General features: G+C 74.4%; 97 protein-coding genes, 5 pseudogenes and 1 riboswitch (1 of these 103 cut by a window edge). Of the genes and pseudogenes, 40 read left to right on the top strand and 62 right to left on the bottom strand.

Going from position 1 to position 113890, the window contains the following annotated elements; translation table 11 throughout:
• Both T328_RS11420 and T328_RS11415 read left to right on the top strand, forming a co-directional pair.
• Window positions 1–389, top strand: partial view of a helix-turn-helix domain-containing protein gene (locus tag T328_RS11420; protein WP_496495852.1) — the 3' end only. The gene continues 445 nt to the left of window position 1, outside the view; the window shows 389 of its 834 coding nt (coding positions 446–834); its start codon lies beyond the left edge, outside the window; the stop codon is at window positions 387–389.
• Window positions 386–697 (top strand): DUF397 domain-containing protein, encoded by a 312-nt coding sequence (locus T328_RS11415; RefSeq protein WP_496495851.1) that lies wholly within the window; start codon window positions 386–388, stop codon window positions 695–697. Before T328_RS11420 ends, T328_RS11415 begins: the two co-directional genes overlap by 4 nt.
• A 12-nt stretch (window positions 698–709) precedes the next feature.
• On the opposite strand, the gene T328_RS11410 is transcribed toward T328_RS11415, so the two are convergent.
• The 4 genes from T328_RS11410 to T328_RS11395 form a co-directional block, all read right to left on the bottom strand.
• Window positions 710–961 carry a type II toxin-antitoxin system Phd/YefM family antitoxin gene (locus tag T328_RS11410; RefSeq protein WP_496495850.1) on the bottom strand — a complete coding sequence of 84 codons (252 nt, stop codon included), beginning with the start codon at window positions 959–961 and terminating at the stop codon, window positions 710–712.
• A gap of 18 nt (window positions 962–979) precedes the next feature.
• A complete protein-coding gene (locus T328_RS11405) occupies window positions 980–1384 on the bottom strand; it encodes a hypothetical protein (protein ID WP_496495849.1) in 405 nt (134 codons plus the stop codon).
• A 62-nt stretch (window positions 1385–1446) separates the two neighbouring features.
• Window positions 1447–1578 carry a hypothetical protein gene (locus tag T328_RS11400; protein ID WP_496495848.1) on the bottom strand — a complete coding sequence of 44 codons (132 nt, stop codon included), beginning with the start codon at window positions 1576–1578 and terminating at the stop codon, window positions 1447–1449.
• 112 nt (window positions 1579–1690) lie between these two features.
• Window positions 1691–1885, bottom strand: coding sequence for a hypothetical protein (locus T328_RS11395; RefSeq protein ID WP_496495847.1), 195 nt, complete (start codon window positions 1883–1885; stop codon window positions 1691–1693).
• Window positions 1886–2036: 151 nt separating this feature from the next.
• Between T328_RS11395 and T328_RS11390 the strand changes: the two genes are divergently transcribed.
• From T328_RS11390 to T328_RS11380, 3 genes and pseudogenes are all read left to right on the top strand, one after another.
• Window positions 2037–2297 (top strand): hypothetical protein, encoded by a 261-nt coding sequence (locus T328_RS11390; protein ID WP_496495846.1) that lies wholly within the window; start codon window positions 2037–2039, stop codon window positions 2295–2297.
• The gene (locus tag T328_RS11385; protein ID WP_496495845.1) at window positions 2269–2796 is read left to right on the top strand and encodes a DUF6879 family protein; all 528 of its coding nucleotides are present in this window, start codon (window positions 2269–2271) and stop codon (window positions 2794–2796) included. The genes T328_RS11390 and T328_RS11385 overlap by 29 nt, the downstream gene beginning before the upstream one ends.
• Window positions 2797–2909: 113 nt before the next feature.
• A pseudogene (locus T328_RS11380) lies at window positions 2910–3477 on the top strand (Scr1 family TA system antitoxin-like transcriptional regulator).
• 24 nt (window positions 3478–3501) lie between these two features.
• Here the strand turns inward: T328_RS11380 and rocD are convergent.
• Window positions 3502–4707, bottom strand: coding sequence for an ornithine--oxo-acid transaminase (gene rocD / locus T328_RS11375; protein WP_496495844.1), 1206 nt, complete (start codon window positions 4705–4707; stop codon window positions 3502–3504).
• Window positions 4708–4832: 125 nt separating this feature from the next.
• Window positions 4833–4923, top strand: a riboswitch (ZMP/ZTP riboswitch).
• Between the two features lie 33 nt (window positions 4924–4956).
• On the opposite strand from rocD, the gene glyA reads away from it, so the two are divergent.
• On the top strand, window positions 4957–6270 hold the full coding sequence (gene glyA, locus T328_RS11370; protein WP_496495843.1) for a serine hydroxymethyltransferase: 1314 nt from the start codon (window positions 4957–4959) through the stop codon (window positions 6268–6270).
• Window positions 6271–6326: 56 nt separating this feature from the next.
• Here glyA and T328_RS11365 read toward each other — a convergent pair.
• A pseudogene (locus T328_RS11365) lies at window positions 6327–6701 on the bottom strand (RNA polymerase sigma factor); the annotation flags it as partial.
• Between T328_RS11365 and trpS the strand changes: the two are divergent.
• From trpS to T328_RS11350, 3 genes and pseudogenes are all read left to right on the top strand, one after another.
• Window positions 6700–7719, top strand: a complete 1020-nt coding sequence (gene trpS / locus T328_RS11360; RefSeq protein WP_496495842.1) for a tryptophan--tRNA ligase — start codon at window positions 6700–6702, stop codon at window positions 7717–7719. The pseudogene T328_RS11365 and the gene trpS sit on opposite strands and share 2 nt — an antisense overlap.
• A gap of 21 nt (window positions 7720–7740) precedes the next feature.
• The gene (locus T328_RS11355; protein ID WP_496495841.1) at window positions 7741–8322 is read left to right on the top strand and encodes a 2'-5' RNA ligase family protein; all 582 of its coding nucleotides are present in this window, start codon (window positions 7741–7743) and stop codon (window positions 8320–8322) included.
• A 195-nt stretch (window positions 8323–8517) separates the two neighbouring features.
• Window positions 8518–9309 (top strand): annotated as a pseudogene (locus tag T328_RS11350) (YhjD/YihY/BrkB family envelope integrity protein); the annotation flags it as partial.
• Here the strand turns inward: T328_RS11350 and T328_RS11345 are convergent.
• Window positions 9217–10608, bottom strand: a complete 1392-nt coding sequence (locus tag T328_RS11345) for a D-alanyl-D-alanine carboxypeptidase family protein (protein WP_496495840.1) — start codon at window positions 10606–10608, stop codon at window positions 9217–9219. The pseudogene T328_RS11350 and the gene T328_RS11345 sit on opposite strands and share 93 nt — an antisense overlap.
• 350 nt (window positions 10609–10958) lie before the next feature.
• Here T328_RS11345 and T328_RS11340 point away from each other — a divergent pair, with 350 nt between their 5' ends.
• The 3 genes and pseudogenes from T328_RS11340 to T328_RS11330 all read left to right on the top strand — a co-directional run bounded on the left by T328_RS11340 (window position 10959) and on the right by T328_RS11330 (window position 13937).
• Window positions 10959–11675 (top strand): class I SAM-dependent methyltransferase, encoded by a 717-nt coding sequence (locus T328_RS11340; protein ID WP_496495839.1) that lies wholly within the window; start codon window positions 10959–10961, stop codon window positions 11673–11675.
• A 389-nt stretch (window positions 11676–12064) separates the two neighbouring features.
• Window positions 12065–12292 (top strand): annotated as a pseudogene (locus tag T328_RS11335) (SCO4848 family membrane protein); the annotation flags it as partial.
• Window positions 12293–12407: 115 nt separating this feature from the next.
• On the top strand, window positions 12408–13937 hold the full coding sequence (locus tag T328_RS11330; RefSeq protein WP_496495838.1) for a metallophosphoesterase: 1530 nt from the start codon (window positions 12408–12410) through the stop codon (window positions 13935–13937).
• Between the two features lie 167 nt (window positions 13938–14104).
• On the opposite strand, the gene pdxR is transcribed toward T328_RS11330, so the two are convergent.
• On the bottom strand, window positions 14105–15619 hold the full coding sequence (gene pdxR / locus T328_RS11325) for a MocR-like pyridoxine biosynthesis transcription factor PdxR (protein ID WP_496495837.1): 1515 nt from the start codon (window positions 15617–15619) through the stop codon (window positions 14105–14107).
• A 46-nt stretch (window positions 15620–15665) separates the two neighbouring features.
• Here pdxR and T328_RS11320 point away from each other — a divergent pair, with 46 nt between their 5' ends.
• Both T328_RS11320 and T328_RS11315 read left to right on the top strand, forming a co-directional pair.
• The gene (locus T328_RS11320; protein WP_496495836.1) at window positions 15666–16136 is read left to right on the top strand and encodes a carboxymuconolactone decarboxylase family protein; all 471 of its coding nucleotides are present in this window, start codon (window positions 15666–15668) and stop codon (window positions 16134–16136) included.
• A gap of 116 nt (window positions 16137–16252) precedes the next feature.
• Window positions 16253–16987, top strand: a complete 735-nt coding sequence (locus tag T328_RS11315) for an isocitrate lyase/PEP mutase family protein (protein ID WP_496495835.1) — start codon at window positions 16253–16255, stop codon at window positions 16985–16987.
• 104 nt (window positions 16988–17091) lie between these two features.
• Here T328_RS11315 and T328_RS11310 read toward each other — a convergent pair whose 3' ends face one another.
• The 8 genes from T328_RS11310 to T328_RS11275 all read right to left on the bottom strand — a co-directional run bounded on the left by T328_RS11310 (window position 17092) and on the right by T328_RS11275 (window position 25922).
• A complete protein-coding gene (locus tag T328_RS11310; RefSeq protein WP_496495834.1) occupies window positions 17092–18849 on the bottom strand; it encodes a serine/threonine kinase C-terminal domain-containing protein in 1758 nt (585 codons plus the stop codon).
• 30 nt (window positions 18850–18879) lie between these two features.
• Entirely contained in the window at window positions 18880–19200 is a 321-nt protein-coding gene (locus tag T328_RS11305; protein ID WP_496495833.1) for a hypothetical protein, read from the bottom strand.
• Between the two features lie 137 nt (window positions 19201–19337).
• Window positions 19338–21110 (bottom strand): AbeC-like domain-containing protein, encoded by a 1773-nt coding sequence (locus T328_RS11300; protein ID WP_496495832.1) that lies wholly within the window; start codon window positions 21108–21110, stop codon window positions 19338–19340.
• A 152-nt stretch (window positions 21111–21262) separates the two neighbouring features.
• Entirely contained in the window at window positions 21263–21439 is a 177-nt protein-coding gene (gene rpmF, locus T328_RS11295) for a 50S ribosomal protein L32 (RefSeq protein ID WP_496495831.1), read from the bottom strand.
• Between the two features lie 427 nt (window positions 21440–21866).
• Complete coding sequence (locus tag T328_RS11290) at window positions 21867–22865, bottom strand: malate dehydrogenase (RefSeq protein ID WP_496495830.1); 999 nt, start codon at window positions 22863–22865, stop codon at window positions 21867–21869.
• A 131-nt stretch (window positions 22866–22996) separates the two neighbouring features.
• Complete coding sequence (locus T328_RS11285; protein WP_496495829.1) at window positions 22997–24523, bottom strand: helix-turn-helix domain-containing protein; 1527 nt, start codon at window positions 24521–24523, stop codon at window positions 22997–22999.
• 116 nt (window positions 24524–24639) lie between these two features.
• The gene (locus T328_RS11280; RefSeq protein WP_496495828.1) at window positions 24640–25023 is read right to left on the bottom strand and encodes a DUF3017 domain-containing protein; all 384 of its coding nucleotides are present in this window, start codon (window positions 25021–25023) and stop codon (window positions 24640–24642) included.
• Entirely contained in the window at window positions 25023–25922 is a 900-nt protein-coding gene (locus T328_RS11275) for a bifunctional methylenetetrahydrofolate dehydrogenase/methenyltetrahydrofolate cyclohydrolase (protein WP_496495827.1), read from the bottom strand. Before T328_RS11275 ends, T328_RS11280 begins: the two co-directional genes overlap by 1 nt.
• A gap of 114 nt (window positions 25923–26036) precedes the next feature.
• Between T328_RS11275 and T328_RS11270 the strand changes: the two genes are divergently transcribed.
• A complete protein-coding gene (locus T328_RS11270) occupies window positions 26037–26660 on the top strand; it encodes a hypothetical protein (RefSeq protein WP_496495826.1) in 624 nt (207 codons plus the stop codon).
• A 132-nt stretch (window positions 26661–26792) separates the two neighbouring features.
• Here the strand turns inward: T328_RS11270 and purH are convergent, their stop codons facing one another.
• Complete coding sequence (gene purH / locus T328_RS11265; protein WP_496495825.1) at window positions 26793–28370, bottom strand: bifunctional phosphoribosylaminoimidazolecarboxamide formyltransferase/IMP cyclohydrolase; 1578 nt, start codon at window positions 28368–28370, stop codon at window positions 26793–26795.
• 25 nt (window positions 28371–28395) lie between these two features.
• Window positions 28396–29043, bottom strand: a complete 648-nt coding sequence (gene purN / locus T328_RS11260) for a phosphoribosylglycinamide formyltransferase (RefSeq protein WP_496495824.1) — start codon at window positions 29041–29043, stop codon at window positions 28396–28398.
• Between the two features lie 338 nt (window positions 29044–29381).
• Between purN and T328_RS11255 the strand changes: the two genes are divergently transcribed.
• Window positions 29382–30635 (top strand): hypothetical protein, encoded by a 1254-nt coding sequence (locus tag T328_RS11255; protein WP_496495823.1) that lies wholly within the window; start codon window positions 29382–29384, stop codon window positions 30633–30635.
• Window positions 30636–30738: 103 nt separating this feature from the next.
• Here the strand turns inward: T328_RS11255 and T328_RS11250 are convergent, their stop codons facing one another.
• A complete protein-coding gene (locus tag T328_RS11250) occupies window positions 30739–32169 on the bottom strand; it encodes a cell division protein PerM (protein WP_496495822.1) in 1431 nt (476 codons plus the stop codon).
• A gap of 478 nt (window positions 32170–32647) precedes the next feature.
• Here T328_RS11250 and T328_RS11245 point away from each other — a divergent pair, with 478 nt between their 5' ends.
• Window positions 32648–33865: an RNA polymerase sigma factor gene (locus T328_RS11245; RefSeq protein WP_496495821.1), complete on the top strand. Its 1218-nt coding sequence runs from the start codon at window positions 32648–32650 to the stop codon at window positions 33863–33865.
• A 227-nt stretch (window positions 33866–34092) separates the two neighbouring features.
• Here the strand turns inward: T328_RS11245 and sucD are convergent, their stop codons facing one another.
• The 5 genes from sucD to T328_RS11220 all read right to left on the bottom strand — a co-directional run bounded on the left by sucD (window position 34093) and on the right by T328_RS11220 (window position 42191).
• Entirely contained in the window at window positions 34093–34977 is an 885-nt protein-coding gene (sucD, locus tag T328_RS11240) for a succinate--CoA ligase subunit alpha (protein WP_496495820.1), read from the bottom strand.
• 22 nt (window positions 34978–34999) lie between these two features.
• Window positions 35000–36172 carry an ADP-forming succinate--CoA ligase subunit beta gene (gene sucC / locus T328_RS11235; protein WP_496495819.1) on the bottom strand — a complete coding sequence of 391 codons (1173 nt, stop codon included), beginning with the start codon at window positions 36170–36172 and terminating at the stop codon, window positions 35000–35002.
• 226 nt (window positions 36173–36398) lie between these two features.
• On the bottom strand, window positions 36399–37532 hold the full coding sequence (locus T328_RS11230) for a VWA domain-containing protein (protein ID WP_496496080.1): 1134 nt from the start codon (window positions 37530–37532) through the stop codon (window positions 36399–36401).
• Window positions 37533–37849: 317 nt separating this feature from the next.
• Window positions 37850–40642: a DUF5682 family protein gene (locus T328_RS11225; RefSeq protein WP_496495818.1), complete on the bottom strand. Its 2793-nt coding sequence runs from the start codon at window positions 40640–40642 to the stop codon at window positions 37850–37852.
• A gap of 310 nt (window positions 40643–40952) precedes the next feature.
• A complete protein-coding gene (locus T328_RS11220) occupies window positions 40953–42191 on the bottom strand; it encodes an ATP-binding protein (protein ID WP_496495817.1) in 1239 nt (412 codons plus the stop codon).
• Window positions 42192–42343: 152 nt separating this feature from the next.
• Here T328_RS11220 and T328_RS11215 point away from each other — a divergent pair, with 152 nt between their 5' ends.
• Together T328_RS11215 and T328_RS11210 are read left to right on the top strand one after the other, a co-directional pair.
• Window positions 42344–43837, top strand: coding sequence for an SWIM zinc finger family protein (locus T328_RS11215; RefSeq protein WP_496495816.1), 1494 nt, complete (start codon window positions 42344–42346; stop codon window positions 43835–43837).
• 101 nt (window positions 43838–43938) lie between these two features.
• The gene (locus T328_RS11210; RefSeq protein ID WP_496495815.1) at window positions 43939–45663 is read left to right on the top strand and encodes a DUF5691 domain-containing protein; all 1725 of its coding nucleotides are present in this window, start codon (window positions 43939–43941) and stop codon (window positions 45661–45663) included.
• Between the two features lie 370 nt (window positions 45664–46033).
• Here T328_RS11210 and icmB read toward each other — a convergent pair whose 3' ends face one another.
• A complete protein-coding gene (icmB, locus tag T328_RS11205) occupies window positions 46034–46447 on the bottom strand; it encodes a coenzyme B12-dependent isobutyryl CoA mutase small subunit (protein ID WP_496495814.1) in 414 nt (137 codons plus the stop codon).
• 289 nt (window positions 46448–46736) lie between these two features.
• Here icmB and T328_RS11200 point away from each other — a divergent pair, with 289 nt between their 5' ends.
• Window positions 46737–48572 carry a M23 family metallopeptidase gene (locus T328_RS11200; protein ID WP_496495813.1) on the top strand — a complete coding sequence of 612 codons (1836 nt, stop codon included), beginning with the start codon at window positions 46737–46739 and terminating at the stop codon, window positions 48570–48572.
• Between the two features lie 69 nt (window positions 48573–48641).
• Here T328_RS11200 and pcrA read toward each other — a convergent pair whose 3' ends face one another.
• Window positions 48642–51092, bottom strand: coding sequence for a DNA helicase PcrA (pcrA, locus tag T328_RS11195; RefSeq protein ID WP_496495812.1), 2451 nt, complete (start codon window positions 51090–51092; stop codon window positions 48642–48644).
• A gap of 210 nt (window positions 51093–51302) precedes the next feature.
• Here pcrA and T328_RS11190 point away from each other — a divergent pair, with 210 nt between their 5' ends.
• Window positions 51303–52460, top strand: a complete 1158-nt coding sequence (locus tag T328_RS11190; protein WP_496495811.1) for a C40 family peptidase — start codon at window positions 51303–51305, stop codon at window positions 52458–52460.
• Between the two features lie 36 nt (window positions 52461–52496).
• On the opposite strand, the gene T328_RS11185 is transcribed toward T328_RS11190, so the two are convergent.
• Window positions 52497–52850 (bottom strand): hypothetical protein, encoded by a 354-nt coding sequence (locus tag T328_RS11185; RefSeq protein WP_496495810.1) that lies wholly within the window; start codon window positions 52848–52850, stop codon window positions 52497–52499.
• A 252-nt stretch (window positions 52851–53102) separates the two neighbouring features.
• Here T328_RS11185 and T328_RS11180 point away from each other — a divergent pair, with 252 nt between their 5' ends.
• On the top strand, window positions 53103–54176 hold the full coding sequence (locus T328_RS11180; protein WP_496495809.1) for a C40 family peptidase: 1074 nt from the start codon (window positions 53103–53105) through the stop codon (window positions 54174–54176).
• Window positions 54177–54269: 93 nt separating this feature from the next.
• Here T328_RS11180 and T328_RS11175 read toward each other — a convergent pair whose 3' ends face one another.
• Both T328_RS11175 and T328_RS11170 read right to left on the bottom strand, forming a co-directional pair.
• A complete protein-coding gene (locus T328_RS11175) occupies window positions 54270–55010 on the bottom strand; it encodes a LuxR C-terminal-related transcriptional regulator (protein WP_496495808.1) in 741 nt (246 codons plus the stop codon).
• 48 nt (window positions 55011–55058) lie between these two features.
• Window positions 55059–56387, bottom strand: a complete 1329-nt coding sequence (locus T328_RS11170) for a PspC domain-containing protein (RefSeq protein WP_496495807.1) — start codon at window positions 56385–56387, stop codon at window positions 55059–55061.
• 132 nt (window positions 56388–56519) lie between these two features.
• On the opposite strand from T328_RS11170, the gene T328_RS11165 reads away from it, so the two are divergent.
• Window positions 56520–58058, top strand: coding sequence for a PspC domain-containing protein (locus tag T328_RS11165; RefSeq protein ID WP_496495806.1), 1539 nt, complete (start codon window positions 56520–56522; stop codon window positions 58056–58058).
• Complete coding sequence (locus tag T328_RS11160; protein ID WP_496495805.1) at window positions 58045–58440, top strand: hypothetical protein; 396 nt, start codon at window positions 58045–58047, stop codon at window positions 58438–58440. The genes T328_RS11165 and T328_RS11160 overlap by 14 nt, the downstream gene beginning before the upstream one ends.
• Before the next feature lie 36 nt (window positions 58441–58476).
• On the opposite strand, the gene T328_RS11155 is transcribed toward T328_RS11160, so the two are convergent.
• The 3 genes from T328_RS11155 to guaA form a co-directional block, all read right to left on the bottom strand.
• Complete coding sequence (locus T328_RS11155; protein WP_496495804.1) at window positions 58477–59019, bottom strand: DoxX family membrane protein; 543 nt, start codon at window positions 59017–59019, stop codon at window positions 58477–58479.
• 160 nt (window positions 59020–59179) lie between these two features.
• Window positions 59180–60517 (bottom strand): hypothetical protein, encoded by a 1338-nt coding sequence (locus T328_RS11150; RefSeq protein WP_496496079.1) that lies wholly within the window; start codon window positions 60515–60517, stop codon window positions 59180–59182.
• A 374-nt stretch (window positions 60518–60891) separates the two neighbouring features.
• The gene (gene guaA / locus T328_RS11145) at window positions 60892–62466 is read right to left on the bottom strand and encodes a glutamine-hydrolyzing GMP synthase (RefSeq protein WP_496495803.1); all 1575 of its coding nucleotides are present in this window, start codon (window positions 62464–62466) and stop codon (window positions 60892–60894) included.
• A 310-nt stretch (window positions 62467–62776) separates the two neighbouring features.
• On the opposite strand from guaA, the gene T328_RS11140 reads away from it, so the two are divergent.
• Window positions 62777–63139: a chorismate mutase gene (locus T328_RS11140; RefSeq protein WP_496495802.1), complete on the top strand. Its 363-nt coding sequence runs from the start codon at window positions 62777–62779 to the stop codon at window positions 63137–63139.
• A 103-nt stretch (window positions 63140–63242) separates the two neighbouring features.
• Here the strand turns inward: T328_RS11140 and T328_RS11135 are convergent, their stop codons facing one another.
• On the bottom strand, window positions 63243–63710 hold the full coding sequence (locus T328_RS11135) for an ATP-binding protein (protein ID WP_496495801.1): 468 nt from the start codon (window positions 63708–63710) through the stop codon (window positions 63243–63245).
• Window positions 63711–63893: 183 nt separating this feature from the next.
• Between T328_RS11135 and T328_RS11130 the strand changes: the two genes are divergently transcribed.
• From T328_RS11130 to T328_RS11120, 3 genes are all read left to right on the top strand, one after another.
• Entirely contained in the window at window positions 63894–64661 is a 768-nt protein-coding gene (locus T328_RS11130) for a DUF5919 domain-containing protein (RefSeq protein WP_496495800.1), read from the top strand.
• A 113-nt stretch (window positions 64662–64774) separates the two neighbouring features.
• The gene (locus tag T328_RS11125; protein WP_496495799.1) at window positions 64775–65557 is read left to right on the top strand and encodes an inositol monophosphatase family protein; all 783 of its coding nucleotides are present in this window, start codon (window positions 64775–64777) and stop codon (window positions 65555–65557) included.
• 53 nt (window positions 65558–65610) lie between these two features.
• The gene (locus T328_RS11120) at window positions 65611–65970 is read left to right on the top strand and encodes a hypothetical protein (RefSeq protein ID WP_496496078.1); all 360 of its coding nucleotides are present in this window, start codon (window positions 65611–65613) and stop codon (window positions 65968–65970) included.
• A 52-nt stretch (window positions 65971–66022) separates the two neighbouring features.
• Here T328_RS11120 and T328_RS11115 read toward each other — a convergent pair whose 3' ends face one another.
• Window positions 66023–67195 (bottom strand): epoxide hydrolase family protein, encoded by a 1173-nt coding sequence (locus T328_RS11115; RefSeq protein WP_496495798.1) that lies wholly within the window; start codon window positions 67193–67195, stop codon window positions 66023–66025.
• A gap of 82 nt (window positions 67196–67277) precedes the next feature.
• On the opposite strand from T328_RS11115, the gene T328_RS11110 reads away from it, so the two are divergent.
• Window positions 67278–67853 carry a CGNR zinc finger domain-containing protein gene (locus tag T328_RS11110; RefSeq protein ID WP_496495797.1) on the top strand — a complete coding sequence of 192 codons (576 nt, stop codon included), beginning with the start codon at window positions 67278–67280 and terminating at the stop codon, window positions 67851–67853.
• 59 nt (window positions 67854–67912) lie between these two features.
• Here T328_RS11110 and T328_RS11105 read toward each other — a convergent pair whose 3' ends face one another.
• Window positions 67913–68455, bottom strand: coding sequence for a hypothetical protein (locus tag T328_RS11105; RefSeq protein ID WP_496495796.1), 543 nt, complete (start codon window positions 68453–68455; stop codon window positions 67913–67915).
• A gap of 301 nt (window positions 68456–68756) precedes the next feature.
• On the opposite strand from T328_RS11105, the gene T328_RS11100 reads away from it, so the two are divergent.
• Window positions 68757–69386 (top strand): hypothetical protein, encoded by a 630-nt coding sequence (locus tag T328_RS11100; protein WP_496495795.1) that lies wholly within the window; start codon window positions 68757–68759, stop codon window positions 69384–69386.
• Between the two features lie 129 nt (window positions 69387–69515).
• On the opposite strand, the gene T328_RS11095 is transcribed toward T328_RS11100, so the two are convergent.
• The 8 genes and pseudogenes from T328_RS11095 to T328_RS11060 all read right to left on the bottom strand — a co-directional run bounded on the left by T328_RS11095 (window position 69516) and on the right by T328_RS11060 (window position 86769).
• Window positions 69516–71990, bottom strand: coding sequence for a hypothetical protein (locus T328_RS11095; RefSeq protein WP_496495794.1), 2475 nt, complete (start codon window positions 71988–71990; stop codon window positions 69516–69518).
• A gap of 420 nt (window positions 71991–72410) precedes the next feature.
• Entirely contained in the window at window positions 72411–74036 is a 1626-nt protein-coding gene (locus T328_RS11090; RefSeq protein WP_496495793.1) for a succinic semialdehyde dehydrogenase, read from the bottom strand.
• Window positions 74037–74158: 122 nt separating this feature from the next.
• Window positions 74159–75757, bottom strand: a complete 1599-nt coding sequence (locus tag T328_RS11085) for a serine/threonine-protein kinase (protein ID WP_496495792.1) — start codon at window positions 75755–75757, stop codon at window positions 74159–74161.
• A gap of 273 nt (window positions 75758–76030) precedes the next feature.
• Window positions 76031–77281, bottom strand: a complete 1251-nt coding sequence (locus tag T328_RS11080; protein WP_496495791.1) for an APC family permease — start codon at window positions 77279–77281, stop codon at window positions 76031–76033.
• Window positions 77282–77600: 319 nt separating this feature from the next.
• A complete protein-coding gene (locus T328_RS11075; RefSeq protein WP_496496077.1) occupies window positions 77601–79274 on the bottom strand; it encodes a serine/threonine kinase C-terminal domain-containing protein in 1674 nt (557 codons plus the stop codon).
• Window positions 79275–81971: 2697 nt separating this feature from the next.
• Window positions 81972–82193: pseudogene (locus T328_RS11070) on the bottom strand (hypothetical protein); the annotation flags it as partial.
• Between the two features lie 377 nt (window positions 82194–82570).
• Window positions 82571–84865, bottom strand: coding sequence for a serine/threonine-protein kinase (locus T328_RS11065; protein ID WP_496495790.1), 2295 nt, complete (start codon window positions 84863–84865; stop codon window positions 82571–82573).
• Window positions 84866–85062: 197 nt separating this feature from the next.
• A complete protein-coding gene (locus T328_RS11060) occupies window positions 85063–86769 on the bottom strand; it encodes a glycerol-3-phosphate dehydrogenase/oxidase (protein ID WP_496495789.1) in 1707 nt (568 codons plus the stop codon).
• Between the two features lie 223 nt (window positions 86770–86992).
• On the opposite strand from T328_RS11060, the gene T328_RS11055 reads away from it, so the two are divergent.
• The 3 genes from T328_RS11055 (at window position 86993) to T328_RS11045 (ending at window position 89473) form a co-directional block, all read left to right on the top strand.
• On the top strand, window positions 86993–88270 hold the full coding sequence (locus tag T328_RS11055) for a nucleotide sugar dehydrogenase (protein ID WP_496495788.1): 1278 nt from the start codon (window positions 86993–86995) through the stop codon (window positions 88268–88270).
• 100 nt (window positions 88271–88370) lie between these two features.
• Window positions 88371–88823 (top strand): hypothetical protein, encoded by a 453-nt coding sequence (locus tag T328_RS11050; RefSeq protein WP_496495787.1) that lies wholly within the window; start codon window positions 88371–88373, stop codon window positions 88821–88823.
• 116 nt (window positions 88824–88939) lie between these two features.
• A complete protein-coding gene (locus T328_RS11045) occupies window positions 88940–89473 on the top strand; it encodes a hypothetical protein (protein ID WP_496495786.1) in 534 nt (177 codons plus the stop codon).
• Window positions 89474–89637: 164 nt separating this feature from the next.
• Here the strand turns inward: T328_RS11045 and T328_RS11040 are convergent, their stop codons facing one another.
• The 4 genes from T328_RS11040 to T328_RS11025 all read right to left on the bottom strand — a co-directional run bounded on the left by T328_RS11040 (window position 89638) and on the right by T328_RS11025 (window position 94071).
• Entirely contained in the window at window positions 89638–90753 is a 1116-nt protein-coding gene (locus T328_RS11040) for a GuaB3 family IMP dehydrogenase-related protein (protein ID WP_496495785.1), read from the bottom strand.
• Window positions 90754–90805: 52 nt separating this feature from the next.
• The gene (guaB, locus tag T328_RS11035) at window positions 90806–92311 is read right to left on the bottom strand and encodes an IMP dehydrogenase (RefSeq protein ID WP_496495784.1); all 1506 of its coding nucleotides are present in this window, start codon (window positions 92309–92311) and stop codon (window positions 90806–90808) included.
• A gap of 244 nt (window positions 92312–92555) precedes the next feature.
• Entirely contained in the window at window positions 92556–93158 is a 603-nt protein-coding gene (locus T328_RS11030) for a sigma-70 family RNA polymerase sigma factor (RefSeq protein ID WP_496495783.1), read from the bottom strand.
• 301 nt (window positions 93159–93459) lie between these two features.
• Window positions 93460–94071 carry a response regulator transcription factor gene (locus tag T328_RS11025; RefSeq protein WP_026276081.1) on the bottom strand — a complete coding sequence of 204 codons (612 nt, stop codon included), beginning with the start codon at window positions 94069–94071 and terminating at the stop codon, window positions 93460–93462.
• 413 nt (window positions 94072–94484) lie between these two features.
• Between T328_RS11025 and T328_RS11020 the strand changes: the two genes are divergently transcribed.
• From T328_RS11020 to T328_RS11010, 3 genes are all read left to right on the top strand, one after another.
• Entirely contained in the window at window positions 94485–94799 is a 315-nt protein-coding gene (locus T328_RS11020) for a WhiB family transcriptional regulator (protein WP_496495782.1), read from the top strand.
• A 93-nt stretch (window positions 94800–94892) separates the two neighbouring features.
• A complete protein-coding gene (locus T328_RS11015) occupies window positions 94893–95585 on the top strand; it encodes an MOSC domain-containing protein (protein WP_496495781.1) in 693 nt (230 codons plus the stop codon).
• A 21-nt stretch (window positions 95586–95606) separates the two neighbouring features.
• On the top strand, window positions 95607–96380 hold the full coding sequence (locus tag T328_RS11010) for an SDR family NAD(P)-dependent oxidoreductase (RefSeq protein WP_496495780.1): 774 nt from the start codon (window positions 95607–95609) through the stop codon (window positions 96378–96380).
• 240 nt (window positions 96381–96620) lie between these two features.
• Here T328_RS11010 and groL read toward each other — a convergent pair whose 3' ends face one another.
• The 4 genes from groL to T328_RS10990 all read right to left on the bottom strand — a co-directional run bounded on the left by groL (window position 96621) and on the right by T328_RS10990 (window position 100856).
• On the bottom strand, window positions 96621–98246 hold the full coding sequence (gene groL, locus T328_RS11005; protein ID WP_496495779.1) for a chaperonin GroEL: 1626 nt from the start codon (window positions 98244–98246) through the stop codon (window positions 96621–96623).
• A gap of 124 nt (window positions 98247–98370) precedes the next feature.
• A complete protein-coding gene (gene groES / locus T328_RS11000) occupies window positions 98371–98679 on the bottom strand; it encodes a co-chaperone GroES (protein ID WP_047017603.1) in 309 nt (102 codons plus the stop codon).
• A 237-nt stretch (window positions 98680–98916) separates the two neighbouring features.
• A complete protein-coding gene (locus tag T328_RS10995; RefSeq protein WP_496495778.1) occupies window positions 98917–99918 on the bottom strand; it encodes a polysaccharide deacetylase family protein in 1002 nt (333 codons plus the stop codon).
• The gene (locus T328_RS10990) at window positions 99915–100856 is read right to left on the bottom strand and encodes a polysaccharide deacetylase family protein (protein ID WP_496495777.1); all 942 of its coding nucleotides are present in this window, start codon (window positions 100854–100856) and stop codon (window positions 99915–99917) included. The genes T328_RS10995 and T328_RS10990 overlap by 4 nt, the downstream gene beginning before the upstream one ends.
• Before the next feature lie 107 nt (window positions 100857–100963).
• Here T328_RS10990 and T328_RS10985 point away from each other — a divergent pair, with 107 nt between their 5' ends.
• A complete protein-coding gene (locus tag T328_RS10985; RefSeq protein WP_496495776.1) occupies window positions 100964–102244 on the top strand; it encodes a class I SAM-dependent methyltransferase in 1281 nt (426 codons plus the stop codon).
• On the opposite strand, the gene T328_RS10980 is transcribed toward T328_RS10985, so the two are convergent.
• The 4 genes from T328_RS10980 to tsaB form a co-directional block, all read right to left on the bottom strand.
• Window positions 102207–102482 (bottom strand): hypothetical protein, encoded by a 276-nt coding sequence (locus tag T328_RS10980; protein WP_496495775.1) that lies wholly within the window; start codon window positions 102480–102482, stop codon window positions 102207–102209. The genes T328_RS10985 and T328_RS10980 overlap by 38 nt on opposite strands.
• Entirely contained in the window at window positions 102479–103588 is a 1110-nt protein-coding gene (tsaD, locus tag T328_RS10975) for a tRNA (adenosine(37)-N6)-threonylcarbamoyltransferase complex transferase subunit TsaD (protein WP_496495774.1), read from the bottom strand. The genes T328_RS10980 and tsaD overlap by 4 nt, the downstream gene beginning before the upstream one ends.
• An 8-nt stretch (window positions 103589–103596) precedes the next feature.
• A complete protein-coding gene (rimI, locus tag T328_RS10970; RefSeq protein WP_496495773.1) occupies window positions 103597–104067 on the bottom strand; it encodes a ribosomal protein S18-alanine N-acetyltransferase in 471 nt (156 codons plus the stop codon).
• A 109-nt stretch (window positions 104068–104176) separates the two neighbouring features.
• Window positions 104177–104890 (bottom strand): tRNA (adenosine(37)-N6)-threonylcarbamoyltransferase complex dimerization subunit type 1 TsaB, encoded by a 714-nt coding sequence (gene tsaB / locus T328_RS10965; protein ID WP_496496076.1) that lies wholly within the window; start codon window positions 104888–104890, stop codon window positions 104177–104179.
• 251 nt (window positions 104891–105141) lie between these two features.
• Between tsaB and T328_RS10960 the strand changes: the two genes are divergently transcribed.
• Window positions 105142–105660: a hypothetical protein gene (locus tag T328_RS10960; RefSeq protein WP_496496075.1), complete on the top strand. Its 519-nt coding sequence runs from the start codon at window positions 105142–105144 to the stop codon at window positions 105658–105660.
• Window positions 105661–105729: 69 nt separating this feature from the next.
• Here the strand turns inward: T328_RS10960 and T328_RS10955 are convergent, their stop codons facing one another.
• The 6 genes from T328_RS10955 to T328_RS10930 form a co-directional block, all read right to left on the bottom strand.
• Complete coding sequence (locus T328_RS10955) at window positions 105730–105927, bottom strand: hypothetical protein (protein WP_496495772.1); 198 nt, start codon at window positions 105925–105927, stop codon at window positions 105730–105732.
• An 87-nt stretch (window positions 105928–106014) separates the two neighbouring features.
• Window positions 106015–106557, bottom strand: coding sequence for a tRNA (adenosine(37)-N6)-threonylcarbamoyltransferase complex ATPase subunit type 1 TsaE (gene tsaE, locus T328_RS10950; protein WP_496495771.1), 543 nt, complete (start codon window positions 106555–106557; stop codon window positions 106015–106017).
• An 11-nt stretch (window positions 106558–106568) separates the two neighbouring features.
• Entirely contained in the window at window positions 106569–107930 is a 1362-nt protein-coding gene (locus T328_RS10945) for an alpha/beta fold hydrolase (protein WP_496495770.1), read from the bottom strand.
• The gene (gene alr / locus T328_RS10940; RefSeq protein ID WP_496495769.1) at window positions 107923–109212 is read right to left on the bottom strand and encodes an alanine racemase; all 1290 of its coding nucleotides are present in this window, start codon (window positions 109210–109212) and stop codon (window positions 107923–107925) included. Before alr ends, T328_RS10945 begins: the two co-directional genes overlap by 8 nt.
• A gap of 68 nt (window positions 109213–109280) precedes the next feature.
• The gene (locus tag T328_RS10935; protein WP_496495768.1) at window positions 109281–110780 is read right to left on the bottom strand and encodes an NAD(P)H-hydrate dehydratase; all 1500 of its coding nucleotides are present in this window, start codon (window positions 110778–110780) and stop codon (window positions 109281–109283) included.
• 43 nt (window positions 110781–110823) lie between these two features.
• On the bottom strand, window positions 110824–111642 hold the full coding sequence (locus T328_RS10930; RefSeq protein ID WP_496495767.1) for a class I SAM-dependent methyltransferase: 819 nt from the start codon (window positions 111640–111642) through the stop codon (window positions 110824–110826).
• Window positions 111643–111738: 96 nt separating this feature from the next.
• On the opposite strand from T328_RS10930, the gene T328_RS10925 reads away from it, so the two are divergent.
• A complete protein-coding gene (locus T328_RS10925) occupies window positions 111739–112113 on the top strand; it encodes a holo-ACP synthase (RefSeq protein WP_496495766.1) in 375 nt (124 codons plus the stop codon).
• Window positions 112114–112127: 14 nt separating this feature from the next.
• On the opposite strand, the gene T328_RS10920 is transcribed toward T328_RS10925, so the two are convergent.
• On the bottom strand, window positions 112128–112373 hold the full coding sequence (locus T328_RS10920; protein WP_496495765.1) for a hypothetical protein: 246 nt from the start codon (window positions 112371–112373) through the stop codon (window positions 112128–112130).
• A 101-nt stretch (window positions 112374–112474) separates the two neighbouring features.
• Here T328_RS10920 and coaA point away from each other — a divergent pair, with 101 nt between their 5' ends.
• The gene (gene coaA / locus T328_RS10915; protein ID WP_496495764.1) at window positions 112475–113449 is read left to right on the top strand and encodes a type I pantothenate kinase; all 975 of its coding nucleotides are present in this window, start codon (window positions 112475–112477) and stop codon (window positions 113447–113449) included.
• Window positions 113450–113890: the final 441 nt, after the last annotated feature.

Genomic DNA, 113890 nt, shown 5'->3' with positions numbered 1-113890 from the left:
CGGAACGCCAACGGCTGCTTGCGGAACGGCCGCACACGGCGTTCAGCTTCGTGGTGGAGGAGCACCAGTTCGTGAGGGGGATGGGCGGCAAGGAGGTGACGCGGGGTCTTATCGACCACGTGCTGGAGATCGCGCGGCTGCGGAACGTGGAGGTGCAGGTGATGCCGCTGGTACGGGAGACGCACGCCGGAACGGCCGGTCCCATGCAGCTACTGGAAACCCCGGAGAATTGCTGGTACGGCTACAACGAGAGCCAGGAGAGCGGTCAGTTGATCTCCGACCCGAAAGTGGTCAGCGTGCTCCAGCGGCGCTATGCCAGGATGTGCGCACAGGCTCTCAGCCCCGAGGACTCCGCGAGCCTGCTGCAACGGATGCGAGGAGCGCTATGAGCACTTCGAACCTGGCCTGGTACAAGTCCAGCTACAGCGGCAGCGAATCGGGCGATTGCATCGAGGTCGCCGTCACCTGGCACAAGTCCAGCTACAGCAGCAGCGAATCCGGCGACTGCGTCGAGGTCGCCGTCACCTGGCACAAGTCCAGCCACAGCAGCGAATCCGGCGACGACTGCGTCGAGGTCGCGACCTGCCCCGAGGCCGTCCACGTCCGCGACTCCAAGGACAAGACCGGCCCTCACCTCACCTTCACCCCCGACGCCTGGGCCGCCTTCGTCGCCTACGCCCGCAACGCCGCCGCCTGACGCGGCGGTAAGTCACGCACGCAGTCCCAGCAGGCGGCCCACCGCTTCGTGGCTCGTCCCCTCTCCGAGCGTGCCCTGCGCCTGGCGCCGTTCACGCTCGGCGATCGCCACGGAGTCTTCGAGGTCCTCGATCACCTGAGGCGACACCAGGAGAGCCGCGACCTGGCCTTGGTCGGTGAGCGCGATGGTCTCGCGGCCGTGCGCGACGCGACGTACCAATTCACCCAGCTCGGCGCGGGCGTTGCTGATCGAGATCTCAGTCATGCCCGTAGTTGTACGCGATCAGCCGATCGGGCAGCGGCACTCCGGCCGGAACCGGTGCGGGGAGCAGCCGATGAGGCAGACGGAGAGGAAGCGCCCCCCGGCGAGCCACCACCCGCCGGCGACGTCTTCACCACCCGCAACCGCCCGGACCGCGGCCTCGGCGCGGGCAGCCACCCGCTGCCGGTCGTGCGGAAGCAGCGCGTCGGCGTGCGCCCGTACGCGCCCGCCCCACCAGGCCGCGGCCTCACCCGGATCGCGCCAGGTGCCTTCCACGAAAGACGCGGGCTTCAACAGCCAGTGCGCCAGCTCCAGCGGCGGTACGCGGCTGACGGCGAACTCGCCGTGCGCCGGACGCCGCGGGCCGTCCTTGGCCAACTCGTGCCCGCTGCCGAGCCAGACGTAGCCGTGGTGGTGGTCACTCACCGGGGTACCTCACCGCCGTACACGGGGTGAGGGGCGGCACAGCCGCCCCTCACCTGCTTTCCTTACTGACGGCGGCAGCCGTCACCGTCACCGCAGCCGCCGGCGGACTCGCCGTCGCCGTCGTCGTCTTCCGGCTCCGCCTTGACCGGATCGGGAAGGTGCCGCATGGTGACCTCCTGTCGGGTCCGCGGCACGAGGCGTCTCCTCGCGCCGTATTGCCCGCGGAACCCCGTTGCCCCGGGGTTCCGGCCCGCCCCGAGCCGCCCGCCGTCCAAGCCCGGCGGCCGGGGCGGGAACCATCGACGCTCACCAGCCCCGCCGCCCCCGGGCCCCGCGGCACCGCGGGCAGCCGCAGGGCGGCCACTCGGAGGTGAGCAGCGGGGCGCAGTCCCTCGCGAAGTACCGCTGCATCGGCCCCCAGGTACGGCCGCTGGTGCGAGAGACCCGCAGGGTCAGCAGCGGCCGGGCGGGAGAGGTGGGGATGCCGGGCTGGGTCGCCATGGCATCGACGCTACGGAGCCCCTCGGGCACCTGGCCAGCGATGTGCAGATTTCTGCGAACTGCATGTCAGACCCAAAAGAGTGACTTGGCAGCCCACTTGCAAGGCAGGAATCTGATGCACATGGCTGCACGAGAACTACAGGAGGCACTCATGCCATTAGTCTTCGTCGGCATCGACCCCAACACGGGCCACGACGACAGTCCCACCGTGTGGGTCGACACCGACGCCCAGGAACTCGTCCTCCAGGGGTGGAAGCCCGGACCGGAACTCGAAGCGCAGTGTGCCGCGACCACGGTCCCCGGACACGCGCAGGGAATCCCGGACGACGAGGCAGTGGTACGCATCCCGGCCCGCATGGTCGACCAGATCAAGGAGGCATGCGATGTCCTCGGACACGCCTACGTTCGATGAGCTGATGGCCGGCGCCACGCAGTCGGCCCTGCACCTGGAGATGCGCGACGTCTACGGGATCGAGAAGGAGAAGGAGGGTTTCGCCGCCTGGAAGAGCGGCCGCAGGCTCGACCCGGCGGAGGAGGAGTCGTGGTGGCGGCCGTGGCTCGACCTGATTGCCGAGACGGTCGGCCGAGGTGTCGTCGTACGCCGCGCCCGCATCATCAGCGAACCGGTCACCGACTACATCCGGTACGAGCACTCGGGCACCTTCACCAACGTGGCCGCCGGGGAGCAAGTCCGCTGGCTACCGCGTCGGCAGGCGTCGGATCTGGCCCTGCCGGGCAATGACTTCTGGCTCTTTGACGGGCAGTTGATCCGCTGGAACCACTTCACCGGGGACGGAGGATCGGGCGGCCACGAGTTGAGCGACGACCCGGCTGCTGCGAAACTGTGCGACACGGCGTTCGAAGCCGTGTGGCAGCGGGCCATCCCGCACGACGAGTACGAGATCCGCTGACGTAGAAGGGCATCGGACAGGCCAGCTCATTGCCCATCTCCCCGTCTTCCTCCGCCCTAGCCGCTCGCGAAGCCGTCGCTCAGCGGCTGCGCAACCTGCGTAAGGGCGCCGGGCTGACGGTGGTCGAGCTGGCCGCCCAGTGTCACTGGCATCACGCCAAGACCTCCCGCATCGAGAACGCGCACACCGCGCCGTCCGCGAAGGACATAAGGGCCTGGTGCCGTGCCTGCGGTGTCGAAGACGAGGCAGAGGACCTGATCGCGCGGTCGCTCCACGCAGAGTCGATGTACAAGGAGTGGCGACACCAGGTACGAGGAGGGCTCAAGGCCCTGCAGGAAGCCTCGGTCCAGTTTTCCACGACACGCGTCTCTTCCGCGTCTACTCCTCGACGCTGGTGCCCGGCCAAACTGGGCTACCTGCTGACCGCCGGCGCGCTGCCCGCCGTATCGCTGGGCGTGATCCCGAGAGCAACCCCGCGCCCGCTCCATGCACCCCCGGGAGACCTTCCACGTCTACGACGACACGCTGGTATCCGTGGAGTTGGTGTCGGCGCGGGTCAGAATCGTGCAGCCCTCCGAAATCGCCCTCTACCTCAAAGCGTTCAAACAGCTGCAGCAGCTCGCCGTCTACGGCGCCGACGCGCGGGCTCTGATCCTGAAGGCCATCGAAGCCCTCGACTGAACCCGCGCCCCGGCCCGCCGCGGGTCAGCCCGCCAGGGTTTCGCGGAGTTGGTCCAGGCCCCAGTCCAGGTCTTCCTTCGTGATCACCAGGGGCGGGGCGATGCGGATCGTCGAGCCGTGGGTGTCCTTCACCAGCACGCCCCGCGCCATCAGCTTCTCCGAGAGCTGCCGCCCCGTGCCCTGTGCCGGGTCGATGTCCACGCCCGCCCACAGGCCCCGGCCGCGTACCTCCTGGACCGCGCCCGTGCCCGTGAGCAGGCCGAGCTCGTGGTGCAGGTGATCGCCGAGTTCGGTGGCGCGCTGCTGGTACTCGCCGGTGCGCAGCATCGCGATGACCTCCAGGCCCACCGCGCACGCCAGCGGGTTGCCACCGAAGGTGGAGCCATGCTCGCCGGGCTGGAAGACGCCGAGGACGTCGCGGCCGGCGACGACCGCCGAGACCGGGACCACGCCGCCGCCGAGGGCCTTGCCGAGGATGTAGACGTCCGGCACGACGTCTTCGTGCTCGCAGGCGAACGTACGGCCCGTGCGGCCCAGGCCGGACTGGATCTCGTCGGCCATGAAGAGGACGTTGCGGGCGGCGGTCAGCTCCCGTACGCCGGTGAGGTAGCCGGGCGGCGGCACCAGCACGCCCGCCTCGCCCTGGATCGGCTCCAGCAGCACGGCGACGGTGTCGTCGTCGACGGCCGCGGTCAGGGCGGCCAGGTCGCCGTACGGGACGATCTCGAAGCCGGGGGTGTACGGACCGTAGTCGGCGCGGGCCTCGGGGTCGGTGGAGAAGCTGACGATGGTGGTCGTACGGCCGTGGAAGTTGTTCTCCGCCACGACGATCTTCGCGCGCCCCTCGGGCACGCCCTTGACGCGGTAGCCCCACTTCCGGGCGGTCTTCACCGCGGTCTCGACGGCCTCCGCGCCGGTGTTCATGGGCAGCACCATGTCCTTGCCGCACAGCTCGGCGAGCCGGCCGCAGAACTCCGCGAAGCGGTCGTGGTGGAAGGCCCGCGAGGTGAGCGTCACCCGGTCCAACTGGGCGCGGGCGGCGGCGAGGAGGCGGGGGTTGCCGTGGCCGAAGTTGAGGGCCGAGTAGCCGGCGAGCATGTCCAGGTAGCGGTGGCCCTCGACGTCGGTCATCCACGCGCCTTCGGCGGTGGCGACGACCACGGGCAGGGGGTGGTAGTTGTGCGCGCTGCGGGCGTCGGCTGCGGCGATGGCTGCGTCGGTTCGCGTCACGGGGTCTCCGTTCCGTTGCGCCGTGAGGGGCGGTGCGGGTGGGGCAGGGGTGGTGCCCCATCTCTCTATCTTGCTCGGTGATGGACGAAGGATCCATCACGGGCGGGCATGCCCGCTAGGGTGGAACCGCGCGCGGCGACTGGCGAACGTGGAACGGACCACGGGGAAGCCGCGCGGCGCAGTAGCCGAGTGGTGCCGCCCGCCTGGGTGCCCCGGGTCCGACGCAGAATCGACCCGGAGGGACATGCCATGACTACCGACCGCCGCCCCGCCGACCGCTCCGGCGATCACCCCGCCGCCCACCCGGCCCTCGCGCAGACCGACCCCGAGCTGGCCGCCCTGGTCGCCGCCGAGGAGCAGCTGCAGGCCGACACGCTGCGGCTCATCCCCAGCGAGAACTACGTCTCCGCCGCCGTGCTGGAAGCCACCGGCACCGTGCTGACCAACAAGTACAGCGAGGGCTACCCCGGCAAGCGCTACTACGAGGGCCAGCAGAACATCGACCCCATCGAGACCCTCGCCGCGGACCGCGCGAACGCCCTCTTCGGCACCGACCACGCCAACGTCCAGCCGTACTCCGGCTCGCCCGCGAATCTCGCCGCCTACCTGGCCTTCGCCGAGCCCGGCGACACCGTCATGGGCATGTCCCTGCCGCACGGCGGCCACCTCACCCACGGGTGGAGCGTGTCCGTGACCGGTAAGTGGTTCCGCGGCGTGCAGTACAAGGTGCGGCGCGAGGACGGGCGCGTCGACTTCGACGAGGTACGGGACCTGGCGCGCGCCGAGCGCCCGAAGATCATCCTGTGCGGCGGCACCGCCATCCCGCGCACCATCGACTTCGCGGCCTTCGGCGAGATCGCGCGCGAGGTCGGCGCGGTGCTGGTCGCGGACGTGGCGCACATCGCCGGGCTGATCGTCGGCGGCGCGCACCCCTCGCCCGTACCGCACGCGGACGTGATCACGACGACCACGCACAAGACGCTGCGCGGGCCGCGCGGGGCGATGATCCTGACGCGTGCGGAGCACGCGCGCGCGATCGACCGCGCGGTCTTCCCCGGCCTGCAGGGCGGGCCGCACAACCACACGACGGCGGCCATCGCGGTGGCGCTGCACGAGGCGGCACAGCCGGCGTTCCGGGAGTACGCGGCGGAGGTCGTCGCCAACGCGAAGGAGCTGGCCGCGCAGCTGGCGGAGCGCGGCTTCGAGCTGGTCTCGGGCGGTACGGACAACCATCTGATCCTCATCGACCTCACCGGCAAGGAGGTCCCGGGGAAGGTGGCGGCGAAGGCGCTGGACCGGGCGGGGCTGGTGGTGAACTACAACACCGTCCCGTACGACCCGCGCAAGCCGTTCGACCCGTCGGGCATCCGGATCGGGACGCCGTCGCTGACGTCGCGGGGGCTGGGGACGGGGCAGATGGCGCAGGTCGCGGAGTGGATCGACCGGGGGGTCGCGGCGGCGAAGGCGGGCGGGGAGGAAGAGGACGTGGCGCTGAAGGGGATCAGGGGCGAGGTGGCGGAGCTGATGGCGTCGTACCCGGCCCCGGGGCTGCCGGTCGCCTGACGGCGGGACGAGGGTCGGGGGTCGGCGGGTCGGCGGCGGACGGCGCCGCCGCCCCGCCGCCGCGCCGCCGACCGGACTGTGTTCTTGGTCTCATCGGCCACGATCCGCAGCAGCCACGGCCGGAAGGCCGCCCCGTCCCGAAAGCCGCCGAGCGCCCGGTATGCCTTGATGAAGGCGTTCTGCACCACGTCCTCGGCGTCCCCACCCGCCCCCAGCAGCAGCGCGAGCCGGTGCGCGGTCTGCGCGTGGGCGCGTACCAGCTCCGCGTACGCCTCGGCTTCGCCGTTCCGTACGCGCGCAACGAGTCGCGCCTCACCCGCACCGTCCCCGCTGATCGCCACTCCTCCCCCCGGATGCCCGCCCGGGGCCTCCACACCATCCCTACACCGCGGGCCCGAAACGCGTTCCGCACCTGAGAGAATGAGCGACATGGCAGCCCCGACCCGTCGCCCCCGCGTGCTCTCCGGCATCCAGCCCACCGCCGGCTCGTTCCACCTCGGCAACTACCTCGGCGCCGTCCGCCAGTGGGTGGCGCTGCAGGAGACGCATGACGCGTTCTACATGGTGGTGGACCTGCACGCGATCACGGTCCCGCAGGACCCGAAGGAACTGCGCGGCAGCACGCGCCTGGCCGCCGCGCAGCTCCTCGCCGCCGGTCTCGACCCGGAGCGCTGCACGCTCTTCGTGCAGAGCCACGTGCCCGAGCACGCGCAGCTCGGCTGGGTGATGAACTGCCTCACCGGCTTCGGCGAGGCGTCCCGCATGACGCAGTTCAAGGACAAGGCCGCCAAGCAGGGCACGGCCAACACCACCGTCGGCCTCTTCACGTACCCGGTCCTGCAGATCGCCGACATCCTGCTCTACCAGGCCGACGCCGTCCCCGTGGGCGAGGACCAGCGCCAGCACATCGAGCTGACCCGCGATCTCGCCGAGCGCTTCAACGCGCGCTACGGCCGGACGTTCACCGTCCCCGCGCCGTACATCCTGAAGGAGACGGCCCGGATCTACGACCTGCAGGACCCGACCGTGAAGATGAGCAAGTCCGCGTCCTCGCCCAAGGGCCTGCTCAACCTCCTCGACGAGCCGAAGTCCTCCGCGAAGAAGATCAAGAGCGCGGTGACGGACACCGGCACCGAGATCCGCTACGACCCGGAGGCCAAGCCCGGCGTCAGCAACCTCCTCACCATCTACTCGACGCTCACCGGAGCCGCGGTCGCCGAACTGGAGCAGAAGTACGCCGGCAAGGGCTACGGTGCGCTGAAGACCGACCTCGCCGAGGTGGTGACCGAGTGGGTGACGCCGTTCCGCTCCCGTACGCAGGAGTACCTGGACGACCCGGAGACGCTGGACTCGCTGCTGGCCAAGGGCGCGGAGAAGGCGCGTGCGGTTGCGGCGGAGACACTCGCAGAAGCGTATGACAAGGTGGGCTTCCTGCCCGCCAAGCACTGAGGGCCCGTGAAGGAGACGCTTGTGGGGACCGTGACGGTCGGTGTATCGATCGCCGTCCCGGAGCCGTACGGCAGCCTGCTGCAGCAGCACCGGATCGGCTTCGGCGACACCGCGGCCCACGGCATTCCCACGCACATCACGCTGCTGCCGCCGACCGCGGCCGGCGCCGGGGAGCTGCCGCGGATCGAGCGGCACCTGGCGCAGATCGCCGACTGCGGGGTGCCGTTCCCGATGCGGCTGAGCGGTACGGACACGTTCCGGCCGCTGACGCCGGTGGTCTTCGTGCAGGTGGTGGAGGGGGCGGCGGCATGCTCCTGGCTGCAGAAGGTGGTCCGGGACGCCTCCGGGCCGCTGGCCAGGGAACTGCAGTTCCCGTACCACCCGCACGTGACGATCGCCCACGACATAGACGAGGCGGCGATGGACCGGGCGGCGGCGGAGCTGGCGGACTTCGAGGCGGCGTGGTCGGTCGGCGGGTTCTCGCTGTACGAGCAGGACGCGGAGGGCGTGTGGCGGCTGCAGCGGGAGTTCCGCTTCGGCGGGGACTCGGCGCTGGAGGTGCCGGCGCAGACGCGCTCCGAACCGGCCCCGTCACCGGGCTGAGGCCCGCCCCGCCCAGCCGGCGCCCCGCGCGCAGCCGCGGCCCACACGTACCCGCGCGCACCCGCGGCCACGCGCACCGCGCGTGCCGTGCCTCTTCCCCCACGCCCCCGCCGCTAACCTGGCGTTTCCGGGGCACGCGGCGTTCCGTACGGCCGCCGCCCGCCCGGTGGCGGCGCGGGGGACGCGACGGCAGGAGTGGGCGTGGAGTGGCTGACCAGGTTGCCCGTCGTCGGCCCGTACGTCGCACGGCTGCTGCGCACCCGCCCGTACCGGGCGTTCGAGCACCTCGACGCCCGGCACTGGAGCCGGCTCGCCGGCGCCGTGACGTTCAGCAGCTTCGTCGCCCTCTTCCCGCTGCTCGCCTCCGCCGCCGCGCTCTCCGCGGCGCTGCTGAGCGAGCGGCGGCGCAAGGACGTGGAGCGGTGGATCACCGAGCAGGTGCCCGGCATCTCCGACCGGCTCGACCTCGGCGGCCTCTTCGCCCACGCGGGCACCGTGGGGCTGATCTCCCTGGCCGCGCTCCTGCTCACCGGCGTCAACTGGATCAGCACCCTGCGCGACGCCCTGCGCGCCGTGTGGGACCGGGAGGACGGCTCCGAGAACCTGTTCGTCGGCAAGGGCAGGGACGCCCTCATCCTGCTGGGCCTCGGCGGCATGCTGCTCGTCTCGCTCACCGTCTCGATCACGACGACGACCGCCGCCGGCGCGGTCCTCGACCGGCTCGGCATCAAGGAGGGCGGCTGGGGCGGCGCGCTGCTGGCGGTCGCCGCGTTCGCCGCCGCCGTGACGGCGGGCTTCCTCCTGCTCGTCTACCTGCTGACCCGGCTGCCCGGTGTGCACCCGCCGCGGCGGCGGGTGCTGGAGGCCGCGCTCGCCGGGGCGGTGGGCTTCGAGCTACTCAAGCTGCTTCTCAGTGGATACCTCAGCGGCGTCGCCGGACGGAGCGTCTACGGCGCCTTCGGGGTCCCCGTCGCGCTCGTTCTCTGGCTCAACTTCATGGCCCGACTCCTGCTCTATTGCGCCGCTTGGACGGCCACGCCCGACGAGGTCGGGGAGCGGCCAGCGGCGGTGGATGACGTAGGCGACGATCGCGAGCAGCACGACTGAGCCGACCGTGATGGCGAGCGCCGTACCGACGCCGCCTTCCTCGCCGGCCGCGGCGGCGGGCTCGGCGCCGTCGGACGCGGACGGCCGCTCGCCGGAGCCGGCGGAGCCGCCGGACTCGCCGTTCTTCCCGGGGGCGCCGTCGGCGTTCTTGCCCGACCCCTGCTCGGCGCCGTCCTCCGGGCGCAGGCCCTCCGGCGGTACCAGCTCGCCGACCGGCTGCACGGCGGGCGCGGCCTTGAAGCCCCAGTCCAGCAGCTTGGCGGCCTCCTTGTAGACGGCGTTGGACTCGCCCTCGTCGGGGTGCATGACGGTGACGAGCAGCACCCGGCCGTCGCGCTCGGCGACGCCGGTGAAGGTGGCGCCGGCCTTGGTGGTGTTGCCGTTCTTGATGCCGGCGATGCCCTCGTAGACGTCGAGGTCGACGTCGCCGGTCAGCAGCCGGTTGGTGTTCTGGATCTCGAAGTACTCGCGCTTCTTGCCCTTCTTCCCGCCGGGGAACTTCGCCCGGGGGGTGGCGGCGTACGTACGGAAGTCCGGGTTCTGCATCCCGGCGCGGGCGAAGAGCGTCAGGTCGTACGCGCTGGAGGTCTGCCCCTTGGCGTCGTACCCGTCGGGGCTGACCACGTGGGTGTCCTCGGCGCCCAGCTCGCGCGCCCGGTCGTTCATGGCCTGCACCGTGGCGTCCACGCCGCCGTTCATGGCGGACAGCACGTGCACGGCGTCGTTGCCGGACCGGAGGAAGACGCCGAGCCACAACTCGCGGACGGTGTAGGTGAGGTTCTCCTTGATGCCGACGAGGCTGCTGCCCTCGCCCATGCCCTCCAGCTCCTCCGCGGCGACCTTGTGCTTCTCCTCCTTGTTGAAGAGGGGCAGCAGGGTGTCCGCGAAGAGCATCTTCAGCGTGCTGGCCGGGGGCAGCTTCCAGTGCGCGTTGTGCGCGGCGAGCACGGCGCCGCTCTCGGCGTCGGCGACGACCCAGGAGCGGCCGGTGAGCTTCCCGGGCAACTCGGGGGCGCCGGTGCCGAGGTCGACGTGGGTCCCGGGCTGGCCGAGCAGGTCGCCCCCGACGTTCGACATCTGGTCAGGCGGCCGGGGCTTGTCGTCCTGGGCCGCGGCGGGCGCGACGCCCGCGAGCGACAGCAGCATGGCGGCGGCGAGCGCGGCGCCGCGGATAGTCACATGAGATGTCGGCACCTCGCGAACTTACCTTGGCGGCGCCATCGATGTGGACACCGAGGTGTGCAAGTTGGCCGAGGACCGCCCCCGGACGGGATCCGGAGGGCGTCCGGGCGGTCCGGGCGTGGTCCGGGGAGGCATCCCCTACAACGCGGTACGAGGTCGACGGTTTCACCGACCACGACCGGCCGGTGGCAAGGCCCGTACGAGGGACGGGGAGACCGGCTGGGTGGAGTGCCAGGTGTGCCTGGCCCGCAACCTCACCCGCGGCAGCGGGCGAACCACCGCCCCGACCACAGCGGTTGAACCGGCCGGAGCACGGACCCGGGTTTCCCCGGCCTACGCTGCGGCGGATGAACGACTACGACGCCTTCGCCGCCGCGTACGCCGCGGAGAACGAGACCAGCCTCATCAACGCCTATTACGAACGACCCGCGATGCTGGACCTCGCGGGCGACGTGACCGGCCGGCGCATACTCGACGCCGGCTGCGGCGCCGGCCCGCTGACCGCCGCGCTGCGCGACCGCGGGGCCGTCGTCACCGGCGTCGACGCCAGCGCCGGGATGCTGGCGCTGGCCGAGCGGCGGCTCGGCGACGGCACGGACCTGCAGCTGGCCGACCTCCGCGACCCGCTGCCGTTCGGCGACGGTGCTTTCGACGACGTGGTCGCGTCGCTGGTCCTGCACTACCTGGAGGACTGGGGGCCGACGCTCGCCGAGATACGGCGCGTGCTCCGGCCCGGCGGCAGGCTGATCGCGTCGGTGGACCACCCCTTCGTGGCGTACACCAACCAGGAGCCGCGGCCCGACTACTTCGCGAGCACCACCTACTCGTTCGACTGGACCTTCGGCGGGCAGACCGCCACGATGACGTTCTGGCGCAAGCCGCTGCACGCGATGACCGACGCCTTCACCGCGGCTGGCTTCCGTCTCACGGCGCTCGTCGAGCCGCAGCCCGACCCGGCCGCGCGTGAGCTGTTCCCCGACACCTTCGACGCCCTCGCGACCAAGACCTGCTTCCTCTTCTTCGTCGTCGAGGTACCGCCTGCGGCCGGTGGATCGGACGGCTAGCAGCCGCGCCTACCGGGTCCTTTCCCGCTGGGCCCGGGTGGGTTCGTGCTCGACTTCACGGCACCCGGGAGCCTTCGGTGGCGCAACCGCGGCCCCAGGCGGACCTGTTGAGCCGGTAGCCGAACTCGACCACGGCGGGTCTGTACTCCGCCAGCGGCCGGGCTCGCCCTGCCCTGGCGCACACAGGGGCCCGTTTCCTTCACTTTCGCCCCATATAAACCCGCACACTTCATCCCTCTCGCCGGAGCGGTCCGGACCAGACCTGGTCACTCCAGGGCGGACGCTTCACGTGAGTTACTCACCCCGCCAGGAGCGTCCGCGCCGGGGCGTCGGCCGGCGGGAAACGACCCCGGAAGGGGTTCCGCGCCCGCAGCGGCGATACTCAAGGCATGCACCTCTCACGTCGCGCGTCCTGGTTTCTGCTCGCCTTCGGCGGGTGGTCCTGGTTCATCTGGATCACGTTCGTCCGCAATCTGTGGAAGGACTCCAGCGGGCTGGCCTTCGAGGACGGCGACCCCACGGGGTACTTCTGGGTGCACCTCACTCTGGCCGTGACCTCCTTCGCGCTGGGGACGACGGTCGGGTGGCTGGGGCTGCGGGGCGTACGGGCGTCACGGCGGGCCGCCGACGGGGCCGCCGGCGGGGTTGCCGAGGGGGGCGCGGGGGGCGCGAGGGCCGAGGGGGGCGCGGGCGGGGACGTGCGCGCGACGGCCGGGGCGGGGAGGTAGCGCCATGGCGTTCGTGCCGATTGCGATCGGGATACTGCTGCTCGTCGCCGGGGCGCACTGGTACGTGTGGCGGCGGCTGGTCCGCGACACCATGCGGCGCGGCGGCTGGCCGCGGCGGCTGGCGACGCCGGCGATCGTGGTGCTGCCGCTGATGATGCTCGGGACGGTGGTCTCGGAGCGGGCCGGGGCGCCGATGGCGCTGCAGCGGGTGCTGGGCTGGCCGGGGCTGATGTGGGTGGCGCTGCTGCTGTATCTGCTGCTGGCGCTGGCGGTGGGCGAGCTGGTGCGGCCGGTGCTGCTGCGGGTCCTGGAGCGGCGGGCGCGGCTGCGGGCGGCGGGCGGTGCGGCTGGTACGGGTGGTGCGGGCGGTGCGGGCGGTGCGGCCGGGGCGGTTCCGGGGGACGAGGCGGAGCGCGAGGCGGCGGTCGCGGCGCTCGCGCAGCAGGTGGCGGTGACGGAGGCGGCGGACGCCGAGACGGTCGCGGGCGGCGGCGGTGGCGACGGCGGCGGTGGCGGTGGCGGTACGGGGACGGCGGCGCCGCTGCGGCTGGAGCCGGTCACCGGGCTCGTGGACGGCGGGGGTACGGGGGCCGGCGGTGTTCCGGACTCCGACGGTCCCGGCGGTCCCGGCGGTCCCGGCGGTGCCGCGGCCGGCGTCGCCGACGACACCCGCGCCGCGGAGCCGGCCGCCGCCGACGTGTCCCGGCGGCTCTTCGTCGCCCGTACCGTCGCGATCGGCGCCACCGCCGTCGCCGCCGGCACCGTCGCGTACGGGGCGTACGGCGTGCTGGGCCGCGCGCCCAGGGTGAAGAACGTCACCGTCCCGCTGACCAAGCTGCCCGCCACCGCCGACGGCTACCGCATCGCAGTCGTCAGCGACATCCACCTCGGCCCCGTCCTCGGCCGCGGCCACACCCAGCGGATCGTCGACACCATCAACGCCCAGCGCCCCGACCTCGTCGCCGTCGTCGGCGACCTCGTCGACGGCACCGTCGACCACCTGGGCTCGGCCGCGGAGCCGCTCGGGCAGCTGAAGGCGCGCGACGGCTCGTACTACGTGACCGGCAACCACGAGTACTTCGGCGGCGCCTCCGGCGCCGCCGAATGGATCGACCACCTCCGCGAACTCGGCCTGCACCCGCTGGAGAACGCCCGCACCGAGCTGCCCGGCTTCGACCTCGCCGGCGTCAACGACGTCTCCGGCGAGGACGTCGGCGAGGGCCCCGACTTCGCGCGCGCCCTCGGCGACCGGGACACCTCCCGCGCCTCGGTGCTGCTGGCCCACCAGCCGGTCGTCATCCACGACGCGGTGGACCACGGCGTCGACCTGCAGCTGTCCGGCCACACGCACGGCGGGCAGCTGTGGCCCGTGACGTACATCGCCGGGGCGGCGAACCCCACGCTGGCCGGGCTGGAGCGGTACGGGGACACGCAGCTGTACGTCACCCGCGGCGCGGGTGCGTGGGGGCCGCCGGTGCGGGTGGGTGCGCCGTCGGACATCACGATGGTGCGGCTGGCGTCGCCGCGGGCGTGAGGGGGCGGCGGACCGCAGCGCCGCGGGCCGGTGCGGCGCGCGCCGCACCGCCGCGGGTCGGCACGGCGCGACGTTCCGGTGGCCCGTGCACGTACGACCAGCGCCTGCGTCACGCCGAGGCGCCAGCACGCCGGGGCGCCGGGCGGTCCGCCACACCCGCACCCGCCCTACGTCTCCGCCTCCAGCACCCGGCACAGCGCCGCCAGCGCCCCCGGATACAGGTGGTCCGGCGGCGTGCCGTACCCCACCACCAGCGCCTCCCCCCGCGGCCCCGGCACCTCCCCCGCCGGCGCCGGCGCCGCGAAGTCGCCGCCCTCCTCCCACGCCCCCTTGCCGTACTCGTACGCCCCCAGCCGGGCCACCGCCAGCCCTTCCCGCGCCGCCCGCGCCAGCACCCGACCCTCGGTACCCGGCGGCAGCCGGACGACGGCGTGCAGCCCCGCCGCGATCCCGGTCACGGTCACCCGCGGCGCCCGCCGCGCCAGTTCGGCGACGAGGCGGTCGCGGCGGCGGCGGTAGCGCTGGCGGGCCGCGCGTACGTGGCGGTCGTAGCCGCCGGACTCGATGAACTCCGCCAGCGTCAGCTGGTCCACCACCCCCGGCGGCGTCCGGCTCAGCGCCTGCACCTCGTGCACCGCGCGCAGCAGCCGCCCCGGCAGCACCATCCAGCCCAGCCGCAGCGCGGGCGACAGGCTCTTGCTGACCGTGCCCAGGTGCACCACGTGCTCCGGGTCGAGCGACTGCAGCGCCCCCACCGGCTGCCGGTCGTAGCGGAACTCCCCGTCGTAGTCGTCGTCCAGCACCACCCCGCCCGTCGCCCGCGCCCAGTCGACGGCCGCCGCCCGGCGCTCCGGGGCCAGCGGGACGCCGGTGGGGAACTGGTGCGCCGGGGTGAGGAGGACGGCGCCGGCGCCGGTGGCGGGCAGCGCGGCGGTGGCGATGCCCTCGTCGTCGCCCTCGTCGTCGTACGGCAGCGGCACCGTCCGCAGCCCGGCGTCGGTGAGCAGTCGGCGGTGCAGCCCCAGACCGTACGGCTCGACCGCGATCCGCCGCACCCCCTCCGCCCGCAGCACCTCCCCCAGCAACCGCAGCCCGCCGGTGAAGCCGGCGCAGACCACGATCCGCCCCGGCTCCGCGTACACGCCGCGTGCCCGCGCCAGATACCCGGCCAGCGCCCGCCGCAGCTCCACCCGGCCGCCGGGCCCCTGGTGGCCGAAGGCCGCTGAGGGCGCCGCCGTCAGCGCCCGCCGCGCGGCGGCGGCCCACGCGGCGCGCGGGAAGCGGGCGGAGTCGGGGGCACCGGGCAGCAGGTTGTACGTCGCCCGCCGGTCCAGCGGGTGCGGCGGCGGCTCCGGCACCCGGGTCACGGCCCGCGCGTGGCGCGGCCGGGCCCGGGCGGCGACCCGGGTGCCGGAGCCCTGCCGGGCGGTCAGCCAGCCCTCGGCGACCAGCTCGGCGTACGCGTCGGCCACCGTGTTCCGCGCCACGCCCAGGTCCGCGGCCAGCGCCCGGGACGACGGCAGCCGGGTGCCCGGCGCGAGCCGGCCGGTGCGCACCGCGTCGCGCAGCGACCGGATCAGCGCGGCACCGGTGCCGCGGCTGCCGCCGCGCACGTCGACGTGCAGGTCCAGGGAGCGCTGGAAGTCCCACAACTCCGTTGAAGTGGCCCAGGAATCCGCCATGGAAATGGACCATACATCTGGGATATGACGATCTAGCGTGGGAGGCATGACACAGCGTCTCAACCTCCGCGAACTCGTCCCCGACGTCCACCGCGCCCTGCTCAGGCTGGAGCAGGCGGCGAAGAAGGACCTCGATCCCGTCGTCTTCGAGCTGGTGAAGCTCCGCGCCTCCCAGATCAACCACTGCGCGTACTGCATCGACAAGCACTCCAAGGACGCGCGCGCCGCGGGCGAGACCGAGCAGCGCCTGTACCTCCTGAACGCCTGGGAGGAAGTGCCGCACCTCTACACCGAGAAGGAGCAGGCCGCGCTGGCCCTCACCGAGGCGGTGACGGTGCTGACCGACGGCTTCGTACCGGACGCGGTGTACGAGCGGGCGGCCAAGCACTTCGAGGAGCAGGAGCTGGCCCGGCTCATCGGCGTACTGATCGCGATCAACGGCTGGAACCGCTGGTGCGTGACCAGCCGGATGGAGGCCGGGCACTACCGGCCGAGCGCACACGAGCAGCCGGCGTGAGAGCGGCGGAGGAGGGCGGCGGGGTCGTGGCGGGTGGCGGGAACGGTGGCAGGGCCGGTGACGGGGCCGGTGACGGGGCCGGTGACGGGGACGGTGGCAGGGCCGGTGGCGGGGACGTGGCGGATTTCCGCGCGCTGCACCACGGCCGGGACGCGGCCGACCCGCTGGTCCTGCCCGGCCCGTGGGACGCCGCGAGCGCCCGCGCCTTCGCCGACGCGGGCTTCCCGGCGCTGGCCACCCCGAGCGCCGGCGTCGCCAGGGCCCTCGGCTACGGAGACGGCCAGGCCACGCCGGTCGCCGAGATGTTCGCGGCGATCGCCCGCATCACCCGCGCCGTGGCCGTCCCCGTCACCGCGGACGTCGAGGCGGGCTACGGCCTGCCGCCGCACGAGCTGGTCGAACGGCTGCTAGCGGCGGGCGCGGTGGGCTGCAACCTGGAGGACACGGTCCACCCCGGCAAGACCCTGCGGGACGCCGCCGAGCAGGCGGACTTCCTCGCCGGGGTACGCGCCGAGGCGGGCGACCGGCTCTTTATCAACGCCCGCATCGACACCTTCGTACGCGGCGTGCCCGACCCGGCGGCGGCGATCGAACGCGGGCGCCTGTACGCGGCGGCCGGCGCCGACGGCGTATACCCGATCACGGCGCCGCCGCGGCACCTGCGGCTGCTGGCCGACGAGATCGGACTGCCGGTCAACGCCCTGGCGGTACCGGACGACCCGGGCCTGAAGGAGCTGGGCACGCTGGGGGCGAGCCGGATCACCTTCGGAGGCGGGCTGCTCGACCGGACACTGGCGTCGGTACGGCAGTTGGCGACGGAGCTGCGCGGGGCGACCGCCGACGGGGGGTGAGGCGGAGTGGGGGCCCCGAATCGAGCTGATCCATCCCCTCGCTGAGTAGGACCACGCCGGCGACGTCGTCCGGGAGAACACCCCCGCCGCACAGCGCTCTCGCCTCAGCCCCCAACCGGCTCCGGGCACTCCGCCTCCGTGCAGAACGACGCCGCCATCTCGTCGACGACTTCCCGCTGCCGCGGCCAGTCCGCCTCCGGGCCCGAGACGAGGAGGGCGTACATCCTCCCGTCCGCCGTCTCCCGGTCGTGCAGCAGAACGCGCCGCGGACCGAGCTGCGGGTCGGTGTAGGAGTAGTCGTACTCCGCCGCGGTGCCCAGATCCACCAGGTCGTTGAGCCGGTAGCCGTCGGCGTCCTCCTTGGTGTCCTCGATTATCTGCACGGCCTCGTACGGACTGACCTGCTCGGTCACCTCGTAGACCTGGAGGAACGCGCCGTTCGCGAAAGGCTCTTCGTAGAACACGGACACTCCCTCGGTGCGGCGCTCCCAGTCCTCGGGCACGGCGAGCGAGTACCCGTCCTCCGCGGCGAGGACGTAGCCGGGCGGGACGGCGGACTCCGTGGGTGACGGCGACGGCGGCTCGGAGGACGGCGAGGGGTCCTCCGTCGGCGGCTTCGGCTCCGCCGTGGCGCTGCGACGCGGCTTCGCCTCCTTGCCGTCGTCGTCTCCGCCGAGCAGCAGCCAGCCGCCGGCGGCGAGACCGCTGGCGACGATCACGACGAGCCCCACCACCGCCGCGATCACGCCGCGGCGGCGCGGCGGGCGCTCGGACTCGACGCCGAGTTCGAAACCGGGGTAGTACGGGGTGGGGGCGGCGGCGTAGTGGTCGTACGACGGATCGTGCCCGGGGTCCTGCCCGTACGCCGCCGGGTACCCGGGCCCCGGCGGCGGGGTGGCCGACTGCGTCGGCAGGTCGGGCGCCGCAGGCACCGCGCCGGGGCCGGATTCCGGGCCCCAGCCCGGTGCGGTGGGCGGCGGCGGGTGGGCGGACCACGTCGGCAGACCAGGCGCCGGGACCATCGCGCCGGGCCCGCGCTCCGCGCCCCAGTCGGGTGCGGTGGCGGGCGGCGCCGAAGAACCGGGCTCCGCCGCCCAGTTGGGTGCGGCGAGGGGCGGTGCCGGCAACCCGGCCTCCGCCGGCGGGGCGGGCAGGGCGGGCGCGGGCGGTATAGCGGGGGCGGGCGGCTCGGCGGGCGCCGACGGCCCGGCGGATGCAGGCAGCTCGGCCCCGGTGCCCGCGGGTCCGGGGCCCGGCGGCGGCCATGTCCCCCGGTCCTCCCACCACTCCCGCGCCGCCTCCGCCGGCGGCCCCGCGTCGGCTCCGGGGCCCGGGAGCCCGTCGCCGGTGTCCCGGACGGGTACGTCGGCCGGATCGTCCGCGGCGGCACCGGAACCTTCGGCCCCGTCTTGGGCGGACGGATCCGACGGCGGCGAGTCCGTGGGAGCGGAACCGGAGTCGGGAGCCCCGTCCTCAGGAACTTCGCCCTGCGGAACTTTGCCCTCCGGAACCTCGTCCTCCGGGGTCCCGTCCCCGGCCGCCCGGTCCGACGACTCCGGGGCAGCCGCGTCAGGCACGGAGTCCCGGACTTCGTCCTCCGAGGACCGGACCTGCGCGTCGGTCGAGACGCCGGGGCCGCCGTCGGAAGTCCCTCCTTCCGGGGGCTCTTCCGGCTCCGCCGGGGACGACGACTCCTCGGGCTCGGGGCCCGGAGCCGTGCCCTCCGGCGGGGCGTCCGGTACCGGCGGCGGCTGGGTGGGCGGGGCCGCCGGCGGCGGAGGGGTGCTCGGGGGTGGTGGGACCGCAGGTCCCTGCAGCCACTGCTGCGCGTCCTCGTCCCAGTACGACCCGCCGCCGCTCATGTGCCTCTCCCCTGTCCCCCTGCCCGGCTCTCAGCCGAGCAGCCGGCCGATCGACTCCACCGCTGCCGCCGCCGCGGCGCTGCCCGTGCCGACGATCTGGCCCAACTCCAGCCGGTCCCGAAGCCGTTCCAGGCGGGTTCGGTCCCCGCGGCCGGCCCGCGCCTCGTTCTCCAACTCGATCAGCTCCTGCTCGTCGGCGACGGCCGTCTCCGAGGGCGGCTGCGCGAGCAACTCGGCACGCAGCGCACGGAGACTCGTCACCAATGCCTCGGCGTCCGCCGGCACACCGAACCGTACCGAGGAGTCGACGGCCCGCGCCCCCGGCCCCTGGGCCACGGCGCCGCCCGACATCGTGCCGATACTGATCCCTCCGGGCAAGGGCGGCGGCACCGACGGCGGCGGAGGCGGCGACGACGAAGGCGCCTCCGGCACCGGCCCGTCCCCGCTCCCGGCTGCCCCACGGTCACGCCCCCACTCGTCCTGCTCGTTCACGGCCTGCCCCGCCTCTCCCGTGCGCCGTTCCGCTCCCGACCCGGCCCTGCCCCGTCGCCCCGCTGCGTCGCCGTCGCTCCCGGACCCGACGCCACCGCACCGCCGCTCATCGCGCCGATGTACACCCCGCCCTCGTTCACGTTGACGACGTACTGCTCGAACTCCCCCGTCTCGTGTCCGCTCTCCCGCAGCGCCTCCGTCACCCCGCTCGCGATGCGGTCACGGACCGTCTTCACATACCGGCTCACGTCCATCTCCTGGAACAGCGATGCCTTCGGCGACACCGCCAGCTCCCGCACCGACGTGGCCGGCCCTTCCGCCGGCCGCCGGGTCAGGTCGGCCAGCCACGTGCGGAACACCGACGCCAGGGTGCCGCCCATGGAGACGACCGCCGCGATCGACGACGACGGCGCGGTCAGCACCGACCGGGCGAGTGTCCGCACGCCGCTGCCGCGGAGGGCGAGGCGGTCGACCTCGCGGAACTCCGGCCGGACCGGCGACAGGACGTGCGGCACGACCTCCAGCACGAGCATCCCGCCCTGCGTGTGCACCCGCACCAGGATCGTCACCACGACCTGCTCCGACCACGCGCCCACGCGGATGCGCAGGAAGTAGCGGCGGGCCTCGCCGCCCTCGTCGACCGCGCCGCGGACGTGCTGGTCGACGGTGGCGTCGTCGCGGCGGACGTCGCCGCCCCGCGGGGGCGGGGGGAGGTAGACGAGGTGGGCGACCTCCAGGTCCTTCAGCCGGTCCCGGCTGCCGGCGGCGGTCGCGTCGCGCAGCGCGGCGAGCCGCGGCAGGATCAGCTCGATGACCCTGCGGCTGGTCAGCGTCTCGCCGCCGGAGCCGCCCGGGCGCCGCTTCAGCTCCACGGCCAGCGACCAGGGTTCGTACGGGACGCCGTAGCCGACGAACGGGCGGTCGAAGTCGTAGATGGTGAGCCGCGAGTACTGCTCGTGGGCGATGGCCGCGGCGATTCCGTGGTAGGCGGCCGGCAGGCCGGGCGGGACGGCGCTGGGGAACGCGTTGGCGGACAGCTCGTCGCGCACGGTCTTCTCGATCCGGGTCCGGTGTGCCCACACCGGACATACCAGCAGCAGCGGGAAGACCACCGCCGTCCAGGCGCCCTCGGGCAGCATGGAGACGGCGGCGAACCAGTAGACGGCCATGTACACATACCCCAGGAGGCGCAGCGCCCGCCCCAGGCGCACCCGCCTGGGCCTCAGCCGCCCGGCGGCGGTGCGCGGGCCGGCGCCGTAGACGTCGAACCCGGCGCGCCCGCCGGCCACGGCCGCGGCCCACAGCAGGAGGGACGGCAGGGCGTACGCGGACGCCCACGCAGCCGCGTCCGGTACGGCGTTCGCGAACGTCGGCAGGGTCATGTCCGGCACGTCGTCTCCGACCACCCGCAGACCCACGTCCGGTACCACGTCCTCCGCAACCGTCAGGTCCGCGTACGGCACGCTGTCGCTCAGCACCGTGCTGAAGAGGATGAACGCGGCCCAGACCGCGAGCACCCCTAACGCCGTCACCGTCTCCCGGCGGCGGGAGCGCAGCGCATGCCCGAGCACGGTGACGACGTCCACGCCCAGGGACGGCGCGACCGCACGTTCCCGGTGCTCGACCAGCTCCCGCAGCACCCCACGCCGGAACTCCGGGTCGAGGTAGGTCCCGGCGCACAGCAGCCGGGTCGCCTCGCTGTGCCGGGGCACCGGGCTGCTGCCGGTGGACACCGGCCCGGCGGGCCGCGGTACAGCCGCCGTCGACACATCGTCACCCTGCGACAACTCGTCCCCTAGATCCGCTTTTTGACCTGCACGATCGTAACGTTCTGCTGTCCGGCAGTCACTTCGGGGGCAGGGGTGCGCCCGCTCCGGTGCCCCGGCCGGGCCCGACAGCCCGGCCGGGGCGACCGCGCGCGCTACGGGCGGTAAACCTGACGGCCCTTGTACTGCCCGCAGTGCGGGCAGGCGGTGTGCGACGGCTTGGGCTCGCCGCACGCCGCGTTCGGGCACGTCGTCAGCGCGGGCACGGAGACCCGGCCGCGCCACTGCGCGCGGTGGTGGCGGACCCGGGCCCGCGATTTCTTTCTGAACATGGAGCTGGACACGCTGGTTCCCTTCCTCCGGTGGACGTTCGCTGCGGTGCGGCGAACGCGGGCGGGGGATCCCGCCCGACCAGGGGCCGGAGAACCAGGGCGGTGTCGGGGTGCACGCACGGGCACGCATACGCGTACGCGTACGGCAAAGGCAACTGAGGCACGGGGACGTCCCGGAGACGGAATGGTCGAGCAGGGCAGGCCGAAGCAGCCCCGCGGCTGGCGGGGCCGGGGCGGGGTCGCTAGTGCGCCTCGGGTGTGTTGACCGGCTCGGAGACCATGCGCCCGACCGTAGAGACGAAGCCCGCTCTGCCGCAACCGAATAAGCCCGCACGCGAAAACCGCGGCGAGCCCTCCCGAAGGAGAACTCGCCGCGGCCGGTTGACGCGTGGTCGCGTGGTCGCTTGGTCGCGTGACGCCCGGTCGCTCAGACGAGGCCGAGGGCGCGTACCGCCTCGCGCTCCTCCGTCAGCTCCTTCACGGAGGCGTCGATGCGGGTCCGCGAGAACTCGTTGATCTCCAGCCCTTGCACGATCTCGTACGAGCCGTCGGCGCAGGTCACCGGGTACGAGGAGATCAGGCCCCCGGGCACACCGTACGAACCGTCCGACGGGATGCCCATCGACACCCAGTCGCCCTGCGGGGTGCCGTTGACCCACGAGTGGACGTGGTCCACCGCGGCGTTGGCGGCCGAGGCCGCCGACGAGGCGCCGCGGGCCTCGATGATGGCCGCGCCGCGCTTGGCGACGGTCGGGATGAACTCGTCGGCCAGCCACTTCTCGTCGTTCACGACCTCGGCGGCGTTCTTCCCGGCGATCTCGGCGTGGAAGACGTCCGGGTACTGGGTCGCGGAGTGGTTCCCCCAGATCGTCAGCTTCTTGATGTCGCCGACCGCGGCGCCGGTCTTCTTCGCCAGCTGCGACAGCGCGCGGTTGTGGTCGAGGCGGGTCATCGCGGTGAACCGCTCGGCCGGCACGTCCGGCGCGGCGGCGCGGGCGATGAGCGCGTTGGTGTTGGCGGGGTTGCCGACGACCAGGACCTTGATGTCGTCCGCGGCGTGGTCGTTGATGGCCTTGCCCTGCGGCTTGAAGATGCCGCCGTTGGCCTCCAGCAGGTCGCCGCGCTCCATGCCCTTGGTGCGCGGGCGGGCGCCGACGAGCAGCGCGACGTTGGCGCCGTCGAAGGCGACGTTCGGGTCGTCGGTGATGTCGATGCCGCGCAGCAGCGGGAACGCACAGTCGTCCAGCTCCATCGCGGTGCCCTCGGCGGCGCCGAGGGCCGGGGTGATCTCCAGCAGCCGCAGCCGGACCGGCACGTCCGGGCCGAGGAGCTGGCCGGAGGCGATGCGGAAGAGCAGCGCGTAGCCGATCTGCCCGGCCGCGCCGGTGACGGTGACGGTGACGGGGCTGTCGGGAGTGCGGGTCATGGTGATCTCTCCGATGAGGGGGCGCGACGTACGGGCTGGCGGGGCCCGGGCGGCCAAGGGCAGCCGTGCCCCCGGGGGCCCAATCTATCCGACTGGCACGGAGTGCCGGGGGGCGGCCGGTGTGGGCCCGCTCACGGCGGCGTGCCCTCCGTGCAGTCCGCCGTGCCGTCGGGGAGCGCGGCGCAGGCCCGTACGCCGTTGAGCCGTTCCGCGGCGACCATCGCGGTGTAGCCCTCGCTGGTCCCGGCGGACGCGTCCTCGCGGACCGGCTCCTCGCCCGGCACCTCGGCGAGGGCCGTCACGGTCGCGCCGGGTTCGGCGGCGGTGATCCGGGCCCACGCCGCCTGGCAGGGCTCGCTGTAGCGGATCTCCAGGAGCATGGCGCCGACATACGTCTGCGTGGTCGTACGGGCGAAGTCCCCGCCGCAGCCCATCTCGTCGGGGTCCTTGCCGGTGCAGTCGGCGCCCCGGCACTCCACGCCCTCGGGCAGCGGCTCGGACTCGGACTCGGACTCGGAATCGGACGGCGACCCGGACGCCGGGCCGGTGGGGTCGGTGTCGGGCGGCGGTCCGCCGCGCGGCTCCTGCCGCTCCTCGACGCCGGGGTCGGTGATCAGTCCGTGGGCGACGTAAGCGGCGCCGGCGCCGCTGCCGGTGAGGAGCAGCGTGACGAGGCCGGCGAGGAGGACGCGGCGCAGCGGCCAGTTCTTCTTGGGGGGTGGGGTGGCGGTGGTGGACGTCGCGAGGGTGCGGGACGCCGGGGGCGGGCCGACGGCCGGCTCCGGCTCGGGGTCGGGAGTCGGGGCGGGGGCGGCCGGAGGGGGGCGGGAGAGGGAGCGGAGCTTGGTGGTCTCGTCGTTCTCCCGGGAGGAGTCGGCGGAGCCGGTCCCGGTCCCGGTCCTGGCTTCGGTTCCGCTGCCGGTCCCGGTCCCTGTCCTGGCTCCGGTTCCGCTTCCCGTCCCGGTCCTGGAGCCGGCCTCGGCTCCGGCTCCCTCTCCGGCGCCGGGCTCGGCTCCGGGTCCGGTCTCCCGTCCGGCTCCCGTCGACCGTCTTCCCGGCAGCTCCTCCGCACGCATCCGCCGCTCCGGCGGCGGCGGGGGGCCGGGGCGTACCGCCGAGCGCTCGGTGGCATCGGGGCGTACGGGCCCCGCAGCCCTCGCGGGTCTCTCCGTCGGCCCCTCCGGGTGCTCGGGACGGGATATCTCCTCCGGCCGCGGTATCGCCCCCGCGCCGGATATGTCCTCGCCACGGCTCCTGCCCCGGCCCAGGACCCCCCGCAGCCCCCGCCCCTGCCGGCCGCCCGGCGCCGCACGACCGGCGTCCGCGTCGGCGTCCGACCCCGGCTCCGCCGCCCGCAGGGCCCGCAGCGCCGCCTCGTTCCGCAGCTCCGCCCGGCTCCAGGCGCGGTCGGCCGCGCCCCACTCGGTCATCAGCTGCTCGTCCCGCGCGTCCGTCACCTCCGCGAACGCGACCACCGACTCCCGCGACGGCATCAGCCGCCCGCCCAGGTAGCGCTCCCACGACGACCTGCTGTACCCCGTGCGGTCCGCGACCTCCGACACGGTCAGGCCGCTGCGGTCGACCAGCCGGCGCATGTGCTCGGCGAACTCCCGTATCTGCGGGTCGAGATCTTCCGGCAGCTCCTTCCAGCGAGGCATCACTACTCCCTCGTTCCCCCATGTTCCCCGTGCCGCGCTCCCGCCCCAGCATGGCATCTGCCAGCACCGACGTGGAGATCCCGGGTACGGACCGGCCCTCCGCCCGGCGCCCGGCGTCAGCGTACGGAGAAGTGCACCGCGTCCTCCACGAGCGGCAGGTCGAGCCACGGGTCCGGCAACGCGACCAGCGCCAGCAGCACGATCGCCAGCCCCAGCACCCCCAACGTCACGATGTCGGTGAACCGGGACCGCACCGCCAGCATGCCGACCTCCGGCACCAGCCAGCGCAGCACGCCGCCGACGAGCAGCGACCCACCGACGACCAGCGTGCCCTCGCGGAACGGGCCCGCGGCCACCGTGATGAACCCGGCCGCCGCTATCGCCAGCACCAGCAGTACCGGCCACTGCCGTACCGGCGGCGGCGCGTGGCCGGACGCCGCCCGGCCGCCGCCCTCCGGGCGTACCGTGCCGCGGGTCGGGAACGCCGCGCGCCGGGCCATCACCGCGCCGCCGGCGAGGCCGCACCCGCCCCGGACGCCCCGGTCGACCCTGCCGCCCCCTCGGCCGCCTCCACGACGTTGAACAGCAGCATCGCGCGCGTCATCGGCCCGACGCCGCCCGGGTTCGGCGACAGCCAGCCGGCGACGTCCGCGACGCCCGGGTGCACGTCCCCGACGATCTTGCCGTGCTCGTCGCGGCTGACGCCGACGTCGAGTACGGCGGCGCCCGGCCGCACGTCCGCCGGCTTGATCAGGTGCGGCGAGCCGGCCGCGGCGACGACGATGTCGGCCTGCCGCAGGTGCCCGGCCAGGTCGCGGGTGCCGGTGTGGCACTGGGTGACCGTGGCGTTCTCGGACTTGCGGGTCAGCAGCAGCGGCAGCGACCGACCGATGGTGACGCCGCGCCCGACCACCACGACGTGCGCCCCGTTCAGCTCCACCCCGAACTGCCGCAGCAGCCGGATGACGCCGTTCGGCGTACAGGGCAGCGGCGCGGGCTCGTTCAGCACCAGGCGGCCGAGGTTGGTGGGGTGCAGCCCGTCCGCGTCCTTGGCCGGGTCGATCAGCTCCAGCACCCGGTTCTCGTCGATGTGCCGCGGCAGCGGCAGCTGGACGAGGTAGCCGGTGCAGGCCGGGTCCTCGTTCAGCTCGCGGACGACCGCCTCGATCTGCTCCTGCCTGGCCGTCGCGGGCAGCTCACGCTGGATGGAGGCGATGCCGATCTCGGCGCAGTCGCGGTGCTTGCCCGCGACGTACTTCTGGCTGCCCGGGTCGTCGCCGACCAGGAGGGTTCCCAGCCCGGGCGTGACACCCCGGCCCTTGAGCGCCTGCACGCGCGTGGCAAGCTCTGCCTTGATTGCGGCCGCGGTGGCCCTGCCGTCGAGAATCTGGGCGGTCATGGGGCCCATCCTCCCCGATGCGGTGGGTAACAGACCAATCAGCCGGTCTGGACAGCCGTACTCGGGCCAGGTCAGTGTGTCAGCACGTCCACAAAACCGCGGAAGAAGGGCACCGTGAGCCTCCCCGACCAGAACAACCCCTACGGCGGGCCCCAGGGCCAGCAGCCGCAGCAGCCGGCACCTCAGGCGCAGCAGCCGACGCAGCAGGCACAGCAGCAGGCACAGCAGGCGCAACAGCCATACGGCGGCGGCTACCCGCAGTACCCCGCCGCCGGCCAGCCGTACCCCGTGTACCCGGGCGGCCCCGGCCCGTACGGCGCCGTCGACTACCCGACGAGCATCCCGGGCAAGGCGACCGCCGCCCGCATCATGATGTTCATCTCAGGCGGGCTGCAGACCATGCTCTCCGTCCTCCTGCTCATCGGCATCGCGGTGGCGAAGGAGGACTTCGAGGAGGGCTTCGAGGACGGCTCGGGCGTGAGCGTCCCCGCCGAGGCCGTGGCGGTCGTCGCCGGGCTCTACCTCGTGCACGCGATCATCGGCATCGTCCTCGCCTCGCTGTTCGGCAAGGGCGCGGGCGGCGTGCGCGTCGGCACCATCGTGTGGCTGAGCTTCCTGATCCTCTTCGGCGTGATGGCGCTCCCGCTCGGCATCATCTGGGTCGCGCTCGGCATCATCTCGATCGTGATGGTCGCGAACCGCGACTCCGGGCGGTGGTTCTCGCGCCCCCGGCCGTGACGTGACGTTCGTCGCGTACGAAGGGAGCCCCGCCGGCGCCGGCGGGGCTCCCTTCGTACGTGCTTCGTAGGTGCTTCGTACGTCCTCGTAAGTGCTTCGTACGTGCCGGCAGACGCTCACCGGCAGACATTCTCAGTGGTAGAAGTGCCGTGCGCCCGTGAGGTACATGGTCACGCCCGCCTTCTGCGCGGCCTCGACCACCTGCTCGTCGCGGATCGACCCGCCCGGCTGCACCACGGCCCGTACCCCCGCGTCGAGCAGCACCTCCAGCCCGTCCGGGAACGGGAAGAAGGCGTCCGAGGCGGCGTACGCCCCCGCCGCGCGCTCCGCGCCCGCGCGCTGCACAGCGAGCTTCGCCGAGTCGACGCGGTTGACCTGCCCCATGCCGACGCCGACGGTGGCGCCGTCCTTCGCCAGCAGGATCGCGTTGGACTTCACCGCGCGGCACGACCGCCAGGCGAACGCCAGGTCCGCGAGCCCGTCCGCGTCCAGCGCCGCGCCCGCGGCCAGCGTCCAGGCGGTCGGGTCGTCGCCCGCGGCCTGGAAGACGTCCCGCTCCTGCACCAGCAGCCCGCCGTCGACCGGCCGGAGCTCCCGTGCCCGCCGCGGCGTTCCGGCGCTCGCCAGGATGCGGATGTTCTTCTTGCGCGTCAGCGCCTCCAGCGCCCCGTCCTCGTACGCCGGCGCGACGATGACCTCAGTAAAGATGTCCGCGACCTGCTCCGCCAGCTCCTTCGACACCGGCCGGTTGACGGCGATCACGCCGCCGTACGCGGACACCGGGTCGCAGGCGTGCGCCTTGCGGTGCGCCGCGGCGACGTCGTCGCCGACGGCGATGCCGCAGGGGTTGGCGTGCTTGATGATGGCGACGCAGGGGCGCTCGTGGTCGTACGCGGCGCGGCGGGCGGCCTCGGTGTCGACGTAGTTGTTGTACGACATCTCCTTGCCGTGCAGCTGCTCGGCGCCGGGCAGGCCGGTGCCGGAGCCGTCGGTGTAGAGGGCCGCGGCCTGGTGCGGGTTCTCGCCGTAGCGCAGCGGGTTCAGGCGGGTGTACGCGGCGCCGACGAATTCCTGCGGGCCGTCGTCGGCGGGGGCGTAGTCCGCGGCGAACCAGTTGGCCACCGCCACATCGTACGCCGCCGTGTGCTGGAACGCCTCCGCCGCGAGCCGCTTGCGCCGCGCCAGGTCGAAGCCGCCGTCGGCGACGGCCTTCAGCACCTCGTCGTAGCGCGCCGGGTTGACGACGACGGCGACCGACGGGTGGTTCTTCGCCGCGCCCCGGACCATCGACGGGCCGCCGATGTCGATCTGCTCCACGCACTCGTCGGGCGAGGCGCCCGAGGCGACGGTCTCGGCGAACGGGTAGAGGTTGCTCACCAGCAGCTCGAACGGCTCGACGCCCAGCTCCGCGAGCTGGCGCCGGTGGTCCTCCAGGCGCAGGTCGGCGAGGAGGCCGGCGTGCACCCGCGGGTGCAGGGTCTTGACCCGGCCGTCCAGACACTCGGGGAAGCCGGTCAGCTCCTCGACCTTCGTCACCGGCACGCCGGCGGCGGCGATGCGCGTGGCCGTCGAGCCGGTGGAGACGAGCGCGACGCCGGCCTCGTGCAGCCCGCGGGCCAGATCCTCAAGACCCGTCTTGTCGTAGACGCTGATGAGCGCGCGGCGCACCGGCCGCCGCGTGCCGGCCGCTGCCGACTCTGTATCGCTCACCTCTGTACTACTACTCACCTCTGGGTTATTCACCGAACCGAACCTTTCGATTCTCGACGCGGTAGCCGTCCCGGGCCAGCCGGCCCACGACGTCGACGAGCAGCCGGCGTTCGACTGCCTTGATGCGCTCGTGGAGCGCCTCGCCCCCGTCCCGGTGGTCCGACTCGCGGACCTCGACCGCGCTCTGCGCGATGATCGGGCCGGTGTCGACGCCTTCGTCGACGAAGTGGACGGTGCACCCGGTGACCTTGACGCCGTGCGCGAGCGCGTCGCGCACGGCGTGGGCGCCGGGGAAGCTGGGGAGCAGCGCGGGGTGGGTGTTGACGATCCGGCCGCCGAAGCGCGCCAGGAACTCCTTCCCCACGATCTTCATGAACCCGGCCGAGACGACGAGGTCCGGCTCGTACGCGGCCGTGGCCTCGGTCAGCGCCCGGTCCCACTCGGCGCGGGTGGCGAAATCCGGGACGCGGCAGACGAACGTCGGCAGCCCGGCGCGCTCGGCGCGCAGCAGCCCGGCGGCGCCGGCCTCGGCGGTGCGGTCCGCGCCTACGGCGACGACCTCGGCGCCGTAGGCGTCCGCCCCCTGCGCGGCGACGGCGTCGAGCAGGGCCTGCAGGTTCGTACCGGAGCCGGAGACGAGCACGACGAGGCGGGCGGGCGCATGCGAAACCACGGCGGATCTCTCTTCGGCGGGCGATTGTGTGTCCGTACGAGCCGCGAGACCCTGGGGTGCCAGGGGGCCCGGGGAGGGGCGACGGACGTCTGCCACCATACCGGGCGTCCCCTGGCGGGGCCGCGGCAGGCCGGGCGGGGTAGCGTCTCCAGTAGCAGTTACGCGCGCCCGCGTACGCGGCCCGGCCGAGCGGGCAGACGACCTGAGGAGACGACGCCGTCCAGATGCAGCCGGACCGACGCCGCAGCGCGGCCCTCCGACGCCCTATCCCCGCATCGGCCGGGGCCCCCTCGCAGTCCCCCGCACAGTCCCGCGGGCGGTTCGGCACGCCCTGGGACGTGCGTGTGCCCGGGCAGGGCGGCGTCGCGTACCGCGACGCCCGGCCGCCGTCGGACGCGGCGGCGCCGGGACCGACGCCGGAGGGCGGCGGGCAGGAGGCGCCGGGTGAGCCGGGCGGGCCGGGGGCCGCGCCCGGTGGGCAGGGGGCGCCGGTCGGCGGCCAGCCGCAGGGGGCACCGCCGTACGGGCCGGGGCCCTACGGCGCTCCGCCGCACGGGGTGCCGCCGCACGGCGCCCCGCCTTACGGGGTGCCGCCTTACGGGGTGCCGCCTCACGGGGTGCCGCCTTACGGGGCGCCGCAGGGGATGCCGCAGTACGGCCCGGGGCCGCAGGGTGCGCCGCCGCAGGGGCTCGCGCCGCAGGGCCCGCAAGGACCGCAGGGGCCCCAGGGGCCCCAGGACGCGCCCGGGGGCGGCGGTCACGACGGCGGGCAGCACGGCGGCGGTCAGGGCAACGGCGGCCAGGGAGGTCAGGGGGGCCAGGGAGGTCAGGGGGGCCAGGGCAACGGGCAAGGTGGTCAGGGCAACGGCCAGGGCAACGGGCAGAACGGCGGCCAGGACCAGCCGCCGCCCCCGTGGGGCAACCAGTGGAGCAGCCACCAGCCGCCCGCGGGGCACGGCAGCTGGGGCGGCGGCGACCCGGGCCAGCCGGGCCCCGGCGGTCCGGGCGGCCCTCAGGGCCCCGGGCCGGGACCCGGCCCGGGGGGCTCCGGCGACGGGTCGGGCCCCGGCCGGGACAACGGCCGCAACAACGGCCGGGACAACGGCGACGGCCCCGGCCGCAACCTGCGCTGGGACCCGACGGACCCGGTGCAGCGGCGGTCGCGGTACGCGCTGCTCGCCGGCATGTGGGGCTTCTTCTTCGCCCTGTTCAACTGGTGGCCGCTGGCGCTGCTCCTCGGCGCGCTCGCCCTCTACTGGGGCATCGACGCGCTGCGCGGCAAGCCCGGCGGGCAGAACAGCGCCGCGGCGGCCAACGGCCGCAACGGCGGCCGGAACAACGCCGGCGGCACCGACGCCTTCGGCCAGCCCGTCCAGCGCCGGTCGACCGGCGGCCGTCCGCACACCACGGCGGCGATCACCGGCATCGTGGCAGCGGGCATCACGCTGTCCATCGTGCTCGCCGGGTTCGCGGTGCAGGTCGCGTACCGGGACTACTTCAACTGCCGCAGTGACGCGCTCACGGAGACGTCGAAGGACAAGTGCAGCGACGAACTGCCCAAGCCGCTGCGGACGTTCTTCGAGCGCGACTGACGGCGACCGAGGGGACTGACGGCGCGGGACGGCCGGGCGGTCCGACAGCCCGGCTTGCCGAGCCGGGGCGCCGGGCCGTTCTGTGGCCCGTACGGCCACGGCGTCAGTCGCCGCCGGACTGCTCCTCCCACTCCTCCGCCAGCCGTGAGCGCGGCTCCCACGACGGCCAGCCCTGCCGGCCCCACTGCCGCCTCCGCACCCGCGAGGGCGCGCCGGGTGCCGTGACCGGCACCGCCGGTCCCGTCACCGCCGGCGGCCCCGCGCCGCGCAGCCGCACCGCCCGTACCACGAGCGCCACCGGCACCCCGATCACCGCCGTCCACGCCACCGCCGCGCCACCGGCCTGCCACCACACCGGCCCGAAGTCCGCCAGCGTCTCCGTACCGAGCGGCCCGCCGGCGAACCACGCCAGTGCCGCCGTGCCCGCGCCGCAGGCGAGCGCCGCCGCGGCCGTCACCCACACCGTCGGCCACCACCGCCAGCTCGGCGCCCGCTCCCCCGCCACCGGCGCCGCGGCCCGCCCCGCGAAACACCCGACGACCACCCCCGCCACCCCCGGCACGGCGGCGGCAGCCCAGGTCAGCGGCCCACCGGGGCCCTCCCCCGGCACCGCGGCGAGCAGCGGGAAGACGGGCTGCACGGGGTAGTCGGCGGCGCCCAGCGGCGACACCACGCTCCCGGCCCCGACGGCGAAGCCGGGCCCGAGCCCGTACGCCGCCGCCCACGTCGCGGCGTTCGGCAGCAGCGCGACGGCGAGGAGGAAGACGCCGAACCGGCCGGAGACCGTCGTGGAGAGGGAGAGGAAGTGCTCCTGCGCCACGGCCGCGTGCATGACCAGGGCGACACCGCAGAGCAGCGCACCGCCGCCGAGCAGCGCGACGACCCCCGCCGCCCCGGCCCGGGCGACGGCCTCCGCGCGCGGCGCCGCCCCGGCCCGGGCGACGGCCTCCGCTGGGCGCCGGGGGCGGGGCAGCAGCACGGCGGGCGTCCCGGCCGCTGACCACACCCCGGCGGCGGTGGCCGCGGCCACCGTCAGCGGGACCACCACCGCGGCGCTGAGCGGCGGGGCGTGCAGCGGCCCGCCGCGGGCGTACGCCGTCACCGCGGCGGCGACGGCGAGGTAGCCGCAGGCCACCCACGCGCCGATGGCCGGCGGCGCGAGCGGCGGCCTGCCGTCGCGCAGGGTGAGCGCGTCGCGCGCGGTCCGGTGCATGAGCAAGACGGGCAGCGCCATGAGCAGCAGCGGCGTGAGCCCGACGGGCGCGGGCACGCCGGTGCGGGTCTCGGTGCGTACGAGATCGGCGCCGTGGGCGAGCAGCCACAGGTCGGCGACCAGGTGCAGGGCCCCGCCCGGGCCGCTGTCGGGGTACGGGGACGTGAGCCACAACAGCAGCACGAGCACGGCGAGAAACCCCAGGCCGAGACCGGCGGCGAGGAACCCGCTCGCTACCGCGGCGACCACGGCGGCGACGCGGGCGCCCTGGGCCTGGCGCCGCGGGGAGAACGACGGGGCGAGGTCGGTCAATTGGCTCACGGCCGCCATGGTGCCAAATACACCCGTTTCGCCCTGGTAACGAGCGTATGCCCGTCGTGTTGGCCACGATGGCGCTATGGACCCTGACATATCGCCGCTGGGGCCGCTGGGGCCGCTCGGGCCGCGGGAGAGGCGCCGGAGGCGGCGCGGGCGGGGGCGGGGGCGGTCGACGGAGCTGGAGGACACGCAGGAGCTGCCGGTGGTGGGCGGGGGGCGGAGGGCCGGGGCCGGGAACGGGGCCGCGACCGGGAGCGGGGACGGTGTCGGGGCTGAGGGCGGGGCCGGGGCGTACGGGCGCAGCACGACCGGAGGCGGGGCGTACGGAGCCAGGGCGTACGGGCTCGGCACGACCGGAGGCGGGTCGTCAGACGGTGGGGGGTCCGGAAGCGGGTCGTCAGACGGTGGGGGGTCCGGAAGCGGGTCGTCAGCCGGTGGGGGATCTGACATCGGGCTGCCCGGCATCGGGCTGCCCGGCATCTTGGTGCCGGGAGGCGGGGCGTCCCGCGGCGGCACGCCCCGGAGCCGGGCGGCCGGGGGCCGGGCGCACCGGGTCGGGGCGTACGGGAGCCGGGCGTACCGGGCCGGGCGCCGGGCCGCCGCCGCGCGGAACTCCGCGTCGGCCGCCGGCGCCACCGCCGCCGCCGCGCAGGCCGCGTACGACGCGCTCTACCAGCGGTGCGCCGCAGACGTCACCCGGCACACGTACCTCCTCACCGGCGACCACGCCCTCACCCGCGAAGCCGTCGAGCACGCCTTCCACCTCGCCTGGGAGCGGTGGCCCGAGGTGGCCTCCGACCCGGATCCGCCGGGGTGGGTGCGGGCCGCCGCGTTCGAGTACGTGCAGGCGCCCTGGGAGTGGCTCCGCGCCCGGCGGCGCCGGCGGCGGTGGGCGTCCGGGGGGCGGGGCACGAAGAAGGATGCGCACGGGGACGAGCCGTACGGCACGGCGGTGGACCGGCGGCTGTTCGCGGCGCTGCTCGCGCTGCCGGAGTCGTACCGCAGCGCCGTCGTCGTCTACGACGTCGTCGGGCTCGACCTGCCCGAGGCCGCCGCCGAGCTGGAGGCCACCACCCTGGCCGCCGCGGGACGGCTGACGCACGCGCACGAGGCGCTGGCCGCGGCCGTACCGGAGCTGGGGCAGGTCCCGCCGGACGAACGGGCAGAGGCGCTACGCACGCGGCTGCGGCGGTTCGCCGCCGCGCAGCCGATACGCACACTGCCGCCCGGCGCCGCGCGCCACCGCAGCGAGCGCCGTACGGACCGGCAGCTGCGCGGCTACGCCCTGCTCGCCGCCGCCCTCCTCCTCGCCGCCGCGGCCGTCACCGCCCTGGGCGAGGACCACACCCGCGACAAGGCCACGCCCCCGGCCCACCTGTGGCAGGCCGCCCGGACCGCTCAGCACCCCGCCCCGGGGGTGGGCACACCACCCGTGCCGGGTCACGTCGCGCCAGCCGCGCCGAGCACGGGCAACCCGCCCGCGTCGGATCACGTCCCACCGTCCGCGCCGAGCACAGGCACCCCACCCGCGTCGGATCACATCCCACCGGCCACACCGGGCACAGGCACCCCACCCGCGTCGGATCACGCCGCGCCAGCCGCGCCAGGCAGGGGCACACCGCCCGTGCCGGATCACGTCGCGCCAGCCGCGCCGAGCACGGGCAACCCACCCGTGCGTGTCCACCGCCCGCCTGCCTGAGGCGCGCCCCACACCGGCCACGCCTCGACACCGCCACCGCGCCCACGCGCCGCGCGCTCGTCCCGACCAGTGCCCCACCGCCGACCACCCGCGGCCCACCGCCGACCACCCGGGGCCCCTCCGGGCCCCGCCTGCGACGCGCCCCGCGTGGACACGCGAAAGCGGGCCCGCCCCCGCAGGGGCAGGCCCGCTCCTGTTCCGCTCGCGGCAGACCGCGGCAGACCGCGTCAGCCCGCCAGCACCTCGCGGGCCAGCCGCGCCGTCTCCGACGGCGTCTTGCCGACCTTCACGCCCGCGGCCTCCAGCGCTTCCTTCTTCGCCTGGGCCGTGCCCGACGAGCCGGAGACGATCGCGCCGGCGTGGCCCATCGTCTTGCCCTCGGGGGCGGTGAAGCCGGCGACGTAGCCGACGACCGGCTTCGTCACGTTGGCCTTGATGTAGTCCGCGGCCCGCTCCTCGGCGTCGCCGCCGATCTCCCCGATCATCACGATCAGGTCGGTGTCGGGGTCGGCCTCGAAGGCTTCGAGGGCGTCGATGTGGGTGGTGCCGATGACCGGGTCGCCGCCGATGCCGACGCAGGTGGAGAAGCCGATGTCGCGCAGCTCGTACATCATCTGGTACGTCAGCGTGCCGGACTTCGACACCAGGCCGATCCGCCCCGGCTTGGTGATGTCCGCGGGGATGATGCCCGCGTTGGACTGGCCGGGAGTGATCAGGCCCGGGCAGTTGGGGCCGACGATGCGCGTCTTGTTGCCCTTCGCGCCCGCGTACGCCCAGAAGGCGGCGGTGTCGTGGACCGCGATGCCCTCGGTGATGACCACCGCGAGCGGGATCTCGGCGTCGATCGCCTCGACCACCGCGGACTTGGTGAACTTCTCCGGTACGAAGATGACGGTGACGTCCGCGCCGGTGGCGTCGACGGCCTCCTGGACCGAGCCGAAGACCGGGATCTCGGTGCCTTCGAAGTCGACCTTCTGGCCCGCCTTGCGGGGGTTGACCCCGCCGACGACGTTGGTGCCGGACGCGAGCATCCGCCGCGTGTGCTTCTGGCCCTCCGAGCCGGTCATGCCCTGGACGATGACCTTGGAGTCCTTGGTGAGGAAGATAGCCATGGTTTTCTTCTGTCCTCTGTCCTTACTTGGCGGCCAGCTCGGCGGCGCGGTCGGCGGCGCCGTCCATCGTGTCCACCTGCTCGACGAGCGGGTGGTTCGCGTCGCTGAGGATCTTGCGGCCCAGCTCGGCGTTGTTGCCGTCGAGGCGTACGACCAGCGGCTTCGTGACGTCCTCGCCCTTGCTCTTGAGCAGCTGCAGGGCCTGCACGATGCCGTTGGCGACCGCGTCGCAGGCGGTGATGCCGCCGAAGACGTTGACGAAGACGGACCGGACGTCCGGGTCGCCGAGGATGATCTCCAGGCCGTTGGCCATCACGTCGGCGGAGGCGCCGCCGCCGATGTCGAGGAAGTTGGCGGGCTTGACGGCGCTGTGCTTCTCACCCGCGTACGCGACGACGTCGAGGGTGGACATGACCAGCCCCGCGCCGTTGCCGATGATGCCGACCTGGCCGTCGAGCTTGACGTAGTTGAGGCCCTTGGCCTTGGCGGCGGCCTCCAGCGGGTTGGCGGCGGCCTTGTCCTCGAACCCGGCGTGGTCGGGCTGGCGGAACTCGGCGTTCGCGTCCAGCGACACCTTGCCGTCCAGCGCCAGGACGGTGCCGTCGGCGGTCTTGACCAGCGGGTTGACCTCGACCAGGAGGGCGTCCTCCTTGACGAAGACGGTCCACAGCGTCTGCAGGACCTGGACGACCTGGTCGGCGATCTCGGCGGGGAAGCGGGCGGCCTCGACGATCTCGCGAGCCTTGGCCTCGGTCACGCCCTCGTTCGCGTCCACGGGGATCCGGGCCAGCGCCTCCGGCTTGGTGGCCGCGACCTCCTCGATGTCCATGCCGCCCTCGACGGACGCCATGGCGAGGAACGTGCGGTTGGCCCGGTCGAGGAGGTACGACACGTAGTACTCGTCGGCGATGTCGGCGGTCTGGGCGAGCATCACCTTGTGGACCGTGTGGCCCTTGATGTCCATGCCCAGAATCTGGCCGGCCTTCTCGACGGCGTCGTCCGGGTCGGACGCGAGCTTCACGCCGCCCGCCTTGCCCCGGCCGCCGGTCTTGACCTGGGCCTTGACGACGGCGCGACCGCCGAGCTCCGTGGTCACCTGGCGCGCCGCCTCGGGCGTGTCGATGACTTCGCCGGCCAGCACCGGTACACCATGCTTGGCGAAGAGATCCCTCGCCTGGTACTCGAACAGATCCACGCGCGTCCGTCCCTTGTGATTCAGTCGTGTCGCGTTGTAATGGCAGGGTCGTCTTGCAGATTAGTCCTGCCTGACAGCACGGCCTAAACCCGGGGTCCCACCGGTGCGGTGAGAACGGTCACAGGTGCGGTCCGGGTGTATGCGGGGTACGGATGGGCCCCGGAGGACTGGTCTCAGATCCTTTTCACGCCTCCGTTTTCACGTCTCCGTTTTCCCGTCTCCGTTTTCATGTCTCTGTCGGGGCGGGCAGCGGGCGGCCCTCGAGAGCCGCCGCCATCACCTCCGGGAACCGCTCCGGGGTGCAGGCGAAGGCGGGCGCGCCGAGGGCGGCGAGCGCGGCGGCGTGGTCGCGGTCGTACGCGGGCGCGCCCTCGTCGGAGAGCGCGAGCAGCGCGACGAACTGCACGCCGGACGCCTTCATCGCGGCGACCCGCTTCAGCATCTCCTGGCGTATGCCGCCCTCGTACAGGTCGCTGATGAGCACGACCACGGTGTCGGCGGGGCGGGTGATGCGCTGCTGGCAGTACGCGAGCGCCCTGTTGATGTCCGTACCGCCGCCGAGCTGGGTGCCGAAGAGCACGTCCACGGGGTCGCTGAGCTGGTCGGTGAGGTCGACGACGGCGGTGTCGAAGGCGACGAGGCGGGTGGCGAGGGAGCGCATGGAGGAGAGGACGGCGCCGAAGACGGACGCGTAGACGACGGAGGCGGCCATGGAGCCGGACTGGTCGATGGCGAGGACGACTTCCTTGCGGACGGAGCGGGCGGCGCGCGCGTAGCCGACGAGGCGCTCGGGGACGACGGTGCGGTGCTCGGGGACGTAGTTCTTGAGGTTGGCGCGGATGGTGCGGTCCCAGTCGATGTCGCGGTGCCGGGGGCGCTGGACGCGGGCGGCGCGGTCGAGTGCGCCGGTGAGGGTGGCGCGGGTGCGGGCGGCGAGCTTGCGCTCCAGTTCGTCGGTGACCTGGCGGACGACGGCGCGGGCGGTCTCGCGGGCCTCGTCCGGCATGGCCTTGGCGAGGGAGAGCAGCGTGCCGACGAGGTGCACGTCGGGCTCGACGGCGGCGAGCATCTCGGGCTCCAGGAGGAGCGAGGCGATGCCGAGCCGGTCGATGGCGTCACGTTGCATGACCTGGACGACGGGGGTGGGGAAGTACGTCCGCACGTCCCCGAGCCACCGCGCCACCTGCGGCGCGGACCCGCCGAGCCCGGCCCGCCGCCGGCTGCCGCCGGGGGCGGGGCCGTCGGGGGAGCCGTAGAGCGCGGCCAGCGTCCGGTCCATGCCGGCGTCGGCCCCGTCGAGCGCCTGCCCGGTCCCGTCCCCGCCCCCTTCGGCCCCGAGCACGAGCCGCCAGCGCCGCATCCGCTCTCCGCCGCGGGAGGCGGGGGGCGGGGTGGCAGGGTCGGCGAGGGTGGGGGGAGACCCGGGTTGAGGGTTGGCGGGGGGTGTCGGGGTGGCGTTCGCGGCGCTTGCGGAGGTGGCGGGGGTTGCGGCTGCCGGGCCGGTCGGCGGGGTTGCCTGTGCGGTACGGGTCACCAAGGGCCGGTCGTCCGGGGCGGTACGGGCCTGCGGGCGGCGGGGGTCGGGGCTGGTCATCGAGGGCTCCTCGGGCGGGGGGTGGCGGCGTGGCGGTGGACTGCTTGCGGGTGTCCGGCCGTTGGCGGCGGGGGTGTGCGGGGTCACCGGCGTCCCTCCTCCGTGCCCAGCAGCGCCTGGATCGTCGGCAGGACGGCCGCGGCGCGGTCGGCGTCGACCTCGTCGGCGAAGCCGGGCAAGCCGTCCGGCTCGGCCGGGCCCGCGGCGGAGGCGCCGCGGCGTACCAGCTCGCCGAGGGCCCGCCGGGCACCCGGCTCGTACTCGGCGAAGGTCCGCCGAAGCAGCGGCAGCACGTCCGTGAAAGCGTCGCCGGACAGCCCGGTCAGCCAGCCGTCGACCAGCGCGAGCAGCCGCTCGTCGTGCACGAGGAGCATGCCGCCGTCACCGCCGAGGAAGCCCTCGATCCACGCGGCGGCGTCCGCGGGCGGCACCGCGTGGGACAGGGCGAGGCCCATGACCCGCTCCGCCTCGTCGGCCGGCATCCGGCCGCCGTCGAGGAGCAGCCGCACGGCCCGGCCGCGTATGAGCCCCGGCACGGCGTCCCGGCCCCCCAGCACCCGCAGCGCGGCGGCCCACCGCCCCCGCAGCGGCGCCGCCCCGGCCGGCGCCGCACCGTCGCCGGGAACGGCACCGCCGTCCCCGGACCGGCCGCCGTCCTCGTGCCCTCCGTCCCCGCGCCCACCGTCGCGCGGCGCACCGGCCCCGGAACCCGTGTCCGGCGCACCGGCCACCGCCGCCTCGGCGGCGCCTTGCCCGGTCCGTGCCGGGCCCTCGTCGCGCCGTTCCGCCGCCTCCGCGCCCGCCCCGCCCCCCGTGCCCGCCTCCGGGCCCGCGTCCAGCAGGGCCACCGCGCCGTGCACCGCGTCGACGTGGGTACGCATCTCCCGCGCCCCGTCCGCGTCGAGCCCCACGCAGGCGCCGGGGAGGCCGACGAAGATCCGGTCGGCCAGGCCCGTGGCGACCTCCGCCAGCGCCGCCGTCTCCGTGCCGCGGACGTCGCCGTAGCGCACCGACCGGGCCAGCGCGGGGAGCGCCTGCGCCAGGTGGCCGACGTCCGCGTCAAGCGCCGCGCGGTCGGCGAGGGCCTGCATGGCGACCGGCAGCGCGTCGGACAGCTCGGCGAGCAGGCACTGCTCGGCCAGCGCTGTGACCTCCGCGAGCGAACCGGCCTGCGCCGCCTCGTACTCGGCCTTCGCGGTGGCCGCCGCGACCACCGTCGTGCCCCAGAGCGCCGCCTCCACCACCCGCACGGACAGATCGGGCTCCCAGCGCAGGCTCCACGTCTCGCGGAACGTGCCGGTGCTCGCCCGTGAGACGGCGGGCACGCCCCAGTCGACGCCGAGGAGCCGGAGCCGGTGCAGCAGGCGGCTGCGCCCGGCGTCGGTGTCCTTGCGCAGGTCGAGCTGCAGCTCACGTTCCTCGGCGGCCGGCTTGAGGCGCAGCGCCTTCTGCGTGCGCACCAGATCGCGCTGCAGCGGCACGGCGGGGGCCCACTCCGGCACCTCGCCGAGCGCGTCGCCCACGACGAGCCGGTCGGCGACGAGCGCCAGCGGCACCTCGGAGCCGTCGCACATCACGGCCCGTACGGCGTCGAGCGTCTCGGCGAGCCCGGCGAGCGGGCGGCCCCGCATCGTCGCCAGCGCGGTGGCGAGCCGCACGGCCTCGATGACGTGCGCCGACGAGACGGTCCGGCCCTCGCCGCGCAGCAGGTCGGCGACCTTGATCAACCAGCGCTCGATGGGCCGGTCCGGGGCCTCGAAGAGGTGCGCGTACCAACCCGGGGAGTCGATGCCCGCGCCGTAGCCGCTCTGCCGCGCCAGCCGCCGATGGGTCCATGGCACCCAGGCCATCTCGGTCTTGACCTTGGGCAGGCCCTTGAGCACGCGGCGGTCGGCGGTGACGGTGGTACGGGTCCGCAGCGCGGGCACGTGCCAGGCACCGCACACGACGGCGACCTGCCCGTCGAACTCGCGCCGCGCTTCCCGCAGCCGCAGCCGCATGTGCGCTTCGCGCGCCAGATCCCGGTCGTGGCCCCCGTCGCCGTACTGCTCGCGCAGCACGCCCATCGCCTCGCCCAACGCGGCGAACGGCGCGGTCACGTCACCGCCTTCGGCGGACTCGGCGGAAGCAGGGGTGCCGCCCGGGCCCGTAGCGGGAGCGTCGCCCGGCCCGTGGGGCCGATCCGGTGCCCCGGAGTCCACCGCCGCACCGGTCGCCGCCCCCGGTCCGGCGCGCTCCTTCCCCGGCTCGGACACCGGCCCCGGGGCGGGGGGCACGGCGCGGTGCGGCAGGCGGTGCTCGATGGCGTCCTCCCACCACCTCTCCGGGTCGTCGTAGCCGGCGGCCTCCGCGAGGACCGCGAGCGGATCGATGCGCAACGCCTCGGGACCCGGCGCCCGTTCCGCTCCTTCGGCCCCTCTCTCCGCCTCCTCTCCGTCCGCGTCGGCCTGCGCCCCCTCGCCGCCCACCCCCGGGCCTCCGGGGGCCAGTTGCTCCACACCGGCCATCGCGAGGGTGTGGGCGGCGGGGAGGTCGATGAAGCGGACCGGGACGCCGTGGCGCAGCGCCCAGCGGATCGCGACCCACTCCGGGGAGAAGTGCGCCAGCGGCCAGAACCCCGCCCGCGCCGGCTCGTCCACGGCGTGGGCGAGCAGCGCGACGGGCGGTCGCATGTCCTCGTCGCCGGCCAGGGCGACGATCGCGTCCGCCTCCGGCGGGCCCTCGATGAGCACCGCCCGCGGCCGGTACGCGTCGAGCGCCGCGGCCACCCCGCGCGCCGAGCCTGGGCCGTGGTGCCGTACGCCCAGCAGCAGCGGCTCGACGGTCGCCGCGCCCGCCGCACCGCCCCGCCGACGCACCTCCTCCGCACCGACCACAGCCCTCTCCCCCGCGTCCACGCCTCCGGCTCCCCCGGCGACGTACTCCGTGCCGCTCCCCGCCCCGTGCCCCGCGGCTCCCCCGACCCGGTTCTCCGCGCCCCCGTACTCCGGGGCTTCGTGCTCCCCGCCGGCGTCCCCGCGCGCGTACGCCCCGTCCGCTACCCGCGTGCCCGCGCCGCCACCGCCCTTCTCCCCTGTCCCTTCTCCGTCCCCTCCTCCTACACCTCTTTCTTTTATGCTCCGCAACCCCACGACCCCTCCGGCTTCCCGTTCCCCGGCCCGCACACCGTCGCCTCCACCGCCGAGGTCACGCCGTGACCTCGCGGCACGCCCGGTAGAAGTCCTTCCAGCCCTCGCGCTCGCGCACGACCGTCTCCAGATACTCCTGCCACACCACACTGTCGGCCGCCGGATCGCGGACGACCGCGCTCTGGATGCCCGCCGCCACGTCGCTCGCCCGCAGCACCCCGTCGCCGAAGTGCGCCGCCAGCGCGAGGCCGCCGGTGACCACGGATATCGCCTCGGCCGTCGACAGCGTCCCGGACGGGGACTTCACCTTCGTCCGGCCGTCGGCCGTCTGCCCGTCGCGCAGCTCGCGGAAGACCGTGACGACCCGGCGGATCTCGTCGACCGCCTCCGGGACCGGCGGGAGCTGGAGCGAGACGCCGATCTGCGCCACGCGCTGCGTGACGATGCCGACCTCGTCCTCGGGCGACGCCGGCAGCGGCAGCACCACCGTGTTGAAGCGGCGGCGCAGCGCGCTGGACAGCTCGTTGATCCCGCGGTCGCGGTCGTTGGCGGTCGCGATCACGTTGAACCCCCGGACCGCCTGGACCTCTTCGCCCAGCTCGGCGATCGGCAGCGTCTTCTCCGACAGGATCGTGATGAGCGAGTCCTGCACGTCGGCCGGGATCCGGGTCAGCTCCTCGACCCGCGCCGTCATGCCCTCCGCCATCGCCCGCATCACCGGGCTGGGCACCAGCGCCTCCCGGCTGGGGCCGGCGGCGAGCAGCTGCGCATAGTTCCACCCGTACCGGATCGCCTCCTCCGGCGTCCCCGCCGTCCCCTGCACCAGCAGCGTGGAATCGCCGCTGACGGCGGCGGCCAGATGCTCCGAGACCCAGGTCTTGGCGGTGCCGGGCACGCCGAGGAGCAGCAGTGCCCGGTCCGTGGCCAACGTGGCCACCGCGACCTCCACGATCCGGCGCGGGCCGACGTACTTGGGCGTGATGGCCGTACCGTCCGGGAGCGTGCCGCCCAGGAGATACGTGGACACCGCCCACGGCGACAGCCGCCAGCGCGGCGGCCGGGGCCGGTCGTCCGCGGCGGCGAGGGCCGCCAGCTCGTGCGCGAAGGCGTCCTCGGCGTGCGGCCGCAGGGCGGCGTCCGCGGCCGGGGAACCCTCGGTGCCCGCGGAACCTCCGGCACCCGGGGAGCGCTCGGCGCCCGCCCCGGCCGAAGTCCCCGCGCCCTCCGCGGCCTCCGCGGCCTGCCCCGCCTCAGCGGTGCCCCCGATGGCCGCGTCTGCCCCTGTCGTGGTCGTCATCGTCCCCTCCTCGCCGACTCGGTCGCAGCCGCCGCCGCTGCCACCGCGACGCCTGCGGAAACCACCTTGCCGTACGGCACTGACACCGGCCCCGAGCCTGTGGATATCGCAGGTCAGGGCCGTTGTCAGTGGCGGGCCGTAGCGTCGTGGGCATGGAGGGGCAGAGCGAGCGGTGGAGCGCGGATCAGGTGTGGGGGCTGGCCCCTGACGCCTCGTCACGAACGGCGGCGAGCAAGCTCGCCGCGGCCGGGCCGTGGGCGGAGTCCGGGGCCGCGGGCGAGGCGGTGTGGGGGCTGTGCCGCGGCAGCGGCAGCCGGCCGTACCAGACGGTGGTGGATCTGCAGGGCCCGGCGTACAAGTGCAGTTGTCCGAGCCGGAAGTTCCCGTGCAAGCACGCGCTGGGGCTGCTGCTGCGCTGGGCCGGGGGCGAGGTGCCCGAGGTCCCGCGGGACGCCGGAGCCCCGCGGGACGGAACCTCGCGGGATGGAGGGGACGAGGATCCGGTGCCGGAGTGGGCGGCCGAGTGGCTGGCGAGCCGCCGGGAGAAGGCGGAGCGGAAGGCCGCCGCCGAGCCCGCGGCGGAGCGGGCCCCCGATCCGGCGGCGGCGGCCGAGGCCCGGCGCCGGGCGGAGCAGCGGCTGCAGCGGATCGCCGCGGGGGCCACGGAGTTGGAGCAGCGGCTGACGGACCTGCTGCGGGACGGGCTGGCGACGGCGCCGCGGGGCGCGGTGTGGGAGGAGACGGCGGCGCGCATGGTCGACGCGCAGGCGCCCGGGCTCGCGGCGCGGGTCCGCGAGTTGGGGTCGCTGCCGGCCTCGGGTCCCGGCTGGCCGGCCCGGCTGCTCGCCGAGTGCAGCTTGATACACCTGCTGGACCAGGGCTTTCTACGGCTGGAGGAGCTGCCGGAGCCGCTGGCGGCGACGGTCCGCGCCCGGGTGGGCCTCACGGTCGACGCCGCGGGGCTGCTGCGCGGCGGCACGCTCCGGGACTGCTGGCTGGTGCTCGCCCAGGAGGACGCCGACGACGGCAAGTTGGTCACGCGCCGCATCTGGCTCCACGGCGCGCGCTCGGAGCGGACGGCGCTGCTGCTCGCGTACGGCGCGGCGGGCCGGGCGCCGGAGCAGTCGCTGCCGACGGGGCTGGTGCTCGACGCGGAGCTGGCGTACTACCCGGGCGCGTACCCGCTGCGCGCGGCGCTGGGCACGGTCCACGCGGGCCCGCGGTCCCCCGGCGGAGGCGAGGGCGGCCCGGAGCGGGCCGTCCCGCCGGGGGCCGGGATCGCGGAGGCGGTCGCGGCGTACGGGGCGGCGCTGGCGGCGGATCCGTGGCTGGACGGGATACCGGTGGTGCTCACCGACGTGATTCCGGTGCCGGAAGAGGGGGGCGACGGCTGGCAGTTGGCCGAGCGCGCGGGCGACCGCGCGCTGCCGCTCCACCCGGCCGCGGCGCGCGGCCCGGGCGTGTGGCAGCTCCTCGCGGTGTCGGGGGGCGGCCCGGTCACGGTCTTCGGCGAGTTCGGCCACGCGGGCTTCCGCCCGCTGACGACCTGGTCCGCGGCCACGGCGGTCCCCCTCACGGGCGCCACGGCGGCTGGGGTGCCAGCGCCGCCGATCGCGGCGGCAAAGGGAGGGGGCACATGGCGTTGACGAGGGGCTCGGCCCGGCCCGGGTCGGCGCACGCGCGCAGACCACCGGGGGTCGGCACACGGGGTGGACGGCGGCGGGGCGAAAACGGGTGGAGGGGTCGTATGACGGTTGAGGTGCGGGGCTTCGGGGAGGGCTCCTCCGGCTGGGGGGAGTTGGTGGCCGCCGCTGTGGTCGGGGCCGGGCGGCGCGGCGTCGACGAGGGCGCGCTGCTCGACGCCGCCGCCGCGGTGACCGTGCGGCGGCGTGCCGGGGCCGTGCCCGCCCCGGCGCGGGCGCTGCCCGAGCCCGCCGCGCACGATCCGCGGCCCCGGCTGCCCGCCGCCGCGCGGCGGCGCCTCGCCGCGCTGCTCGCGGACCGCTCCGGCACCGGCGGCGGGAGCCGCCGCGGTCCGGTCCCCGACCTCGCCGAGCTGATACCGGAGTGGCTGCGGTACGCCGACGAGTGCGGCTACCAGGCGCCGCCCGAGTTGCTGCCCGCGCTGCTCGACGCCGCCCGCGCCCGCATCGACCTGCGCCCGTACGCGCTGGCCCTCGCCGGGCCGCGCGGGCTGTGGCTGGCCGAGCGGGCCCCGCAGTGGGCGCCGCTGCTGCGCGACGGCGCGGCCGGGCCCGCGCTGCCCGACCCGCGCGACGCGGGCGCCGTCCGCGCGCTCTGGGAGGAGGGTCCGCGGGCCGGCGGGCCGGGGACCAGCCAGGTGCGCAGCGCGCTCTTCGCCGAGGTACGCCGGTCCGATCCCGCCGGCGCCGTCGAGCTGCTGGCCTCGACGTGGTCCGGGGAGAAGGCCGAGGACCGGCTGGCGTTCGTGGAGTTGCTGCGCACGGGGCTGTCCCTGGCCGACGAGCCGTTCCTGGAAGCGGCCCTCGCCGATCGCAGCCGCGGCGTACGGGCCGCCGCGGCCGACCTCCTCGCCGGGCTCACCGGCTCCGCGCTGGCCGGGCGGATGGCCGCGCGGGTGCGGTCCCTGGTGGTGCTCGACCGCAGCGAGGACCCGCCGGTGGTCGCGGTGGAGGCGCCGTACGAGTGCGACGCCGCCATGCAGCGGGACGGAGTGGTGGCCAAGCCGCCGGCGGGCATGGGCGAGCGGTCGTGGTGGTTCGGGCAGGTGGTCGCCGCGGCGCCGCTGGCGGTGTGGGCGGAGGTCTTCGACGGCCGGACGCCGGAGGCCATCATCGCGCTGCCGGTCGCGGACGGCTGGCGGCCGGACCTGCTCGCCGCCTGGAGCCGCGCCGCCGCCCGGCAGCACGACTCCGCGTGGGCCCGCGCCCTCCTCGGCACCGCCCCGACCTCACCAAGGAACGAGCCGCCCGGCTTCACCGCGGGACCGCCCGGCACCGCGCCCGCCCCCGCGCCCGCCTCCGGTGCCGCCGCCTCCGGTGCCGCCGCCTCCGGCAGCGCCGGAGGCGGCGGCGAGCACGTACCCGGACGGGACCCCGCGCGGCTGCTCACCGCGCTGCCCGGGATGGAACGGGCCGCGTGGGTGGCGGAGTTCATCTCGGCGCACGGGCTGTCGGAGGCGTTCCGGCTCCTCGGCGCCTGCGCGGTGCCGTGGCCCGAGGAGCTGGGCCGGGCCGTGGTCGACGCCCTGGAGATCGCGCGGGACGGCGGCAGCTATCCGTGGAGCTTCAGCGGCGTGATGGGGCTCGCGGAGCGCTGCCTCGACCCCTCGTACGCCGTCCGCCTCGAACCGCTCGCCGCCATGCACGAGGAGGCGGAGGAGAGTTCGCCCGGCGCCGCCGGGTACTGGTCGGAGGCGTTCCAGCGGCTGGTGGCCACGCTGCGGATACGGGCCGAGATGCGCGACGAGCTGGGCGCGCCACGCCCCTGACCGGGGCGGGGAGGGGTGGGGGCGAGCGGGGATCGTGCCCGCAGCGTGGTGCAGGGCAACGCCCGTACGTGGTGGGGCCATCCGGCGCCCGACGCCGTTACCGCCCGGGCGGGGCGGGAAGCGGCTGCCCGCCGGGCGGGGCGCGCTCCGTGGTGAAGGCGCGCTCCGTGGTCGGGCGGGCCCCGAGGCCCGTGCCACCTGCGGAATCGTAGCCGGGACCGGTGACACCACGTCGCGGACGCGACCCGAGCGGGGCGGGTCGGTGTCGCACGCGCCGCTTCCGGCGACACTGACCGCGCCACGCCCTCGCGGGCAGCCGCCGCGGTTCAGGTCGTCATCGGACGTACGCGCCCGCCGCCGCCCGCAGGGCTCACGCGCCCGCCGGCTCGCGCACGTTCGCCCGTACCCACTCCACCACCTCGGTCGTCGCCGCGCCCGGCGTGAAGATCTCCGCCACGCCCAGCCCCTTCAGCCGCGGGATGTCGTCGTCCGGGATGATCCCGCCCCCGAACAGCTTGATGTCCAGCGCGTCCCGCTCCCGCAGCAGCTCCACGACCTTCCCGAAGAGCGTCATGTGCGCCCCGGAGAGAATGGACAGGCCGATCGCCTCGGCGTCCTCCTGGATCGCGGTGTCGACGATCTGCTCCGGCGTCTGGTGCAGGCCCGTGTAGATGACCTCCATGCCGGCGTCGCGCAGCGCCCGCGCGATGACCTTGGCGCCGCGGTCGTGGCCGTCGAGCCCCGGCTTGGCCACCACCACGCGGATCGGACCGGTGCCACTCATCGCTGCCTCCATCGCGCGGTCCCGCGCGCTCGTGAGTCCTTCGAGGGTGTGAACGAACGTTATCCCCAGCATCGCGCACCCCGGCCGAACGCAACATCCGGGGAGGGCGAAATCACACGGGCGGCCACCGGCAAAACGGACAGCCATGGCCTCGTTCTTACTCTCGGGTACTCGAAAAATCGGGCAAGTGCCCCGAACGCGCCCCGGTGAAACCAAGGAAAGATTGTCGAGCCGTGGGACGCCCGGTACAGTCGCGGCAGTCTCCTGCCCCCGAGGCGAAAGAGAAGTGGTGAACGACCGTCCCCCGTCGGGCTTCCCCACCCCGACCTCTCCCACTGGCGAGGCCTCCTCCCTCGGAAGCCTCGACGGCTACGGGTACGGCTACGACACCTCCGGCCACGGCGGCGGTTCCGGTGAAGAGCCTCTCCATCACGGCTATCAGAGCTACGACGGCTACGACGCCAGCCACCCGGGCGCATACGCCACCACCGGCTACGAGGCCGGCGGCTACCTGACGCCCGAACCCGCCCCGTCCTGGGACACCGGTACGCAGTCCGCCGACTTCGGCGCGTACGGCACGAACGGCCTGTACGGCACGGCCGATCCCTACGCCGCTAACGCCGCCGACGCCAACGCCTCCGGCGGCTACGACGTCTCCGCCCTGTGGTCGGAGAGCGCCGGCGACACCCCGGCCGCCGGGGTTCCGGCCGGCGGCATCCCGCGGCAGGCGGGCCCGGCCGACGACTACGACTACGGCTATCCGTCGGCGAGCAACCCGACCGCGCAGTGGAACACCAGCGGCGAGTGGTCCGGCTGGGACACCGGCACGCAGCACGAGGCCGCGGCGCAGTACGAGGCCGCGCAGCAGTACGACGCGGCGCAGCAGTACGACGCCGGGCACCACGAGGCCGCGCAGCACACCGGCACGCAGTACGACTCGGCCGCCGGCTGGGACACCACCGGGCACTACGACGCCACGGCGTTCGCGGACGTGGCCACGGACGCGACGGGGTACCCGGACGCCACGGCGTACACCGAAGCGACCGCGTACCCCGAGTCGTTCGCCGGCACCGCCGCGGCCACCAACACGTACGACGCGTACGACGAGCACGCCGCCTACGCCACCGCCGCCGCCACGGAACACGCCACCGGCACGGAGCCCGCCGAGTACGCCGCGTACACCGAGCACGCCGAGCACGCCGCCGACCCCGAGGCGACCGCCGCCTGGGACTTCGCCGAGCACGACGCGCTCGGCGGCCACCCCGGCACCCATGGCGCACCCGCCGCCCCCGAGACGCCCGAGGCCCTCACCGCCGCCGGCCCCGCACCGGAGCCGGAGCCCGCGGGCCGCACCGTCGGCGCCCCCGTCGGCCGCGCCGTACGCTCCGGCCGCCGCCGCTGTCCCAAGCGCTCCGCGCTGCTCACCGTCGCCGTGCCGTCCATCGCCGTCGTCGGCGTTGCCGGGGTCGCCGCCGCGACCGTCACCGGCACCGGCACCGACGGCTCCGAGGACGACGGCAAGACGACGCAGGCGGCCCCCGACACCGGCTCCGCCACGACTTCGAAGGCCAACGCCGCGCTCGACACGCAGCTCCGCGGAGTCACCGAGGACGCCGACGACTTCGCCGACCGCGCCAGCCGCACCCAGGAGCGGATCGACCTCAAGGAGAAGCAGGAGGCCGAGCGGAAGCGGGAGGCGGAGGAGGCCGCGCGCAAGGAGGCGCTGCGCCCGAAGTTCGCGGTCCCGGTCGACAACACCGGCCTCAGCGCGTACTACGGCCAGGCCGGCGTCAACTGGATGTCCGTGCACACCGGCATCGACTTCCCCGTCTCGTACGGCAGCGAGGTGAAGGCCGCCACGGACGGCACGGTCACCACCCGCTACGACTACTCGTACGGGAACATGCTCGTCCTCACCGCCCCCGACGGCACCGAGACGTGGTACGCCCACCTCGACAGCTACGCCATCACCACCGGCCCCGTGCAGGCCGGCGACGTCGTCGCCTACTCGGGCAACTCCGGCAACTCCACCGGCCCGCACCTGCACTTCGAGGTGCACCCCTACGGCGGCGACGCCATCGACCCGCTCGCGTGGCTGCAGGAGAAGGGCCTCGACCCGCAGTAAGTCCGTCCGGCCGCCCGGCCGCGCAATCCGCCCCGCAGCCCCCAGCCCCCAGCCCCCAGCCCCGCAGCCCTACAGCTTCTCCACCGGCGCGTACCGCAGCAGCAGCTTCTTCGCCCGCCCGTCGCCGAAGTCGATCGTCGCCTGCGCGTTCGCCCCCGAGCCGGACACCGCCACCACCGTCCCCATCCCGAACTGGTCGTGCGTCACCCGGTCCCCCACCGACAGCGCGATCACCGGCCGCTCCGTCGCCCGCCCGGTGGCGAAGCCGGACGGCCCCTGCCGGGTGGTACGGGCCGAGCCCGCCGACGACGCCAGCACCGCCGCCGCGGACTCCATCGGCGACCGCCCCCCACCGCCGCCGCCCCGCGTGGCGGCGGCGGCGCCCGTGCGCCGCCACTCCAGGTACGCCGGGGGGATCTCGTCCAGGAAGCGCGACGGCGGGTTGTACGACGGCTGGCCCCACGAGCTGCGCATCACCGAGCGCGTCAGGTAGAGCCGCTGCTGCGCGCGCGTGATGCCGACGTACGCCAGCCGCCGCTCCTCCTCCAGCTCCTTGACGTCGCCGAGGGCCCGCATGTGCGGGAAGACGCCGTCCTCCATGCCGGTGAGGAACACCACCGGGAACTCCAGGCCCTTGGCGGTGTGCAGCGTCATCAGCGTGATGACGCCGGAGCCGTCCGTCTCCTCCTCCGGGATCTCGTCGCTGTCGGCGACCAGCGCGACCCGCTCCAGGAAGTCGGCGAGCGTCCCCGGGCCCTCCTCGCCGCGCTCCTGCTCGAACTCCAGGGCCACGGCGGCCAGTTCCTGGAGGTTCTCGATACGGGTCTCGTCCTGCGGATCGGTCGACGCCTGCAGCTCGGCGAGATAGCCGGTGCGCTCCAGCACCGCCTCCAGCACCGTGGCCGGCCCGGCGCCGGACTCGACGACCGTGCGCAGCTCCTCCATCAGCGTGTTGAACCGCTTGACGGCGTTCACCGAGCGGGACGCCATCCCGTACGCCTCGTCGACGCGCACGAGCGCCTGCGGGAACGAGATCCGCTCGCGCTGCGCCAGCGCCTCGATCATCGCCTCGGCGCGGTCGCCGATGCCGCGCTTGGGCACGTTCATGATGCGGCGCAGCGGTACGGAGTCCTCGGGGTTGGCGAGCACGCGCAGGTACGCGAGGACGTCGCGGACCTCGCGGCGCTCGTAGAAGCGGACGCCGCCGACGACCTTGTACGGCAGGCCGACGCGGATGAAGACCTCCTCGAAGACACGGGACTGGGCGTTGGTGCGGTAGAAGACGGCGACGTCGCCGGCGCGGGCGTCGCCCGCGTCCGACAGCCGGTCGATCTCGTCGGCGACGAACTGCGCCTCGTCGTGCTCGGTGTCGGCGACGTCGCCGACGATGCGCGCGCCGGCGCCCGCGTCGGTCCAGAGGTTCTTGGGGCGGCGGGAGGAGTTGCGCTCGATGACGGCGTTGGCGGTGCTGAGGATCGTCTGGGTGGAGCGGTAGTTCTGCTCCAGCAGGATCGTGCGCGCCTCGGGGTAGTCCTCCTCGAACTGTAGGATGTTGCGGATGGTGGCGCCGCGGAAGGCGTAGATCGACTGGTCGGCGTCGCCGACGACGCACAGCTCGGCGGGGCCGTCCGGCCCCTTCGCGCGCTCCTCGCCGCCCTCCGCGCCCCCAGCGCCCCCGGCGTCCCCGGCGCCCTCCGGCTCCGCGCCGGCCTCCGGGCCGACCAGCTCGCGCACCAGCATGTACTGTGCGTGGTTCGTGTCCTGGTACTCGTCGACGAGCACGTGCCGGAAGCGGCGGCGGTAGTGCTCCGCGACGTCCGGGAACGCCTGCAGCAGGTTCACGGTCGTCATGATCAGGTCGTCGAAGTCCAGCGCGTTGGCCTCGCGGAGCCGGGACTGGTACATCCCGTACGCCTCGGCGAGCGTCTTCTCGTAGGGGTCGCCGGCCTGGGCGGCCCAGCTCTCCTCGTCGATCAGCTCGTTCTTCAGGCTGGAGATCTTGGCGCTGAACGCCTTCGGCGGGTAGCGCTTGGGGTCGAGGTCCAGGTCCCGGCAGACGAGGGACATCAGCCGGCGCGAGTCGGCGGCGTCGTAGATCGAGAACGAGGACGTGAAGCCGAGCTTCTTCGACTCGCGGCGCAGGATGCGCACGCAGGCGCTGTGGAAGGTGGAGACCCACATCGCGTTCGCGCGGGCGCCGACGAGCTCCTCGACGCGCCCCTTCATCTCGCCCGCGGCCTTGTTCGTGAACGTGATGGCGAGGATCTGGCCGGGGTGCGCCCGCCGCTTGGCCAGCAGGTACGCGATCCGGTGGGTCAGCACGCGGGTCTTGCCCGAACCGGCGCCGGCGACGATCAGCAGGGGCGAGCCGGTGTGCTCCACGGCGGCGCGCTGCTGCTCGTTCAACCCGGTGAGCAGCGCTTCCGGGTCCGTGACGGGGCGGGGCGCGCCGTCGCGGTAATACGGCTCGGGGACGCTTGCGGCGAAGGCGGGATGACTGTCGTCGAAGAGGCTGCTCATCGTCTACCGAGTCTAGGGCGCCCCACCGACAACCCACTCCCGTATCCCGCTCCCGCACCCCCGCTCCCGGCACCCGGGATGTCCGGGATGGACGGAACAACTCCCTCCGATAACAAATCGGTTTCGGGCATATCGAACATCAGACTTCACAGCAGTCCCACCGAGTGGCTACCGTGCTCGACACTGCTTGGACGGAAGGAGTGGCCTGCCTTGGCTTCCCACAGAAAGCCGCGGACCCGGATCCTCGAGTCGCCGGCGGGGCGTCGCACCGCGGTCGGTGTCGGCTCCGCGGCACTGGCCTCCGCGACCCTGCTCAGCCAGGAAGCCGGTGCGGCCCCGGCCGAGCGGTCGATCGAAGAGGTGCAGAAGGAAGTCGACCACCTCTACCACGAGGCGGAGCGCGCCACCGAGCGCTACAACGGCGCGAAGGAGCGCACCGCGCAGCAGCGCACCCGGGTCGAGCAGCAGCTCGACGAGGTGGCCAAGGAGACCGCGCGGCTCAACGAGTCGCGGCGCGAGCTGGGCCGCCTCGCCGCCGCCCAGTACCGCACCGGCGGCGTCACCCCCACCGCGACGTTCATGCTCGCCCCCGACCCGCAGACCTACTTCGACCAAGCGCACCTCATGGAGCGGCTGACGAACCGCGAGCAGGTCGCGATCGACCAGTTCCAGGAGCGCCAGGCCAAGGCCACCGAGAAGCGCACCGACGCGCAGGAGAGCCTGCGCACCCTCACCGAGTCGCAGGAGCAGCTCCGGGACTCCAAGAAGGAGGTCCAGACCAAGCTGTCCGACGCGCGCCAGGTGCTGGACCGCCTCACCGAGGAGGAGAAGCAGCGGCTCGCGGAGCTGGAGCGCAAGCGCGAGGAGGAGGCGCGACGCAAGGCCGAGGAGGCCGCGCGCCAGGCGGAGTTGGAGCGCCAGCGGCAGGCCGAGCAGGAGCGCCGCGAGCAGGAGCAGCGCGAAGAGGAACAGCAGCAGGAAGAAGAGCAGCAGCAGGACCCGCCGCCGGACACCGGCGCCACGAAGGCGGACAAGGTGCTGTCGTTCGCCGAGGCCCAGCTGGGCAAGCCCTACGTGTGGGGGGCCACCGGCCCGGACTCGTTCGACTGCTCCGGCCTCACCCAGGCCGCCTGGCGGGAGGCCGGCATCTCACTGCCGCGTACGACCTACGACCAGGTCAACGCCGGCACGCAGGTGGCCAAGGCGGATCTGCAGCCGGGTGACCTGGTCTTCTTCTACGACGACATCAGCCACGTCGGGATCTACGTGGGCAACGGACAGATGATCCACGCCTCCAAGCCGGGCGACGACGTGAAGTACGAGTCGATCGACTACATGCCGTTCCACAGCGGCGTGCGCCCGGCCTGAAGGAGCCTGATCTCGCGTTCGGCCCCGGCTCCAGCCTCAGGTCCAGGTGGTGGCGATGACGACGTTGGTCATGGTCAGGAGTCCGATCGCGGCGAAGTAGCCCTTCGGGATGCGCTCTTCCTTCCTCTTGATGAAGACCAGGACGAGGATCACTATCAGGATCGCGCCCTTGACGCCGAGCTTCGTCTGGTTCAGCTCCACGTCGTCGGCCTCGTTGAGGCCGGAGAGTATGAAGCCGGTGACGAGCATGACCAGCGCCCCGTGCACCATCGAGGGCGCGATCCGCACGTCGCCCGTGCCCAGCGACTTCAGCTGCGTCAGCCACCCGCCGAGGAGCGCGGCGATACCGATGATGTGCGAGGCGACGAAGAGGTTGATGAGTACATCCATGGCACGGGAGCGTAGCGGTCCGTAACAGGTCCCGCCCATGGGGGTGACCACTTCAGGAACATCGGTCACGGAGGCGAACACACAGCTCAGTACGTTGTGTTCAGGTGATCGCAACCCGTCATCGACCAGCGGGTGCCGGTAAGTCTCCGTCATCCCCTCGTGCCGCGCCGCACCCCCGGCTTAGCGTCTCGGCGGCGGCCCGTCCCCCCGTGCGGGCCGCCTCCAAACCGTGAGGAAGGGGTGAACGCCCGCGTGGCGTCCCACAGTAAGCGCGAGCACCAGCAGGCGGCGGAACCGCGGGCCCGCGCCCGTACCCCCCGGGCCCGTACCGCCCGGGCGATCACGCTCGTCGGCGCCGCCACCGCCACCGCCCTCGGCGGCTTCGCCCACGCCGACCCGCGGCCGGCCCCCGCGGAGGTCAAGGCCGAGGTGGACCGGCTGCACCACGAGGCCGAGCAGGCCGTCGAGAAGTACAACGGCGTCGCCGAGAAGGCCGACCGCGCGGAACGGGACCTGGACGACCTCCGCGACGAGGCCGCCCGCAAGACCGCCCGGCTGAACGACGCCCGCGACGCCCTCGGCTCGTTCGCCACCGCCCAGTACCGCAACGGCACCGCCGACCCCACCGTGCAGCTCGCCCTCTCCGCCGAGCCGGAGGACTACCTCCGCCGGGCCGCGCTGCTGGAACGGGCCGGCAGCCGGCAGGCCGCCGCGCTCACGAGCGTCGGGCGGCAGTTGCGGGAGGTCGAGCAGGTACGCACGGAGGCGGGCGAGCGGCTGGCGGAGCTGACGGACGCCCGGGCGGAGCTGAAGCGGCACAAGCACGCGATCAAGGACAAGCTCGCCAAGGCCCACCGGCTGCTCGACACCCTCACCGCCGAGCAGCGCGACGCCGTCCTCGGCGCGGACGGCCCCGGCGGCGCGCCGGGCGACCGGGCGGCGCGCGCCGCGGCGCGCGGGCCGGTGCAGGCGCCCAACGCCCGTGCGGCGCACGCCGTGTCGTACGCCCGGAACGCGGTCGGCAGCCCGTACGTCTGGGGCGCCACCGGCCCCGACGCCTTCGACTGCTCGGGCCTGACCCAGGCCGCCTGGGGCGCCGCGGGCGTCTCCCTGCCCCGTACGACCTACAGCCAGTCCGCTGCGGGCGCCACCGTCCCGCGCTCCGCGCTGGCGCCCGGGGACCTGGTCTTCTACTACTCCGGCCGCACCCACGTCGGCATCTACGCGAGCGGCGGCCAGATCATCCACGCGCCCCGCCCGGGCGCCACCGTGCGCTACGCCCCGGTGGACTCGATGCCGTTCGTGACGGCGGTACGTCCCGCGTGACCGGACGCACTCAGGACCGGACTCAGTACCGGACGTACCAGTACCGGACGTACTCAGTACCGGACGTGCCCGGACGTACTCAGTAGGAGTGCGTCAGACGAGCCGGCGGGCCGTCGCCCAGCGCGTCAGCTCGTGCCGGTTCGACAGCTGCAGCTTGCGCAGCACCGCCGACACGTGCGACTCGACGGTCTTGACGGAGATGTACAGCTGCTTCGCCACTTCCTTGTACGCGTACCCCCGGGCGATCAGCCGCAGCACCTCCCGCTCCCGCTGCGTCAGCCGGTCCAGGTCCTCGTCCACCGGCGGCGCGTCCGTCGACGCGAAGGCGTCGAGGACGAAGCCGGCGAGCCGCGGCGAGAAGACCGCGTCGCCGTCGGAGACCCGGAAGATCGCGCCGACGAGGTCGGAGCCGGTGATGGTCTTCGTCACGTACCCCCGGGCGCCGCCGCGGATGACGCCGATGACGTCCTCGGCCGCGTCCGAGACCGACAGTGCGAGGAAGCGCACCGGCGCCTCGCCGCTCGGCGACTCGCCCATCAGCCCCGCGCAGCGGCGCAGCACCTCCACGCCGCCGCCGCCCGGCAGGTGCACGTCGAGCAGGACGACCTCGGGGCGGGTGGCGGTGATGACCGTCACCGCCTGCTCCACGTCCGCCGCCTCGCCGACGACCTCGACGCCGGTCTCGTCCGTCACCCCGATCTCCGCCTGCACCCCGGCCCGGAACATGCGGTGGTCGTCGACGAGCACGACCCGTACCCGGCGGCCCTCCGCCGGGCCCGCACCACTCGCCGGCACCCCGGCCGCCGGTGTCCCGCCCGCTGCGTCGTCCGTCATCGTCCGCTCCTCACTGCGCCCACCGCCATGCCTCCGCGCCCGCCGCCCTCACTCGGCGCGCTCCATCTCCAGCTCCACTTCGGTGCCCCCGCCCGCCGGCGTACGCAGCCGGGCGGTGCCGCCGTTGCGCTCCATCCTGCCGATGATGGACTCGCGTACGCCCATTCTGTCGGCCGGGACCGCGTCCGGGTCGAAGCCGGGACCGCGGTCCTTCACCGAGATGAACACCTGCCGGCCCTCGACCTCCGCGAAGACCTGCACCGGGCCCGCCTCGCCACCGTACTTGGCCGCGTTGACCATCGCCTCCCGCGCCGCCTGCAGCTGCGCCCCGAGCCGGTCGTCCAGCGGGCAGTCCCCGACGCACACCACCTCGACCGGCACCCCGTGGTAGTCCTCCACCTCCGCCGCCGTCCGGCGCACCCCCTCGGCGAGCGTGCCGGGCCCCGCCCCGTCCTTCTCGTCGTCCTTGCCCGTCCCCTGCGGCTTGTACAGCCAGGTGCGCAGCTCCCGCTCCTGCGCGCGGGCCAGCTTGCGCACCTCGCCGGCGTTGTCGGCGTTGCGCTGGATGAGGGTGAGGGTGTGCAGCACGGAGTCGTGGACGTGGGCGGCGACCTCGGCGCGCTCCTGCGCGCGGATGCGCATCAGCCGCTCCTCGGAGAGGTCCTGCACCATCCGTACGAGCCAGGGGCCGGCCAGCAGCGCCACGCCCACCAGCACCGCGAGCGACGCCTGCACGACGGCGCCGATGTGCCGCGTCGAGCCCTGGATGACGAAGATCGCTCCGGCCCCCGCCCCGACCAGCAGCACCCCGGCGGCGCCGCGCGCGACCGGCAGGAACTTCGTCCGCCGCGTGACCGCCGCCCACTTCGCCCGCCGGGCGTTGTCCGCCTGCCGCCACACCAGCGCCACACCGGCGCCGATGAGCAGCAGCGGCCACACGAACGCGTTGGAGCGGTCCAGGTCGAGGCTGCCGCCGAAGATCCCGGCGCCGACGAGCAGCGCGAGCAGGGCGAGCAGCTGGCCCTTGTCGGGTTTGCGGAGCCGCCTGCGCCCGTCGGTGTCGACGTCCACGAGCGGCTTCTCCGCCCTGCCGCCCTGGCCGAGCGGGACGACGAACCAGAACACCGCGTACAGCGGCACGCCCAGGCCGTTGGCCATGAGCAGGCCGATGAAGACGATCCGCACCCACGACACCGGCAGCCCCAGGTGGCCGGCGAGACCGCGGGCGACACCGCCGAGCCAGCGCCCGTCGGCGCTGCGGTACAGCCGACGGACGGGCCGCTCGTACAGGTCGTCGTACGGGTCGCCGTACGGGTCGTACGGGCCGCCGGGCGGGGCGGCGCCGTCGGCGGCGGTCGCGGCGGTGGCTGCGGTCATGTCATGCATCGTCACACGGGTGGGGCGGCCCTGGCATCAGGGTTGGCCCCCCATCGGTCCCCGGAGGATTTCAGGGTGGGCTCGGGGTAGTCCCGCCTCCCGCGCCGCGGCGGCGTCCGCCACCATGGACCCATGACGGACACGAGCCCCAGCGCGGGCCCCGACGCGCGGGACGAGGCGCCCGGCGACCGCGCCGGCGCCGGGTACCGCGCGCCCGGGCCCTCCGAAGGCTCCCCCGGCCCGGCCCCCGGGTCCGGCTCCGGCTCCGGCTCCGGGTCCGGGTCCGGGTCCGGGTCCGGGTCCGGGTCCGGCCCAGGATCCGAATCCGGGTCCGCGTCCGGCTCCACCCCAGGCCCCGCACCCGCGCGCCCGCGGCTGCGGCGCAGCCGCCGCTACAAGGTCGTCGGCGGCGTCTGCGGCGGCCTCGGCCAGTACTTCGGCATGGACCCCGTCATCTTCCGCATCGTGCTCGGCGCGCTCACCGCCACCGGCGGCCTCGGCCTCGTCGCGTACGGCTTCGCCTGGCTGCTGATGCCGCTCGACGGCGAGGACGACAGCGAGGGTCGCCGGCTGCTGTCCGGCCGGGTCGAGGGCTCGGCGCTGACGGCGCTGCTGTTCGCCGTCGTCGGCTGCGGCCTGTTCCTGTCCGTGATGAACCGCACGGACAACCACTTCTTCGCCGCCCTGCTGCTCCTCTGCCTCGGTGGCGCCGCCTACTGGTCGCACCACCGCCGCGCGGCCGAGGAGCTGGCCGCCGACGGCGTCCCCGTGGACGACGCCACCGCCCACGCCGTGGCCGACGCCCCGCCGGAGACCGCGCCGCCCCCCGTGCCGTACTCCCCGTCCTGGTGGCGCGATCCGCTCACCAAGGACGGCGACTTCCCGCCCTACCTCTGGGGCCCCGACGGCGCCGGCGACGACCAGGACGCGGCGGCGGGCCCGCCCGGCCGCGGGAGGCGTACGAAGAAGGCGCCGGCCGGCGGCGCCCGCGGCCGGGGCGAGCAGGAGGCGGCCGGCATCGGCGCCTGGACGTTCCTCGCCGCCGCCGCCACCTGCACCGTCGTCATCGTCGCCACCTGGGGCGCGGAGCCGCTGGGCACCACGCTGGCGCTCGGCCTCGGCGGCGCGCTCGCCGTCTTCGGCGCGGGCTTCACGCTCAGCGCCTGGATCGGCCGCGCCGGCGGCGGTACCGCCTTCTGGGCGCTGCTGACGACCGTCCTGCTGGCCGGCGCGCTCTGGCTGCCGGACTCCGTCACCGCCGACTGGGGCGAGCGGACCTGGCGTCCGACGGCGGTCACGGACGTACGCGAGCGGTACGAGCTGGGCAGCGGCGAGGCGCGGCTCGACCTGAGCCGGCTGGAGCCGGGGAAGGGCCGGACGGTCGAGACCTCGGCCCAGGTGGGCCTGGGCCGGCTGGAGGTGCGGGTGCCCGACGACGTACGGGTCGAGGTGCGCAGCCGGGTCGACATCGGCGACCTGCAGCTGCCGCCCACCACCCGCCCCGAGCCCCCGGAGCCTCCAGACGAGGGCGACATCGACGTGGCCCCCCGGCAGCAGCGGACGACGGTGCTGGAGCCCACGACCGGCGGCGCGGGCGGGCGCGGGGGGACGATGGTGCTGGACCTGACGGTCTCGATCGGCCAGTTGGAGGTCCAGCGTGCAACGCCATAGGTTCGAGCCCGCGAAGCTGGTCGCCGGCCTGGTGCTGCTGTGCGGCGCGGCCCTCGGCCTGCTCGACGCCGCCGACGCGCTGCGGCAGCCGTACTGGGTGCCGCTGGCCGTGGTGCCGCCGGGGCTGGCGCTGGCCGCCCTGGTCGCCGCCGTCGGCTACGCCGCGCGCCGCACCCGCCGGCGCGCCCGGGAGGCGCGCGCGGCGGCGCCGCGGGACGTGGACCCGGTCGCCGACTCGGTCGCCGACCTGGGCGCGCTGCCGATGGACGAGCTGCGCGGGACGTACGACGCGCGCTTCGGCGGGGGCGGCACGGGCTCGGACGCCGCGGGCGGGAGCGGCGCGGGCGCCGGGGAGGCGCCGCAGGGGCGCCACCGCGACTGAAAGGGGCGGGTGGCGGGCAGCGGGCGCGAGGGTCCGCTAGGCGAAGAGCTGCTGGCCCTTCCTGCGGCGGCGGACGGCGAGCACCGAGTCCAGCGACCAGTAGGGCGCGCCGGCCAGGATCAGCGCCGTCCACGCCATCATGTACGGCAGGTCCTGGCCGTAGTAGTACGGATCCGCCGACCAGCTCATCGTGAACCACAGCGTCATCGAGATCAGCGCCCCGCCGGCCGCGGCCAGCCGCGCCCACAGCCCGGCGAGCGTGCCGAGCCCCACCGCGATCTCGCCGAGCGAGATGGCGATCCCGAACTCCGTCGGCGCCTTCTGCGCCAGGTCCACCAGTGCCGGGATCGCGACATCGGGGAGGGTGTCGAGGGTGTCGTGGAGGGAGCCGGGGCCGCTGGCGTCGAGGAACACGTCGTCGGTGAGCTTGTCGATGCCGGCGTAGACGAAGGTGATGCCGAGGAAGATCCGCAGGGGTAGCAGCGCGAACCGGGCGGCGGCGGCCCGGAGGCCGCCGGGGGACTGCCCCTGGGGCACCCTCCCGAGTACGCCGGTGCCGGACGCTTGGTCCTGTGCCATGTGTAGTCCGCCTCTCCTGCCGTGGACCGTGCCGGTGATCGCCCCGGCGCCGATACTTCATGTGTGGGAGGGGATACGTAAAGCGTTTCGTGAACGCTCAACCGGATCGGGTCGTGCGCGTCCGCCCCGCCGGCGATTCAGTCGACGTTCAGTCGACGATTCAGTCGACGATGTCGAGCAGGTACGGGGCGGACTCCGCGCCCCCGGCCGTGACGACCCGCAACTCCGTACGGCCAGGCTCCACGTCCACCGGCACCGGAACCGTCAGCCGGGTCGCCGTGGGGTTGGCGAAGCCGCCGGCGACCGGGACCAGCGGCACGTGTACGTGGACGGCGCCGATCCGTACGACCACGCGCGCCAGCAGCTCCGGCGACTCCGCGCCCGCCGGCACGAAGCCGGTGCCGCGCACCTCGACGTCGTCGCCGGTGCGGATCGCGGTGTGCAGGTCGCCGGGCTCGCGGACCCGGACGACGGACAGCACGGCCGGGCGCCCGCCGTCGACGAGCCGCGCCGTCAGGTGCACCGCCGCGCTCACCGCGACCAGCGCGGCGATGCCCCACGGCAGGCCCGGCAACTGCTCGGGCCGGCGGCCGAGCTGCACGAGGGCGAAGATCAGGGCGGCGGCGGAGACGACGGCGTACTGGATATCGACGGCGGCGGCGCGGCCGGCGTCGTCGGTGAGCAGGTCGGCGGCGCGGGGGCGGGCGGCGCGGGTCTTGGTCAGGCCGCCGCTGCGCAGCCGGTACGCCACGACGGCGCGGGCGCCGAGGGCGGCGGCCCAGGCGGCGGCGACGGTGACGACGAGCCCGGCGGCGCCGCCGGGGCCGGTACCGGGCGCGGACCAGCCGAGGCCGTCGAGGAGCCGGTCGCGGGCGGCGGAGCCGTCGGCGAGGGCCAGGGCGAGGGCGAGGTGCAGCAGGGCGTACCCGGCGAGCAGCGTCCAGGCGCCGGCCACCGTACGGCCGGTCGAGAGCCGGCCGTCCTCGCCGACGACGGGGGCGAGGAGCCCGCCGCGGGCGCGGTTCAGCCACGCGGCACCGGCCAGCAGCCCGGCGGTCAGCGCGGCGGCGAGCAGCGCGGCGGTACGGGCCCGGGTCCAGCCGGGTCCGAGGGCGGTGAGCCCGACGACGAGGAGGAGGGCGAGCAGGCCGGCGCCGATGGCGTACAGGCTGCGCCGCCAGAGGCCCGCCGACCACGTCCCGCCGGCGGCGGCGCCGCGCTCGGCGAGGGTGTCGGCGGAGCGGGTCAGCTCGTCGGAGACCCACTGCCGGGAGGCGCCGGGCGAGTGCGCGACCCCGGCGGGGAGCCCCTCGCCGGCGGCGAAGCCGTCGCGGCGGCGGGCGAACTCGCGGGCGGGGTCGGGAGCGACGCCGGGTTCACCCCCGGGGTCGCCGGACCCGGCCGATGCGCCGCCGGAGCGCCCGGCACCGGCGACGGCGGCGCCGGACGGGGCAGTCGTGACGCCGGACCGGGCAGTCGCCGCACCAGACCCGGCCATCGTGGCCCCGGCCCCGGCCCCGGCGGCCGGGGCGCCGGACCTCGCCGTCGTAGCGCCCGAGCCGGTCGACTCGCCGGCGCCCGGCGACCCAGCCGCCGCACCCCGGTCGGCACCGGACCCGGCCGATGCGCTGCCGCGACCGTGTGTTCCGCCGGAGCCCGCCGGCCCGCCGCCGGCAGGTCCGCTCCCCGTTCCGTTCCGGTCGTCCGCGGCGCCGGGCTCCGTACCGCCCGCGGCGCCCGGCTCGTCCCCCGCGGCGCCCGCCGCAGGCGGATCCGCGTCCACCGCCACCTCGTGCCCCCCTGACCGCAAGTCGTACATGTGATGAGTGCGCATTCTGCCCTACCGGCCGCGTGCCCGGGCCGCCGGGCCGCTCACTCCCACTCGATGGTGCCCGGCGGCTTCGACGTGACGTCGAGGACCACGCGGTTGACGTCCCGCACCTCGTTCGTGATCCGCGTCGAGATCCGCGCCAGCACCTCGTACGGCAGCCGCGACCAGTCCGCCGTCATCGCGTCCTCCGACGACACCGGCCGCAGCACCACCGGGTGCCCGTACGTCCGGCCGTCGCCCTGCACGCCCACCGACCGCACGTCGGCGAGGAGCACCACCGGGCACTGCCAGATGTCGCGGTCGAGACCGGCCGCCGTCAGCTCCTCGCGGGCGATGGCGTCCGCCTCGCGCAGCAGGTCGAGCCGGTCCTTCGTGACTTCGCCGACGATCCGGATGCCGAGCCCCGGGCCGGGGAACGGCTGGCGCTGCACCATCGCCCCGGGCAGTCCCAGCTCCTTGCCGACCATCCGGACCTCGTCCTTGAACAGCCGCCGCAGCGGCTCCACCAGCTCGAAGTCCAGGTCCTCCGGCAGGCCGCCGACGTTGTGGTGGGACTTGATGTTCGCGGTGCCGGTGCCGCCGCCGGACTCCACGACGTCCGGGTAGAGCGTGCCCTGCACCAGGAAGCGCACCGGCGCCCCGGACTCCCCCGCCGCCGCCACGATCTCGGCCTGCGCCTGCTCGAAGACCCGGATGAACTCCCGGCCGATGATCTTCCGCTTCTCCTCCGGGTCCGACACCCCGGCCAGCGCCGTGAGGAACCGCTCCGCCGCGTCCACGACCTTCAGCTGCACACCGGTCGCCGCCACGAAGTCCTTCTCGACCTGCTCCGACTCGCCCTTACGCATCAGCCCGTGGTCGACGTACACGCAGGTGAGCCGGTCCCCGATGGCCCGCTGCACGAGCGCCGCCGCCACCGCCGAGTCCACCCCGCCGGACAGCGCGCAGATCGCCTGCGCGTCCCCGACCTGCGCGCGCACGGCGGCGACCGACTCCTCCACGACGCTCGCCGTCGTCCAGGTGGGGGCGAGGCCGGCGCCGCGGTAGAGGAAGTGCTCCAGGACGAGCTGGCCGTGGGTGGAGTGCATGACCTCCGGGTGGTGCTGCACGCCGTACAGCTTCCGCTCGTCGTCCTCGAAGGCGGCGACGGGCACGCCCTCGGTGGCCGCGGTGACCGTGAAGCCCTCGGGGGCGGCGGAGCAGGCGTCGCCGTGGGACATCCAGACGTCCTGCCGCTCGGGGGTGCCCTCGAAGAGGGTCGAGTCGGGGCGGGAGACGTTCAGTCGCGTACGCCCGTACTCGCGCTGTCCGTTGTTGTCGACGGTGCCGCCGAGCGCCTGGGCCATGAGCTGGAAGCCGTAGCACATGCCGAACACCGGCACGCCGGCGGCGAAGATCGCCGGGTCGATGCCGGGGGCGTTCTCCGCGTACACCGAGGAGGGGCCGCCGGAGAGGATGATCGCCTTGGGGTTCTTCGCCAGGATCTCCGGCACCGGCATCGTGGACGGCACGATCTCGCTGTAGATCCGGGCCTCGCGCACGCGGCGCGCGATGAGCTGGGCGTACTGGGCACCGAAGTCCACGACGAGGACGGTGTCGGGGGTCGCTGAGGTCACTGCTGCGGCCTTCCGGCGGTGGGAGGGGAGAGACAGGGCGGTGGGAGGGGGGATACAGCCGAGTCTATCGGCTACGGCGTCTCACCATGCGGGCCGCCGTTGTCCACGGCGGGACGGCGGTGAATACTGGCGGCCATGCGCACGCAGAGCTTCCTCTTTACCTATGGCAACCGGCCCGTCCGGCTGCCATGGTCGTGCGCTTGAGCTGACTGACAAGCGACTTCCCAGGCGCCCCGGGCCGGCAGGCCCGGGGCGCGCTGTGTTTCGCCGCCGGGCGGCGGCTCCGGGGCCCGTACCCAGGAGTGACGAGATGAACGCAACCCAGGCGAGCGACAGGACCGCCGACCGGACGGCACCCCGGACCGGCGACCCCGCCGCCGACCGCACCGGCGCGCCGACCGGCGACCGGACCGGGGCGCGCACCGACGAGGCGGCGACGGAGATCACGGGCGCCCGCGAGCGGATCGACGACCTCGACGACCGGATCATCGCGCTGGTGGAGGAACGGATGGCGGTCTCGGCCCGTATCCAGCAGGCCCGCATCGCCTCCGGCGGCCGGCGGGTGAACCTGTCCCGGGAGATGGAGATCCTCGCCCGCTACCGCGACCACCTGGGCCGCCCGGGTACGACGCTGGCGATGACGCTGCTGGAGCTGTGCCGCGGCCGGGTGTGACCGCCCCGGGGGGCGGCACGCGCCGTGCCGGTGCTCCGACCGCGGGGTTACGCGTCGGAGCACCGACCCCGGTCCGAGCCGGGTCCGGCCGGACGGCACACCGTCACCTGACCGACTCCTCGCCCGGCGCTCCAGGCTGCTCCGCGCCTCCCACCGGATCGACGACCACAGCCCACACCGCCTTGCCCACCCCGTTGCGCTCGGCCACTCCCCACCGGGCCGCCAGCGCCTCGACCAGGAGCAGGCCGAACCCGCCCGACTCGTCCGGCACCCGGCGCACCGGCCACACGCCTGAGGCGTCGTGCACCTCGATACGCACCCCGCCGTCCTGCCGGACGAACCGCGTCAGGATCTCCCGCCCCGGCGGCACACGGGCATGAACGACGGCGTTGGTCATCAGCTCCGACACCACCAGCACCGCCGGCTCCTCGATCCCGGCCAGCCCCCACCCGGCCAACGCCTTACGCATCTGAGCCCGCGCCAGCCCCACGCACCTGCGATGCCGCCGCCACTGCCACGTCATCACGTGCGTGGCAGAAATGCCCGCCTGTTCGGTTGCCGTACTGGGCATCTGATATCGCCTCAAAGCTGGTGCTCGGTCGACTGCTCTGGACACACCTCACGGTGGCATTACTGCGGGTCGCATTTCGATACCGGCCGAATCTCTCCTTCACTCTTCTCGGTCTCATCGTGTATCTTCCGGTCTCATCTGGAGTATCGTGAGCGGCCTGAACAGCCAAGGGTGAGGCGACCTATGGGCGAAGAAGTGGTGGCCATCAAGGCGTTGATCCAGCAGCGCCACCTGAGCTACGCGGGGTTCTGTCAGGAATGGGAGAAGGCCGCCGCGGAAATTGACAAACGACTTACCGGCAGCCACCCTGGACATGCCCAGTTCTACCGATGGCTCAAGGGGGACCTGCGGAGCGGGAAGCCTCGCACTGATTCGTGCAGGGTGCTTGAGGCCATGTTTCCGGGATGGCCTGTTGACGAGCTCTTTGCGCCCTACCGTGGAAGCCTGCAGTTCTCCAGGAATCTCGCAGAAAACCAGGGAACCGACTCAGGAAAACATCAGCGGCGGCTTCCCGGCGAAGAGGGTCGGCATCTAGACCTGGCTGCCATTTACATGTCCAGGCCACAATTCCTGTCCGAGGTACCTCTGTACGAGATGATCGAAAATGCGTCTGTCATTCGAGCGAGCGGGCTGTCCCTGAATCTGCTCGCTCAGCACTACGCAGACGCACAGATTCGACGCCTGGTCGAATCTGGTACGCGGTTTCAGTTACTCTTCCTCGATCCGGACAGTGAGGCGATGAAGATTCGCGAGCAAGAGGAGGGGTACGATACCGGATTCCTGGCCGGTCTGACTGAAATCAACCTCAAAATCTTGAAGGAACGCGTGCGGTCCGTCCTGCAACCGGAGGCACGTGACCGGGTGGAGATCGGTCTCTCCGATGAAACCGTTCGGTTCAACATCACACTCATCGACGACACGACGGGAGTGATCCAGCCGTACCTTCCGTAAGCTCGCGGCGTAGATTCTCCGACATTTCTTGTCGAACGCAGGGAGCGTGGCGACGAGTTGTTCCATACGTTCGAGCAGGTCTTCATCTCACTCTGGGATCGGGCGACACTCCTATGACCGACCTGCCAGATCTTCTCAAAATCGCCGACGGCGCCGTCGAACTCGCCAGATCCCTTATCATCAGCCGCGACCCCGGCGAAATCACCGCCAAGGGCGACCGGGACATGGCGTCCGAGGTCGATTTCGCCGTCGAGGCGGCGGTGCGTGACCACCTGAACCGCTTGACCCCGGACATCTCCTTCCTGGGCGAGGAGGAAGGAAAGTCGCTGCAGGAGGGCCGGTTCATGTGGGCTCTGGATCCGGTGGACGGTACCGCGAACTTTGTTCGCGGGATTCCGCTCTGCTGTGTTTCCCTAGGTCTCTTCGACGGCAATCGCTGCGTGCTCGGTGTCGTCGACCTGCCGTTCATGGGCGCTCGGTACCACGCCGCTGAGGGCGGCGGGGCATACTGCGGGTCGAGAAAGATCCGGGCCAGCAGCACGAGAGACCTGAGTGCCGCAATTGTGTCCATCGGTGACTACGCGGTCGGCACCGACGCGCACGTACGCAACAAGCAGCGGCTCGCGATCACCGAGCGCCTTGCGGGTCGGGTCCAGCGGATCCGAATGTGGGGAACCGCAGCCCTGGACCTGGTATGGGTCGCGGAAGGGAAAACCGACGCATGTGTCATCTTGTCCAACAACCCTTGGGACACCTCGGCGGGCGTAGTGGTTGCGCGTGAAGCCGGTGCGTGTGTTGTCTCCGCGTCCGGAAGCACTCATGACATCGACTCTGGCGAGACCATCGCCGTAACCTCCGACTTGCTGCCCGAGCTTCTTCCGCTGATTCAGCGGTGAGGCAGAGCAGGTTTCTGCGCTCAACATCTCAGGATGAAAGGGAGACCGTGGACATCGAGGCAGGCCGTATCTTTCGCGAGGCATGGATTGAGGGTGTCAGGAAGCACTTTCCCGGAGAGCCGAAACCCGGGTACATCACACCGTGGGAGGAGACCCCGAACTGGGAGCGGGAGTCCGCGGCAGCGGTGTGCCACCAGGTACGTGAATTCATCAAGCTCTCCGGCGGCAGCACGGCTCGGCTGAGCAGGGAACAACGCGGGCGCTTCGTCGCCACCTGCTGGATTGCGCAGATCTATCACCGCATCCAGGACCCGAAGCCAGGTTATGTGGCGGATTGGCCCGACCTTCCCGAGTGGCAGCAAGCCACGGACGCAGACATCTTCGACGCGATCGAGAAGGCGACTACCCCATAGTCGGACTCGCCGGGTCCGTAACCGTCAGCCGCTACGCGGCGCCCAGCCGGGGTCACCTGTGAGCGGCCAGCAATGCCGCGAGACCTTCCTGGAGATCTTTGACGAAATACTCGGGTACCTCCAGCGCCGGGAAATGTCCGCCGCTTTCGGGCGTGTTCCATCGGACGATCTGCCGGTACCGCTGCTGCGCCCAGGGGCGCGGGCACTTCTCGACGTCGCGGGGATACATCGTCAGTGCTGACGGGACGTCGACCCGCAGTTCGGGGTCGAGCGAGTTGTGGCTTTCGTAGTAGAGACGGGCCGCCGATGCGCCTGTCCGCGTCAGCCAATACAGGGTGACGTCGTCGAGAATCCTGTCTCTGGAGATCGTCTCGAACGGGCTGTCCTCGGTGTCCGACCACTCGGCGAACTTGTCGAGGATCCAGGCAAGGAGCCCGACCGGTGAGTCGACGAGCGAGTAGCCGATGGTCTGCGGTCGGGTCGCCTGCTGCTTCGCGTACGCCGCGCGGTGGACCCAGAAGTCGCGGGTGTCCTCGGTCCACTTGCGCTCGACCGCCGTCAGCCCGTCCGTCGACAAACCGGGCGGTCCCTCGGCGAATGTGGTGTGGATGCCGAGAACGTGCGCCGGGAACCTGCCGCCGAGAACCGTGGTGATGTTGCCTCCCCAGTCCCCGCCGTGGGCAAGGAACTTGCCGTAGCCGAGCCTTCCCATCAGTTCCACCCACGCGGCCGCGATCTTTTCGGTTCCCCACCCGGTGACGGCCGGCCTGTCGCTGTAACCGAAGCCCGGCAGCGACGGGACCACGACGTGGAACGCCGGCGTGTCTGCGTCTTTCGGATCCGCCAGCTCGTCCACCACGTCGACGAACCGGGCGATGCTGTCCGGCCAGCCGTGCGTCATGAGCAGCGGTGTGGCATCTGCGCGCGCGGACCGGCGGTGCAGGAAGTGGATTCCCAGGTCGTCAATGGTCGTGCGGAACTGGCCGATGCGGTTGAGGCGCTCTTCGAACGGCCGCCACTCGTAGCCGGTGCGCCAGTAGTTCACGACATCGACGAGGTCGGCGAGCGGAACGCCCTGTTCCCACCGGCGGGGACCGGGTGCGGCACGGTGGACCGTCTCGGGCTCCGGCAGGCGCGCCGCGGCCAGTCGCGCGCGCAGATCGTCGAGATCGGCGTCCGCCGCGTGGGCTTCGAATGCTTGTACGTCGCTGGTGGGACGAGACATGAGACCTCCTCGGCATAATGGAACCGGCTAAGACGGTTCTAGCATGGCGTCACGACTCCGTGCAACCGGCTAAGGTGGTTCCATGTGTGCTGAGTTCCCTGACTTCCGCCTCGGTAGCGTGCTGGCGACCAGCTTCACGGCGACTCTGACGGAGCGCCGTGGCGACGCCGTGGAGCGCATCCCGTCGCCCCACCGGCTCGTCGACTGGCTGGGGGTGAGCGGCCTCGCCGTGGATTCCTGCACCCCGGCCCAGCTCGACCTCGCCCGGGAGCTGCGGGAGTCGATCCATGCCGCCGCGACGGCGGCGGCGGTCCAGGACGCTCTCCCTGCGTCTGCCGTCCAGGTCATCAACGACCGCAGCGCTCAGGGGCGGGCTGCCGCGATCCTGACGCCCGAGGGTAAGCGGGAGTGGCGGCTCAGCTCGGCTGCCTGCGTGGAGGATGCCCTCAGCGTGATCGCCGCCGACGCGATCAGCATCATCGCGGGCGAACGAGACGGAAAGCTGGCCTTGTGCGCATCGCCGACGTGCCGAGCCGCCTTCTTCGACGCCAGCCAAAGCCGCACCCGCAAATGGTGCGAAATGAACACGTGCGGAAATCGTCAGAAGAAAGCGCGTTTCCGTGCCAAACAGCGCATGCACCCCAGAGCGGCGGAGTGATCGTCACCGTCGCAACCAAGCAAATGGTGTGTGAACGTCTCCGGGGCAACGCATCACGGCTACTCGGGGGCGAAGCTCACGACCGCTGTGCCGTCCTCGATGCCCAGCACGGCGAACTCGATGACCGTCGTGTTGACGTTGCCGAAGCTGCCGCCCTCGGGTCCAACCCCCACCTGGATGGAGCCGCTGCCGCCGCTGGAGTAGGTCATCGCGAGCGTCACCTCGCTCTTGCCCACCTCGGCGACCATCACCCCGCCGATGTCCTGATCGAAGGGAATGGAGGTGCCCGCCTTCACCGCGACCTCACACTTGCTGTCGCGGCAGGCATCGACATCTGCCCCGTCCGCTGCGTCCTCCGGGGCGAGGGGAGTGAACTTGGAGGTCGTGGGCTCGGGTTCGGCGGTCGAGGAGGGGGACGCCGACTTCGAGTCCGACTTCTCGTCTTTGGGAGACGGCGACACGGTTGTGGTGTCGGCGTCGTCGGGCTTTGCTGCGTCGTCGGTGTCCGAGCCGCAGCCGGCCAGGGTGGCCGCGGTCGCCACCGCGATCACGGCGACGAGGGCGGACAACCCGGCACGGCTGGAGCGTACGCGCGGCCTCATGGGGGGAACTCCGTTCCACGGAAGGGCTCAAGGGTCTTCCCCGAGTTGTAGCGGCCCGCGTCCGGGAGGGGTCCCCTCCGGTGATCCGTTGCGAAGCGGTGTGAACCGTCCCATGGGAGAGCAGGCCGGACGGGCCGCACCCTGGCCATGGCCGCCCACACCCGCCTCATCAGGCACGTAACGTGGAAACCCGGCACGGCATGTCGCCGCCCTCTGGTCGCGGATCCGTCCGGGGCCGGTGCAGGCTGAGGGGCGCGGGCTGCGTCTGCGGTGGTGCGGCGGACGGCGAGAGGAGCCGACGATGGGCGAGGGCGACCAGGGCGACCGGGGGCGCGCTCGCGTGCGCCCGGCCGGTCTGGTGGACGTCCCGGCCCTGGTGCGCCTGATCACCTCGCACGCGGAGAAAGCGCCGCCGGTCGTCGACCGGGGTCCCGAACAGGCACAGGCCGTCCTGCGGCTGCTGCTGGCGCACCACGCTCTGGAAGAAGGGCAAGTCTGGGTGGCGGAGCACCTCGACGAACTCACCGCCGCCGCCATTTGGCTGCCGCCGGGAGCCGGCAGTGCCATCGGCCGCTTCCACGGCCTGATCGCCCGCGAGCTGGACGCTCCGCCCGACCTGCTGGCACTCGGCGAGGCTGACGACGCGGCACTCAGCGCCGAGCGAGCCGGTTCGGACGGCTGGACCCTGGTGGCGACGGGCCGGACCGGCGACGACGACCCGCACGTGTTGCTCGACCGCCTGCTGGCCCCGGGCCTGGAGGCCGTGGACCGCGGCGACGACACGGTCGACGCACTGGCCGCCTCGGCAGCTGAGGTCGACCGGCTGCAGGCGTTCGGCTTCGGGGACACCCGCAAATTGAACCTGCCGTCCGGTGGCGACGTCTGGCTGACCAGCCTTCCTTCGGCGACGGCTCGGCGGCCTCGCCGCTGACCGCCTGGCAGCGGCGCCGAACCCGAACTGCCGGGCGAGGCCGGCGACCGCGTGCGGGCGGTTCGGACGGCCCTGGTCGGCTGTGCGGGCCGTACGAGTGGGTCGGCGTGGGCCCGCTGCCGCCCGCCCTCAGGGCAGCGGGTCCGGGCCCGGCTTCGGGGTCGTGGGGCGGGAGGGCGGCGGGGTGTCCGGGTCCGGTGGGGTGGCCTCGAAGATCGGGGCCAGCTCCGGCAGGCCCAGGCTCTGCAGCGCCTCGGCCAGCGTGCTCCGGGGGCGCCGCGTGCCCGCCGTGCGCAGTACGCCGGTCAGCGGACGGGCGTCGGCGACGGCCAGCGCGGCGGCGATGGCCTCCGCCGTGTTCCGTACCTCCGCGAACTGCGGCACCCGCGCCGTGCCGTCCCCCGGCGCACGCTCCCGGCCGCCGCCCCCCGTACCGCCCGCGCCCTCCGCACCGCCGCCCGCCGCCGCAGCGTTGGCGCCCCCCGGCGACGCGCTCGGCGCCACCCCCCGCACCGTCGCCGTCACCGACGCCGCACCGGACGCCCGCCACGTGAACTCCGCCGTCCGCTCCCCGCTCCGGTACACCGCGATCCCCGCCACGCCGTCCGCCGCGTACAGCGCCACCGCCGGCCACGCCTCGCCCCGCGTCATCGCCTCCGCCGCGGAGAGCAGCGCCTCGGGTGAGGGCGGCTCCCCCGCGGCCGTACGCCCACGGGGCCAGCGGCTCGGGGCGCGGCCCGGCGCGCGGAGGGGCGCCCGGGCCGCTTCGGGGCGCCGGCGGCGGCGCAATTGGGCGCAGGTGCGGGCGCCGCCGGCGGGCGCGAGGCGCAGGCGCAGGCCGGCCGTGTACGCGGCCCTGGCGACCGCGGACGGCGGTGCCGTGCAGACGACGATCCCGGCGTACGGGGCCGGTTCGGGCGCCGCGCCGGTGCTGAAACCCGTGCCGGTGCCGAAACCAGGACCGGTGCCGGCACCGGGACCGTTGCCGGCGCCGGGGAGTCCGAACGCCGCCCCGGGGCCCGGGGCGTTGTCGGGCCGGGGGCCGAACAGCGGGACGCGGCGGGCGAGTTGGGCCCGTACCTCCTGGCGGGCGACGAGGAAGCGGCGGCGGATGGCCTCCGCGTCGTCGCCGGGCTTCGCCCAGGGGATAGCGCGGGCTTCCGAGCCGACGGCGCGGAAGACCTCCAGCGCCTCGTCCCAGCGCCGGGCGCGGACGAGGGCGGCGGCGAGGCAGTTGCGGAAGCCCGCGGCCTCGGGGTCGCCGGGCTCGTAGTGCGCGGACAGCTCCAGCGCGCGCTCGACGGCCCAGGTGGTGGACGAGTCGGGGGCGTCGCCGGCGTCCGGGCCGCCGGGCAGTCCGATACGGTCCCGGCACGCGCCCAGCACCGCGGCCTCCAGGGGCAGCGCGTGCAGCAGGGAGCCGGGCAGCGCCTCCTCCGCCGACTCCTCCGCGAAGACCATCAGCTCCTCGACGTCCGCCTCGCCGACGATCGCGAGGTAGCGCAGCGCCGCGACGTGCGCGCCGTGGTGTCCGGGCGCGCGGAGCACCGCCTCGGCGAACCGGGAGACGAACGCCTCGCGCGGCGCCCGTACGGCGGTGGCGTGGTCGAGGGCGATGCGCCACGGCACGGGGTCGCCGGGCGCCTGCGCCGCGGCCAGCCGGACGAGGGGCAGGACGTCGCGCAGCACCGCCCTGGGGTCCGTACCGGAGAGCCCTGACGCCCCGTACGCGCCCCACGGCCGCCGCCCGCCGCCGCCTGTGCCTCCGCTGCCGCCTCCGCCACCGGCCGGTCCGGTACGGGGATCCCGGCCGGAACCCGGCGCCGAACCCCCCGATCCGGCGCCGGGACCCGCTCCCGCCCCCGCCTGTGTCCCCGTCCCCGCGCCGGCACCCGGACCCGCGCCCGCGCCCGGGCGGCCGGAGCCGGCTCCCGCCCCCGGCACCGAACCAGCCGCCGGACCACGTACCGGACCACGTGCCGAACCACCCACCGGACCGCGCGCCGCATCGCCCGCCGCGCCCGGCGCCGACCCCGCACCCGGCCCGCCGTTCCCGGTCCCCGGGCCCGGCACCCCGTACCACGGCCACGACTCCGCGTCCGCCACCCCGGCCCACGTCCCGCCCGCGGAGCCGCCCCCCGGCCCCGGCTCCCACCGCGCCGACCCCGCCGCACCACCCGCACCGCCCGCACCGCGCGGCCCGCCCCGCCGCCGTACGCCCCAGCCCTCGAACCGCCGCCGCCGCGCCCTGTACTCCGCCGCCCACCGCGCGCGCAGCAGCCGCTCCGCCTCCACCACCGCCGCGTCCCCGCTCTCCGGGTCCCACTCCCGCCAGCGCCGCAGCCAGCCGTCGTCGTCGAGGGCCGCGGTGGCCAACTCCGCCACGTACGTGTCGCGGCGCTCCCACTCCGCCGCCCGGCCGGCGCCGGCGAGGAGTTCGCGGGCGGGACGGAAGTCCCCCGCGCCGGCGGCCGGGAGGACCGCGCGCACGCGGTACCCGGGGGCGTCGAGCAGGACGTCCTCGTCGAGGGGCAGGTCGGCGCCGACCCAGGAGTAGTGGCGCACCACGCGCGGGAACGTCACAAGGGGCCGGAGGAAGTGCATGGCACTGCATTCAAGGCCATACGAACCCCCGCGTTCCAGACCTCTTACGGTGACGATCCGATATCCGATGCGGAGTCCGGAGCATCCGGTCACAGAACGGTTTCAGCACGCGGGGCAAGGGAGGGCAAATCCGTTCTCACCGGTCACCCGGTCAGCACCCGGGTTCCGTGACCGGCACCGCGCCCCGCTCGTTGAGCGGGATGCGGTGACCGGACGGCAGGGGACAGCAGCCCGGTCACGACAGGGATGCGGCCGGCCCCGGGGACGCCCGGGCCGGCCGCCCCGCACGGGCACCCCGCACCGGCCCCTCACCGTCCCCGTACCAACGCCTCATCGCCAACGCCCCGTACCGCCGCCCGTCACCAACGACCCGTCAGCAACGCCCCGCACCGGCGGCCCCCGCGCGCGGCGCCCCGCGGCTCAGCGGAACCGCAGCGCCTTCATCGCCCGCAGCCCGCGGCTCATGAACGCCGCGTACCCCTTGTCGTCGTCGTACCGCAGCGGCCCCAGCGCGAACGGCGCCAGCGGCACCACCCGCTGCTGCGCCACCGTCTGCGACTCCGTGTACTTCAGAATCCCCTCCGCGCCGTGCCTTCTGCCGATCCCGGAGTCCTTCATCCCGCCCATGGGCGCCTGCACGCTGCCGTACGCGGCCACGTAGCCCTCGTTGACGTTCACCGTGCCGGTCTGCAGCCGCGCCGCGATGCGGCGGCCCCGCCGGCCGTCCTTCGTCCACACGCTGGCGTTGAGTCCGTACGGCGTGGCGTTGGCGCGCTCGACGGCGTCGTCCTCGTCGCGGAAGCGGTAGACGGAGACGACGGGCCCGAAGGTCTCCTCGCCGCAGACGGTCATGCCGGGCTCGACGCCGTCGAGGATCGTCGGCTCGTAGAAGTACGGGCCCACGTCCGGCCGTGGCCGGCCGCCGGCCAGCACCTCGGCGCCCTTGCCGACCGCCTCCTCCACGTGCCGGGTGACGGTCTCCAGCTGCTGCTCGCTGACGAGCGAGCCCATGTCGGCGCCGTAGCCGAGGGTGTTGCCCAGCCGCATGGCCCTGGTCCGGGCGACGAAGCGGGCGAGGAAGGCGTCGGCGACCGACTCGTGCACGTACAGCCGCTCGACGGAGATGCACAGCTGCCCCGCCGACGCGAACGCGGCGCGCACCGCGCCCGCCGCCGCCTTCTCCACGTCGGCGTCGGCGAGCACCAGCATGGCGTTCTTGCCGCCCAGCTCCAGCGACGCCCCGACGAGCCGGGCCGCGGCGCCCTGGGCGACCTCGCGGCCGGTGCGGGTGGAGCCGGTGAAGGAGACGTAGTCGGCGTGCCGGACGATCTCGGGGCCGACGACGGGGCCGGGGCCGACCACGACCTGCCACACGTCCTCCGGCAGCCCGGCCTCGACCAGCTTCCGGCGCGCCCACAGGGCGGTCAGCGGGGTCTTGGAGTCGGGCTTCATGACGAGCGCGTTGCCCGCGGCGAAGGCGGGCAGAGCGTCGCCGACGGAGAGTTCGAGCGGGTAGTTCCAGGGCGCGATCTGGCCGACGACGCCGCGCGGGTGGCGCAGCTCGGTGACCTTGGTCAGGGTCGGCAGGGCGCCGGTGTGCCGCTTGGGGGCGAGGTAGGCGGCGGCCCGGCGGCCGTAGTGGCGGGCGGCGACGGCGACGGCGAGCATCTCCTCGTGCGCGTGCAGCCGCGCCTTGCCGGTCTCCAGCTGCACGAGGTCGAGGATCTCGTCCTGGTCGCGCAGCAGCAGGTCGTGGAAGCGGAGCAGCACGGCGGCCCGCTGCCGTACGGGCCTGGCCGCCCAGGCGCGCTGGGCGGCGCGGGCGCGCTCGAACGCGGCCGCCACGTCCGCGGGCCCCGCCTCGGGCACGTCGGCCAGCGCCTCGTCGGTCAGCGGGGAGCGTACGGCGACGGTGCCGGAGCCGGTGACGCCGCGGGTCAGGCGCTCGACCAGCGCGGGCGTGACGAACTCGGCGGCGACGGCGCCGGCGTTGCGGGCGCCGTCGGAAGCGGAAGCGGTGGGGTTGCGTGCGGCGGTCTCCGTCATACGGCCGAGGGTAGGACTCCGGCGGGCCCGTTGGGTACCCGACGGTAACCGAATTCCGCCAGCGTTTGCTGGCTCATACGTTCGGGCCGACGCCGGAGGCCTCCGCCGCCGGCTCCGGCACGTCATATGTCCTGGATGTCCAGCGATTCGACGACCTCCCGGTAGATCCGCTCGCCGTCCCGCTTGCCCTCGCCCGCGGCGGGCATCTCCACGGTCAGGTGCCAGCCGATGCCGTCGTCGTTGACGAAGAAGAACTCCCGGCTGCGCGCCTCGGTCTCGTTCTGGAAGCCCTCGTCGCGGGTCCAGGTCGTGACCATCTCGGCGGCGTCCTCGCCCTGGTAGTCGTACTCCTCGACCGTGCCCTCGACGTCGGTGCTCAGCGCGGTGCACCCAACGGTCTCGCCCTCGTCGCAATCGAGCCTCGCGTTGGCCTCGCTCAGCGCGCTCTCCTCCACGTCGGCCGAGCGGGTGAGCCACAGGCTGGGCGTGCCGCCGGGGTCGGTGAACGTGACGGTGTCCTCGTCGACGCTGCGCTTGTAGTCCTCCGGCACCGCCAGCGACGCCTTGAGCTGCTCCGTCTCGTCGTACGTCTTCCAGCCCTCCGGTGCGTCGTCGTCGCCGCCGAACGGGTTCACGAGCGCCAGCACCAGCGCCGCCACCACGGCGATCGCGCCGCCCAGCACGCCCAGCCGCGCGCCGCGCCGCTTGGGCAGCACCGCCGCCAGCTTGCCCGCGCCGCGCCCGCCGCCGCCCGTGCCGCCCGGGGCCGTGGCGAGCATCCCCGGCACCGGCACCGGCCGGGCCACCGCCTCCAGCTGCCGGCGCACCTCGTCCGCCGACGGCCGTGCCGCCGGGTCCTTGCGCAGCAGCTGCATCACGACCGTGCCCAGCGCGCCCGAGCCGCGCGCCGGCGGCGCCGGCTCGGCGGAGAGTACGGCCTGCAGCGTCGCCGGCGCGGTCTGCCGGCGGTACGGGGACATGCCCTCGACGGCCGCGTACATCACGACGCCCAGCGACCACAGGTCCGACTCGGGTCCCGGCCGCTGGCCGAGCACCCGCTCCGGGGCTATGTACTCCGGGGACCCGACGAACGCGCCGGTCTCCGTGAGGCCCTGCTCCCCCTCGATCTGCGCGATGCCGAAGTCGGTGAGCACGACGCGGTCGTACCGGCCGAGCAGCACGTTGTCGGGCTTGACGTCGCGGTGCAGGATCCCCGCCTCGTGCGCGGCGGTCAGGGCGCCGAGCACGGCGACGCCGATGCGCGCCACCTCGCGCGGGTCGAGGGTGCCCTCGGTGAGCTGGTCGCCGAGGGAGCGCCCGCGGACCAGCTCCATCACGATCCAGGGCTTGCCGTCCTCCATCACCACGTCGTGCACGGTGACGACGGCGGGGTGGTCGATACGGGCGGCGGCGCGGGCCTCGCGCTGCATCCGCTCGTACACCGTGTCGCGCATCCGCTCGTCGAGGTTCGCGGGCAGCCGCGGCTCCTTGACGGCGACGTCGCGGTCGACGACCTCGTCGTGGGCCCGCCACACGGTGCCCATGCCGCCGACGCCGAGGCGGGCGGCGAGGCGGTAGCGCCCGCCGAGCAGCCGGCCGGCCGCGGGATCGGCGACGACCTGCGTGGCCGCGGCCTCCTGGGCGGCGCCGGCGTTCTCGTGTGGTGGCCGCAGGCCGTAGCTCGTGGGCTCGTTCCCCACCTTGTCCCCCTCGTTGGTCATGGCACCATCAATAGCGCACTACCGCGCGGTCGCTCCCCTGGCTTTCAACTCTGTAGAAAACGTGCGACATCGGCGGCCTCCGCCGTGACATCCGCCGCGACCCGGTCCGGGTCCTCGGCGAACATGCTGACCTGCACGTTCCCGCGCGATCGGCGCGTCCATGTGCCGGCCGCCCGGCCGTTGACAGTAACAGCCGCGCGGATCTGGCCGCCGCCGGGTCGGATGCTGCGGACGAAGGCGCGGGGGATGGCGGCGTCGCGGTCGCGCTCTCCGTCACCGCTCCGCCCACCGTCCCCGTATCGCATACGCCACCGCCCCCGCCCCCACCACTCCCGCGCCCACCGCCACCGACACCCCCGGCAGCGAGAACGCCAGCACCACGCACCCCGCCAGCCCCACCGCCGGCACCGCGCGCGGCGGCCGGCCCTCCTCCGGACTTAGCGTCCACGCCGAGGCGTTGGCGACGGCGTAGTACAACAGCACCCCGAACGACGAGAACCCGATCGCCCCGCGCACGTCCACTGTCGCAGCCACCACTGACACCACCGCGCCCACCGCCAGCTCCGCCCGGTGCGGCACCCGGAACCGCTCGTGCACCGCGGCCAGCCCGTGCGGCAGATGCCGGTCCCGGGCCATCGCCAGGGTGGTCCGGGAGATCCCGAGGATCAGCCCCAGCAGCGCCCCGAGCGCCGCCACCGCCGCCCCGGCCCGCACCACCGGCTCCAGCCACTCCGCACCCGCCGCCGACGCCGCGTCCGACAGCGGTGCCGCCGCGTCCGCCAGCCCGCCGGGCCCGAGGACGGTGAGGACGGCCACCGACACCGCCGCGTACGCGACGAGCGTGACGCCCAGCGCCACGGGCACGGCGCGCGGAATGGTGCGCTCCGGGTCGCGTACCTCCTCGCCGAGCGTGGCGATGCGCGCGTAGCCGGCGAACGCGAAGAACAGCAGCCCCGCCGCCTCCAGCACCCCCCGCACCGAGGCGTCCGCACCCGGCCGCAACCGGTCCGCGTCGGCGGCGCCGCTGGTCAGCGCCGCCACGACGACGGCGGCCAGCACCGCGAGCACGGCGGCGACGATGACCCGGGTGAGCAGTGCGGACTTCTGCACTCCGCGGTAGTTGACGGCGGTCAGGGCGACGACGGCGGCCACCGCGACGACGTGCTTCTGGTCCGGCCAGGCATACGCCCCGACGGTCAGCGCCATCGCCGCGCAGGACGCGGTCTTGCCGACGACGAACGCCCATCCGGCGAGGTAGCCCCAAAACGGGCCGAGGCGCTCGCGGCCGTAGACGTAGGTGCCGCCGGAGGCCGGGTAGCGGGCGGCGAGCCGGGCGGAGGAGGTGGCGTTGCAGTACGCGACGACGGCGGCGGCGCCGAGCCCGATCAGCAGCCCGGAGCCGGCGGCGCGGGCGGCGGGGGCGAGGGCGGCGAAGATCCCGGCGCCGAGCATGGCGCCGAGGCCGACGAGCACGGCGTCGCCGACGCCGAGGCGGCGGGCGAGCGGGGTGGCCTGATCCGACATGGTCGGGAGGGTAACGGAGGGAGGTGACGGGGAGGGGGCGGTGGGGCGCGTGCGGTGCGCGGAGTGCGTACGAGTCCGGTGGGAGGCAGGGCACGCCGCGGGCGGGGTGTACGGCGCCGGAGGGAACGGACGGCGCGCTGCGGGCGGAAGCGTACGGCGCGCGGAGTACGCGCTGCGCCGGAGGGACGCACGGCGCGCTTGCGGGCGGGGCGTACGGCACGCGCGCACGGCACCTTCGGCGCATACCGCATGCGCGTCGCGCCCGCACCGGGCCCGCGGGCCCGCGCGTATCGCGGCCCCCGCTACGGCACCCGCACCCTCACTCCGTCGGCCGGTAGCTCTCCGCCGCGATCCGGTGGAACCGCTCCACCTCCGCGTCCTTGCCGTCCGGCCCGATCAGCAGCACCACGTGGTAGCTGTCGTCCCAGATCATCGCCAGGTTGCGCGCGTGTATCTGCCGCCCGCCGCTCTCCGTCCACTCGAACTCGCCTTCCGCCATCACCCGCTGCCCGACCTCGATGAGCCGCAGCCCGTCGGCCTGCGCCCACGGCGCGTCGCGGTACGGGTCCAGCTCCGGCTCGCTCTGCTGCTGGTACGCCATCGGGTCGCTGCCGAAGTCGCCGACGCCGTCGCGGCCGGGGACGACGACGAGTTCGTAGTCCCCGGCGGCGTAGCGGACCTGCCCGCTGTCGCTCTCGCCGACGCGCCGCCAGTCCTCGCGGACGGCGACCTCGAAGCCCGCCGGGTCCTTGCGGAGCGTGAAGCCGTCGGGCAGCGCGGAGCCCGCGCCGCCGTCCGGTTCGTCGTCCTTCGGTTTGTCGGCGTTGTCGGATTCCTTCGGCTGCCGGCGTTCCTCCGGTTCGTTGGGATCGGAGTTCTCCGCGGACGGTGCCGCCGACTCGCCCGGCTCGTCGCCGCGCCCGGTGCCGACCGCGCCGCGCTGGTTGCCGGTGCCTTCGTCGGCCTGCGGCATGAACATCGCCGCGTACGCGATGGCGCCGGCCATGGCGACGAAGATCAGCGCGATCAGCGTACGGCCGAGGCTGCGCGGCCCGCGGGGGCCGCGGCGCGAACGGCCGCGCTTGTGCTTCGCGTGCACCGGAACCGGCGCCTTGTTGGCGCGCCGCCGGCGCATCAGCTCGCCGCGCCGGCGCAGTATCGGCAGCCGCCGCGGATCGCCGCCGCGGCCCGTGCCCTGCTGCGGCACGGTGACCGTGCGGCTGCCGATGCCGGGCTCGGGCGCGGTGCGGATCAGGGAGCGCAGCCAGCCGCGCAACTCCTCGAAGTCCGGCCGCTCGGTGGGGTCCTGGCGCAGCAGGGACTCCACGACGGGGCGCAGGGCCCCGCACTCCTCGGCGTGCGCGGCGGGCTCCGAGCAGACCAGCTGCACCAGCTCGCCGACGTCCTCCTCGGGGTACGCGGGATGTCCCTGCACGGCGCGGAAGAGCAGGGCGCCGAGCGCCCAGAGGTCGGCGGCCGGGCCGACGGGGGGCGCGAGCTGCCAGTGCTCGTGGATCGGGCCGGCCTGCTCGGGCGCCCAGCGCTCGGTGACGGCGCCGACGACCTGCATCCGCGTCTGCCGCGCGCGCTCGGCGGCGAGCCGGGTGCTGGGCCCGGGGTAGCGGGTGGCCCCGCCGGCCTCGGGGCCGGGCAGTTCGTCGCGGGGCGCGGGAACGGCCTCCGCGCCGACGGGCACGGCGATCGAGGCGCCGGGCCGTACGCCGGGCAGGCTGCCGCCGTAGGAGGCACCGCCGGGCAGCGAGTCGGGGAGGGACCGGGGCTGGGGGTCGGGTTCGGGGTCGGGTTCGGCGAAGCGGGGGCCGCCGGAGGCGCGGGGGGCGTGCGCACCGGGTCCGCCGCGGGCACCGGGTCCGCCGTGCGCACCAGGTCCGCCGTGCGCACCGGGTAGGCCGGCGCCGGGGTACTCCCTGGAACCACGGTAGGCACCCGGCGTACGGGACCCGCCGTGGCCGGCACCGGGACCGCCGGGCATGGGGGGGCCGCCCGTTCGAGAGGTGCCCGTCGGCCCCGGGCCGCCGTGACCGACGCCGGAACGGCCGGACTCCCCGTACGCACCGGGCCGTCCGCCCGCCCCGGGCGGACGAGAACCGCCGGGCCCACTCGGCACGCCGTGCCCGGCACCGGGGCCGCCGGGCTGCCCTCCGGACGCACCCGGGCCGCTGGGCTCGCCGTAGGTCCCGGGGCCACCGGGCCCGCGGGAACCGCCGGGCGCACCCGCACCGCCGTGGCCGACGCCGGGACCGGGACCTCCCGGACCGCCCGGACCGCTCGGGGCAGGACCGGAACCGCCGGAGCCGCCCGGAACGCCGTGCCCGGCACCGGAGCGGCCGTACGGGCCGGGCCCCGAGGCCCCGCGTGCACCGCCGGGTGCGCCGGAGCCGCTGTGCGTCCCCGGGCCCTGGTACGAACCGGGCCCGCCCGCCGCAGACGCACCGTCGGGTGCACCCGGACCCTGTCCACCCGCACCCTGATACGGGCCAGACCGGCCAGCCTCAGGAACGCCGGGCACACCACCGGGCACACCAGAGCCGTGTCCCCCCGCACCCGGGTACGAACCAGGCCCACCAGCCGCAGACGCACCATGGGGTGCACCCGGACCCTGTCCACCCGCACCCTGATACGGGCCAGACCGGCCAGCCTCAGGAACGCCGGGCACACCACCGGGCACACCAGAGCCGTGTCCCCCCGCACCCGGGTACGAACCAGGCCCGCCCGCCGCGGGAGCGCCGGGGCCACCGTCGGCACCGGGCCCGGTGCCGGGCATGCCGCCCGCGCCCCGGTACGAACCAGGCCCGCCCTGCCCGCGGTTACCGCCCGGCGGCGCGGGAGCGCCGGATCCGCCGCCGGGGCCTCGCGCCGTGGAGCCGTAGGGGTCCGAGGTGCCGTACGCGTCGTAGCCGTCCGCGTCCGCGTCCCCGTCCGCGTCGTTCGGCAGGTCGTCCCAGGGGGCGCCGGTGTCCGGTGAACCGGCCGCCTGCGGGGCCGGGTTGGCGGTGCCGCCCCGGGCCGGGCGGTTGCCGCCGATGTCGATGCGGTCGCTGTACGTCGGCCCCGCCGCCCCCGCGGACGGCCGCGCGCCGCCCGGCCGTGCGAGCGGACCGGCCTCGGGCGTACGCGCCGACTGCCCCGGCACCGCCGGACGCCCGGGCCGCTGCGGCCCCGCAGCGCCGCCACCGCCCCCGGCACCGCCGCCACCGGCGGCGATCCGCGCCTCGGCGGCCCGCGTACCGGCCTGGTACGCGGCCATGACCCCGGCCCGGGCCGAGGGCGTTTCGTCGCCGGCCTGCTCGCCCCCGCGCCCGGCGGGGGCGGATCCACCGCGCGGGTGCCCCGCGGGCCACCGCGCCGCCTCCGGCGCCGGATTCCCGTACCCGGAGCCGCCACGCGCCCCGCCACCGGAGGGCCCGCCTCCGTGCGCCCCACCGGGCCGACCGGGCTGGCCGCCCGGGCGCCCACCCGGATGGCCACCCTGCGCCGCAGCGCCGTGCGGCCCGCCTCCGTAAGGCCGTTGAGCCGAACCGTCCCCCGGCACCCCGGGCGCGCTTCCGGCCGCCCCGTATGCCGCGCCGCCTTGCGGAGCGCCACCGGAGGGCCCTCCCTGCGCCCCGGCCACGTACTGCCCGCCCGAGTGGCCGCCGGTCCCCCCGCCAAGGCCACCCCCGGGGCCCCCACCAGGACCGCCTCCAGGCTGACCGTCCTGCGGCAGCTGGCCCTGCCCGCCACGCGGCGCCGCCTGCCCCGGCCTCAGACCTGCCGACGCACCGCCGCCCGGTCCACCGCCGCCCGGTCCACCGCGCTCGTCCCCCGCCGCCCCGCGAGGCACACCGCCCTGCGGCCCACCAACGTACGGCCGTTGACCCGCACCGCCACCCGGCGCCCCGGTCCCCCAGGCACCGCTTCCGGCCGACGCGCCCGACGCCCCCGGCGCCGCCGCGCCGCCGCGCTGCCACGCGCCGAACGGCCACTGGTCCAAGCCGTCGTCCGGCTCTCCCGTTGCATCTCCGTAAACAGGACCGTCCTGCGCGCCACGCCCGTCGCTAGAACCGCCCACGCCGTGCTCCGACGGCACCCCACCGCCCGACGCACCATCCCGCGCAGCGCGCTCCAACCCATCAGGCCGCTCCGGCCCATCCGGCCCAGCCGGCCCACCGCCCCCCGCCCCGTACGGAGCCGAGCGCCACACCTCGTCGTCCTCGTCGTACGGCGGCGTCCCGTACGGGCCCGCCCCGCCGCGCGCGTCCGCGCCGTCCGCGGAGCCGTCCCCGTGCCGGTCGTACGGCCCCGGTCCGGCGTCCCACCCCGGCGGTAGAACACCGGCGTCCGACCGTCCCGCCCCCCGCGGAGCGCCGTGCGGAGCGCCGTGCGCGTCCTGCGCCGGGAGGAAACCCGTCGCCGGGTCCGGGAGTTGGGGCAGGCGGCCGTCCGCCGGGTCGCCCGGGAGGCCCGGTCCCGTGGCCGGGTCCGGGTCCAGGTCCGGGTTCGCCGGGGTCGTGCCGGGCGGGGGGCCCGGGCTGCCGGTGGGGCGCGGCGGCTCGCCGCGGCCCGGCGGCGGGGGCAGCGGGTCGTACCCGCAGAGCGCCTCTTCCGCCGCACCCGACGCCAGCCCGGTGAGGACCACCCGGCCGTCGTCGCAGACGAGCACCGTGCGCGTGGTGATGTTCCGGTGGGTCCAGCCGTGCGCGTGCAGCGCGCGCAGCGCCGTGAGGATGTCCGCCGCGACCTCCGCCCCGCGGTACGGGCTCAACGGCCGCTCCTCCAGCAGCCGGTCGAGCGTCCGCGCGGGCACCAGCTCGCTGACGATCCAGAGGCTGCCGCCCTCCTCGAACACGTCGAAGACCTGCGCCAGCCGTGGGTGGTCGGGGATCGCCGCCGCCGCGCGGGCGGCGTCCATCGCCCGCTGCACCACCGCACCGGCCGCACTCCGGCCCGCCCCGCCCCCGTAACCGGAGGGGTCGGCGCCGCCGCCGTCCTCTATCAGCTCGGCCTCGACGATCTCCGGCAGCGGCACCTGTCCGATGAGGACGTCCTGCCCGCTGTACGTGTCGAAGGCGCGCGTGTGGATGGGTTCGGCGTCGACGGCAGCCGGTAGCCGGTAACGGTCGGCGAGCACCCGGCCCGCGTAGTCGTCCACGAACGCCTCCCCACAACCGCGCAACGAGCCTGAGACCGGGCCAAATGCGGTCGGTATTCAGCCAGGTCCGGATGCGTACGGTCCGCGAGACATCACGATACGTGCTCGACGGTGGGTCTGCGCCCCGCTCGCGCGGGTTAGTCGACCGGCTTGAAGGATTCGAACGCCGTCTCGCGCAGCCCGCGGCACGCCGGGCCGTCCCACTGGTCGGCCGGGCAGCTGATCATTATCGCGTAGCCGTGGGTGTCGTCCACGACGAATCCGCGGTCCAGGACCCTCATCCGCTTGCCGTCCTGTATGCGGCTGAACTGCCAGTCCGCGACGGTGGGATAGCCGCGCCACTCGACCTCCTTCATCGAGATCCGGCGGTAGCCGGGGCTGTTCGAGCGCACGTCGTCCTCTATGTCGCGCCAGTTCGACAGGGCTCCGCCCGGGGTGTTGTTGGGCTGGGACGTGAAGTCGATCTGAACGCGCGGGAACCGGGGGGATCCGCTGAAGATCGAGCCGCCGCCGCCCGGCGAGGTGGCGGTGCGCTGCCAGCCGTCGGGGAGGGCGACGGAGAAGTTGAACTCCGGCTCGGTGAGGGTCGCGTAGCCGTCGGGAAGGCCGGTGGAGCCGTCGCCTCCGTCGCCCTTGCCGTCGCCCGTGCCGTCGCCCTCGTCTTCGTCACCGGAGCCCGAACCCGAGCCGGCGGTGCCGTCGTCGTCCGCGTCGCCGGCCGCGCCGCCGTTCTCGTCGTTCTGCTGCTGGCGCTTCTCGTCCTGGGCGTTGTTCTTGCCGGCGCCGTCGCCGTCCTTGCCCTGCTGCCCGTCCTTGTCGTCCTGCGTGCCCGCGCCGGCGCTCTGCCCGCCGTCGTTGCCGGACGAGCCCGAGTCGGAGTCGCCGCCGCCCCACGCGACGGCGAGCACCGTGCCGAGGACCGCCAGCGCCACCACGGCGGCGATGACCGCCAACGTGCGCCGGGGCAGCGCGGCCACCCGCGCCGAGAGCGCGCCGGCACCCGCCCGCGCCCGGGCCGCCGGCGCGCCGGCCGGCGGCGGAGGTGCGGCGGCCGTCGTACGGGTGGCGGCCTCGTGGGCATACGCACCGGACCCGGACCCGGACCCGCGCCCGCCGGACCCCGAACCCCCGACCCCGGCGGCACCGGAACCAGCACCGGCACCAGCACCGCCACCGGGACCGGCGGAACCCGAACCGGCCGCCCCCGCGCCCGCCGCCCCGGCGGCAGCCGCGCGCGTACCGGACGCCGCCCCAGGCTGCCGCGGCGGCGACACCGGCCGACCGGGCGTACGGGGCTGGGCCTCGGGGTGCGGCGCTGTGCGAGGCGGCGTCCGCGGCGGGGCCGGCGCCTCGGCCGGCGCCGAAGCCCGCGCACCCGCACCGACACCCGCACCCGCACCCGCAGCACCCGCACCGCCGCTCCGTACCGCCTTCTTCCGCCGCGCCCGCGCCGGCGCCTGCGGCGGCACCGCACCCCGCCCCGCGCCGGACGCCGCACCCGACCCCGCCTCCGAGCCCGTCCCCGCGTCCGGCAGCACCGGCAGCGGCACCACCCGCGTCGGCGCCGTCGCCGCCGAGGGCCCGTCCGGCTCATCCTCCGGCGCGTCGACGACGGCGCGCAGGAGCGCCCGCGCGCCCGCGTCGTCAAGCCGCTCGTCGGGGTCCTTGCGCAGCAGCCCGTAGATGCAGTCCTCCAGCGGACCGGCGTTCTTGGGCGGGTCGATGGGCTTGGTCATCACCGCGGTCAGGGTGGCGATGGCCGACCCCAGGTCGTACGGCGGGTGGCCCTCCACCGCGGCGTACAGCAGCCCGCCGAGCGACCACAGGTCGGACGCGGGCCCCGGCTTCTGCCCGCGGGCGCGCTCGGGCGAGATGTACGACGGGGCGCCGACGAGCATGCCCGTCGTCGTGATCGAGGGGTCGCCCTCGACCTGGGCGATGCCGAAGTCGGTGAGGACGACGCGGCCGTCCTCGGAGATGAGCACGTTCGACGGCTTCACGTCGCGGTGCAGGATGCCCTCGCGGTGGGCCGAGCGCAGCACGTCGAGCACGGCGAGGCCGACCTCGGCGGCGCGCCGCGGGGTGAGCGGTCCGTCGTCGCGGGTGGCGTCGGAGAGCGAGCGGCCCTCGATCAGCTCCATGACGATCCAGGGGCGGTCGTCCTCGTCCACGACGTCGTAGACGGTGACCGCGCCGGTGTTCCTGATCCGGGCGATCGCCTTGGCCTCGCGGAGCGTTCGGGTGACGAGGCGGCGCTTCTCGTCCTCGTCCACGCTGGTGGGAAACCGCAGCTCCTTGACCGCGACCGCGCGGCCCAGCATCTCGTCCGTGGCGCGCCAGACGGTGCCCATGCCGCCGCGGCCGAGCACCTCCCCGAGCCGGTAACGGCCGGCCAGCAGCCGACCCGTCGCGCCGTCCCCTTCGCGCCCCATCGATCCCCTCAGCGATTCACCCCGGCAGGACCTCCATTGTGTCTCATCGCACCGACACACCTGCCCGCCGGGCGAGGTTGCGGTGATCGATCTTCCGCCGCCCACGGCCCGAACCGCGGTGTACTTGCAGCCCAAGGCCCGTGCCCGCGTGCGTACATGCACCTACAAACGATCACGCCGGCACCCGGGCAACCGCCCTACAACGGCACGATCTCCGGCGCCCCCAGCCGGGCCGCGTCCGCCGTCTGGTCGTCGGGCTGCCGCTGCGACTCGCGCTCCGCCTCCACCCGCTTCTCGTAGTGCGCGACCTCGCGCTCGACCTGGTCCCGGTCCCAGCCCAGCACCGGCGCCATCAACTCGGCGGCCTCGGCGGCGCACTGCGTACCGCGGTCGAAGGTCTCGATGGAGATCCGGGTACGCCGCGTCAGCACGTCGTCGAGATGGCGCGCGCCCTCGTGGGAGGCCGCGTACACGACCTCCGCGCGCAGGTAGTCGTCCGCGCCGGTCAGCGGCGCGCCCAGCGACGGGTCCCGCGCGATCAGCTCCAGCACCTCCTCGGCCAGCGACCCGTACCGGTTCAGCAGGTGCTCCACCCGGACGACGTGCACGCCCGTACGCGCCGCCGTCCGGGCCCGCGCGTTCCACAGCGCGTGGTACCCCTCGGCGCCCAGCAGCCGCACGTCCTCGGTGACGCACGGCCCGACCCGCAGGTCGAGCCCGTGCACGGCCTCGTCGACGGCGTCCTTGGCCATGACCCGGTACGTCGTGTACTTGCCGCCCGCGACCACGACGAGCCCGGGCACCGGGTGCGCCACGGTGTGCTCGCGCGACAGCTTGCTGGTCGCGTCCGACTCGCCGGCGAGCAGCGGCCGCAGGCCCGCGTACACGCCCTCGACGTCGTCCCTCGTCAGCGGCACGGCGAGGACGGAGTTGACGTGCTCCAGCAGATAGTCGATGTCGGCGGAGGAGGCCGCGGGGTGGGCCTTGTCGAGGTCCCAGTCGGTGTCCGTGGTGCCGATGATCCAGTGCCGGCCCCAGGGAATGACGAAGAGCACGCTCTTCTCCGTACGGAGGATGAGCCCGGTCGTCGAGTGGATGCGGTCCTTCGGTACGACGAGGTGGATGCCCTTCGACGCCCGTACGTGGAACTGCCCGCGCTCGCCGACCATCGCCTGCGTCTCGTCCGTCCACACGCCGGAGGCGTTGACGACCTGCCGCGCCCGTACCTCGAACTCCCCGCCCTGCTCCAGGTCGTGCACCCGCGCGCCGACGACGCGCTCGCCCTCGCGCAGGAAGCCCACGACCCGCGCGCGGTTGGCGACATGCGCCCCGTACTGGGCGGCGGTGCGCACAAGCGCGGCGACGTAGCGGGCGTCGTCGACCTGCGCGTCGTAGTACTGAAGTGCACCCACGAGCGCGTCCTTGCGCAGGCACGGCGCGACGCGCAGCGCATGCGAGCGGGTCAGGTGGCGGTGTGCGGGCATGCCGCGGCCGTGTTCGCGGGAGACGGACATGGCGTCGTACAGCAGCACGCCGGAGCCCGCGTATGCCCGCTCCCAGGCGCGGTGCTTGAGCGGGTAGAGGAACGGCACCGGCTTGACCAGGTGCGGCGCGAGGCGCTCGGTGAGCAGCCCGCGCTCCTTCAGCGCCTCGCGGACGAGGGTGAAGTCCAGCATCTCCAGATAGCGCAGCCCGCCGTGGATGAGCTTGCTGGACCGGCTGGACGTGCCCGACGCCCAGTCCCGCGCCTCGACCAGCCCGGTGGCCAGCCCGCGGGTGGCCGCGTCCAGCGCGGTGCCCGCGCCGACCACGCCGGCGCCGACGACCAGCAGGTCCAGCTCGCGCTCCGCCATCTGTGCGAGGGCCTCGCCGCGCTCGGCCGGCCCCAGTACCGCTGTCTTCACGGATGCCTCCTGTCCTGTCGCCCGTTGCGGCAGCCCACGTGCCCACGTCCGATTCTGTCCGCACCCACGGCGTACAGCCACCGTGCGCGCAACACCACAGGCGCCGCAAAGTGCTCAATACTGAATAACAGTCATATAGGCCCGTAGCCTGACAAGAGCCTCTACTCGCCCCGGGCATCAGCCCGCCCGGGACCGGGACCGACGGGAAGGAACGCCCGCAGACATGCCCGCAGACGTCGCCGTCATCGGACTCGGCCACCACGGCCTCCCGCTCGCCCGCGCCGCCGCGGGGGCGGGCTTCTCCGTCGTCGGATACGACCCCGACCCGCGCGCCGTCGACTCCCTCACCGCCGGCCGCCCGCCGGTCGGCGGCTCGCTCACTGCCGCCGCGGTACGCAGACTCCTGACCACCGGTTTCCGCGCCTCTGCCGACCCCGCCGACCTCGGCGGCGTCCGTACCGCCGTGATCTGCGCCCCCACCCCGCTCGCCGAGGACGGCGCACTCGACCTCGGGCCGGTCGCGGACGCGGCGCGCGAACTGGCGCGGCACCTCAAGCCGCGCACCACGGTACTGCTGGAGTCGGCCGCCTACCCGGGGAGCACCGAGGACCTGCTGCGCCCCCTCCTGCAGCAGGGCTCCGGGCTCCGGGCGGGGCGCGACTTCCACCTGGCGTACTCCCCCGGCCCCCTCGACCCGGCCGGCACCGCCCCCGCGCCGAAGGTCGTCGGCGGGCTCACCCCGGCCTGCACGGAGGCGGCGGTGGCGTTCTACGGCCGGTTCGCGGAGCGGGTCGTACGGGCCCGGGGGCCGCGCGAGGCGGAGACGGTGCGGTTGCTGGAGGGCAACGTACGGCACGTGAACTTCGCGCTCGTCAACGAGCTGGCCTGGTTCTGCCACGACCGCGGCGTCGACCTGTGGGACGTGATCCGCTGCGCCGAGACCCGGCCCTTCGGCACCGCGCACAGCTTCCGCCCCGGCCCCGGCGTCGGCGGCCACGGGGTGCCCATCGACCCCGGGCGCGTCCCCGTCCGCGTGCCGCATCCGGGCAGCCGGACCGCGCCCGGCTTCGACCACCCGCTGCGGATGGTGGACCTCGCCCGCGAGGTCAACGGCCGGATGCCGCGGTACGTCGTCCAGCGCTGCGCCCAGCTCCTCAACGAGCACGGCAAGTCCGCCCGCGGCGCCCGCGTGCTGCTCCTCGGCGTCACGTACGAACCGGATGTCGCGGACCTGGAGCGCACCCCGGCGAGCGACGTCGCGGCCCGGCTGACGGGGCTGGGGGCGCGGGTCGGGTTCCACGACCCGTACGTCACGGCGTGGCAGGTGCTGGGCCGGCCGGTGCCGCGGGCGGGGGCGCCGTACGAGGCGGCGGCGGACGCGGACCTGACGGTGCTGCTGCAGCCGCACCGGACGTACGACCTGCAGGCGCTGGCGGTGAAGGCGCAGCTGCTGCTGGACACGCGCGGGGCGGCGCCGACGGGGGCGGCGCACCGGCTGTAGCCGGCCCGTGCGGCCGGTCGGGTAGCCGGCCCGCGGATCACCCGCTCTCCGGGGTGCCGCAACCGGATCTGTGCCGCCGGAACTGCTACCGTTCGGCCGTATGGGTGATGCGGTGATGACGACGGCCGACAGCCGCCCCCGGCTGGTGCAGGCACTCGCCGTCGGCGCCGCCGCCACCGTGGCGGGAGCGCTGGTTCTGGGAGTGACGCAGGGCCTCGTGGGCGAGCGCGCTCTGGAGCTGGGCTACTGGGCGCTGGCCCTCGGCCTCCTCGTCGGCGTCGCCGTCGGCCGCGCGGGCGAGCAGGCCCGCGGCTCGGCGCTCCTGGCGATCCCCGTGGCGCTCGCCGGCGTACTCCTCACCCAGATCACCGCGACCGCGGTGCACCTCGGTACGGCCGACGTCGGCGCCGCATATGAATTCTGGAGCGCCGATGTGCTGGGGAAGAACGACATGTCCTTCCTCCTGGTGGCCGCCGCCGAAGCGTTCCTGGTCAGCCAGCGAGTGTCCGAACTGCGAAACAAGATGTCGCAGTCGCGTCACGACTCCCCATAAGGGCTTGTTGTCAGGCCCTGATCAACTGCTAGCGTTCCGCGCACTGTCACACTGACCGCGCCCACCACCAACTGTCCCCGGGCACGGCAGAAACCTTATCTCGGGGGGAAATCCCTATGTCCCAGCCGTATCAGCAGCAGCCAGGTCCCGGCACCCCGGGCCAGCAGCCGTTCGGTGCCCCGCCGCCCTACGCGCAGCAGCCGCCGGCCCGTACCGGCAACGCCGGCCTCGCCATCGGCGTCGCCCTCGTCACCGCGATCGTGGCCGCGGGGCTCTACGCCTTCATCCTCAAGTCCCTGTTCGACGAGCAGACCGGCGAAGTGACGAAGATCGGCTACGCGTCGATCCTCGTCGGCGCGCTCATCGGCGCGGCGATCGGCAAGCTCGGCGGCAGGAACCCCGGCCTCTGGATCGCGGGCGCGGTCATCGCCATCGGCTCGGTCTTCATGGGCGAGATGTACGGCTACGCCATGATCTTCGAAGAGATCTCGGCCGGTCAGCTGGGCTCGGCGACCGAGATCCTCACCGACCACTTCGGCGACATGTTCAAGGGCTGGCGCGAGGACATGGGCGCCATGGCCTGGATCTTCCTGGCCCTGGCCCCCATCGCCGCCTACGGCACGGCGTCGCGCCTCGGCAGCCGCAACTGAGCCGCAGCACACACGGCAAAGGGCCGGGCCCCGCGCGTACGGCGCGGGGCCCGGCCTCTTTCCTGCTTTTCCAGCCTTTTCACGGGCCCGAATCAGAAAGACCAACTCGGAAAAGACAGAAGGGGCACGGTGTTACTCCCCCGCCGCCGCGCCTCCGCCCGGGCTCAGCGCGACCGCGCCACCGTCACCTCGACCCGCTGGAACTCCTTCAGCTCCGAATACCCTGTCGTCGCCATCGCCCGCCGCAGCGCACCGAAGAAGTTCATCGACCCGTCCGGCGTGTGCGACGGCCCCAGCAGGACCTCCTCCGTGGTCCCCACCGCGCCGAGATTCATCGCCTTCCCGCGCGGCACGTCCTCGTGCACCGCCTCCATGCCCCAGTGGTGCCCCCGCCCCGGCGCGTCCGTCGCGCGGGCCAGCGGCGAGCCCATCATCACCGCGTCCGCCCCGCACGCCACCGCCTTCGGCAGGTCGCCGGACCAGCCGACGCCGCCGTCCGCGATCACGTGCACGTACCGCCCGCCGGACTCGTCCATGTAGTCCCGGCGGGCCGCGGCGACGTCGGCCACCGCCGTCGCCATCGGCACCTGGATGCCCAGCACGTTGCGCGTCGTGTGCGCCGCGCCGCCGCCGAAGCCGACCAGCACGCCCGCCGCGCCCGTACGCATCAGGTGCAGCGCCGCCGTGTACGTCGCGCAGCCGCCGACGATGACCGGCACGTCCAGTTCGTAGATGAACTGCTTGAGGTTCAGCGGCTCGGCGGCAGACGAGACGTGCTCCGCGGAGACCGTCGTGCCGCGGATGACGAAGATGTCCACCCCCGCGTCCACCACGGCCTTGGAGAACTGCGCCGTACGCTGCGGCGACAGCGCCGCCGCCGTCACCACACCCGAATCGCGGACCTCCGCCAGCCGCCGGCCGATCAGCTCCTCCTTGATCGGCTCGGCGTAGATCTCCTGCATCCGCCGCGTCGCGTCGTGCTCGTCCAGCCCGGCGATCTCGGCGAGGAGCGGCTCCGGGTCCTCGTAACGGGTCCACAGCCCTTCGAGGTTGAGCACCCCCAGCCCGCCCAGGCGCCCGATCCTTATGGCCGCCTCCGGCGAGACGACGGAGTCCATCGGCGCGGCGAGGAAGGGCAGCTCGAAGCGGTAGGCGTCGATCTGCCAGGCGATCGAGACCTCCTTCGGGTCCCGGGTGCGCCGGCTCGGCACGATGGCGATGTCGTCGAAGGCGTACGCCTTGCGCCCGCGCTTGCCCCGGCCGATCTCGATCTCAGTCACTGATGCTGCCCTTCCAGACGGTTGCCGGCCCAGTATCCCCCGGCCGCTCGGGTCAGCCCTTGCGGGAGTAGTTCGGGGCCTCGGTCGTCATCTGGATGTCGTGCGGGTGGCTCTCCTTCAGGCCCGCGGAGGTGATCCGGACGAAGCGGCCGTGGTCCTTCATCTCCGGGACGGTGCGCCCGCCGACGTAGAACATCGACTGCTTCAGCCCGCCGATCAGCTGGTGCACGACGGAGGCGAGCGGGCCGCGGTACGGGACCTGGCCCTCGATGCCCTCGGCGATCAGCTGGTCGTCGCTCTTGACCTCTTCCTGGAAGTAACGGTCCTTGGAGTACGACTTGTTGCCTCCGCGCGACTGCATCGCGCCGAGCGAGCCCATGCCGCGGTACGACTTGAACTGCTTGCCGTTGATGAACAGCAGCTCGCCCGGCGACTCCTCGCAGCCCGCCAGCAGGCTGCCGAGCATCACGGTGTCCGCGCCGGCGACCAGCGCCTTGGCGATGTCGCCGCTGTACTGCAGGCCGCCGTCGCCGATGACCGGCACGCCGGCGTCCCGGGCCGCGAGCGCGGCCTCGTAGATCGCGGTGACCTGGGGGACGCCGACGCCGGCGACCACGCGGGTCGTACAGATGGAGCCCGGTCCCACGCCGACCTTGATGCCGTCGACGCCCGCGTCGACCAGCGCCTGGGCGGCGTCGCGGGTGGCGACGTTGCCGGCGACGACGTCGACCGCCGCGTTCGACTTGATCTTCGCGGCCATGTCGGCGACGAGCCGCGAGTGGCCGTGCGCGGTGTCCACGACGATGAAGTCGGCGCCCGCCTCGACGAGCGCCTGCGCCCGGTCGTAGGCGTCCCCGGCGACGCCGACCGCCGCGCCGACGATCAGCCGGCCCTCGCCGTCCTTGGCGGCGTTCGGGTACTTCTCGGCCTTGACGAAGTCCTTGACCGTGATGAGGCCCTTGAGCACGTCCCGGTCGTCGACCAGCGGCAGCTTCTCGATCTTGTGCCGGCGCAGCAGGTCCATGGCCTCCGCGCCGGAGATCCCGACATGGCCGGTGACCAGCGGCATCGGCGTCATGATCGAGCGCACCTCGACGCTGCGGTCGGGCTCGAAGGCCATGTCGCGGTTGGTGACGATGCCGACGAGCCTGCCGCCCTCGTCGGTCACCGGTACGCCGCTGATACGGAACCGGCCGCAGAGCGCGTCCGCCTCGGCGAGGGTGGCGTCGGGGCGGATGGTGATCGGGTCGGCGACCATGCCGGACTCGGAGCGCTTGACCTGGTCGACCTTCTTGGCCTGGTCCTCGATGGAGAGGTTGCGGTGCAGCACGCCGACGCCGCCCTGGCGGGCCATGGCGATGGCCATCCGGGACTCGGTGACCCGGTCCATGGCGGCGGAGAGCAGCGGGATGTTCACCCTGACGTTCCGCGACACGTGGCTGGCGGTGTCGATCTCACCCGGGGCCATGTCGGCGGCGCCGGGCAGCAGCAGCACGTCGTCGAAGGTGAGCCCGATGGTGGCGAACTTGTCAGGGACGTCGGCGGCGCGCTCTGTCATGACACCCTTCCGGTGGGTCTTGCCCGATGGGACTGACCATGGTAACGGCGCGCGGGTCGGGTCCGTAACGGGGCTGGTGACCGGCGTGCGAAGGTACGAAGTCCGGAGGCCGGAGGGTCTACGGACCGTACGGACCGTACGGACCAGCACAGCGACGCGCACGGTGCGTACGGGTGCGTAGCGGTGCGTACGGTCGGCTACGTCGCGTGCGGGGGCCCGCGCTGGCGCCGCGTACGACCCGCCCCTACTGGCGCGCCAGCGCCCGCAGCCTGCTCAGCGCCCGGTGCTGCGCCACCCGCACCGCGCCCGGCGTCATACCGAGGATCCGCCCCGTCTCCTCCGCGCTGAAGCCCGCCGCCACCCGCAGCAGCAGCAGCTCCCGCTGGTTCGCCGGCAGGCTCGCCAGCAGCTGCTTCGCCCACTCCGCGTCGCTGCTCAGCAGCGCCTGCTCCTCGGGCCCCAGCGAGTCGTCCGGGCGCTCCGGCATCTCGTCGGACGGCACGGCGGTGGAGCCGGGGCCGCGCATCGCGGCCCGCTGCAGGTCCGCGACCTTGTGCGCGGCGATGGCGAAGACGAACGCCTCGAAGGGGCGGCCGGTGTCGCGGTAGCGCGGGAGCGCGCAGAGCACCGCGATGCAGACCTCCTGCGCGAGATCGTCGACGAAGTGCCGTGCGTCGCCCGGCAACCGGTGCAGCCGGGTGCGGACATAGCGGAGCGCCAACGGATGCACGTGGGCCAGCAGGTCATGCGTCGCGCGCTCGTCCCCCTCGGCCGCGAGCTGGACGAGTCCCCTGATCTCGACCGGCCTTTCGGCCGTCTGGGACACAGTGGTCTCGTTGCCGCGCATCCGTCCATGGTGCCTCGCCGTCGAACGTTCCGCGGCATCGCGGCCGTCGTTGTAGACCGAAGCGTTATGCGCAACTGCGCGGACAGTCACCACAAGCGCCCTCCCTTCGCCGCCCCCGTCCGGGATTCCGCTGTGCCCGATGCGCGTCGCTCCGAAGAACCCATGCCTCAAGCATGCGCCTTCGCGCGCGAAACCGGGTCGCCCCGCGGCCCGCGGCCCCCGTCCGCGGGCCCGCCGCCGCGTACGGGGCGGGTGCGCCGGCCCGGGGCGCTGGGCCCCGGCGCGGCGGATGCGCGGCAGGTCAGCGTACGAGACCCCAGCGGAACCCGAGCGCCACGGCGTGCGCCCGGTCGGACGCGCCGAGCTTTTTGAAAAGCCTGCGCGCGTGCGTCTTCACGGTGTCCTCGGAGAGGAACAGCTCGCGGCCGATCTCGGCGTTGGACCGCCCGTGGCTCATGCCTTCGAGCACCTGGATCTCGCGCGCCGTGAGCGTCGGCGCGGCCCCCATCTCGGTGGAGCGCAGCCGCCGCGGCGCGAGCCGCCACGTCGGGTCGGCGAGGGCCTGCGTGACGGTGGCCCGCAACTCGGCGCGGGAGGCGTCCTTGTGCAGATAGCCGCGGGCGCCGGCGGCGACCGCGAGGGCCACGCCGTCGAGGTCCTCGGCCACGGTCAGCATGATGATCCGCGCCCCCGGGTCGGCGGAGAGCAGCCGGCGCACGGTCTCGACGCCGCCGAGGCCGGGCATCCGTACGTCCATCAGAATCAGGTCCGAACGATCGGCACCCCAGCGGCGGAGCACTTCCTCGCCGTTAGCCGCCGTCGTCACGCGCTCGACGCCGGGCACGGTCGCAACCGCGCGGCGCAGCGCCTCTCGGGCGAGTGGGGAGTCGTCGCAAACGAGGACGGATGTCATGGCCGCCCTCCGGAGCTGATGCGCGTCACCTTGAGCCTCCAGGGCTGGTACGTATCGTCACCTTCGGCGGTCGACCGCCGATCGGGCGCGCCCGGGACGAACGCACTCGCAGTCAACCGCTTCCGCACTCTCAACGACGGTCACCCGAAAGAGTTACGGGGGCTCCTGGCACCTGTTGCGACGGCTGTCGCCACGGGGACCTGGGCCACACTCCTCGCCACTCTACGTGATGAATCGGTCACCGAGTAGGAGTCGCCGCGCCGCGCCGCGTCATAACTCGAATACACCAATTCGCACCGCTCTGATCAGCTATTCTCTATTTTCACTATGAGTACTATTTACATCAGGTATGCGCAGAGAGGTAGTGTCACGACCGTTAGGTGTCTTCCAGGGCGCTTCCAAGGTGATGCAAAATGGCTGATTTCTCCCGGCTGCCGGGGCCGAACGCCGATCTGTGGGACTGGCAGCTCATCGCAGCGTGCCGCGGTGTCGACAGTTCGTTGTTCTTTCACCCGGAAGGGGAGCGGGGCGCCGCCCGCAGCGCACGGGAAGCATCCGCCAAAGAGGTGTGCATGCGCTGCCCCGTGCGCGCGGAGTGCGCGGCGCACGCGCTGACGGTTCGTGAGCCGTACGGCGTGTGGGGCGGGCTGACGGAGGACGAACGCGAAGAACTGCTGGGCCGGGCCCGGCACCGGACGCCGGCATCGGCGCCCCCACCCCACAACTGAGGCGCCGCGCTACCCGGGCAGCAGGCAGCAGCGCCACCACCGGCCCGGAAAGTCCTTTGAGCGTTGTCAGAGGGGCCGGTTACCGTCGGGGGCATGCAGGTGCTCTCCGTGAACCTCGCCCGCCCGCAGACCGCCCCCGAGATCACCGACGCCCCCGACTTCGTCACCGGCATCGACAAACGGCCGGCCGACGGGCCCGTGCGCGTCGAGGAGCCCGGCCCCGAGGGCGTCGGCGGCAGCGGCCTCGTCGGCGACGTCATCGGCGACCTGCGCCACCACGGGGGCACGTACCAGGCGGTGTACGCGTTCGCGCGCGAAGACCTCGACGTCTGGGGCGCCGAACTCGGCCGCCAGCTGCCGAACGGCGTCTTCGGCGAGAACCTGACCACCGCCGGCGTCGACGTCTGCGGCGCGCGCATCGGCGAGCGCTGGCGGATCGGCCCCGACCTGCTGCTGGAGGTCACCAGCTCGCGCATCCCCTGCAGTACGTTCGCCGGCTGGCTCGGCGAGCGGGGCTGGGTCAAGCGCTTCACGCAGGCGGCGCGGGCGGGCGCGTACCTGCGGGTCGTCGAGCCCGGGGAGATACGCGCGGGGGACGAGGTCCGCGTCGAGCACCGCCCGGACCACGAGGTGACGGCCGCCTTCTGGTTCCGCGCGCACACCCTGGAGCGGGAGCTGCTGCCCCGGCTCCTCGCCGCCGCCGACGCGCTGCATCCGGAGTCCCTGAAGAAGGCCCGCAAGGCGGCGGCCCGCGCGGCGGGGGCAGAGGGCATACCCGGGCACTGAGCGGCCCGCTAGCGTGCCGACATGACCACTGCGCTGATTACGGGTTCGACGGCCGGCCTCGGCGCCGCCTTCGCGCGCCGCCTGGCCGCCTCCGGACACGACCTGGTGCTCGTCGCCAGAACGGCGGAGCGGCTGCGGGAGCAGGCCGCCGAGCTGCACGAACGGCACGGCATCGAGGCGTCCGCGCTGCCCGCGGACCTGGCCACGGAGGAGGGCATCACGGCGGTGGAGAAGCGCCTCGGGGACGCGGACCGGCCGGTCGACCTGCTGGTCAACAACGCGGGCTTCGGGCTGAAGGGGCGCTTTCTGCAGGTGACGCTCGCAGACGAGCTGACGATGCTGAAGGTGCACTGCGAGGCGGTGCTGCGGCTGACGACGGCCGCGGCGGCGGCGATGCGGGAGCGGTCGCGCGGGGCGGTGGTCAACGTCGCGTCGGTGGCGGCGTTCGTGCCGCGCGGGACGTACGGGGCGAGCAAGTCGTGGGTCGTGCAGTTCACGCAGGGCGTGGCGCGCGACCTGGCGGGCAGCGGGGTGCGGCTGATGGCGCTGTGCCCGGGGCTCGTACGGACGGAGTTCCACGAGCGGGCGGGGATGGGGACGGACAACATCCCGGGGTGGATGTGGCTGGACGCGGACCGGGTGGTGGCGGAGGGGCTACGGGACCTGAGGAGGGGGCGGACGCTGTCGATCCCGGACCCGCGGTACAAGGCGCTGATGGGGGCGGCGAAGCTGGTGCCCCGCGGCCTGCTCGGCCGGGTCTCCTCCGGCGCCGGGCGCAAGTACGGACCCCGGTGACCGGCGGGAGAGAGCCCCGTCCCGTCCCGAAGCTCGGGGGCTCCACCCCCGAGACCCCCAAGACCCCCGAGACCCCCGCACCGCGCGGCTCCGCCACGGCGGGCCCCGACCTCCGGCCGTAGGCCGGGCGGTCGCGCCCACACACACGCCGCAGGGCGCCGTCCCCGTACGCACTCGTACGGGGACGGCGCCCTGACGTGCACCATGCCCGGGTCCGTGACCCGCGGCTCCGACCAGAGGTCAGTGCGAGTGACCGTGGCCGTGGCTGTGGCCCTGGTCCTCCTCCGGCTCCGGCTTCTCCACCACGGCGCTCTCCGTGGTCAGCAGCAGCGAGGCGATCGACGCCGCGTTCTCCAGCGCCGAGCGGGTCACCTTCACCGGGTCGATGACGCCGGCCTTCACCAGGTCCCCGTACTCGCCGGTGGCGGCGTTGAAGCCCTGACCCGCCGTCAGCTCGGCGACCTTGGAGGTGATGACGTACCCCTCCAGGCCCGCGTTCTCCGCGATCCACCGCAGCGGCTCGACCACCGCGCGGCGCACGACCGCCACGCCGGTGGCCTCGTCGCCGGTGAGGTCCAGGCCGCCCTCCAGCACCTTCGCGGCGTGCACGAGCGCCGAGCCGCCGCCGGAGACGATGCCCTCCTCGACCGCCGCGCGGGTGGCGGAGATCGCGTCCTCCAGGCGGTGCTTCTTCTCCTTCAGCTCGACCTCGGTGGCCGCGCCGACCCGGATGACGCACACGCCGCCGGCCAGCTTCGCCAGCCGCTCCTGCAGCTTCTCGCGGTCCCAGTCGGAGTCCGTGGCGTCGATCTCGGCCTTGATCTGCGCGATCCGGCCGGCGACCTCGTCGGACTTCCCGGCGCCGTCGACGATCGTCGTGTCGTCCTTGGTGACGACGACGCGGCGCGCGGTGCCCAGCACCTCCAGGCCCACCTGGTCCAGTTTGAGGCCGACCTCCTCGGAGACCACGGTGCCGCCGGTGAGGGTGGCCATGTCGCCGAGCATCGCCTTGCGGCGGTCGCCGAAGCCGGGGGCCTTGACCGCGACGGAGTTGAAGGTGCCGCGGATCTTGTTGACGACGAGGGTGGACAGCGCCTCGCCCTCCACGTCCTCGGCGACGATCAGCAGCGGCTTCGCCGAGCCCGCCTGCATGACCTTCTCCAGCAGCGGCAGCAGGTCCTGGATGGAGGAGATCTTGCCCTGGTGGATGAGGATGTACGGGTCCTCCAGCACCGCCTCCATACGGTCCTGGTCGGTCACCATGTAGTGCGACAGGTAGCCCTTGTCGAAGGCCATGCCCTCGGTGAAGTCCAGCTCCAGGCCGAAGGTGTTGGACTCCTCGACGGTGATGACCCCGTCCTTGCCGACCTTGTCCATGGCCTCGCCGATGAGCTGGCCCACCTGCTCGTCCTGGGCGGACAGCGCGGCGACCGCGGCGATGTCGGACTTGGAGTCGATCGGGCTGGCGGCCTTCAGCAGCTCGTCGGAGATGGCCGCGACGGCGGCGTCGATGCCGCGCTTGAGCGCGGAGGGGGAGGCGCCGGCGGCCACGTTGCGCAGGCCCTCGCGGACCAGCGCCTGGGCCAGCACGGTGGCGGTGGTGGTGCCGTCGCCCGCGATGTCGTTGGTCTTGGTCGCCACCTCCTTCACCAACTGCACGCCGAGGTTCTCGTACGGGTCCTCGACCTCGATCTCACGGGCGATGGTCACGCCGTCGTTGGTGATGGTCGGGGCGCCGAACTTCTTGTCGATGACGACATTGCGGCCGCGGGGGCCGATCGTCACCTTCACGGTGTCGGCGAGCTTGTCCACACCGCGCTCCAGAGCGCGGCGGGCGTCCTCGTCGAACTTCAGAGTCTTCGCCATGAAACGTGGGTCCTCTCAAAGGGCGCCGTAGGGAGCGCCGACGCCCCGGCCCGTTTCGATATGTCCTGCTCGGCGAACGGATCCGGGGCGCGGCCTGGGTTGCGGAAGAAGCGGGAGCGCCCCGTTACTTCTCGATGATCGCGAGCACGTCGCGGGCAGAGAGGACGAGGTAGTCCTCGTTGTTGTACTTCACCTCGGTCCCGCCGTACTTGCTGTAGAGAACGACGTCACCGACGGAGACGTCGAGCGGCAGCCGGTTGCCGTCCTCGAATCGGCCCGGGCCGACGGCCAGGACGACGCCCTCCTGGGGCTTCTCCTTGGCGGTGTCCGGGATGACCAGGCCCGAGGCCGTGGTCTCCTCGGCGTCGAGCGGCTGGACCACGATGCGGTCCTCAAGCGGCTTGATGGCAACCTTGGTGCTGGCGGTCGTCACGATCCGACCTCCCCCTTCGGAGATCTCGCGGGGTTGAATGTCTGGGGTGGCGACCCTGGAGGATCCGTCGTCGCGGGTGCCGGATCCGCCTCGTCGCTGTGTTGGCACTCTCCCTCGGGGAGTGCCAGAGCCGAGGTTATGCCGCCCTTTAGCACTCGGTCAAGCCGAGTGCCAGATTGCCACCCGCACCGCCCACCGTCCGACCGTACGTCGGTACGCGCCGCACCCCCGCCCGCGTCACAGGTAATCCTCCAGCCGGGCAACCGTGAACCCCTGCCGCTGGATCTCCCGCACCAGCTCCGCCAGCACGTCCGTCATCGTCCGCCCGCCCTGCTGGTCCGGCCCCCGGAAGTGCGCCAGCACGATGTCGCCGGGGCGCAGCCGGTCGCCGCTGCGGTACTCCAGCCCGCCGGCCTTCATCTCCACCCGCCACAGCGGCATCGCCCGTACGCCGCAGGAGGCGGCGGCCCGCAGCGTCGCCGCGTCGTACTCGCCGTAGGGCGGGCGGAAGAGCGTCGGGCGGACGCCGAAGCGGTCCGCGACGCGCTGCTGCTGGCCGCAGATCTGGTGGCGCTGCGCGGCGTACGGCAGGGCGGTGAGGTCGGGGTGGGTGAGGGTGTGGCCGTGGACGGAGCCGCCGACGCGCCGCAGTTCGTCGAAGTACCCGTAGCCCTCGCCCGCACCTCCCCGGACTGCGGAGTCCGAAAGGAACATGCTGAGCGGCAGCCGCAGGTCCGCCGCCATGTCGATCAGCTCCGGGTCCTTCTCCCAGCCGTCGTCGATCGTGAGGAAGACGACCTTGTCCCGCGTCGGCACCCGGTCCACCACGGCCGGCGGCCCGGAGCGTTCCGGCCGCACCGGACGGCTCACGGGCGGCTCGGGCGGCGGGTCGAGGGGGCGGTCGAGGCCCCAGCGGCGGTACGCCCCGGGGGCGGCGGCGCGATCGGCCCCGGCGTCCCGGCCGGCCTCGCCTTCCCGGCCGCCTGCTTCGCCTCCGGCGCCTCCGTCGCCGGGCAGCGCGCGCGGCGTACGCCCCGCGTGCCGCGCGCCCGGCTTGCCGTCCGGCCGCGCGCCCCCGTCCGCCGCCGCGTCGGGCACGTTCCCGGACTCGCCGGCGCTCTCCGGGAACCACTCCTCCGTCGGCCGGGCGGCGTCCGCGCAGGCGGTGAGCGCCAGCAGACAGAGGGCGGCTATCGCGGCGGCGGACAACCGCCGGCGGCCGGCGCGGCTGCGCCTCATACGTAGTCCTCCAACCGGGCAACGGCGAAGCCCTCGTCGTTCGCCTTACGGAGCACCGTACGGAGGACATCGGCCATCGTGCCGCCGAATTCTGAAGGGCCTTCGAAGTGGGTGAGCACGATATCGCCGGGGTGGAACGCGGTGTCCGCGCGGGAGTGCGTCCAGCGGCCGGGGAACGCCTCCTGCTGCCACAGCGGTACGAGGTCGATGCCGCAGTCCTTCGCCGCGCGCAGGGTGTCGCCGTTGTAGTTGCCGTACGGCGGACGGAAGATCCGCGGGGTGGCGCCCATCTCGCGCTTCAGGACGCGCTGTTGGCCGCAGATCTCCTCGCGCTGCGCCGCGTAGGGCAGTTCGCGCAGGTTGGGGTGGTGGAGGGTGTGGTTGTTGACGGTGGTGCCGAGGTCGCGTAGGGCGCGGAAGTAGGCGTAGTCGTCGTTCGCGGCCTCGTCGGCGAGGAAGGCGCTGACGGGGATGTCCAGTTCGCGCAGCATGCGCAGCAGCTCGGGGTCCTTGCGGTAGCCGTCGTCGATGGTCAGGAAGATCACCCGGTCGTCGGTCGGGACCCTGGTGATGACGGGCGGCAGGCCGGGGCCGCCGGCGTCGGTCTCGAAACCGGGTTCGGTGGCGAGCGCGGGCTTGGTACGCGGCGGGGCGGGCGGCAGCAGCGGGACGCCGGTCAAGCCCCAGGTGCGCGCGGCGGCGAGCCGCCGGGCGTGGACGCGCTGCTGGTGCCGCGCGGTGCGGGCGAGCGCGCGGGCGGGGGCGGCGGCGAGGCCGCCGGCGACGGCGGGCTTGGCGTCCTGGGTGAGGGGGCGGGGGTGGTCGGCGGGGCGGCCCGCGGTCCCGGAGGAGCAGGCGGAGGTGAGGAGGGTGGTGGCGAGGAGGGCGGTGGCGGACAGGGCGAGGAGGCCCGCGCGGAGGGTTGGACGTGAGAGCATTTTACCCTTTTGTCGTATTAGTTTCCTAAGCCCGCATCCTCCCAGCGCGGACCGGAGTGTCACGCCGCCACGCCGCACGGGAGCCCGCATGGCGGAACAATGGGCGCATGCACGGCCCCGACGCCTCCGACGACCCCCTCGCCGCCCTCCTCGCCCCCGAAGGCCAGGCCCTCCTCGCCGAGCTGCGCGACCACGACCCCGCCGACGAACTGGCCCTCGCCACCCGGCTCCGCCGCGACCACCCCGCCCCGCTGGTCTCCGCCGCGCTCGGGCAGGCCCGGCTGCGGCAGCGGGCGGCGGCGAAGTTCGGGGCGGACGCGGAGCGGATGTACTTCACCCCCGACGGCGTCGAGCAGGCGACCCGTACGACGGTGGCGGCGCACCGCGCGGCCCGGTTCGCGGCGCTCGGCGTCGGCCGGGTGGCCGACCTGTGCTGCGGCATCGGCGGCGACGCGGTGGCGCTGGCGCGGGCCGGGATCGCCGTGCTCGCCGTCGACCGGCACCCGGCGGCGGCAGCCGCCGCGCGGGCCAACGCGGCGGCGCTGGGGCTCGCGGAGCTGGTCGACGTACGGTGCGCGGAGGTCGGGGACGTGGACATCTCCGGGTATGACGCGGTATTCGTCGATCCGGCTCGCCGGATCGGAGGGGGTGCCGGGCGCGGGCGGGTCTTCGACCCCGAGGCGTACTCGCCGCCGCTCTCCTGGGCCGTCGAGGTCGCCGGCCGCGTCTCGCACGCCGCGCTGAAGGTCGCCCCCGGCATCCCGCACGAGGCGGTGCCGGACGCCGCCGAGGCGGAATGGGTCTCCGACGCCGGCGACGTGAAGGAGGCCGTGCTCTGGTTCGGCGCTGCCCCCGACGCCGTCTCCCGTGACGCCGTCTCCCCTGCGACCGTCTCCCCTGCCGCCGTCTCCCTTGCCGCCATCTCCCCCGGCGCCCGGCGCGCGACCCTGCTGCCCGCCGGCGTCACGCTCACCGGCCGCGGCCTGCCCGACCCGGCGCCCGGGCCCGTCGGGCGCTACCTGTACGAGCCGGACGGCGCCGTCATCCGCGCCCACCTCGTCGCCGAGGTGGCGGCGCAGGTCGGCGGGCGGCTGCTGGACCCGACCATCGCCTATGTCACGGCGGACGACCTGGCGCCGACCCCGTACGCCACCGCGTACGAGATCACCGACGTGCTCCCCTTCAGCGTCAAGAAGCTCCGCGCCCTGCTGCGCGAACGCGGCGTCGGCAGCGTCACGGTCAAGAAGCGCGGCTCCGCCGTGGAGCCCGCGGAGCTGCGGCGGAAGCTGAAGCTCAGCGGCCCGCCCGCGGTGTCCTGCACCGTCTTCCTGACCCGCGTCGCCGGCGCCCCTACGGTGCTGCTGGGCCGTCCGGGCCCAGCGACGTGAACCGCCAGCGGTGCGCCGGGCGGGCCAGCAGCCCGGCGTCGTCGGGGGCCGGCAGCTCGGGCAGCTCCGCGTCGTAGAGCGCGTCCCACCAGGTGATGACGAGCACCCGCTCGCCCGGCGCGGTGAACGTCTCGCGGCGCAGCGGCTCGGCCGGCAGCGCCTGCGCGCGGGCCCACGCCAGCAGTTCGGCGGCCCGGCCCGGCACCGCCTTGGCCTCCCACATCAACGCGACGGTCACGAGTAGAGATTCTCCTTCGCCAGTTCGTGCACGTGATCGTGGTCGTGGTCGTGCCCGTGCTCGCGCCCCGGTACGTGCGTCTCCGTCACCGGCAGCGACGAGTCCGCCGACAGCTCCCAGTCCGACACCGCCCGCCCCCGCGCCACCATCTCCGCGCCCAGCGCCGCGACCATCGCGCCGTTATCCGTACAGAGCTTCATCCGCGGCACCCGCAGCACGATCCCCGCGTCCTCGCAGCGCCGCTGCGCCATCGCCCGCAGCCGCGAGTTCGCCGCCACGCCGCCGCCGATCATCAGGTGGCCGACGCCGCTGTCCCGGCAGGCCCGTACCGCCTTGCGCGTCAGCACGTCCGCGACCGACTCCTGGAACGACGCCGCCACATCCGCCACCGGCACCTCCTCCCCCGCCGCGCGCCTGGCCTCCACCCAGCGGGCGACGGAGGTCTTCAGACCGGAGAAGGAGAAGTCGTACAGCGGGTCGCGCGGGCCCGTCAGGCCGCGCGGGAAGCGGATCGCGGCCGGGTCGCCGTCGCGCGCCGCCTTGTCGATGAACGGGCCGCCCGGGAAGCCGAGTCCCAGCACGCGGGCGACCTTGTCGAACGCCTCGCCCGCCGCGTCGTCGATGGTCGCGCCGAGGGGGCGTACGTCCGAGGTGATGTCGGCGGACAGCAGCAGCGAGGAGTGGCCGCCGGAGACGAGCAGGGCCATCGTCGGCTCGGGCAGCGCGCCGTGTTCGAGCTGGTCGACGGCGATGTGCGAGGCGAGGTGGTTCACGCCGTAGAGCGGCTTGCCGAGCGCATACGCGTACGCCTTGGCCGCCGCCACCCCGACCAGCAGCGCCCCCGAGAGCCCGGGCCCCGCCGTCACCGCGACCGCGTCCAGGTCGCGGGCCGCGACCCCGGCGTCGCGCAGCGCCCGCTCGATGGTCGGCACCATCGCCTCCAGGTGCGCCCGGCTCGCCACCTCGGGCACCACGCCGCCGAAGCGGGCGTGCGCGTCGACGCTGGACGCGATGGCGTCGGCGAGCAGCGTGTGCCCGCGGACGATCCCGACGCCGGTCTCGTCGCAGGACGTCTCGATGCCGAGCACCAGGGGTTCGTCAGCCATGGGGGGCGTCACTCTTTCTCGGTACGGCGCATGACGAGCGCGTCTACGTTTCCGGGCTGGTAGTAGCCGCGCCGGACGCCGATCGCGGCGAAGCCGTGGCGCTCGTAGAGGCGCTGGGCGCGGCCGTTGTCGACGCGCACCTCCAGCAGCACCTCGCGGCAGCCGAAGCGGCGGGCGGCGGCGAGCAGGGCCTCCAGCAGGCGGGGGCCGAGGCCGGTGCCCCAGTGGTCGCGGGCGGCGGCGATGGTCTGGACGTCGCCGGTGCCGTCGGCGGCGGCGAGGCCGCCGTAGCCGACGACGCGGCCGGCGGCGTCCTCGGCGACGACGTAGGCGCGGGTGGCGCCGGGGCCGCGGGCGTAGGCCAGCTCGGACCAGAACATGGCGGGGGACCAGGCGTCTTCGGGGAAGGTGTCCCGTTCGAGGGCGAGCACGGGGTCGATGTCCCACCACCGCATCTCGCGCAGGGAGACGGCGTTCATGGGCGGGGGCCGCTCTCGTACGGGGTCTCGCGCGGGGCCTCGCACGGCGTCTCGCACGAGGTCTCGCACTGCGCCTCGCGCGGGATCGGGTACGGGGTCGTGCTCGCGGTCATCGCGGGGTGACCGCCTTGTACGCGGCCGGGACCTGCGCGTCCGGCCGGCGCAGGTACAGCGGGCGGGGCGGCAGCAGCCCGGCGCCGCCCGCCGCGAGCCGCTCGGCGGCCAGCGCGGCGAGGGCGGCGGCGCGCTGGTGCGCCGGCGGGCGGGCGTCGGGGAAGACGCCGGGGTACAGCTCCGCGCCCGCCCCGGCGGCGGGCAGCCCGGCGACCTGCTCGGCGACGGCGGCGGGCCGGTCGACGGCCGGCTCGGTGAGGCGGGTGCGGGCGTCCGCGTAGCGGGCCCAGTACACCTCCTTGCGGCGGGCGTCGGTGGCCACGACGAACGGGCCCTCGATGCCGTCCACGCCGTCCACGCCGTCCGCGCCACCGGCGCCGCCGACGTCACCGAGGCCGTCGCGCGCGGCGGCGTAGGCGATGCCGTCCAGCGTGCAGACCCCGTACACGGGGATGCCCAGCGTCATGCCGAACACCTCGGCGGTCACCAGCCCCACCCGCAGTCCGGTGTACGGACCGGGCCCGACGCCGACGACGACGGCGGTCAGCTCGCCGAGGTCCCGCCCGGCCGCGGCGAGCACGCGCTCGACGGCGGGCAGCAGCAGCTCGCCGTGGCGCCGGGCGTCGACCTGGTGCGACTCGGCGAGCGCGGGCGACGCGGGGGCGCCGTCGTGGAGCGCGACGGTGACGGCGGGGGTGGCGGTGTCCATGGCGAGCAGCACGCCTTCAGGGTAGTCGCGCGGGAGGGGTGCCCGGAGCGCGTCCGCCGGGCCGGTGACTCCGGCCGCGGCCGTCCCGGGGAGCGCCGGGGGGTGCCGGGGCGGGTGCTACCGTCGGGCGGAGCAGCGGGGCCGAACAGGGCAGGCCGGCACCGGGCAGGACGGGAGCAGGGCTTCGGCAGAGCGGTCGTACGGCCGCCGTACCGGAAGGGGCGTACCGCGTGGCAGGCAGCGGGAAATTCGTGGCCGGGCTGACCGCCGCCGCCCTGGGCGTGGTCGCCTTCCTCGCCTACCAGGCCAACGCCAACGCCCCCGACTCCCTGGCCCGCGAGCGCCCGGGCGTCGCCAGCCCCGAGCCGTCGAAGGCGAAGGAGGAGGCCCTCAAGGTGCCCGCCCGCTCGGGCAAGGGGCTGCGGGTGGTGTACCGGTTGAAGGACCGGCGCGTGTGGCTCGTCGGCGAGGACGACTCGATCCTGCGGACGTACAAGGTGATGCCGAGCAGCGTCGACCCGCCGCCCGGCAGGTACAGCGTGACCTCGCGGTCGAAGCAGATCACCGGCTCGGACGGGGTGCCGGTGGAGCACGTGGTGGTGTTCACGGAGACCGAGGGCACCGTCATAGGGTTCAGCGCCGCGCTCGACGGCTCCCGGCCGGACCCGGACGGGCAGGAGAAGACGGGCGGTGTGCGCTCGTCGCGGGCGAACGGCAAGGCGCTGTGGCGCTTTGCGACGGTGGGCGTCGAGGTCGCGGTCGTGAAGTAGCGGGGGCCGCCGCCGCCTCATGCATCATCTAGATGTCCCGGGCCGCGGAGGGCTGGACGCGCGCTCGTGCTACGCGGCGTGCTGCTCCGGCGCCCGTTCCCGGGCCACCGCCTGGGCCCCTTCCGCGGCCTCGTCCACTGCCTCGGGCTCTGCCACCGCCTCGGGCTCGGGGGCGGGCGGCGTCGAGACCGCCTCGGCCGCCGCGCAGGCGGCGAGCAGCTCGGCCACTCCCACGGCGGGGCGCTGCCCGTGTTCCTCAGGTGCCATACGCCCATGGGACCACGCCCGCCGACCTGGGGCAACGACATGCCGACGGAGCGTCGGCATATTTGTCGGAACGTACAGCACTGCTGTTCAGGCGCGGGCGAGCGCGGCCAGCGCGCCGTGCGCCCAGCGCTCGCCGACGCCGGTGAGGGTGACGTGCCGTACGTCGGCTTCGTCGGCCTCGTCGGCGGCTTCCGGGTCGGCGGGCCCGGCGGCGTCCCCCGTCCTTCGTTCGATGACGACGTGCAGCCGGTCCTCGGCCAGCTCCTCGACCTTGCCCTCGCCCCACTCCACCACCACGACCGACTCCGGCAGCGACACGTCCAGGTCGAGGTCCTCCATCTCCTCAAGACCGCCGCCCAGCCGGTAGGCGTCGACGTGGACCAGCGGCGGCCCGCCCGAGACCGACGGGTGCACGCGCGCGATGACGAACGTCGGCGACGTCACCGCCCCCCGCACCCCGAGCCCGGCCCCCAGCCCGCGCGCGAGCGTCGTCTTGCCCGCGCCCAGCGCCCCGGTGAGCAGCACGAGGTCGCCGGCGCGCAGCCCGGCGGCCAGCCGGCGGCCCAGGTCCTGCATCTGCTCGGGCGACTCGACGGTCAGCTGGACGGCGGTGGTGGTCACGGCGGTCATGGCACTGGATGTTAGAGGGTCCGGCGGGACGTGCCGCGCGTGCGCCGTACGGACCCCGCCCCCGGCCGCGCGCCGGCCTGCCGGCCCGCACCCGCACCCGCCGCCACGCCCGCGCGCGCGAGCAGCGCGGCCAGCGCCTCGTTCACCCGATCGGGGCGCTCCAGCATGGCGAGGTGCCCGGCGTCCCCGACGACCTCGTACGCGGCGTCGGGCAGCTGCGCCGCGATCTTCTCGCTGTGCGCCGGGGGCGTCACCATGTCGCGGTCGCCGACGAGGACGAGGCCGGGGCGGTCGCGGAAGAGCGCCAGCGCCTCGCCCTTCTCGTGCGCGGCGAACGCCGGGTAGAACTCGGCGACGACGTCTATCGGCGTGCTCTCCAGCAGCCGTTCGGCGAAGCGCGCGACGGCCGGGTCCACGCCTTCGGCGCCGAAGGAGTAGTGCTTGATGATCCCGGCGAAGAGGTCGGCGGTCGCCTGCCGGCCGCGTTCGGCCAGCTCCGCCCGGCTGCCGAGCGCCCTGAGGAAGCCGGGCACGAAGTGCCGTACGGCCCAGGCGCCGGCCGCCGGCAGGCCGAAGGTCAGCCGGCCGAGGTCGCCCGCGGAGGTGCCGAGGAACGCGGTGCCGGCCACCCGGTCGCGTACGAGGTCGGGGAACTGGTCGGCGAAGGCCATGACCGTCATGCCGCCCATCGAGTGCCCGACGAGCAGCAGGGGGCCCTCGGGGGCGGCGGCGTCGACGACGGCCTTGAGGTCGCGGCCGAGTTGCTCGATGGTGATCGGCTCGTCGCCGGCGAGCTGGGAGACGCCGCGGGCGGAGCGGCCGTGGCTGCGCTGGTCCCAGTAGACGGCGCGGACGCGACCGCGGAGGGCGGCGCGCTGGAAGTGCCAGACGTCCTGGGTGAGGCAGTAGCCGTGGCAGAAGACGACGGTGAGGGGGGCGGGGTCGCGGCGGCCGGCGAAGCGGCGGCGCCGCCGGCGGAGGGCGGGGGCTGGGGCCGGGGTGCGGGAGGCCGGGGTGCCGGGGGCCGTTGCGGCGGGGGCGGTTGCGCCGGAGGTCGTTGTGCCGGGGGCCGCTTCGCCGGGGGCCGCGGGCGGGAAGTCGCCGGGCTCCTCGACCTCGTAGTACAGCTCGGTGCCGTCGTCGGCGATGGCCGTGCCGGAGGTGCCGCGGAGGGTCCCGTACGGGCCGGCCGCGTCGAGCGCCTGCCGGGCCCGGCGGCGTACCCCGCGGCCCATCGCCAGCCGCTCCACCGCCACGCCGGCGGCGGCCCCGGCGGCGAGCACGCCGATGGCGGCGCCGGCGATGCCGGCCCGCCGGCCGGCCCGGGCCCAGCCGCCGGGCACGGGGACGGGGGTGGGGACGGGGTCAGCCATGGGGGGCCTCGGGCCGGTGCGGGCCGGCGCCGCCCGCCGCGCGCTTGGCGGTCTCGGCGTCGGTCTCGGCGTCGGTCTCCGGCTCCGTGTCCGTGTCCGTGATCCTGTCCGTGTCCGTGTGCGTGTCCATGGAGGTGGCATCCCCCGCGCCGCCCACGTACACGCGCGGAACGCGGGGTCCGATCCGGGTGACGATCTCGTACCCGATCGTCCCCGCCGCCCGCGCCCAGTCCTCCGCCGTCGGCTCGCCGCCGTCCCCCGGCCCGAACAGCACCGCCTCGTCGCCCACCGCCGCCCCGTCCCCGCCCAGGTCCACGACGAACTGGTCCATCGCGACCCGCCCGGCGACAGTCCGCCACTTCCCGGCGACCAGCACCGGCCCTGTGCCCGACGCGTGCCGCGGGACGCCGTCCGCGTAGCCGAGCGCCACGAGCGCGAGGGTGGTGCGGCCCGGGGTGACGTAGTGGTGCCCGTACGAGATGCCCAGGCCGGCCGGTGCCTCCTTGACCTGCGCCAGCGACGCCTTGAGCGCCATCACGGGCCGCAGCCCGAAGTCCGCCGGGACGCCGACCCCGGGGCTCGGCGACAGCCCGTACGACGAGATCCCGGGCCGTACGAGGTCGAAGTGGGCGTCGGGGAGGGTGAGCGTGGCCGGCGAGTTCGCCATGTGCCGCACCTCGGGGCGCAGCCCGGCGCGCTCGGCGACGGCGAGGGCGTCGCGGAAGGCGTCGAGCTGGCGGCGGACGGAGGGGTGGCCGGGCTCGTCGGCGCAGGCGAAGTGCGACCAGACGCCGGTGACGTCGACGACGCCCTCGGCCTCGGCGGCGCGGGCGGCGGCGACCAGGTCGGGCCAGTCGGCGGCGAGGCAGCCGTTGCGGCCGAGGCCGGTGTCGGCCTTGAGCTGCACGCGCGCGGTGCGCCCGGCGGCGCGCGCGGCGGGCAGCAGCTCGCGCAGCGCCCACAGCCCGCTGACGGCGATGTCGAGATCCGCCTCGACGGCCTGCCGCCACGGCCCGCCGGGCGTCCACAGCCAGCACAGGATCCGCCCGCGGTCACCGGCGGCGCGCAGCTCCAGGGCCTCGTGCGGCGTGGCGGTGCCGAGCCACTCGGCGCCCGCGGCGCGGGCGGCGCGGGCGCAGGGCAGCATGCCGTGGCCGTAGGCGTCGGCCTTGACGACGGCCATGAACTGGGCGCGCGGGGCGATGCCGCGCAGGGCGCGGATGTTGGCGCCGTACGCGGTGAGGTCGATCTCCGCGCGGGCGCGGAGGGGCGAGTCGGTCATCGTGGCCAGTGTCGCATTGCGCGCTGACGCCTGCGGCTGCGGCGAGGCGGGACGGGCGCGGGCCGGGGTCAGCCGCCGACCCGCTGCCCGCTCACCGCCTCGCGGACATCGCGCCAGACGGCCGGGAGGGCGTCGGGGAGTTCGTGGGCGGTGGCCGGGGCGCCGGCGGCGAGGGTGCGGGCGGCGAGGCCGTGGAGGTACGCGCCGGCGGAGGCGGCGTCGCGGGCGGCGAGGCCGGCGGCGAGGAGGGAGCCGGTGAGGCCGGAGAGGACGTCGCCGCTGCCGGCGGTGGCGAGCCAGGGGGTGCCGGTGGGGTTGACGCGTACGGGCACATCTTGTGGGTCGGCGATCAGGGTCGTCGATCCCTTGAGCAGGGTCGTCGCGCCGTACGCCGCCGCCAGGGACCGTACGGCCGCCAGCCGGCCCGACTCCACCTCCGCCCGGTCCACGCCCAGCAGCGCGGCGGCCTCCCCGGCGTGCGGGGTGAGCAGCGTCGGGGCGGACCGGCGCCGTACCCGTGCCCGGTCCAGCAGCCGCAGGCCGTCGGCGTCGACCAGCACCGGCACGTCGGCGGCCAGCACCTGCTCCAGCACCTCCACCGCCCCCGGGCCGTCCCCGAGCCCCGGCCCGACGACCCACGCCTGGACCCGGCCCGCCTTCCCCGGCGGCCCGGGGTGCACGAGGGTCTCCGGATACCGCGCGATGACCGCCCGCGCCGCGGGCCCCACGTACCGCACCGCCCCCGCGCCACCGCGCAGCGCCCCGCCGACGGCGAGCACGGCGGCGCCGGGGTACCTCTCGGAGCCGGCGACGACGCCGACGACGCCGCGCCGGTACTTGTCGCTCTCGGCGCCCGGCGCCGGCAGCAGCGCGGCGACATCGGCGTGCTGCAGGGCTTCCAGCTCCGGCACCGCGGGCAGGTACGGCCCGAGCCCGATGTCCACGAGCCGCAGCGCCCCGGCGCGCTCGGCGGCGGGGTCGACGAGCAGACCGGGCTTGTACGTACCGAAGGTGACGGTGGCGGCGGCGGTCACGGCCTCGCCCCGTACCTCCCCGGTGTCGGCCTCGACGCCGCTGGGGAGGTCGACGGCGAGGACGGGGGCGCCGGTGTCGCGGACGAGGCGCACGAGTGCGGCGGCGGTGGGGCGGAGGCCGCCGGAGCCGCCGATGCCGACGATGCCGTCGAGGACGAGGTCGACGCGGTCGAGCACACCGGGCAGGAAGAGAATCCCCGCCCCCTCCGCACCCTCGTCCACAGGCACGACCCGCCCCCCGGCGGCCCACAGGGCGGCGAGCCCGCCTTCGTGCGTACGCTCCGGGCTGAGCAGCAGCGCCGTCACCCGCGCCCCGCGCCGCGCCAGCCGCGCACCGGCGTACAGCGCGTCCCCGCCGTTGTCCCCGCTCCCCACCAGCAGCGCCACCCGCCGCCCGTACACCCGCCCCAGCAACCCGGCCGCCGCGGCGGCCAGCCCCGCCGCGGCCCGCTGCATGAGCGCCCCCGCAGGCAACTCCGCCATGAGCGCCGCCTCGGCACTCCGCACCGTCTCCACCCCGTACGCGGTCCTCATCCCCCCATCCTCCCCCGCCCCGCGAAGCCCCGCAGCCGGGTGGTCAACGCCGGGCGACCGCCAGCAGGTGCGACGCGGCGGCCAGCAGCTCCGGGTACGGCTCCGCCAGGCGGGCCGCGCGCAGCGCCGCCTCGAAGGCGGGGTGGTCCGCCGGCAACGGCCGCCCGGTGTGCTGCTCGACGGCCTTCATCTGCCCCCAGCCCGGCCCCTCGACCCCGTACACGGTCACGTCCCCCAGCCCCGCGTCGCGCAGTTCGGCCACCAGACCCGCCGCCGTGTGGAAGTAGGCGGCGGTGAAGCCCTTGCGGCCGGGTTCGTGGCGGCCGGTGGCCAGGATGTCGCGTACGGCGTCGTGCACGCGGTCCTCGGTGAGCAGCGTGGTGGCGATGTGCTCGAAGACCGAGGCGTACCGCCCGATCGCCGCCGCCGCGACGAGACCCCCCGGCCGGGTGACGCGCCGCGCCTCGGCAAGGGCCCGGTCCCGTTCGTCGCGCTCCAACAGGTGGTACAGCGGTCCGAGGACAAGCGTCACGTCGTACGAAGCGTCAGCCACCGGCAGCGCCCAGGCATCGCCCAGCTCCGCGGTGACCCCGGTGCCGAGGGCGGCCTCGACGTGCCGCGGCACGGGGTCCACGAGGTGCACCCGGTACCCGTCCCCGGCCAGCCACGCGGCATGCACCCCGGGCCCGCCGCCCACGTCGATCACGTCGGCGGGCGCCGCGGGCAGATGCCGCCGCAGCAACTCCTGCGTACGCACCAGCTCCAACCGCCCGTCGGCGGTGCCCGTCAGCCTGGTGGCCTCGTCGAAGGCGGTGCCGTAGAAGTGCAGGATCTCGGGGGCTACTTGGGGCGGCGTACTCATGCCGGCCATCCTCCACTCGGCCGCCGGGCCGGTCCAGCGCCGCAACACCGCACGTGGGCCGGACGGTGCGGAGCACCACCGGTTACCCTGCCGCGCATGAGCGGAATCGTCGGAGTCGGCATCGACGTCGCCGAGGTGGACCGGTTCGGGGCCGCGTTGGAGCGGACGCCGGAGTTGCTCGATCGGTTGTTCCTGCCCGCGGAGCAGGTGCTGCCCGACGGGGGGCGGCGGGGGGTGGCTTCGCTGGCGGTGCGGTTCGCGGCGAAGGAGGCGCTGGCCAAGGCGCTGGGGGCGCCGCCCGGGCTGCACTGGCACGACGCCGAGGTGTGCGTGCACGACAACGGGCGGCCCCATCTGCGCGTACGCGGCACCGTCGCCGCGCGGGCCGCCGAGCTGGGGGTGCGCAGCTGGCACGTGTCACTCAGCCACGACGCCGGCATCGCCTCCGCCGTCGTCATCGCGGAGGGGTGACCGGGGCCGCGGACCTACCTGCACCACGCCATCCGCTCCACCGCCTCCTGCAGCAGCTCCAGGTACTCCACCTCCTCGCACCGCGGCTTGCTGCCCATGCGGTACAGGTCCAGCGACTCGACGAGGTCCTCCCTCAGGTCCTCGTCCGGCAGCTCCGCCGCGAGGTCGCCGCGGACCCGGCCCGCGAACTCCTCCCGAGCGGCCCCCGCCGCCGCGAGCCGGCTCGATCTTCGGTGCCATACGGTGTGCAGTACTGACATCTCGTCCCCCAAGAACCCCAGAATCGAATACGCATGCGGACCCTAGCCCTCCGCCCCCACCCCGGCTAGGGGTGCGGCACACCCTCGCGCACAATGTCCCCGTGGCCTCGCCGACCAGCACGCACAGCCCCTCCCCCTACGTCGACCTCTCCCGCGCCGAGTGGAGCGCCCTGCGGGACCGCACCCCCCTGCCGCTGTCCGCCGCAGAGGTCGAGCGGCTGCGCGGCCTCGGGGACGTCATCGACCTGGACGAGGTACGGGACGTCTACCTGCCGCTCTCCCGGCTGCTCAACCTCTACGTCGGCGCCACCCACGGCCTTCGGCACGCCGTCAACACCTTCCTCGGCGGCCCCGGCGCCGCCGCCGGCCCGCAGTCCGGCCCGCCCTTCGTCATAGGCGTCGCCGGCAGCGTGGCCGCCGGCAAGTCGACCGTCGCGCGGCTGCTGCAGGCGCTGCTCGCGCGCTGGCCCGAGCACCCGCGCGTGGAGCTGGTCACCACCGACGGGTTCCTGCTGCCCAACGCCGAGCTCGAAGCCCGCGGGCTGATGTCGCGCAAGGGCTTCCCCGAGTCGTACGACCGCCGCGCGCTCACCCGCTTCGTCGCCGACGTGAAATCCGGGAAGGACGAGGTCACCGCGCCCGTCTACTCCCACCTCACCTACGACATCGTCCCCGGTGAGCGCCTGAAGGTGCAGCGCCCCGACATCCTCATCGTCGAGGGCCTCAACGTGCTGCAGCCCGCGCTCCCCGGCCGCGACGGCCGCACCCGCGTCGCGCTCGCCGACTTCTTCGACTTCAGCGTGTACGTGGACGCGCGCACCGAGGACATCGCGCGCTGGTACACGGAGCGGTTCCGCAAGCTGCGCGAGACGGCGTTCCAGAACCCGCTGTCGTACTTCCGCCGCTACGCCGAGGTGCCGGAGGCCGAGGCGATGGCGTACGGGGAGCGCAACTGGCGCACGATCAACGAGCCCAACCTGCGCCAGAACATCGCCCCGACCCGCGGACGCGCCACCCTCATCCTGCGCAAGAGCCCGGACCACACGGTCCAGCGGCTGTCCCTGCGCAAGCTGTAGCGCGCGCTACGCCACCGCGCCCCGCCCGTACCGCGGAGTAACCGCGGTACTTACGGAACTCGGCGCCTGTCCCGACGACGCTCGATTCCGGGGCCACCCGAAGCTGCGCACCGGCGACACGCTCGGCGAACGGCACGACGCACGCGGCGGTGGTCTCGTCGTACCCCCGCGCACAACGAGCACGGGAACGCTGACCGACGCCGGCCGGTCCACCACCGCCGAGTTGTTGCCGCCCGGGTGAATTCCGGATCTCCTGCGCAACTCTCCCGGAACGGCGTGGAATCACTGTTTCCGGAGGTGGGCTGCAGTCGTCAGCCATGTGCCAGCAGGCGCCGCCGCGTTTCCTTCCACTGCCACCGGAGAGGTCATGAGATTTTCCACGCGTGGGCGTGACCCCGGCGCAGCGCTCTTCCTGACGGTGTTCGGCCTGCTCACCGCAGC

Source organism: Streptomyces sp. CNX435 (assembly GCF_059570575.1).
Note: the sequence above shows the minus strand (reverse complement) of the source record. Positions and strands in the feature narration are given on the sequence as shown.

Excerpts from the sequence above, each read along its gene's own strand:
- T328_RS11415 (WP_496495851.1), top strand. The coding sequence starts at position 386 with ATGAGCACTTCGAACCTGGCCTGGTACAAGTCCAGCTACAGCGGCAGC.
- T328_RS11410 (WP_496495850.1), bottom strand. The coding sequence starts at position 961 with ATGACTGAGATCTCGATCAGCAACGCCCGCGCCGAGCTGGGTGAATTG.
- T328_RS11395 (WP_496495847.1), bottom strand. The coding sequence starts at position 1,885 with ATGGCGACCCAGCCCGGCATCCCCACCTCTCCCGCCCGGCCGCTGCTG.
- T328_RS11390 (WP_496495846.1), top strand. The coding sequence starts at position 2,037 with ATGCCATTAGTCTTCGTCGGCATCGACCCCAACACGGGCCACGACGAC.
- T328_RS11385 (WP_496495845.1), top strand. The coding sequence starts at position 2,269 with ATGTCCTCGGACACGCCTACGTTCGATGAGCTGATGGCCGGCGCCACG.
- glyA (WP_496495843.1), top strand. The coding sequence starts at position 4,957 with ATGACTACCGACCGCCGCCCCGCCGACCGCTCCGGCGATCACCCCGCC.
- trpS (WP_496495842.1), top strand. The coding sequence starts at position 6,700 with ATGGCAGCCCCGACCCGTCGCCCCCGCGTGCTCTCCGGCATCCAGCCC.
- T328_RS11340 (WP_496495839.1), top strand. The coding sequence starts at position 10,959 with ATGAACGACTACGACGCCTTCGCCGCCGCGTACGCCGCGGAGAACGAG.
- T328_RS11330 (WP_496495838.1), top strand. The coding sequence starts at position 12,408 with ATGGCGTTCGTGCCGATTGCGATCGGGATACTGCTGCTCGTCGCCGGG.
- pdxR (WP_496495837.1), bottom strand. The coding sequence starts at position 15,619 with ATGGCGGATTCCTGGGCCACTTCAACGGAGTTGTGGGACTTCCAGCGC.
- T328_RS11320 (WP_496495836.1), top strand. The coding sequence starts at position 15,666 with ATGACACAGCGTCTCAACCTCCGCGAACTCGTCCCCGACGTCCACCGC.
- T328_RS11310 (WP_496495834.1), bottom strand. The coding sequence starts at position 18,849 with ATGAGCGGCGGCGGGTCGTACTGGGACGAGGACGCGCAGCAGTGGCTG.
- T328_RS11305 (WP_496495833.1), bottom strand. The coding sequence starts at position 19,200 with ATGTCGGGCGGCGCCGTGGCCCAGGGGCCGGGGGCGCGGGCCGTCGAC.
- rpmF (WP_496495831.1), bottom strand. The coding sequence starts at position 21,439 with ATGTTCAGAAAGAAATCGCGGGCCCGGGTCCGCCACCACCGCGCGCAG.
- T328_RS11290 (WP_496495830.1), bottom strand. The coding sequence starts at position 22,865 with ATGACCCGCACTCCCGACAGCCCCGTCACCGTCACCGTCACCGGCGCG.
- T328_RS11285 (WP_496495829.1), bottom strand. The coding sequence starts at position 24,523 with ATGCCTCGCTGGAAGGAGCTGCCGGAAGATCTCGACCCGCAGATACGG.
- T328_RS11280 (WP_496495828.1), bottom strand. The coding sequence starts at position 25,023 with ATGGCCCGGCGCGCGGCGTTCCCGACCCGCGGCACGGTACGCCCGGAG.
- T328_RS11275 (WP_496495827.1), bottom strand. The coding sequence starts at position 25,922 with ATGACCGCCCAGATTCTCGACGGCAGGGCCACCGCGGCCGCAATCAAG.
- sucD (WP_496495820.1), bottom strand. The coding sequence starts at position 34,977 with ATGGCTATCTTCCTCACCAAGGACTCCAAGGTCATCGTCCAGGGCATG.
- T328_RS11230 (WP_496496080.1), bottom strand. The coding sequence starts at position 37,532 with ATGCGGCGCTGGCGGCTCGTGCTCGGGGCCGAAGGGGGCGGGGACGGG.
- T328_RS11220 (WP_496495817.1), bottom strand. The coding sequence starts at position 42,191 with ATGACGACCACGACAGGGGCAGACGCGGCCATCGGGGGCACCGCTGAG.
- T328_RS11215 (WP_496495816.1), top strand. The coding sequence starts at position 42,344 with ATGGAGGGGCAGAGCGAGCGGTGGAGCGCGGATCAGGTGTGGGGGCTG.
- T328_RS11210 (WP_496495815.1), top strand. The coding sequence starts at position 43,939 with ATGACGGTTGAGGTGCGGGGCTTCGGGGAGGGCTCCTCCGGCTGGGGG.
- icmB (WP_496495814.1), bottom strand. The coding sequence starts at position 46,447 with ATGAGTGGCACCGGTCCGATCCGCGTGGTGGTGGCCAAGCCGGGGCTC.
- pcrA (WP_496495812.1), bottom strand. The coding sequence starts at position 51,092 with ATGAGCAGCCTCTTCGACGACAGTCATCCCGCCTTCGCCGCAAGCGTC.
- T328_RS11185 (WP_496495810.1), bottom strand. The coding sequence starts at position 52,850 with ATGGATGTACTCATCAACCTCTTCGTCGCCTCGCACATCATCGGTATC.
- T328_RS11175 (WP_496495808.1), bottom strand. The coding sequence starts at position 55,010 with ATGACGGACGACGCAGCGGGCGGGACACCGGCGGCCGGGGTGCCGGCG.
- T328_RS11170 (WP_496495807.1), bottom strand. The coding sequence starts at position 56,387 with ATGACCGCAGCCACCGCCGCGACCGCCGCCGACGGCGCCGCCCCGCCC.
- T328_RS11165 (WP_496495806.1), top strand. The coding sequence starts at position 56,520 with ATGACGGACACGAGCCCCAGCGCGGGCCCCGACGCGCGGGACGAGGCG.
- T328_RS11155 (WP_496495804.1), bottom strand. The coding sequence starts at position 59,019 with ATGGCACAGGACCAAGCGTCCGGCACCGGCGTACTCGGGAGGGTGCCC.
- T328_RS11150 (WP_496496079.1), bottom strand. The coding sequence starts at position 60,517 with ATGGCCGGGTCTGGTGCGGCGACTGCCCGGTCCGGCGTCACGACTGCC.
- T328_RS11140 (WP_496495802.1), top strand. The coding sequence starts at position 62,777 with ATGAACGCAACCCAGGCGAGCGACAGGACCGCCGACCGGACGGCACCC.
- T328_RS11135 (WP_496495801.1), bottom strand. The coding sequence starts at position 63,710 with ATGCCCAGTACGGCAACCGAACAGGCGGGCATTTCTGCCACGCACGTG.
- T328_RS11130 (WP_496495800.1), top strand. The coding sequence starts at position 63,894 with ATGGGCGAAGAAGTGGTGGCCATCAAGGCGTTGATCCAGCAGCGCCAC.
- T328_RS11125 (WP_496495799.1), top strand. The coding sequence starts at position 64,775 with ATGACCGACCTGCCAGATCTTCTCAAAATCGCCGACGGCGCCGTCGAA.
- T328_RS11115 (WP_496495798.1), bottom strand. The coding sequence starts at position 67,195 with ATGTCTCGTCCCACCAGCGACGTACAAGCATTCGAAGCCCACGCGGCG.
- T328_RS11110 (WP_496495797.1), top strand. The coding sequence starts at position 67,278 with ATGTGTGCTGAGTTCCCTGACTTCCGCCTCGGTAGCGTGCTGGCGACC.
- T328_RS11105 (WP_496495796.1), bottom strand. The coding sequence starts at position 68,455 with ATGAGGCCGCGCGTACGCTCCAGCCGTGCCGGGTTGTCCGCCCTCGTC.
- T328_RS11100 (WP_496495795.1), top strand. The coding sequence starts at position 68,757 with ATGGGCGAGGGCGACCAGGGCGACCGGGGGCGCGCTCGCGTGCGCCCG.
- T328_RS11095 (WP_496495794.1), bottom strand. The coding sequence starts at position 71,990 with ATGCACTTCCTCCGGCCCCTTGTGACGTTCCCGCGCGTGGTGCGCCAC.
- T328_RS11090 (WP_496495793.1), bottom strand. The coding sequence starts at position 74,036 with ATGACGGAGACCGCCGCACGCAACCCCACCGCTTCCGCTTCCGACGGC.
- T328_RS11085 (WP_496495792.1), bottom strand. The coding sequence starts at position 75,757 with ATGACCAACGAGGGGGACAAGGTGGGGAACGAGCCCACGAGCTACGGC.
- T328_RS11080 (WP_496495791.1), bottom strand. The coding sequence starts at position 77,281 with ATGTCGGATCAGGCCACCCCGCTCGCCCGCCGCCTCGGCGTCGGCGAC.
- T328_RS11075 (WP_496496077.1), bottom strand. The coding sequence starts at position 79,274 with ATGCCCGGCGGTCCCGGTGCCGGCCACGGCGGGTCCCGTACGCCGGGT.
- T328_RS11065 (WP_496495790.1), bottom strand. The coding sequence starts at position 84,865 with ATGGGGCGCGAAGGGGACGGCGCGACGGGTCGGCTGCTGGCCGGCCGT.
- T328_RS11055 (WP_496495788.1), top strand. The coding sequence starts at position 86,993 with ATGCCCGCAGACGTCGCCGTCATCGGACTCGGCCACCACGGCCTCCCG.
- T328_RS11050 (WP_496495787.1), top strand. The coding sequence starts at position 88,371 with ATGGGTGATGCGGTGATGACGACGGCCGACAGCCGCCCCCGGCTGGTG.
- T328_RS11045 (WP_496495786.1), top strand. The coding sequence starts at position 88,940 with ATGTCCCAGCCGTATCAGCAGCAGCCAGGTCCCGGCACCCCGGGCCAG.
- guaB (WP_496495784.1), bottom strand. The coding sequence starts at position 92,311 with ATGACAGAGCGCGCCGCCGACGTCCCTGACAAGTTCGCCACCATCGGG.
- T328_RS11030 (WP_496495783.1), bottom strand. The coding sequence starts at position 93,158 with ATGCGCGGCAACGAGACCACTGTGTCCCAGACGGCCGAAAGGCCGGTC.
- T328_RS11025 (WP_026276081.1), bottom strand. The coding sequence starts at position 94,071 with ATGACATCCGTCCTCGTTTGCGACGACTCCCCACTCGCCCGAGAGGCG.
- T328_RS11020 (WP_496495782.1), top strand. The coding sequence starts at position 94,485 with ATGGCTGATTTCTCCCGGCTGCCGGGGCCGAACGCCGATCTGTGGGAC.
- T328_RS11015 (WP_496495781.1), top strand. The coding sequence starts at position 94,893 with ATGCAGGTGCTCTCCGTGAACCTCGCCCGCCCGCAGACCGCCCCCGAG.
- T328_RS11010 (WP_496495780.1), top strand. The coding sequence starts at position 95,607 with ATGACCACTGCGCTGATTACGGGTTCGACGGCCGGCCTCGGCGCCGCC.
- groL (WP_496495779.1), bottom strand. The coding sequence starts at position 98,246 with ATGGCGAAGACTCTGAAGTTCGACGAGGACGCCCGCCGCGCTCTGGAG.
- T328_RS10995 (WP_496495778.1), bottom strand. The coding sequence starts at position 99,918 with ATGAGGCGCAGCCGCGCCGGCCGCCGGCGGTTGTCCGCCGCCGCGATA.
- T328_RS10990 (WP_496495777.1), bottom strand. The coding sequence starts at position 100,856 with ATGCTCTCACGTCCAACCCTCCGCGCGGGCCTCCTCGCCCTGTCCGCC.
- T328_RS10985 (WP_496495776.1), top strand. The coding sequence starts at position 100,964 with ATGCACGGCCCCGACGCCTCCGACGACCCCCTCGCCGCCCTCCTCGCC.
- tsaD (WP_496495774.1), bottom strand. The coding sequence starts at position 103,588 with ATGGCTGACGAACCCCTGGTGCTCGGCATCGAGACGTCCTGCGACGAG.
- rimI (WP_496495773.1), bottom strand. The coding sequence starts at position 104,067 with ATGAACGCCGTCTCCCTGCGCGAGATGCGGTGGTGGGACATCGACCCC.
- tsaB (WP_496496076.1), bottom strand. The coding sequence starts at position 104,890 with ATGGACACCGCCACCCCCGCCGTCACCGTCGCGCTCCACGACGGCGCC.
- T328_RS10955 (WP_496495772.1), bottom strand. The coding sequence starts at position 105,927 with ATGGCACCTGAGGAACACGGGCAGCGCCCCGCCGTGGGAGTGGCCGAG.
- tsaE (WP_496495771.1), bottom strand. The coding sequence starts at position 106,557 with ATGACCGCCGTGACCACCACCGCCGTCCAGCTGACCGTCGAGTCGCCC.
- T328_RS10945 (WP_496495770.1), bottom strand. The coding sequence starts at position 107,930 with ATGGCTGACCCCGTCCCCACCCCCGTCCCCGTGCCCGGCGGCTGGGCC.
- alr (WP_496495769.1), bottom strand. The coding sequence starts at position 109,212 with ATGACCGACTCGCCCCTCCGCGCCCGCGCGGAGATCGACCTCACCGCG.
- T328_RS10935 (WP_496495768.1), bottom strand. The coding sequence starts at position 110,780 with ATGAGGACCGCGTACGGGGTGGAGACGGTGCGGAGTGCCGAGGCGGCG.
- T328_RS10930 (WP_496495767.1), bottom strand. The coding sequence starts at position 111,642 with ATGAGTACGCCGCCCCAAGTAGCCCCCGAGATCCTGCACTTCTACGGC.
- T328_RS10925 (WP_496495766.1), top strand. The coding sequence starts at position 111,739 with ATGAGCGGAATCGTCGGAGTCGGCATCGACGTCGCCGAGGTGGACCGG.
- T328_RS10920 (WP_496495765.1), bottom strand. The coding sequence starts at position 112,373 with ATGTCAGTACTGCACACCGTATGGCACCGAAGATCGAGCCGGCTCGCG.